Annotated in this window: 83 protein-coding genes, 1 tRNA gene, 1 other RNA gene and 1 pseudogene (2 of these 86 cut by a window edge); 35 read left to right on the top strand and 51 right to left on the bottom strand. The window is 57.2% G+C overall.

Annotation, left to right across the window (positions count from 1 at the left end):
• From pgl to JAO29_RS04895, 6 genes are all read right to left on the bottom strand, one after another.
• Positions 1-240, bottom strand: partial view of a 6-phosphogluconolactonase gene (gene pgl, locus JAO29_RS04920; RefSeq protein WP_334267069.1) — the 5' portion only. It extends 552 nt beyond the left edge of the window; only the first 240 of its 792 coding nucleotides appear in the window; the start codon lies at positions 238-240; the stop codon falls past the left edge of the window.
• Between the two features lie 85 nt (positions 241-325).
• The gene (gene zwf, locus JAO29_RS04915; RefSeq protein ID WP_334267068.1) at positions 326-1882 is read right to left on the bottom strand and encodes a glucose-6-phosphate dehydrogenase; all 1557 of its coding nucleotides are present in this window, start codon (positions 1880-1882) and stop codon (positions 326-328) included.
• 28 nt (positions 1883-1910) lie between these two features.
• Positions 1911-2816: a phosphogluconate dehydrogenase (NAD(+)-dependent, decarboxylating) gene (gene gnd, locus JAO29_RS04910; protein WP_334267067.1), complete on the bottom strand. Its 906-nt coding sequence runs from the start codon at positions 2814-2816 to the stop codon at positions 1911-1913.
• Between the two features lie 74 nt (positions 2817-2890).
• Complete coding sequence (locus JAO29_RS04905; protein ID WP_334267066.1) at positions 2891-3754, bottom strand: oxidoreductase; 864 nt, start codon at positions 3752-3754, stop codon at positions 2891-2893.
• Positions 3755-3961: 207 nt separating this feature from the next.
• On the bottom strand, positions 3962-5965 hold the full coding sequence (gene tkt / locus JAO29_RS04900; RefSeq protein ID WP_334267065.1) for a transketolase: 2004 nt from the start codon (positions 5963-5965) through the stop codon (positions 3962-3964).
• A gap of 132 nt (positions 5966-6097) precedes the next feature.
• Entirely contained in the window at positions 6098-8536 is a 2439-nt protein-coding gene (locus tag JAO29_RS04895) for a glycoside hydrolase family 15 protein (RefSeq protein ID WP_334267064.1), read from the bottom strand.
• Positions 8537-8757: 221 nt separating this feature from the next.
• Between JAO29_RS04895 and JAO29_RS04890 the strand changes: the two genes are divergently transcribed.
• Both JAO29_RS04890 and JAO29_RS04885 read left to right on the top strand, forming a co-directional pair.
• On the top strand, positions 8758-9375 hold the full coding sequence (locus tag JAO29_RS04890) for a superoxide dismutase (protein ID WP_334267063.1): 618 nt from the start codon (positions 8758-8760) through the stop codon (positions 9373-9375).
• Between the two features lie 161 nt (positions 9376-9536).
• Positions 9537-11996, top strand: coding sequence for an ABC transporter permease (locus JAO29_RS04885; protein ID WP_334267062.1), 2460 nt, complete (start codon positions 9537-9539; stop codon positions 11994-11996).
• Between the two features lie 9 nt (positions 11997-12005).
• Here JAO29_RS04885 and JAO29_RS04880 read toward each other — a convergent pair whose 3' ends face one another.
• Positions 12006-13145 (bottom strand): glycoside hydrolase family 130 protein, encoded by a 1140-nt coding sequence (locus JAO29_RS04880; protein WP_334267061.1) that lies wholly within the window; start codon positions 13143-13145, stop codon positions 12006-12008.
• Between the two features lie 56 nt (positions 13146-13201).
• Complete coding sequence (locus JAO29_RS04875; RefSeq protein WP_334267060.1) at positions 13202-14515, bottom strand: glucuronyl esterase domain-containing protein; 1314 nt, start codon at positions 14513-14515, stop codon at positions 13202-13204.
• Positions 14516-14714: 199 nt separating this feature from the next.
• On the opposite strand from JAO29_RS04875, the gene JAO29_RS04870 reads away from it, so the two are divergent.
• Positions 14715-16331, top strand: coding sequence for a carboxylesterase/lipase family protein (locus JAO29_RS04870; RefSeq protein ID WP_334267059.1), 1617 nt, complete (start codon positions 14715-14717; stop codon positions 16329-16331).
• Between the two features lie 223 nt (positions 16332-16554).
• Here the strand turns inward: JAO29_RS04870 and typA are convergent, their stop codons facing one another.
• Positions 16555-18372 carry a translational GTPase TypA gene (gene typA / locus JAO29_RS04865; RefSeq protein WP_334267058.1) on the bottom strand — a complete coding sequence of 606 codons (1818 nt, stop codon included), beginning with the start codon at positions 18370-18372 and terminating at the stop codon, positions 16555-16557.
• A gap of 200 nt (positions 18373-18572) precedes the next feature.
• Here typA and JAO29_RS04860 point away from each other — a divergent pair, with 200 nt between their 5' ends.
• The 5 genes from JAO29_RS04860 to JAO29_RS04840 all read left to right on the top strand — a co-directional run bounded on the left by JAO29_RS04860 (position 18573) and on the right by JAO29_RS04840 (position 22746).
• Positions 18573-19208, top strand: coding sequence for a cysteine dioxygenase (locus JAO29_RS04860; RefSeq protein ID WP_334267057.1), 636 nt, complete (start codon positions 18573-18575; stop codon positions 19206-19208).
• A 105-nt stretch (positions 19209-19313) separates the two neighbouring features.
• Positions 19314-20741: a circularly permuted type 2 ATP-grasp protein gene (locus JAO29_RS04855; protein ID WP_334267056.1), complete on the top strand. Its 1428-nt coding sequence runs from the start codon at positions 19314-19316 to the stop codon at positions 20739-20741.
• Between the two features lie 12 nt (positions 20742-20753).
• Positions 20754-21710, top strand: a complete 957-nt coding sequence (locus tag JAO29_RS04850) for an alpha-E domain-containing protein (RefSeq protein ID WP_334267055.1) — start codon at positions 20754-20756, stop codon at positions 21708-21710.
• A 74-nt stretch (positions 21711-21784) separates the two neighbouring features.
• Complete coding sequence (locus tag JAO29_RS04845; RefSeq protein ID WP_334267054.1) at positions 21785-22567, top strand: transglutaminase family protein; 783 nt, start codon at positions 21785-21787, stop codon at positions 22565-22567.
• The gene (locus tag JAO29_RS04840; RefSeq protein WP_334267053.1) at positions 22564-22746 is read left to right on the top strand and encodes a hypothetical protein; all 183 of its coding nucleotides are present in this window, start codon (positions 22564-22566) and stop codon (positions 22744-22746) included. The genes JAO29_RS04845 and JAO29_RS04840 overlap by 4 nt, the downstream gene beginning before the upstream one ends.
• 8 nt (positions 22747-22754) lie before the next feature.
• Here the strand turns inward: JAO29_RS04840 and JAO29_RS04835 are convergent, their stop codons facing one another.
• The 4 genes from JAO29_RS04835 to rpmI all read right to left on the bottom strand — a co-directional run bounded on the left by JAO29_RS04835 (position 22755) and on the right by rpmI (position 25831).
• Complete coding sequence (locus tag JAO29_RS04835; protein WP_334267052.1) at positions 22755-23531, bottom strand: SDR family oxidoreductase; 777 nt, start codon at positions 23529-23531, stop codon at positions 22755-22757.
• 5 nt (positions 23532-23536) lie between these two features.
• Complete coding sequence (locus JAO29_RS04830) at positions 23537-24922, bottom strand: FAD-binding oxidoreductase (RefSeq protein ID WP_334267051.1); 1386 nt, start codon at positions 24920-24922, stop codon at positions 23537-23539.
• Between the two features lie 109 nt (positions 24923-25031).
• Entirely contained in the window at positions 25032-25412 is a 381-nt protein-coding gene (gene rplT, locus JAO29_RS04825) for a 50S ribosomal protein L20 (protein ID WP_334267050.1), read from the bottom strand.
• Positions 25413-25633: 221 nt separating this feature from the next.
• Positions 25634-25831: a 50S ribosomal protein L35 gene (rpmI, locus tag JAO29_RS04820; RefSeq protein ID WP_026388341.1), complete on the bottom strand. Its 198-nt coding sequence runs from the start codon at positions 25829-25831 to the stop codon at positions 25634-25636.
• Positions 25832-26602: 771 nt separating this feature from the next.
• On the opposite strand from rpmI, the gene gyrB reads away from it, so the two are divergent.
• A complete protein-coding gene (gene gyrB, locus JAO29_RS04815) occupies positions 26603-29245 on the top strand; it encodes a DNA topoisomerase (ATP-hydrolyzing) subunit B (protein ID WP_334267049.1) in 2643 nt (880 codons plus the stop codon).
• An 89-nt stretch (positions 29246-29334) separates the two neighbouring features.
• Here the strand turns inward: gyrB and JAO29_RS04810 are convergent, their stop codons facing one another.
• Complete coding sequence (locus JAO29_RS04810) at positions 29335-29889, bottom strand: DUF4136 domain-containing protein (RefSeq protein ID WP_334267048.1); 555 nt, start codon at positions 29887-29889, stop codon at positions 29335-29337.
• Between the two features lie 170 nt (positions 29890-30059).
• Here JAO29_RS04810 and JAO29_RS04805 point away from each other — a divergent pair, with 170 nt between their 5' ends.
• From JAO29_RS04805 to JAO29_RS04790, 4 genes are read left to right on the top strand one after another with little or no spacing between them, the layout of a single operon-like run.
• Positions 30060-31916, top strand: coding sequence for an amidase (locus JAO29_RS04805; RefSeq protein WP_334267047.1), 1857 nt, complete (start codon positions 30060-30062; stop codon positions 31914-31916).
• Positions 31917-31936: 20 nt separating this feature from the next.
• Positions 31937-32695: an ATP-binding cassette domain-containing protein gene (locus JAO29_RS04800; protein WP_334267046.1), complete on the top strand. Its 759-nt coding sequence runs from the start codon at positions 31937-31939 to the stop codon at positions 32693-32695.
• A 37-nt stretch (positions 32696-32732) separates the two neighbouring features.
• The gene (locus tag JAO29_RS04795; protein WP_334267045.1) at positions 32733-33515 is read left to right on the top strand and encodes a sulfite exporter TauE/SafE family protein; all 783 of its coding nucleotides are present in this window, start codon (positions 32733-32735) and stop codon (positions 33513-33515) included.
• A 53-nt stretch (positions 33516-33568) separates the two neighbouring features.
• Positions 33569-34000, top strand: a complete 432-nt coding sequence (locus JAO29_RS04790; RefSeq protein ID WP_334267044.1) for a DUF971 domain-containing protein — start codon at positions 33569-33571, stop codon at positions 33998-34000.
• 248 nt (positions 34001-34248) lie between these two features.
• On the opposite strand, the gene JAO29_RS04785 is transcribed toward JAO29_RS04790, so the two are convergent.
• Together JAO29_RS04785 and JAO29_RS04780 are read right to left on the bottom strand one after the other, a co-directional pair.
• Positions 34249-34791 (bottom strand): TIGR00730 family Rossman fold protein, encoded by a 543-nt coding sequence (locus JAO29_RS04785; RefSeq protein WP_334267043.1) that lies wholly within the window; start codon positions 34789-34791, stop codon positions 34249-34251.
• Between the two features lie 115 nt (positions 34792-34906).
• On the bottom strand, positions 34907-35245 hold the full coding sequence (locus JAO29_RS04780; protein ID WP_334267042.1) for a hypothetical protein: 339 nt from the start codon (positions 35243-35245) through the stop codon (positions 34907-34909).
• A 225-nt stretch (positions 35246-35470) separates the two neighbouring features.
• On the opposite strand from JAO29_RS04780, the gene JAO29_RS04775 reads away from it, so the two are divergent.
• The 4 genes from JAO29_RS04775 (at position 35471) to add (ending at position 41291) form a co-directional block, all read left to right on the top strand.
• On the top strand, positions 35471-38317 hold the full coding sequence (locus JAO29_RS04775; RefSeq protein ID WP_334267041.1) for an ATP-dependent helicase: 2847 nt from the start codon (positions 35471-35473) through the stop codon (positions 38315-38317).
• A 47-nt stretch (positions 38318-38364) separates the two neighbouring features.
• Positions 38365-38520 carry a hypothetical protein gene (locus JAO29_RS04770; RefSeq protein WP_334267040.1) on the top strand — a complete coding sequence of 52 codons (156 nt, stop codon included), beginning with the start codon at positions 38365-38367 and terminating at the stop codon, positions 38518-38520.
• Positions 38521-38660: 140 nt separating this feature from the next.
• Positions 38661-40244, top strand: a complete 1584-nt coding sequence (locus tag JAO29_RS04765) for an amino acid permease (protein WP_334267039.1) — start codon at positions 38661-38663, stop codon at positions 40242-40244.
• Between the two features lie 9 nt (positions 40245-40253).
• Positions 40254-41291 (top strand): adenosine deaminase, encoded by a 1038-nt coding sequence (add, locus tag JAO29_RS04760; protein WP_334267038.1) that lies wholly within the window; start codon positions 40254-40256, stop codon positions 41289-41291.
• Between the two features lie 17 nt (positions 41292-41308).
• Here add and JAO29_RS04755 read toward each other — a convergent pair whose 3' ends face one another.
• Both JAO29_RS04755 and JAO29_RS04750 read right to left on the bottom strand, forming a co-directional pair.
• Positions 41309-42184 (bottom strand): universal stress protein, encoded by an 876-nt coding sequence (locus JAO29_RS04755; protein WP_334267037.1) that lies wholly within the window; start codon positions 42182-42184, stop codon positions 41309-41311.
• Positions 42185-42210: 26 nt separating this feature from the next.
• Positions 42211-43164 carry a bestrophin family protein gene (locus JAO29_RS04750; protein WP_334267036.1) on the bottom strand — a complete coding sequence of 318 codons (954 nt, stop codon included), beginning with the start codon at positions 43162-43164 and terminating at the stop codon, positions 42211-42213.
• Positions 43165-43316: 152 nt separating this feature from the next.
• On the opposite strand from JAO29_RS04750, the gene JAO29_RS04745 reads away from it, so the two are divergent.
• Both JAO29_RS04745 and JAO29_RS04740 read left to right on the top strand, forming a co-directional pair.
• Positions 43317-44768: a sensor histidine kinase gene (locus JAO29_RS04745; protein WP_334267035.1), complete on the top strand. Its 1452-nt coding sequence runs from the start codon at positions 43317-43319 to the stop codon at positions 44766-44768.
• A complete protein-coding gene (locus JAO29_RS04740; protein ID WP_334267034.1) occupies positions 44765-45406 on the top strand; it encodes a response regulator transcription factor in 642 nt (213 codons plus the stop codon). Before JAO29_RS04745 ends, JAO29_RS04740 begins: the two co-directional genes overlap by 4 nt.
• Before the next feature lie 4 nt (positions 45407-45410).
• Here the strand turns inward: JAO29_RS04740 and JAO29_RS04735 are convergent, their stop codons facing one another.
• The 6 genes from JAO29_RS04735 to JAO29_RS04715 form a co-directional block, all read right to left on the bottom strand.
• Positions 45411-46553 (bottom strand): VWA domain-containing protein, encoded by a 1143-nt coding sequence (locus JAO29_RS04735; RefSeq protein WP_334267033.1) that lies wholly within the window; start codon positions 46551-46553, stop codon positions 45411-45413.
• Between the two features lie 43 nt (positions 46554-46596).
• Complete coding sequence (locus JAO29_RS04730) at positions 46597-47721, bottom strand: RluA family pseudouridine synthase (RefSeq protein ID WP_334267032.1); 1125 nt, start codon at positions 47719-47721, stop codon at positions 46597-46599.
• A complete protein-coding gene (locus tag JAO29_RS04725; RefSeq protein WP_334267031.1) occupies positions 47711-48457 on the bottom strand; it encodes a prolipoprotein diacylglyceryl transferase in 747 nt (248 codons plus the stop codon). Before JAO29_RS04725 ends, JAO29_RS04730 begins: the two co-directional genes overlap by 11 nt.
• Positions 48458-48493: 36 nt before the next feature.
• Positions 48494-48681, bottom strand: a non-coding RNA gene (gene ssrS, locus JAO29_RS23420) — 6S RNA.
• A gap of 125 nt (positions 48682-48806) precedes the next feature.
• The gene (locus tag JAO29_RS04720) at positions 48807-49442 is read right to left on the bottom strand and encodes an FMN-binding negative transcriptional regulator (RefSeq protein WP_334267030.1); all 636 of its coding nucleotides are present in this window, start codon (positions 49440-49442) and stop codon (positions 48807-48809) included.
• 72 nt (positions 49443-49514) lie between these two features.
• Positions 49515-50069 carry a pyridoxamine 5'-phosphate oxidase family protein gene (locus tag JAO29_RS04715; protein WP_334267029.1) on the bottom strand — a complete coding sequence of 185 codons (555 nt, stop codon included), beginning with the start codon at positions 50067-50069 and terminating at the stop codon, positions 49515-49517.
• Between the two features lie 135 nt (positions 50070-50204).
• On the opposite strand from JAO29_RS04715, the gene JAO29_RS04710 reads away from it, so the two are divergent.
• Both JAO29_RS04710 and JAO29_RS04705 read left to right on the top strand, forming a co-directional pair.
• A complete protein-coding gene (locus JAO29_RS04710; protein ID WP_334267028.1) occupies positions 50205-50555 on the top strand; it encodes a phage holin family protein in 351 nt (116 codons plus the stop codon).
• 54 nt (positions 50556-50609) lie between these two features.
• Positions 50610-51362 carry a bestrophin-like domain gene (locus tag JAO29_RS04705; protein ID WP_334267027.1) on the top strand — a complete coding sequence of 251 codons (753 nt, stop codon included), beginning with the start codon at positions 50610-50612 and terminating at the stop codon, positions 51360-51362.
• 15 nt (positions 51363-51377) lie between these two features.
• On the opposite strand, the gene pheS is transcribed toward JAO29_RS04705, so the two are convergent.
• Both pheS and JAO29_RS04695 read right to left on the bottom strand, forming a co-directional pair.
• Complete coding sequence (gene pheS / locus JAO29_RS04700) at positions 51378-52493, bottom strand: phenylalanine--tRNA ligase subunit alpha (RefSeq protein WP_334267026.1); 1116 nt, start codon at positions 52491-52493, stop codon at positions 51378-51380.
• A 28-nt stretch (positions 52494-52521) separates the two neighbouring features.
• A complete protein-coding gene (locus JAO29_RS04695) occupies positions 52522-54012 on the bottom strand; it encodes a UbiA family prenyltransferase (RefSeq protein ID WP_334267025.1) in 1491 nt (496 codons plus the stop codon).
• A gap of 211 nt (positions 54013-54223) precedes the next feature.
• On the opposite strand from JAO29_RS04695, the gene JAO29_RS04690 reads away from it, so the two are divergent.
• Genes JAO29_RS04690 through JAO29_RS04680 form a run of 3 tightly spaced genes read left to right on the top strand, consistent with a single transcriptional unit; the run spans position 54224 to position 62222 of the window.
• Positions 54224-55690, top strand: a complete 1467-nt coding sequence (locus JAO29_RS04690; protein WP_334267024.1) for an efflux RND transporter periplasmic adaptor subunit — start codon at positions 54224-54226, stop codon at positions 55688-55690.
• Complete coding sequence (locus tag JAO29_RS04685) at positions 55687-58872, top strand: multidrug efflux RND transporter permease subunit (RefSeq protein ID WP_334267023.1); 3186 nt, start codon at positions 55687-55689, stop codon at positions 58870-58872. The genes JAO29_RS04690 and JAO29_RS04685 overlap by 4 nt, the downstream gene beginning before the upstream one ends.
• A gap of 56 nt (positions 58873-58928) precedes the next feature.
• The gene (locus tag JAO29_RS04680) at positions 58929-62222 is read left to right on the top strand and encodes an efflux RND transporter permease subunit (RefSeq protein ID WP_334267208.1); all 3294 of its coding nucleotides are present in this window, start codon (positions 58929-58931) and stop codon (positions 62220-62222) included.
• 75 nt (positions 62223-62297) lie between these two features.
• Here JAO29_RS04680 and glgP read toward each other — a convergent pair whose 3' ends face one another.
• The 5 genes from glgP to JAO29_RS04655 all read right to left on the bottom strand — a co-directional run bounded on the left by glgP (position 62298) and on the right by JAO29_RS04655 (position 68217).
• Complete coding sequence (glgP, locus tag JAO29_RS04675; RefSeq protein WP_334267022.1) at positions 62298-64097, bottom strand: alpha-glucan family phosphorylase; 1800 nt, start codon at positions 64095-64097, stop codon at positions 62298-62300.
• A 248-nt stretch (positions 64098-64345) separates the two neighbouring features.
• Positions 64346-65716, bottom strand: a complete 1371-nt coding sequence (locus tag JAO29_RS04670) for a pyridoxal phosphate-dependent decarboxylase family protein (RefSeq protein ID WP_334267021.1) — start codon at positions 65714-65716, stop codon at positions 64346-64348.
• A 15-nt stretch (positions 65717-65731) separates the two neighbouring features.
• Positions 65732-66028 carry a hypothetical protein gene (locus tag JAO29_RS04665; RefSeq protein ID WP_334267020.1) on the bottom strand — a complete coding sequence of 99 codons (297 nt, stop codon included), beginning with the start codon at positions 66026-66028 and terminating at the stop codon, positions 65732-65734.
• 20 nt (positions 66029-66048) lie between these two features.
• Positions 66049-66966 carry an alpha/beta hydrolase gene (locus JAO29_RS04660; RefSeq protein ID WP_334267019.1) on the bottom strand — a complete coding sequence of 306 codons (918 nt, stop codon included), beginning with the start codon at positions 66964-66966 and terminating at the stop codon, positions 66049-66051.
• A 174-nt stretch (positions 66967-67140) separates the two neighbouring features.
• Entirely contained in the window at positions 67141-68217 is a 1077-nt protein-coding gene (locus JAO29_RS04655; protein WP_334267018.1) for a hypothetical protein, read from the bottom strand.
• Here JAO29_RS04655 and JAO29_RS04650 point away from each other — a divergent pair.
• Both JAO29_RS04650 and JAO29_RS04645 read left to right on the top strand, forming a co-directional pair.
• Complete coding sequence (locus tag JAO29_RS04650; RefSeq protein WP_334267017.1) at positions 68212-68631, top strand: hypothetical protein; 420 nt, start codon at positions 68212-68214, stop codon at positions 68629-68631. The genes JAO29_RS04655 and JAO29_RS04650 overlap by 6 nt on opposite strands.
• A 401-nt stretch (positions 68632-69032) precedes the next feature.
• Positions 69033-69107, top strand: a tRNA-Phe gene (locus tag JAO29_RS04645).
• A 162-nt stretch (positions 69108-69269) separates the two neighbouring features.
• Here JAO29_RS04645 and JAO29_RS04640 read toward each other — a convergent pair.
• The 10 genes from JAO29_RS04640 to JAO29_RS04595 form a co-directional block, all read right to left on the bottom strand.
• On the bottom strand, positions 69270-70469 hold the full coding sequence (locus tag JAO29_RS04640) for an acetate/propionate family kinase (protein ID WP_334267015.1): 1200 nt from the start codon (positions 70467-70469) through the stop codon (positions 69270-69272).
• A gap of 620 nt (positions 70470-71089) precedes the next feature.
• Entirely contained in the window at positions 71090-73576 is a 2487-nt protein-coding gene (locus JAO29_RS04635) for a glycogen/starch/alpha-glucan phosphorylase (RefSeq protein ID WP_334267014.1), read from the bottom strand.
• A gap of 105 nt (positions 73577-73681) precedes the next feature.
• Positions 73682-74290, bottom strand: coding sequence for a histidine phosphatase family protein (locus JAO29_RS04630; protein ID WP_334267013.1), 609 nt, complete (start codon positions 74288-74290; stop codon positions 73682-73684).
• A 141-nt stretch (positions 74291-74431) separates the two neighbouring features.
• Complete coding sequence (locus JAO29_RS04625; protein ID WP_334267012.1) at positions 74432-76915, bottom strand: phosphoketolase family protein; 2484 nt, start codon at positions 76913-76915, stop codon at positions 74432-74434.
• 115 nt (positions 76916-77030) lie between these two features.
• Positions 77031-77846, bottom strand: a complete 816-nt coding sequence (gene ppk2, locus JAO29_RS04620; RefSeq protein ID WP_334267011.1) for a polyphosphate kinase 2 — start codon at positions 77844-77846, stop codon at positions 77031-77033.
• A 525-nt stretch (positions 77847-78371) separates the two neighbouring features.
• Entirely contained in the window at positions 78372-79496 is a 1125-nt protein-coding gene (locus JAO29_RS04615) for an ABC transporter permease (RefSeq protein WP_334267010.1), read from the bottom strand.
• Between the two features lie 2 nt (positions 79497-79498).
• Complete coding sequence (rbbA, locus tag JAO29_RS04610) at positions 79499-82282, bottom strand: ribosome-associated ATPase/putative transporter RbbA (RefSeq protein ID WP_334267009.1); 2784 nt, start codon at positions 82280-82282, stop codon at positions 79499-79501.
• Positions 82283-82290: 8 nt separating this feature from the next.
• Positions 82291-83265: an HlyD family secretion protein gene (locus JAO29_RS04605; protein WP_334267008.1), complete on the bottom strand. Its 975-nt coding sequence runs from the start codon at positions 83263-83265 to the stop codon at positions 82291-82293.
• A 5-nt stretch (positions 83266-83270) separates the two neighbouring features.
• Positions 83271-83501 carry a hypothetical protein gene (locus tag JAO29_RS04600; protein WP_334267007.1) on the bottom strand — a complete coding sequence of 77 codons (231 nt, stop codon included), beginning with the start codon at positions 83499-83501 and terminating at the stop codon, positions 83271-83273.
• Between the two features lie 28 nt (positions 83502-83529).
• Positions 83530-85029 carry an efflux transporter outer membrane subunit gene (locus JAO29_RS04595; protein WP_334267207.1) on the bottom strand — a complete coding sequence of 500 codons (1500 nt, stop codon included), beginning with the start codon at positions 85027-85029 and terminating at the stop codon, positions 83530-83532.
• A 693-nt stretch (positions 85030-85722) separates the two neighbouring features.
• Here JAO29_RS04595 and glgX point away from each other — a divergent pair.
• Positions 85723-87867 carry a glycogen debranching protein GlgX gene (gene glgX / locus JAO29_RS04590; protein WP_334267006.1) on the top strand — a complete coding sequence of 715 codons (2145 nt, stop codon included), beginning with the start codon at positions 85723-85725 and terminating at the stop codon, positions 87865-87867.
• Positions 87868-88184: 317 nt separating this feature from the next.
• Here the strand turns inward: glgX and JAO29_RS04585 are convergent, their stop codons facing one another.
• From JAO29_RS04585 to JAO29_RS04565, 5 genes and pseudogenes are all read right to left on the bottom strand, one after another.
• A complete protein-coding gene (locus tag JAO29_RS04585; RefSeq protein ID WP_334267210.1) occupies positions 88185-88919 on the bottom strand; it encodes a hypothetical protein in 735 nt (244 codons plus the stop codon).
• 365 nt (positions 88920-89284) lie between these two features.
• Positions 89285-89539, bottom strand: a pseudogene (locus JAO29_RS04580) (alpha-amylase family glycosyl hydrolase); the annotation flags it as partial.
• 308 nt (positions 89540-89847) lie between these two features.
• Positions 89848-90513 carry a hypothetical protein gene (locus JAO29_RS04575; protein ID WP_334267005.1) on the bottom strand — a complete coding sequence of 222 codons (666 nt, stop codon included), beginning with the start codon at positions 90511-90513 and terminating at the stop codon, positions 89848-89850.
• A gap of 91 nt (positions 90514-90604) precedes the next feature.
• Complete coding sequence (locus JAO29_RS04570; RefSeq protein WP_334267004.1) at positions 90605-93352, bottom strand: MGH1-like glycoside hydrolase domain-containing protein; 2748 nt, start codon at positions 93350-93352, stop codon at positions 90605-90607.
• Positions 93353-93890: 538 nt separating this feature from the next.
• Positions 93891-94946: a DUF481 domain-containing protein gene (locus tag JAO29_RS04565; protein ID WP_334267003.1), complete on the bottom strand. Its 1056-nt coding sequence runs from the start codon at positions 94944-94946 to the stop codon at positions 93891-93893.
• An 861-nt stretch (positions 94947-95807) separates the two neighbouring features.
• Here JAO29_RS04565 and JAO29_RS04560 point away from each other — a divergent pair.
• Positions 95808-97934, top strand: a complete 2127-nt coding sequence (locus JAO29_RS04560; RefSeq protein WP_334267002.1) for a patatin-like phospholipase family protein — start codon at positions 95808-95810, stop codon at positions 97932-97934.
• 164 nt (positions 97935-98098) lie between these two features.
• On the opposite strand, the gene JAO29_RS04555 is transcribed toward JAO29_RS04560, so the two are convergent.
• The gene (locus JAO29_RS04555; RefSeq protein WP_334267001.1) at positions 98099-99637 is read right to left on the bottom strand and encodes a mechanosensitive ion channel family protein; all 1539 of its coding nucleotides are present in this window, start codon (positions 99635-99637) and stop codon (positions 98099-98101) included.
• Between the two features lie 704 nt (positions 99638-100341).
• Positions 100342-100545, bottom strand: coding sequence for a hypothetical protein (locus JAO29_RS04550; protein WP_334267000.1), 204 nt, complete (start codon positions 100543-100545; stop codon positions 100342-100344).
• 220 nt (positions 100546-100765) lie between these two features.
• Between JAO29_RS04550 and JAO29_RS04545 the strand changes: the two genes are divergently transcribed.
• From JAO29_RS04545 to JAO29_RS04525, 5 genes are all read left to right on the top strand, one after another.
• Positions 100766-102457: a sensor histidine kinase gene (locus tag JAO29_RS04545; RefSeq protein ID WP_334266999.1), complete on the top strand. Its 1692-nt coding sequence runs from the start codon at positions 100766-100768 to the stop codon at positions 102455-102457.
• A 208-nt stretch (positions 102458-102665) separates the two neighbouring features.
• Complete coding sequence (locus JAO29_RS04540) at positions 102666-103352, top strand: response regulator transcription factor (RefSeq protein ID WP_334266998.1); 687 nt, start codon at positions 102666-102668, stop codon at positions 103350-103352.
• Positions 103353-103511: 159 nt separating this feature from the next.
• Positions 103512-103889 carry a response regulator gene (locus JAO29_RS04535; protein WP_334266997.1) on the top strand — a complete coding sequence of 126 codons (378 nt, stop codon included), beginning with the start codon at positions 103512-103514 and terminating at the stop codon, positions 103887-103889.
• Between the two features lie 134 nt (positions 103890-104023).
• Complete coding sequence (locus JAO29_RS04530) at positions 104024-105340, top strand: DUF3300 domain-containing protein (RefSeq protein WP_334266996.1); 1317 nt, start codon at positions 104024-104026, stop codon at positions 105338-105340.
• A 6-nt stretch (positions 105341-105346) separates the two neighbouring features.
• The gene (locus JAO29_RS04525; RefSeq protein ID WP_334266995.1) at positions 105347-106390 is read left to right on the top strand and encodes a DUF2950 domain-containing protein; all 1044 of its coding nucleotides are present in this window, start codon (positions 105347-105349) and stop codon (positions 106388-106390) included.
• 749 nt (positions 106391-107139) lie between these two features.
• Here the strand turns inward: JAO29_RS04525 and JAO29_RS04520 are convergent.
• The 3 genes from JAO29_RS04520 to JAO29_RS04510 all read right to left on the bottom strand — a co-directional run bounded on the left by JAO29_RS04520 (position 107140) and on the right by JAO29_RS04510 (position 113191).
• Positions 107140-108279 carry a metallophosphoesterase family protein gene (locus JAO29_RS04520; protein ID WP_334266994.1) on the bottom strand — a complete coding sequence of 380 codons (1140 nt, stop codon included), beginning with the start codon at positions 108277-108279 and terminating at the stop codon, positions 107140-107142.
• Between the two features lie 49 nt (positions 108280-108328).
• Positions 108329-111682 carry a carboxypeptidase-like regulatory domain-containing protein gene (locus JAO29_RS04515; RefSeq protein WP_334266993.1) on the bottom strand — a complete coding sequence of 1118 codons (3354 nt, stop codon included), beginning with the start codon at positions 111680-111682 and terminating at the stop codon, positions 108329-108331.
• Between the two features lie 234 nt (positions 111683-111916).
• A complete protein-coding gene (locus JAO29_RS04510; RefSeq protein ID WP_334266992.1) occupies positions 111917-113191 on the bottom strand; it encodes a glycoside hydrolase family 71/99-like protein in 1275 nt (424 codons plus the stop codon).
• A 469-nt stretch (positions 113192-113660) separates the two neighbouring features.
• Between JAO29_RS04510 and JAO29_RS04505 the strand changes: the two genes are divergently transcribed.
• Both JAO29_RS04505 and pheT read left to right on the top strand, forming a co-directional pair.
• Positions 113661-114878 (top strand): hypothetical protein, encoded by a 1218-nt coding sequence (locus JAO29_RS04505; RefSeq protein WP_334266991.1) that lies wholly within the window; start codon positions 113661-113663, stop codon positions 114876-114878.
• A gap of 273 nt (positions 114879-115151) precedes the next feature.
• Positions 115152-115343, top strand: partial view of a phenylalanine--tRNA ligase subunit beta gene (pheT, locus tag JAO29_RS04500; protein ID WP_334266990.1) — the beginning only. It continues 1938 nt past the right edge of the window; the window shows 192 of its 2130 coding nt (coding positions 1-192); it begins with the start codon at positions 115152-115154; its stop codon lies beyond the right edge, outside the window.

The raw sequence follows: 115343 nt of genomic DNA, 5'->3' as shown, positions 1-115343 counted from the left end.
CTCGTCCACCCAGAAGAGCTCCAGCTTGTCCCATGGGATTTCATTTACGAAGGGCTGAGCAGGGTCCGCTAAGAGAGCAAACATAGCCTTCGGGGTGGTTCCTCCCGAGATCGCAACCCGCGCAGTACCGCGAGCCGTCGCGGCAGAGACCATGGACGAGGTGAAGAGTTCAGCTGCGGCCTTCGCAACCTCGGCCGGACTAGAGAAGACACGATACGTAATAACGACAGGACGGGGCATATTTTGTATTTGAGATGCGGTTGGATCCAGCAGAATGGTTCCGGTCCCGGCAAAGAGTTGGACTTTTTGCCGGAACCGGACGAAATTAAAGCTTACGCCACTTGCGTCCCTCAGATTCGAGGAGAGCATCGGCAGCAGAAGGTCCCCACGTTCCGGCAGCATAGTTCGGGAAGTCCTTCACCGGAGTCTCGGCCCATGCCTTCAGAATGGGAGTCATGAGCGCCCAAGTCGCTTCCACGCCATCGCGGTGAGCGAACAACGTGCCGTCGCCCAGCATCGCGTCCAGCAGCAGGCGCTCGTACCCGTTGGCAGAAGACTTGCCAAACGCATCGGCGTAGCTGAAGTTCATCTGCACCGGGCTGATATCCATGCTCGGCCCCGGCAGCTTGGCGCCGAAGCGCAGAGAGATGCCTTCGTCCGGCTGGATGCGCATCGAGATTAGGTTCGGCTTGATGCCACTTGAATCGTGACACTCGCCGCCTTTGAACAGAAGCATGGGAGGCTGCTTGAACTGGATCGTAATCTCCGTCACGCGCTTCGCCAACCGCTTTCCTGCGCGGATGTAGAACGGAACTCCCGCCCAGCGCCAGTTTTCGATCTCCAGCCGCACCGCAGCATAGGTCTCGGTCTGCGACCGTGGATGAACACGGTCCTCCTGGCGATATCCCGGAACAGGCTTGCCGTCCACGATGCCCGGACCATACTGTCCGCGAACCGTATCTGCAGGATGTATGGGCGAGATGGCCTTCCACACCTTCACCTTCTCGGCACGGACCGCATCCGCTTGGAACGAGACGGGCGGCTCCATTGCGACAAAGCTCAACAGCTCCATCACATGGTTCTGTACCACGTCACGCAACGCTCCGGCCTGCTCATAGAACGGTCCGCGGCCCTCAATACCGATCGACTCTGCGGCGGTAATCTCCACGTGATCGATATAGTTGCGGTTCCAGACGTTCTCAAAGATGCCGTTAGCGAAGCGGAAGACGAGGATGTTCTGCACCGTCTCTTTGCCCAGGTAGTGATCGATACGGAAGATCTGGTCTTCGTTGAAGACCTTGTTCACCTCATCGTTCAGCGCGCGGGCCGATTCCAGATCGTGACCGAACGGCTTCTCGATGATCGTTCGAACCCAGGGAGTCTTGCCGTCCACTTCCTCTTCAGGCTGGGCCATCTTGTTCTCGCCCAGATAGTTGATGATGTCCGAGAAGTATTCCGGCGCCGTCGCCAGATAAAACAGGCGATTGCCGCGCGTATTGAACTTTCCGTCCATCTCCGCGAGCTTCTTCTTCAGAGACTCGTAGCCTGCCCCATCATCGAAGTTCATCGCGTGATACTGCACTCGGTCGATGAAGGGAGCCAGCTTAGGATCACTCTCCTCCACACCGCCGCCTGCGACGATACCTTCCATCATGTCCGGAGCAAAGCTCTCCTCCAGAGGCCTTCGCGCTACACCAAGGACAGCGAATTCCTGGGGCAGAAGGTTAGCCTGTTGCAGGTGATACAGCGCTGGCAGCAGCTTGCGCTTGGTCAAATCACCGGATGCGCCAAAGATGACGACGATGCATGGATCGGGGGTGCGCTCGTTATTACGAGCGGCCGCCGCTTTATCCGAACCTACTTGAACTTGTGTGGTAGCCATATCGATCTTCCTTACAATCTACTCAGGGTTAAGCCTTCTTGACCTCGTGGCCGCCAAAGGCGCCGCGCATGATCGAGATCATGCGATCGGTAAAGTTATTCTCTTCGCGCGACCGCAGTCTGCGGATGAGCGATTCCGTAATCACTGGCGCCGATATGTTCAGATCGATCGCCTCCATCACCGTCCAGCGGCCCTCGCCCGAATCCGGAACCCACGCTTCAAGTCCCGCAAGCGTCGGATTCTTGTCGAGAGCATCTGCCGTCAGGTCCAACAGCCACGAGCGCACAACCGAACCCTTCTGCCAGATATGCGAAACCTGCGTCAGGTCCAGATCGAGTTCCTGCTTCGCCTTCATGATCGAGAAGCCTTCCGCATAGGCCTGCATCAGGCCATACTCGATGCCGTTGTGCACCATCTTCACAAAATGTCCTGCTCCCGACGGCCCGACATGGCCCCAGCCTTCAGTAGGAGAAGGTGCAAGCGCCTCGAAGATCGGGGTCAGCCGCTCTACCGGAGTCTTATCTCCGCCGATCATCATGCTGTAGCCTTCCTTCAGCCCCCAGACTCCTCCGGATGTGCCGCAGTCGACATACTCAAATCCCTTCTTGACGACCTCGTCGTGACGTCGCTGCGTGTCCTTGTAGTTTGAGTTCCCCCCATCGATGATGGTGTCGCCCTTGTCGAGAAGGGCCTCAAGCTTGGCGATCGTCTGATCTACCGGGTCGCCGGATGGAACCATGATCCAGATCGCGCGAGGAGCCGAGAGATTCTTCACCAGATCTTCCAGCGAATTCACACCAAGAGATCCCGTCTCCGTGAGCTTCGCGGTCGTCTCTTTATTGAAGTCGAAACCAACAACCTTGTGGCCGGCGAGCTTTAGCCGCTCGGCCATATTGAAGCCCATCTTGCCGAGTCCGATAAGTCCAAGTTCCATCCGTGTTTCCTTTCTAGCTGAACGGCTATGCCGTCTCCGTTATCACGCGTAACCGCGCGCCTTCATAGATCGCTTCAGGGCTCGAGGGTCTCCGTGGGAAAGTCCGCGCCAACCGTAACCTTCTCCCAGGCCGACATCTCCTTCTGCCAGACTTCCAGCTTCTGCCTCACACGTTCCAGGGCTCCCGCCCCCAGCAGCAAGCGAAGCGGAGGGTTCGGCGAATCCACCACCTGCATCATCGCCCGAACCGCCTTCCGGGGATCTCCTGGCTGCTTCCCGTGCTGGTTGCTACGATATCGCCGCGCGTTGTCGGCCGTGGCGCCGTAGTCCTCAATCCTCTTCTGAGCTTCCACACCGGAACGGCCCAGAAAGTCCGTACGGAACGGACCCGGCTCGATGATCGTGACTCGAATTCCAAGCGGCGCAATCTCCTGAGCTAACGCCTCGGAGAGTCCTTCGACAGCGAACTTCGTGCTCTGGTACAGTCCCCATCCCGGCGACGCAGTGAGACCGCCGATCGAAGAGAGATTCAGGATATGCCCGCTATGCTGCCTGCGAAGTTGCGGCAAAACCGCCCGCGTGACACGCAGCAGGCCGAACACGTTGGTCGCGTACATCGGCTCCAGCTCCGCGTCGGATACCTCTTCAATCGCGCCCGTCACACCATAGCCGGCATTGTTGACCAGGACGTCAATTCCGCCGAATCGCTCCACGGCCTTTGCGACCGCAGCGTCTACCTGCTCCTGTCGGGTTACATCCAGGGGAAGCGCGAGGGCGCGGCCAGGAAATCTGCTCTCCAAATCCGCAATCTGATCTACATTCCGAGCCGTGCTCACCACGTTCTCGCCAGCCTTCAGTACTTCTTCAGCCAGCAGACGTCCGAATCCAGTCGAGCTTCCCGTGATAAACCACGTCCGCGGCTTGGTTCCTTCTGACATTCCATCTCCTCAGACGTTCGAGCGGCCAGAGAACGAGGACAACCCGTCTGCCAGGCAAAGGGTTTGCAACATCCGGATCTTGCGAAGGCGGTTGAGCAAGAAGAGCCTCGTGTGCTCTCTCTCTTGAGATGCTTGCCGCTTCACTTCGGACGCGAAACAAGGCCGGTGAAACGAAGGGCGAGGAGTCATTCTCCTCGCCCTCTTCTGCTACTTCTTGACCAACTGCTTTGCCTTCTCAACAATGTGGCCGACGCTGATGCCCAGCTTCTCGAGAGCGATCGGTCCGGGAGCGGATGCCCCAAAGCGATCCAGTCCGATCACGCCGCCGTTGTGGCCGATGTACTTGTACCACCCCATCGTCGCTCCGGCTTCGATAGCAAGCTTGGGCGTGTTCTCCGGGAAGATCGAAGCCTTGTACGCCTCATCCTGCTCGTCAAAGATCTTGAAGCTCGGCATCGAAACCACCGTTACACCGATTCCTGCAGACTTCAACTCCTCGGCTGCCTTCATCGCGATCGAGACCTCTGAGCCGGTTGCGATCAGGATGATGTCCTTGCCTGCACTCTCCAGCTCATAAGCACCCTTGCGAGTTCCCTCGAAGACCTTGTACTTGGCCAGATCCAGAACCGGAAGATCCTGACGCGACAGCGCCATAAAGCTCGCGCTCTTCCGCTCCAGGGCAAGCTGCCAGCAAGCAGCCGTCTCATTGGCGTCGGCTGGACGGAAGTCCGTCAGCTGCGGAATCAGGCGAAGCGACATAAGCTGCTCGATCGGCTGGTGCGTCGGTCCATCCTCGCCCAGGCCAACCGAGTCGTGCGTGAAGATGAACAGCGAGTGCACACTCATCAGCGCCGCCATGCGGATCGCATTGCGGGCATAATCCGAGAAGGTGAAGAAGGTAGAGCCGAATGGGATCACGCCACCGTGCGCCGCCATTCCATTCACCATCGCGCACATGCCAAACTCGCGGACACCGAAGAAGACGTTCCGGCCCTTCGGATCCACGTGGAAGTTCGCTGAATCTTTAAAGATCGTCTTGGTGGAGGCCGTCAGGTCGGCAGCGCCGCCAAACAGTTCAGGCACGACGTTCTCAATCGCGTTCATCACAATCTGCCCTGCATTGCGAGTCGCCACCGGCTTCTCGATCGGGAAGGAGGGAATCTTCTTCTCCCATCCATCCGCAAGCTTCGCCTTGATAACGCGATCGAACTCCGCCGCCGGTTCGGGATAGGCCTTCTTGTACTCTTCAAAGCCCTTCTGCCACTCTTCATGAACCTTCTTGCCCTTCTCCTTGGCCTGCGCCCAGTTCTTCGCAGCCTCCTCGGGAACATAGAAGCTCTTGTCCTCGGGCCAGCCGAGGTTCTTCTTCGTAGCCTTCACCGCCTCGGCTCCGAGAGCCTCGCCGTGCACCTTGCTGGTTCCGGCCTTCGGGCTTCCATAACCGATCACCGTCCGCACACGAATCAACGAAGGCCGGGTCGTCTCTGCCTGCGCAGCCTTAATCGCAGCTTCCAGGGCGACCAGGTCGTTGCCGTCGTCCACCATCTGCACGTGCCAGTGATAGGCCTCAAACCGCTTCGTGACGTCCTCGGTAAAGCTAAGTTCGGTCGGTCCATCCAGCGAGATCAGGTTGTCGTCATAAAGCACGATCAGCTTGCCGAGATTCAGGGTTCCCGCCAGCGAGGCAGCCTCGTGCGAGATGCCTTCCATCAGGTCGCCGTCGCCACACAGCGCATAGGTGAAATGATCAACAATTGCGTGCTCGTCCCGGTTGTAGACCGCCGCGAGATGCTTCTCCGCCGTGGCAATACCCGCAGCCATCGCAAAACCCTGACCCAGCGGACCGGTCGTAACCTCGACACCTGGAGCCTCGCCGTACTCGGGATGGCCCGGAGTGTGCGAACCCCACTGCCGGAACTGCTCCAGCTGCGACATCGGCAGGTCATATCCAGAGAGATGAAGCACGCCATAAAGAAGGGCCGAAGCATGGCCATTCGACAGCACGAACCGATCGCGATTGATCCAGAGCGGATCCGTGGGATCGTGCCTCATCAGCTTGTGGTACAGCAGATAAGCGATAGGGGCGCAGCCAAGGGGCGCGCCAGGATGGCCTGACTTTGCTTTTTCCACCGCATCGACGGCTAGAAAACGGAGCGCATTGATGGAGAGCTGGTCAAGCGCATTCTGCTGATCGGTCTGCTGTTCGCTCATTCTTTTCTTTTTCCTTTTCAGGTTCCGGCGCTCGCGTCGCGGCGCTCAATTCGCGTTATTTTCGTGTTAGGGCATTAGCCTTACCCAGTGTACAGGCGTCCCCGGCCCTGCCGCATCTCACCGCCCCAAAGACTAAGCGGGTACGATCTCTACCTCGATATTCCTTCCCAGCCAGCGATCCGAAGTCTCATCCTGGGGCCATTCCTTCGTGAAGATGATCTTTCCCCTTTGATTCGCTTCGGTCGGGATATCAACATAGGCCACCGACTGACTCACCATCTTCGCGTGAACCTCATTCTTCGTCGCCCAGTTGTCCATCGTATACACCACATTGAAACGTTCGAAATCCACAATCCGGAGCGTATACCCCGCTGGAACCGTCCTGACGGCACGCCCGTCAGAGTAGATTTGCTTGTGGTTGGTAAAGCTTCTCTTATCTGCGTCCACGGCATAGCGCTCGGCCACAATCGGGATCCGATCGAAGACCTCCCCGTCTGCGAGCGAACGCAACAGCTTCAGATACTCGGAGTGGGCCCACACCAGCGGCTGGGCCGCCCCCGCAGACCGGCCGTGATACATCCCTTCCGAAGGAAGATCGGCCTTGTCCCAGATCTGCTCCGGAAGCATGCCGCCCTTTGAGCTGAACTTCTCCATCGCCGTCGTAAGCTTCTTGCAGCTTCTTCCCGCCGCCACCTCATAGTGAGCCCGTTCCCCCGTCAGCAAAGGCCACGCACGTCCTTGCCCCCACCCCTCGAAGGGACCACCATCTTTCCTCTGCCCATAGCCATCGTGGTTATAGCGCCGCCAGCAGGGACCGAAAGGAGTGTCGATCTTCAGCACATGGTCCACCACCTTCAGGGAATCCACAATCAACGGATCATCTGCCCGCCGAACTCCGTACCGCACCAGCTCCAGAAATCCGGCATCGACCACCTCTCGAGCCTCAAAGACGTTTCTCTCCTCCGGTCCCCGGTTCGCAATCCGGAACGAACCCACCGGAACCGTGGCGTCATGGAACGGCTCTCCCGGCGCGGGAGGCTGGATGCGGACATAATGACGCTTTACCTCTGGCAGCAGCATGCCATCGCTGGTCGTCGTCCACTCCTCCAGATGTGCCTCAATCCAGTCCGCGTATCCCTCCAGAAAATCTGCCAGCTCCAGCGATGAATGCGCGCGCGATATATCCGCCGCACACAAGAGCCCTGCAATAACAGCCGCCAGCGTCGAAGGAGAATATCCGGCCGTCTCCTCCCACCGCTCCTGCTGCGTGATCGGCGCATACTTCACCAGGAACGCTACCGCACGTTCCACAAAGGGAAATATCTGAAAGCTTCCAAGCTTTTCATGCTTCCAGAGTCGCCACGCGAGCATGATCGGAAAAGCGACTTCGTCAAGTTGAATCCCCAGCCAGTAAGGCGTTCCATCGATCCAGAAGTTCTGCGCAAAGCTTCCGTCCGGCCGCTGCGTGCTCGCTAAATAGACCAGTGCTCGCAGGGCAGTCTCGTCCCGGTTGCACGCCAGCAGCGCAGTTGCGGTCTGCACCATGTCCCGCGTCCATACCAGGTGGTATCCACCAAGGTCGTAGTCACCCCGCGCCGCGCCCCATGGGATGGAAGCGGAAGCGATGAAAGCTCCCGAAAAGGTCTTGTCTTCGTGCGCAAGCAGGACATTGTGGCTGATTCGCGCCAGCCATCCCTCGTCGGTAGCCTGCGCCGCCAGAAGTTCGGGCGAAGACACCCTTCCCCACTGCAGCAGAAAGCGCTTCAGATGACTCTCGAAGGGTGTTGCAAGACTCTGCAGCATGCCGGCAACCGCTGCATGATGCCCCTCCCCGAAGGAGAGCGCGATGGTGAACTCGCGATTCATCGCAACGTCAATCTCACCTGTAACAGCTATATTTCCATCGAGAGCCTGACCGAACTGCCAGGTCATCTTCATGTCCTCAAACAGATCCTGATAGCCGTCGCTCGCTCCCACGTATCCGCAAGACGAGCGCGTAAACCCACAATCGGCTCCCATCGCAAGTGAGGTGTTGTCCTTCCAGGCCAACAGGCATCTCTTGCCCGCTACATCCACCGAACGCGCCGAGTTGCCCGCGCCGCCGCCATTCAGGTGAGGAGCCAGCAGCGCATAACACTTCATCCGCCTCAGAACCTCTTCCTCCCCCTCGATCTTCACGTGCATCAGGACGGAGGAGAAATGCGGATTCGCAGTAACGACCTTCGTCACCCGGTAACGGCCTCCGCGCTCCTGTCCCTGCATCCGCACTGCAAGCGCCGCACCGTCGACATACTCGAACGTGTAGTCGATATCGCGTTTTTCTTCGTGGCAGAACGTATCGCCGTCGCTGAACAGCAGCTCCATATCGCGTGTCTGCGGACGATCGATCGTCGGGAAGTAGATCTCGTTCAGCGTTCCATGCGACATCGTGTACCAGACCCGGCTCGAGGCCGAGTAGGCAGTTCCCACCGCATCCTTTCTGCTTGAAGTCCACCGCGGTTCCAACCCCGGCGCTCCAAATGCCGTCCCCTCGTCATCCAGCCAACGGTAATTCCCAGAAAGTGTGCTCATGGCATTATTAGAACGCAAATCCTCTCGTGCTGTACTACCCGCTCCTTTGTGAAACAGGTGTCAATACTCTGATTGCGCTATCATTGCCGAGGTTACGACTATTTGTCGTGCGCGCTGGCTAAGTTGCATCGCACCCAGCGTCTCGGGCATCTCAACAACTTGAAACCCGGCCCATCCACATCCGCGGCCGGCACGAACTGCAAAGACACAGGAGAGACAAAGTGGCATACGAACTTCCCCCTCTGCCCTATGACTACGCCGCACTCGAGCCCCATATCGACGAAGCGACCATGAAGCTCCATCACGACAAGCATCACCAGGCTTACGTGACCAACCTCAATGGCGCGGTCGAAAAACATCCGGAGCTCGGCGCCAAGTCACCCGAAGATCTCCTCAAGGATCTCAGCTCCATCCCCGAAGATGTGCGCAAAGTTGTGCAGAATAATGGCGGCGGACACGTCAACCACACCATGTTCTGGCAGATCATGAAGCCGAAGGGCGGTGGCGAGCCCACCGGAGCCATCGCTGACCAGATCAAGACCGATTTCGGCGACTTCGAAACTCTGAAGAAGCAGTTCAACGAGACCACCGCCAAGCAGTTCGGATCCGGCTGGGGCTGGCTTGTCTTCAAGGGCGGAAAGCTAGAGATCGTCACCACCCCCAACCAGGACAATCCTCTGTCGCAGGGACTTTACCCCATCCTCGGCAACGACGTCTGGGAGCACGCCTACTACCTCAAGTATCAGAACCGGCGCCCAGAGTACCTTGCAGCCTGGTGGAACACCGTCAACTGGGACGAAGTCAACAAGCGCTACGAGACCGCCAAGAACTACAAATAAGTATTGGCCCCATCACCACAAAAAGATAAGGCTGCCCTCAGGCAGCCTTATCTTTTGGTCTCGTGATTCGCGACCCAGGCAAAATCCCGGAACGATTCTCCCGGAACCGGCGTACCTTTAGGCACAAACATCTCATCGTGTCGCCGTACAAGGGAGACTCCATGCAGTCGATTCCTCAGGACCTTCGCTATGGATTCCGCCAGCTAAGAAAGTCGCCCGGCTTCGCCATCACCGCCATCCTGACGCTTGCACTCGGGATAGGCGCGACGACTGCGCTCTTCAGCATCGTCGACGGCGTTCTTCTCAAGCCTCTCGCTTACCGCGATAGCGGCAGGCTCGTAGCCGTCTGGGAGCGGGTACGCTTCCTCGAGAAGCTCTTCCCTTACACCGGGCCAAATCCACGGCATATCGACCTCTGGCAGAGACGCGCCAGCGCCTTTAGCGATATGACTGTGTTGCAGGCGAACTCTGTCGGGGTGAGCCGCGAAAGCGGAGACCATCCCGCACTGGTCGGCAGAGTGAACGGCCAGGCCAACCTGCTGGACGTGTTAGGCATACAGCCCATTCTTGGCCGGAACTTTCTTCCTCAGGAGACGACAGAAGGCCATCAGAACGTCGTCCTCATCAGCTGGCGCATCTGGCAGAATCTCTTCCATGGCGATCGCAATGTCATCGGACGAACCATCAACGTCGCCGGAACGCCGCATGAAATCATCGGCGTCCTTCCGCAAAGCTTCTACTTCCCCAAGGCAAATGAGCTGGCCTCTTCGCCAATCGCGCGACAGTTGCCGGAGATTGAGGTTATCTCTCCTCTGGTCCTCAATCCTCTCCACAACTTTGGCTGGATGAGCGACTTCGGCAACCTTGTTGTTCTCGGCCATGTCAAACCCGGCGTCTCTCTCGCCCAGGCCCAGGAGCAACTCAACGTCATAGCCGACGATATCGTCCGCCAGGTTCCCCCGAACCAGCTCGATGGAGATCCTCACGGAGCCCTCTCGGCCTACGTACAACCCCTCAAGGATGCGATCGTCGGCAAGACCGCCACGCGTCTGTGGCTGCTCTTCGCGGCCGTCGCAAGCGTTCTGTTGATTGCCTGCGTCAATCTCGCAAACGTCCAGCTCGCGCGATTCGCCGGCAGAGACAGGGAAGCCGCGGTCCGCTCGGCGCTCGGAGCCTCTTCGGCGCGCCTGATCCAGAGTGCTCTGGCCGAAGCAAGTCTTCTCTCCGTGACCGGTGGACTTCTGGGCATCGCTCTCGCCTTTGCCGCCGTGCACTGGTTCTCGCGCTATGCGCAGCTCGCAATTCCGCGCACCGGAGCCATCACCATCAGCCTCACCGTACTTTCGCTCTCGGTTGCGCTCACCGTCGGTGCTTCCCTCATCTTCGGTGTGCTCCCTGCGCTGCGCCTGCTTCGTGTAAGGCCTCAGCAGGTCCTCCACGGCATGGGAAGAACCACTGCCTCGGCCTGGACCAACATCCTTCGACGCTGGCTCATCGGAGCCCAGGTCTTCTTATGCGTCACCCTCCTGCTCGTCGCAGGACTCTTTGCCCGAAGCCTCGCCCGTCTCTCCACGTTCGACAAAGGCTTCTCTACCGACCATGTCGTCGCAGCCGACGTCTTCCTCCAGGGCAAGGCCTTCAACGAAGCCTCGCGTGCCAGCTTTGCGGATGGCGTCCTCGCAAAGCTGCGCTCCCTCCCCGGCGTGCAGTCCGCCTCCGTGGCCAGCGCGATGCTGCTTGAAGGAGAGACATGGATCGATGGCGTCTCTCCCACCGACCAGGCCGAGCAGCAGCACGCGCTCGCAAACTACCGCTGGATCAGTCCCGGATACTTCGCCACCCTGCAACAGAAGATCATCTCCGGACGCGCTCTCAACGACAGCGATCGCGGCACAAGAAACGCCGTAATCTCCGAAGCTACCGCCCGCGCCGTCTGGCCCGGACGCGAGCCGGTGGGTCGCCAGTTCAAACGCAACGGAAATCTCTCCACCGTCGTCGGAGTCGTCGCCGACGCCCACAACAACTCCCTCCGCGAAGCTCCTGTCAACATGGTCTACCTCCCCTTCTGGGATGCACCACCACGAGCAGCTTATTTTCTCGTTCGAGGATCCCAGGATCCCTCGCAGCTCATCGAAACAGTACGCAGCACCATCTGGAACTACAACCCCGATGTCACCATTGCTCGCGTCCACACCCTGGACTCTCAGGTCAGCGACTCCATCGCTCCGGAGCATCTCGAGACCAGCATCCTTCTTGCATTTGGCGGAGCCGCGCTGCTGCTCGCTCTCCTCGGCATCTACGGAACTTTGAGCTACGTCGTCCAGACACGTACCCAGGAGGTCGGGATTCGTATAGCCCTCGGAGCCTCCCGCCAGAGCGTGTACTGGCTGATGACCGAAACCATCCTGCCGCCCGTCCTTCTCGCGCTTCTCGCCGGATGGGCTGCAAGCCTTGGGATCGGCCGCACGCTCTCCGCTCTGCTGTACGACACCGCCCCAACCGATCCCGTCGTCAGCATCTCTGTCGTTCTTCTCTTCGCGATAGCAGCGGCTGCAGCCACGTTTGTTCCCTGCCGGCACGCAGCACACATCGACCCCATACAGGCCCTGCGCGCAGAGTAGACCTCGGCACTATTGGAGCATAGCCGGAACCGGTGCCGTCGCCACGCCTACATGAGAATCCGCACACCCGTAATAGAGAAACAGCTTCTGCCTGAACAGCACCAGCCCCTCGGCAAAGGTCGTGCCAGCCGCATACTGCCCTGACCTCTCGTAAGGCTGCTCCGGCTTGAAGACCGGCTCCTCCACACGATCCTTCAGCTTCGTCGGATCGTCTGCCGAAAACAGCGCCTCGCCCACCGAGTACGTCCCCGCAGCCAGCTTCGAATCACCGCCCGCCTTCTCCGCATTCTTCGCGTTGTAGATCACGACGATCCCCTTCGTCGTCAGCAGCGGCGGAGGCCCGCTCTCCGGAAACGCACTGTCGAACTTTCCCACTCGATCCTTCAGCAGTTCCACCGGCTTGCCGCTCGCATCTTCCACCGGAGTCCAGTGAATCAGATCCGTCGAAGTCGCCAGGCGAATCTGGATCTCGCCCCAGTACATCCAGTACCTGCCCTTGATCTTCGCCGCCATCAGCCTGTCACCGACACGGTGCGTCACAATCGCCGCCGACTTGTACTTCAACCCTCCGTACTTGCCCTCCGATCCAAACGCCTTCCCATGTTTGGTCCATGTCCGCAGATCCTTCGACGTCGCAATTCCCACCGAGTAGACGCCTCGAGTACGCGCCCACTGGGTATACGTCAGCACATACGTGCCGTCTTCACCCTCGACGATCCGCGGGTCCTCCACACCTCCGGGAACCTCGTTCTCCTGCTGGCTGTCGTGGTTGGGATAAAACACCGGCTCAGGCAGGCGCTTGAAGTGCAGCCCGTCGTCGCTCTCCGCCAGCCCCAGCCGCGACGTGTGCTCGCCGATCACCATCGCCCCCGTATCGTCCTCCGCGCGATAGAGAACATAGATCTTCCCGTCCTTCACAATCGCGGCAGGGTTGAACGTGTGCAGCGCCTCCCAGTGAACCTGCTTGCCCGAGATCGGATCGGTAAACGTCGACTGCGGCCTGGGGCTTATCACCGGAGCGTCCGCCGGCCTCGTAAACGGCCCCACCAGCCAGTCCGGACTGTGCGCCTCTGCCGCGTTCTGCGCACTGCATACCACCGGCGCCACGCCACACAACAGCACCACCGCCATCCAAGCTGCACGCATCATCACTCTCCTCGAACTCTCCCGCGCGAGACGATCCTCTCCCGCTTCAGGCACCAGCCCTACTGCTCCGGGTGCAGATGCATCTTCAGGAACTCCACATAGATCTTCCAATCCGTCGGCACCATCCCGTGCCCTCCATCATGCATGTAATAGCTCAGGTCATGCAGGATCGGCGTCTTCGCCTCCGGCCATGTCTCCGTATCCAGCGGGTCCTTGCCGAGCAGCTTATAGACCGGCCCTGCCGCAACCGCCGCGAGAAACTCTCCCTTCGGATCCGACCAGAAATCCGTGTCGCCGGTCTGCAGCAGCAGCGGTCGTGGCGCAATCAGCGCAACCAGCATGTTCGCATCCATCGGTGCCTTGTCTGGGAATCCCGCCCACTTCCCATAGTTCTCCGCAAACTGGTACGGATACCGCGTCGGCGCTGTCAGGTGCGCAATGGTCTCGCCGTAATCGCGGTGACTCAGCGCCGCTCCCCCCTCACCCGAGCAGCTCGCAATCACCGCCGCGAAGCGTTGGTCGTGTGCCCCTGCCCACATCACCGTCTTGCCCAACCGCGACACGCCATGGATCGCGACTCGTTTCGCATCCACGCTCTTGTCTGTCTCAAAGTAATCCTGCACCCGGCTCATGCCCCACGCCCACGCCGCAATCGTGCCCCACTCCTCCGGTCCACGCGAGCTCTGCCCCGCCTTCAGGTAGTACTTACGAATGCCGCTCGAAAAACCCTCCGCAAAGTCTGGATCAACGTCGCCGTAATAGAACGTCGCCACGCCGATCCCCGCATCCAGAACCGCCTCTACGTCCAGCTTCCCAAACGCCCGCGCCTTGTTGGCAGGAATCTTCGTCTTCGTCTTGATGTCCCAGACCTCCCCCACCGGAAGATCCGGGTCATCCACCGAATTCGAAGGTGCCGAGAAGCTGATGCACAACAGCATCGGGACCGGCTTCTTCGCCGCCGCCGGCAGATACTCCACCAGGTGAATCACCGGCGCACTCTTGTCCGCCGACAGATGCACATCGATTCGCTTTCGCATCGCCTTCCCCTTCAGTGCGGGGGTTGGCTTTTCCACCACGTCGAAGCTCTCGCCCTTGGGACGGCCCGGCGCTCTGCCATACTGCTGCGTCTCGAAGAGCGATACGATCTCCGGCCGCCGCTTCTTCGACCATGTCTTGGCGTCCGTCACCGCCTTGCCGCCGTTCAGCTTCAAAGCGTCGGGAAGCGTATACGTTCCCACCTTGGCCTCGTCATAGTTCACCGGAATGCCGGCCACCACACCCTGCGGATTCTGCGCCCACGCTCCAACGCTCCAGCCGGTAAAGACGAGTGAGGCCGCAACCATGCTCAGCGAAATCCCCTGCTTGACTCCCATCGACAAACTCCCGTTCTACGCGCCCCAGGAGCGCTGATTCATCTTCGAAACCGAATGCGTTGCCGGAAAAGCTCGCCGATAACAATAGGTCGATGGACGTCAAAACGTCAAAATTGGTCGCCCACTTCCGCTCCCGCTCTTACAATCCATCCCAGCGCCGAAACCGCAACACCTCGGCCTCCGTCTCCCTCAACACGCCATGAACCGACGCCGCCTGCTCCAGACCTCCGCCCTCCTCACCGCAGGAACCATCCTTCCCAAAGGACTTTTGGCGTGGACCGCACCTCCGGTCGCGTCCACAAACTCCGGCAAGGTGCGAGGATTCGTCGATCAGGACATTCTCGTCTTCAAAGGAATTCCTTATGGTGCCGACACTGCAAGCACCCGGTTCGCTCCACCGGTCAGACCTCAGCCCTGGACAGGCATCCGCGATTGTCTCTCCTTCGGTCCTCAGGCCCCGCAGCCGATTCACGCCCGGCAGGACCGCTCCACATTCGCTCCGCTCGACGCAGCCAGCCCGGTCAACAGCGAAGACTGCCTCCACCTCAACGTCTGGACGCCCGCCCTCGATCACGGCAAACGCCCCGTTCTGGTCTACATCCACGGCGGAGCTTACTCCTCCAGCTCCTCCAATGGCCCTGTCTACGACGGTGTTCGCCTCGCCCGTCGTGGAGATGCGGTCATCGTCACTCTCAACCACCGCCTCAATCTCTTCGGATACCTTTACCTCGCGGAACTCGCCCCGCCTTCCCTGAGCGACCTCTTCCGCGACTCCGGGAACACAGGCCAGCTCGATCTCGTGCTCGCCCTCGAATGGGTCCGGGACAACATCGCCAACTTCGGCGGCGACCCTTCGCGGGTTCTCATCTTCGGTCAGTCTGGCGGAGGAGCCAAGTGCGCCACTCTGATGTCAATGCCTGCGGCCGCAGGCCTCTTCCATCGCGTCATGACCATGAGCGGCCAGCAGCTCACCGCCACGACACCTGAGCACGCGACCGCTACTGCGGCTGCCGTTCTCAAGGCGCTTGAACTTACCCCCTCTACCCTCGACAGCCTCCGCGATCCGGGCAAGGTCTCGATGGAGAGACTCGTCGGTGCTCTTCATGCCGGGCACTACTATGGTCCCGTCCACGACGGCCGCACGCTGCCGCACGATCCGTTTTCCCCCGAGGCTCCGTCGATCTCTGCCAACGTCCCCATGATCCTCGGCAACACCCACGACGAGACCCGTCTGCTCATCGGAGCCTCCAACCCCGCCCTCTTCTCACTGGACTGGGCGCAACTCCCCGCACAGCTTGAACACTATCGCCAGTTCCTCGGCGACCTTTCGACCGGCTCCATCATCTCCGACTACCGCAGCTGGTATCCCGCCTATTCGGCCTCGGACGTCTTCTTCGCCGTCACCACCGCCTTTCGCTCCTGGCACGGCATGGTCATCGAATCGGAACGCCGAGCCCGTCAGAACGGCCCCACCTGGGTCTACAACTTCACCTGGAAGTCTCCGGTGGACGGCGGCAAGTGGGGTGCTCCCCACACCATCGATATTCCCTTCGCCTTCGACAATCTCGAGTTCGCCGCATCGATGACCGGCACCAGCCCCGATGCCCAGCGGCTCGCCTCGCAGTACGCCGACACGCTGCTCCACTTCGCCCGGCACGGTGACCCCAACCGTCCCGGTCTGCCCCCGTGGCCACGCTATGACCTGACGAAGCGCCCGACCATGCTGTGGGATTCTCCGGCGCGCGTAGAAGACGATCCCCGCGGCGAAGAACGAAAGCTGATCGCCAAAGCGCCTTACATCCAGCCCGGCACGTGATCCTTCACAGGCTGTCAAGCGCCAATGGCACCTAAGTAATTCAAAATAAGGTATATATGCTATGCCAGCGAGTTCCAGCGCGACAGCTATACTGGAAGAGAAAGAAGAAAAGACCCGGGAGAGATTCCCGGGCCTTTTTCTTTATTCCTGATTAGGATTCTGACCGAGGTCCGGACCTAAACCTTTTGGATGGAAGATTTTGCACAAAAGTGACGGGGTGGGGCTAGTCGACGGGCTGGCCCTTCCGCGGTCGCCGATTCGCCTGCAGAACCTTCTTTCGCATGCGCAGCGACTTGGGAGTCACCTCAACCAGCTCATCCTCTGCGACGAACTCGATCGATTGCTCCAGCGTCAGCTGTTTGTACGGCGTCAGGCGCAGCGCATCGTCAGAACCCGAAGCACGCATGTTCGTCAGCTTCTTTTCGCGCACGCAGTTCACGTCCAGATCGTTGTCGCGCGAGTGCTCGCCGACGATCATGCCCTCGTAGACCTCGATGCCATCCGGAACAAACAGAACGCCGCGGTCTTCGAGGCCCGAGAGTGCGTAGGTCGTCGTCGTTCCCTGGCGGTCGGAGATCAGAGCGCCCGAAGGACGCTGAGGAATCTCACCCGTGTAAGGGATATAGTCGCCCGCGATTGAGTTCATGATGATCGTGCCGCGGGTTTCGGTCAGCATCTCGTTGCGCAGACCGATCAGGCCACGCGACGGCACGTTGAACTCCATGCGAACCCGGCCTGAGCCGTGGTTCGACATCTTGGTCATCTCACCCTTGCGTGGTCCCAGCTTCATAATGACCGTACCGGAGAACTCCTCCGGTACGTCGACCGAAAGGATCTCCGAGGGCTCCATCAGCTCATCGTTGACGCGCTTGGTGACGATCGTCGGACGCGAGACCATCAGCTCGAATCCCTCGCGACGCATATTCTCGATCAGCACGGAGAGCTGCAGCTCGCCGCGGCCCATAACCTTGAAGCTGTCTGGCGAACCGGTGTCCTCGACGCGGATGGAGACGTTGACCAGGAGCTCGCGTTCCAGGCGCTCCTTGATGTTGCGGCTGGTGACCTGCTTGCCTTCCTTGCCCGCGAACGGTCCGTTGTTGACCGTGAAGACAATGGCGATGGTCGGCTCATCGATCTTGATGCGTGGCAGAGGCTTGGGGTCCTCGATCGCACAGAAGCTATCGCCGATGGTGATGTTCTCGATGCCCGCAATCGCGACGATGTCACCAACGTCGGTGGAGTTGGTATCGATGCGCTTCAGGCCATCGTAGGTAAAGAGCTTGGTGATCTTGACCGGGGACAGCGAGCCATCAGCCCGCGAGACGTTGACCTCCTGCCCGTTGCGCAGGGTGCCGTTGAAGACCCGGCCGATCGCGAGACGGCCCAGGTAGTCCGAGTAGTCAAGGTTGGTGACCAGCACCTGCAGATCGCCCTCGGGCGAGCCGGGCGCGACCGGGATCGTCTTGATGATGAGGTCGAAGAGCGGCATCAGGTCCGTACCCGGCGTCGCCAGGTCCATCGTCGCCGTACCGGCCTTGCCGTTGGTGTAGATGATCGGGAAGTCCAGAACGTTCTCATCGGCATCGAGGTCGATAAACAGGTCATAGACCTCGTTCACAACCTCCTGGGGACGTGCGTCGGGGCGGTCGATCTTATTGATCACAAGGATCGGCGTCAGCTTGGCCTCAAGCGCCTTGCCCAGCACGTAACGCGTCTGCGGCAGCGGGCCTTCCGAAGCGTCGACCAGCAGGACTACACCGTCGACCATCTTCAGCGCGCGCTCCACTTCGCCGCCGAAGTCGGCGTGACCAGGCGTATCGACGATGTTGATCTTCGAGTCCTTGTAGTGGATGGCCGTATTCTTGGCCAGAATCGTGATGCCGCGCTCTCTTTCAAGGTCGTTCGAGTCCATGACTCGGTCGGCGACAGCTTCGTTCGAACGGAAGGTGCCTGACTGGCGAAGCATGGCGTCGACGAGAGTGGTCTTGCCGTGGTCGACGTGGGCGATGATGGCGATATTTCGGATCGGCTGCTGGCTCACTGCGTTGAATGTCCTGTCTTTTGTACGCGCCTAAGGATGGGAAAGACTGAAAATGCGCGCGTTGTTTAAGTTTACCGCAGATGATGCACCGTAAGGGCTGCTGACCTCCGAGGAATCAAGAACACATGGTAAAAACGTGATAAATATCACTCTTTCCCGCGAGATAATGAAGAAAGAAGCACCGCCTAAGGAATAAGCCCATGTCGAGCCCAGAGATCGCCGCCTGTACCCACCCGCTTCGGACCAGCGTAGCGGACTTCATCGCCGGACTACGCGAGCTGGAGCGGGACCTGATCACAAAAGATAAGATTGCTGCCTACATGGCCGCCACGACCCTGCGGCCCGAGGTCCTGCACGACTACACCTGGTGGCGCGAGAGCTTCTATACACGCAACCTCATCTATCGTGACGAACTCTTTGAAGTCATGACCATCTGCTGGTCGCCAGGCCAGAAGACCGCGATCCACACGCACAACGGCCAGCTCGGATGGATGACAGTCTCTCAGGGCGAAGTCCTGACGCATGAATATCATCACACCAGCTGCAACGCGCCGGAGAACCAGAACGTCGTCAACATCGACTGCCTCGGCGGAGCCACCGAGCTCGAGATCGACAAGATCCGCACCATCAGCTGCGCTGAAGGTACTGGCATGGTCACCGTAGACAAGCTGCAGACAATCCATCAGATAGAAAACTCCGGAACCACGGGCTGCATCAGCCTGCACGTCTACTCCAGGCCGTTCGATTCCTGCATCGCCTTCGATCTCGAAAAGCAGCGCTGCTATCGCCGCCAGCTGAGCTATTTCAGCAGAGAAGGCCATCGGCTCGAAAAATAGAACGACTCTCGCAGTGCTTTCCAGTTGGTCGTTCGACCGCACTCCCGCTATACTCAAAACTCCTCCATGGCCCAATCGACATCGATGCAATTCGCGCAGATGGCAATGAAAACCTATCTGCTGGACCACGCCTACGATGAGATGTTCGCCTCCTCTGAGGATCTCCGTCAGCACTACGAACCGCTGCTTCAGCTGTTCTCCTCTCTCCCTCCCGATGAGCTGCAGCGGAGAAAACAGGCCGCAGATCTCAGCTTCCTGAACCAGGGAATCACCTTCACGGTCTATGGCCGACAGGAAGGCACAGAGAAGATCTTCCCCTATGACCTGCTGCCCCGGATCATCACGGCAGCGGAGTGGGGCAAGGTCGAGCATGGCCTGGTGCAGCGGATCACCGCGCTCAATCTCTTCCTGAAAGACATCTATAACGAAGGCCACATCCTGCGCGACGGCGTTGTTCCGCGCGAAGTCGTCTTCAGCTGCAAGCATTACCGCCGCCAGATGATCGGGCTACAGGTTCCGCGCAACATCTATATCGCCATCTGCGGCACCGACCTCATCCGCCTGGAAAACGGCGAGTTTGTCGTCCTTGAAGATAATCTCCGCGTTCCCAGCGGCGTCAGCTACATGCTGACCAATCGTCGCGTGATGAAGCGCATCTTCCCGCAGCTGTTTCGCAGCTACAACGTTCGTCCCATCGAACAGTACACCCAGCTATTGCTGGGAACGCTGCGCTCGCTCGCGCCCGAGGGAAGACCTGAACCGAACATCGTCCTGCTGTCACCGGGAGTCTTCAACTCGGCGTACTTCGAACACGCTTACCTCGCCCGCCAGATGGGAATTGAGCTGGTCGAGGGCCGTGACCTCGTGGTTCACGACAACGTCGTCTACATGCGGACAACCTGCGGGCTCCGGCGCGTAGACGTGATCTACCGTCGCGTCGATGATGACTTCATCGATCCGCTCGCCTTCCGTCCCGACACTATCCTGGGCGTGGCGGGCCTCTTCAATGCATATCGCGCCGGCAACGTTACCCTTGCGAACGCCTTCGGCACCGGTGTCGCCGACGATAAGGCGCTCTACGCCTACGTTCCCGCAATCATTCGCTATTACCTGGGCGAAGACCCGGTTTTGAAAAACGTCGAGACCTACCTGATGACGCGCCCAAGCGAGAAGCAGCACACACTCGCAAACCTGGACAAGCTTGTGGTCAAAGCAGTAGGTGAGAGTGGCGGCTACGGAATGTTGATCGGGCCGCAGTCCACCGCCGAGGAGAGAGAAGAGTTTGCGCGCAAGATCGAGGCCGATCCCCGGAACTACATCGCACAGCCAACCATCTCGTTTTCTCGTGCCCCCTGCCTGGTCGATGATGCTTTGGAACCGCGACACGTAGATCTGCGGCCTTACGTCCTGTACGGCGATAAGGTGACCGTCGTGCCCGGCGGCCTGACCCGCGTCGCGCTCAAGCGGGGATCGCTGGTGGTGAACTCCTCGCAGGGTGGCGGTAGTAAAGATACCTGGGTGCTAAGCCAGTGAGAGGAGTAGCCGATGCTGTCACGTGTAGCCGATAGCCTGTATTGGATGAGTCGCTACCTCGAGCGCGCCGAGCACACCGCTCGTCTGCTCGATGTGAACCTGAACCTGATGCTCGATGAATCCTCAGCGAGTTCAGGACTCCGATGGGAGCGTGTGCTGCATGCGATCGGTGCACCGCACGATGTGGAGTGGAACGGCGATCCTTATGCGCTGACGCAAACTCTCTCCCACGACGCACAGAAGAAGGGCTCGATCGTCAGTTGCATCGTAGCTGCCAGGGAGAACTCCCGGCACGTGCGCGAGCAGATCTCTACCGAACAGTGGCATCAGCTCAACTCGCTGTACCTTCAGGCGACGCGGCCCAATCTGCAAAACGAAATTGACCCGACTGAGTTTCTCCAGTTGGTGATGGATTCCATTCATCAGTTCCAGGGCATTACGGATTCCACGATGAGTCACGGTGAGGGCTGGCACTTCATTCAGGTGGGCCGCTTCATCGAGCGCGCAACCGCCACTGCCATGCTGCTCGAGGCCTACCATGAAGATCTCTGGATTCACCCCGAACGCATTCCGGAGGGAAGCGAGTATCTGGAGTGGATGGGACTACTGCGCTCCGCGACAGCGTTCGAGGCGTACTGCAAGGTCTACACAGCGGATCTTTCGCCCGAGAAGGTTCTAGAGTTTCTTCTTCTGGACCCCCGATTCCCCCACTCGCTGCGATTTGCGATCGACACAATGCAAAATGCGCTCGAAGCAATTCAGCAGGAGAGCGGAAAACAGCGTGCCGAACCGCTGCACCGGCTCGCAGGTCGTCTGCATGCGATGCTCAGCTTCAGCAGCATCGACGACATTCTGAACCAGGATGCCGTTACTGTGCTGCAGAACATTCAGGCGCAGTGCCGCGCGATCCACAACACGATCTATGAGCTGTACATCGACTACTCCATCCAAATAGCGCTGGCAGGCTAGAAAGGAGCTCCGCCCTGTTTTATTCGATCCGTCATCTGACGAAGTTCCTCTACAGCCAGCCGGTCAGCGAGAGCATGATGGAGACGCGGATGCATCCGCGCAGCGATCACAACCAACGCTGCCTCACCTTCCATCTATCCGTGAGTCCTCGTTGTCGTGTCTTCAGCTATCGCGATCATCTCGCCAACCACGTGCATCACTTCGACATTCCTGGACTGCATCCGCAGCTGGTAGTCGTTGCAGAGTCTCTGGTCGAGGTACAGGCCTCCTCCCACATCCCTTCGTTTCTTGCGCCCGACGCCTGGACCGAACTCGATGCGCTCGTGGAGAAGGGTGACTACTGGGAGATGCTGCTGCCCAGTGAATTCGCGGGCCCGACGGATGCGCTGGAAGCCTTGGGCGATCACCTGGACGTGCGGCGGCGGGATGATCCGCTGATGGTACTGCATCAGCTGAATCAGCAGATCTTCGAGTACTTCGACTACAAGCCGAAGTCAACCGCGGTCGACTCTCCCATCGATGTAGCCCTGGGGACGAGGGCAGGTGTGTGCCAGGATTTTGCGCACATCATGATCACCCTGATCCGGTCCAGATTGAGAATTCCCTGCCGCTATGTCAGCGGTTATCTCTACCATGGCGCCGCCGATCACGACCGATCTCTCCACTCGGCCACGCATGCATGGATCGAAGCCTTTCTTCCTCAACTCGGCTGGGTGGGTTTCGATCGACCAACTGGCTGGTTACTGGAGAACGTCATATTCGCACCGCGATTGGCCGGGATTATGCCGATGTTCCGCCGACGCGGGGAATGTTTCGCGGGTTTGCTGCCAGCGACCTCACGGTCGCGGTTCGGGTGACTCCAAGCGAAGCGACCGCGGGGCTGGACCATGAGCTTCCGGTTCCGGAAGACTGGTCGATCTTGGTCGAGAAAGCGACTCAGCTGCCGGAGCAGATTCGGCCTGCTGCAAAACAGCAGCAGGTGGCTCAGCAGCAGCAGGTCAAAAAAGCCATCGATCTGCGCAGCCTGGAGATCTAGGCTCCCGCTTAGAGATTCATCTTCTTGAAGATGCGGTCAGGGATGTTGCGGATAACGAACATGATGGGCTGCCACTGAAATGGCACATAGAGATTGTCAGCCCTTTTGTCGATGGCAGCGACGATCGACTTTGCCACGGCATTCACATCAGCGAACTTCTCTGAACCCTTCATTCCCGCCGTCATGGCAGTCCTGGTCGGGCCGGGCTTGATGGTGAGCACGGTCACGCCTTCGCGGTCGATGCGGTTGCGAAGACCTGCGAGAAATGCAGAGAGACCTGCCTTCGAGGAGCCGTAGACGTAGTTCGATTTGCGGCCACGATCTCCTGCGACTGACGAGAGGACTGCAATCACGCCGCTGCGACGCTGGACGAAGAAATTGGCCAGCCACGTGATCAGCGAGACCGGAGCCATCAGGTTCGTGTGCAGGATGTGCGCCGCAGTATTGAAGTCCTGCTCGGCTTGCTGCTGATCGCCGAGAACACCATGTGCCAGATAAGCTACATCGAGACCGGCGAGTGAGTTGACTGCGTGGGCCAGCAGAGCGGCGTGACGCTCTGTGTCGTCCAGATCGGCTACCGCGGTGTCAACGAAGCTGGCGCCTCGAGCGCGAAGATCGGCGGCGACGGCGGCCAGCTTGTCCGCATTGCGAGCAACAAGAAAGAGGCTGGCTCCCTGCGAGGCCCAGATGCGGCAGGTAGCTTCGGCGATACCGGACGTCGCTCCGAGGACGAGAATCTTGCGCGAGGCGGCGGTGGGGTTCTGTGCGGCTGTTGTCGTTGCCATTTGACTCATAGACTGGGCTGGTCTCCGGTTACGCGCTCCCAGAAGCTGGAGGTGATCATAGGATCGCGGAAGCGAGCTAGCTTCTCCCATTCGGGATAGAAGGATTGAAATTGAGCCGCGGTCATTGCGGCATCCTTGGCCGGATAGAGACGGCCCCCGAACTCGAGCGTCATGTCCGCGAGACGCTCAAAGAGCGGGAAGCTCTTATCGGGTTTGATGGGGAAGTCGAGAGCAAGCGTGATTCCCGGCCGCGGGAAGCTCATCACGCCAGGAGAAGGAACGTCGCCAAAGGCTTTGAGGACGGCGAGGAAGCTGGCCAGACCGGACTTCGCCACTTCCTTGAGGATCGCGACCGTGCCTTCACGAGCGTTGTTCCAGGGAATGACGTACTGGAACTGGAGCAGGCCACTCTTGCCGTACATGCGATTCCAGTGCAGCACCTTGTCGAGCGGGTAGAAGAATGGCTCGTAATCCTGAAGAGTCGTGACCCGCTCTTTGATCTGCTTATGGAAGAACACCGTATTGAACGCGGCAACGCTGAGATGGTTGAGCGCGAATCCGGGAGCGTCGATGGGGAAGACGAGCTTCGGCTCGGGTGACGGCTGCAGCGGAGCACGCTTGGTCGAGTGATCGCCCTGCATGAAGATGCCGCGGCAGAAGTTCTTGCCGGTCGAGGTGCAATCGACCCAGCTGACGGTGTACTCGATCTCTTTGCTGGCTTCGGTCAGGGCGAGGAACTCGTCGATCCCGTGAAACTGGATTCCCTCGTAATCGATCAGCCTGGAGACGATGGGCTTGAGCTGCAGGGTGGCCCAGCGGATGAGCCCCGTGAGGCCGAGGCCGCCGATGGTCATCTCGTAGAAGTCCTGATTTTCTGCCGGTGAGCAGCGAAGGACGCTTCCGTCGGAACGGACCAGCTCGAACTCGGTGACATGGCGGCCGAAGGTCCCGGCGATGTGGTGGTTCTTGCCGTGGATGTCGTTCGCGATGGCGCCGCCGAGCGTGACATACTTCGTTCCCGGCGTTACAGGGAGGAAGAAGCCGCGGGGAACGGCGAAGTCGAGGATCTGCGCCAGAGAGATTCCTGCCTCGGCGGTCAGGAGACCCGTCTCGGGATCGAAGGCGATCAGGCGGTTCATCCCGGGCGTGGCGACGAGATTGCCGCCTTTGAGGAGGCAGACGTCGCCATAGCTGCGGCCAAGGCCGACCGGGAGGATTCCATTGGGCACGTTCTGCACGATGGCTGGATAGTCGGTCTGCCAGTGCAGCGGGATGATGTTGGCCTGATAGACGGGATAGCGGCCCCAGGATTCGAAGGAGGCTTTTCCGGCTGGCTCGTCGCCAGTGCTGCGGAGGGTCAGCTGCTGGTTGGCTGTGGGGGCAGTCGGCATAGAGTCAGGATAGACGATCCATGTTGCATTGCAGTATTCCACGGATGGGGAGGAGGAGAGACGAGAGAGGCGCAGCCGTGGTCGCGCCTCTCTCCAGTAGGGGGTTACCTTAGGCGACTTTGGCAGTCTTTGCGGCGGCCAGAGCGGCCTTGGCCTGCTCAGCGAGCGCGGTGAAGCCGGCTGCGTCGTTGGCGGCGATGTCGGCGAGGATCTTGCGATCGAGGCCGTTGCCTGCCTTCTTGAGGCCGTCGATGAAGGTCGAGTAGCTCATGCCGTTCAGCTTGGCGGCGGCGCCGATGCGGACGATCCAGAGGGAGCGGAACTGACGCTTCTTCTGCTTGCGTCCGGTGTAGGCGAACATCAGGGAGCGCTCGACGGCTTCCTGGGCTGCCTGGTAGAGCTTGGATTTCGTGAGGAAGTAACCACTGGCGCGCTTGAGGATCTTTTTGCGGCGGTCGTTACGTTTTGTACTCCGTTTTACACGGGGCATCGGTGTTCTCCTTTTGCGTACATCGTTTGTGCGGCTGGAGGTAAGGTCTGCCTCTTCACTCGCTTTGCAACTTCAGATCTCGGTGGAACTCACTTCGCTCGTGCTTGTGAGATTTCCAGGGGCCTTTACGCTTTTACCGGCCCTTTGCTGTCTCCAGCGGCTCGACCTGAAAAACTAGCACGTTCCCTTATTCCCAAAACTAAAGACTTTTTGTCTTTTTATCAGGCGTAGGGGAGCATGCGTGCGACTTTAGGCGTATCCGCGACGGAGACCAGGACGATACTGGCAAGCTTGCGCTTGGTCTTGGTCTTCTTCGAGGTGAGGATGTGGCGCATCTTGGACTGGCCGCGCTTGAACTTGCCGGTGCCGGTCTTCTTGAAGCGCTTGGCCGCGCCTGAGTGTGTCTTCAACTTTGGCATTGGTGATCCTAGGCTTACTGCTTTTTGGACAACTTACCGAGTATACAGGAAAGCTCTCCTCTGGAGCGGTTTTTGATTGGTGCCGAGGGACCCCACCCTACGCGATTTTGCGCAAAATCTCGTATTCATTGCACTTAGGCTTGGACCTGTTCGGCAAATTCTTGATTCCAAGGTACTTACGTTCAAAGTATTGAATTAAAAGGCTTAAACGCAGATCCTTCGACTTCGCTCAAGATGACACTTTTTTGGGGTGCGCGCTTCTTCATCCAAATTGGCTGTTTCGGCTCCATCCGACCCCAAGCTCGGCGGACCTCAGCGGCTAAATCGCTTGGAGGTCTGAGCCGCTTGCGGCACGGCTGAGGCTGGATGGATCCAACCGTGCTGATGAGCCTATCTCTAGAATAGTCGATGGAGCGGGGTAGATCGGCACCCTATAAGCCATTTATTATGTTGCATTTAGGCGAGATGCAGGGTTGACAGGAAATCGATCAGGAGACACGGCCAAAGCGAGACGCGCATGGGGTCCGGGAAGCAGCCAGGGCCGTCATGAAAATATCGAGATTAAGTGGTTTAGTTTCAATTGCTTAGTAATGAGCGAATCGGCCTGGATACCTACCGGCTTCAGGTCTTTTCCCGCCCCTGAGCGTGATATACTTAAGTTAAACAGAATCCCGGCTGAAACCTGTCTAAAGTGCTTGATTGACGCGGCTTTTCGCGGATGAACAGGCAGGTTCGCCAGAGGATTTTTCACGAACTTAGATCAGGAGATCCATGGCATCTACGGCAATCCCCACCGGAGCGGAAGTTTTACAAGACGAAAAGACGACAGGCAGCGCGGAGCCCAAGGCTTCGGGAGGCTACTCTGCGGAGAACATTACGGTTCTCGAGGGTCTGGCTGCAGTTCGCAAGCGTCCCGCCATGTATATCGGCTCGACCGGAGAGCAGGGACTGCACCACCTGGTGTATGAGGTGGTGGACAACTCCGTCGACGAGGCTCTGGCCGGGCATGCGACTCGCATCGATGTGACGATCCATGTGGACAACTCCATCACCGTGACGGATGACGGCCGTGGCATTCCCGTGGACAACAAGACGGTAAACGGGAAGACGATGCCGGGCGTGCAGGTGGTCCTGACGATGCTGCACGCGGGAGGCAAGTTCGACGCCTCGAACTACAAGGTCTCCGGCGGTCTGCACGGGGTAGGCGTAAGCTGCGTGAACGCGCTGAGCGAAGAGTTTGACGTCGAGGTGTGGCGCGACGGCTATGCGTGGACCCAGGACTACTCCAAGGGCGATCCGATCAGCAAGCTGCGGCAGATGGGTCCGTCGAAGAAGCTGGGAACGAAGGTCCACTTCCTTCCCGACAAGTCGATCTTTACCGTGACCGAGTACAACTACGACACGCTGGCCCAGAGGCTGCGCGAGCTGGCCTTCCTGAACAAGGGCCTGGAGATTCACCTCACCGACGAGCGCACTACCGATACGAAGACCGGCGAGGCGAAGCACCAGGAGTTCAAGTACGTCGGCGGCATTGCGGAGTTCATCAAGCACCTGAACAAGGGCAAGCAGGTACTGCACGAGAAGCCGATCTACATGGAGGCCGAGCGCGACAACGTGGCCATGGAGATTGCGCTGCAGTACAACGACGCCTACTCCGAGACGATCTTTACGTTTGCGAACAACATCAACACGGTGGACGGCGGAACCCACCTGCAGGGCTTCCGGGCGGCGCTGACTCGCACGATCAACTGGGCCGGCCAGCAGATGGGCCTGTTCAAGGACGTGAAGGAGAACCTGAGCGGCGACGACGTGCGTGAAGGCCTCGTGGCCGTGATCAGCGTGAAGCTGTCGCAGCCGCAGTTCGAAGGCCAGACCAAGGGCAAACTGAACTCCGACATTGCAGGCACGGTGCAGGCGTTCATCAACGAGCGTCTGGGAGCCTTCCTGGAGCAGAATCCGCAGGTCGCCAAGAAGATCATCAACAAGGCCATCGACGCCGCACGTGCGCGTGAAGCCGCTCGAAAAGCCCGCGACCTTACGCGGCGCAAGGGCGCGCTGGACGGCGGTGGACTGCCAGGCAAGCTGGCTGACTGCTCGGAGCGCGAGCCGGATCGCTGCGAACTGTATCTCGTCGAGGGTGAGAGCGCAGGCGGAACCGCAAAGCAGGGACGCGACCGTAAGTTCCAGGCCATCCTCCCGCTGAAGGGTAAGATCCTCAACGTGGAGAAGGCCCGCTACGACAAGATGCTGGGGCACGAAGAAATCCGCGCGATGATCACAGCGCTCGGCTGCGGCATCGGCAAGGATGACTTCGACGTCTCCAAGCTGCGGTACGGCAAGCTGATCCTGATGACCGATGCCGACGTTGACGGATCGCACATCCGCACGCTGCTGCTGACGTTCTTCTTCCGCCATATGACGGAGCTGATCAAGCGGGGCCATGTGTATATCGCGCAGCCACCGCTGTACCGCATCAAGAAGGGCAAGTTCGAGCAGTACATCAAGGACGACCGCGAGTACGTCTCGGTGATGGTGAAGCGCGCCTCAGACGGGATGGTGATCCACTACGGCGATGGCGGAGCGAAGCTGGAGGGCGCGTCCCTGACCAAGTTTATGGGTCAGTTGAAGGACTATCTCGAGTTCTCGGACAAGTCGCAGAAGCGCCTGAGGAATGAAGAGGTGATGCGCGAGTTCGCCGACCTGTTTGCCAATGAGGGCAAGGAACCGGCCAAGCGCGCGGACTTCGAGTCGCCTGACAAGCTAAAGGTCATGAAGACGAAGCTGGAGGCCGTGGCGAAGGTTTACCAGTTCAAGCATGTGAGCGACGTGGAGTTCGACGAGGAGCACAAGATGTACTCGGTGAGCTTTACGGATTCCCAGGGCGCGGTTCGGACGATCGACTGGACACTGGCATCGGCTCCTGAGACGCGGCAGATGCTGGGCAAGCATGCACAGATCAAGGAACAGCTGACCGGGCCATATGTGATCGAGTATGCGGTGAAGGGCGCGAAGGGAGATGCGACGGAAGAGGCAGAAGAGGTCGCCTCGGAAGAGGGCGTAGCTGAGACGGCGGCCGCTCCCGGGACGGCGCTCGAGGCCAAGCCAGGCAAGCGTCCGGGCAAGGCCAGCCAGGATCCGGTGGAGAAGAAGACGGCACGCGAGGTCTTCGAATATGTAATCGAGCAGGGCCGAAAGGAGTACCAGGTACAGCGGTACAAGGGTCTTGGCGAGATGACGGCTCCGCAGCTGTGGGAGACGACGATGGATCCGGAGCGGCGTACGCTGCTGCAGGTGAAGCTCGAAGACATTGCCGCATGCGAGGAGATCTTTACCACGCTGATGGGCGAGGACGTCGAGAGCCGCAGGAAGTTCATCGAAGAGAACGCCCTGGATGTGAAGAACCTGGATATCTAAGGATCCATCGGATCATTCGATTCATCGATTGCTTAAGCAGAGCGGCCTCGCGATTCACTTCGCGAGGCCGCTCTGCTTTGTATCCATTTTCAGCCCTTGGGCTTGGGCGGGTACTTGGAGAACATCTTGGCCGCGGCCTTTTGAATCTTCTTGGCGTTCTTTTCGGGCTTGTCACTTACCGTGTCTGAGGCTGTACCGCGCCAGACGACTTTGTGAGTCTTGTTGTCGCCGAGGAGAACAACAATCTGTCCCACGGGGATGTTGGTTACGGTGGTGGTGCTCATTCCCCCCATGCCGCCATAGCGGTATCCTCCCCAACCTCCCCAGCCTCCCATGCCGGTTGTATTGAGTTGCGTCTCGTGTCCGGCAGCCGCGTGATAGCTGACAAGGAGATCGGCCGTCTCGGGGTCCGTGACTTTCTGGAGTCCCTTGGCTGCGAGTTGTTGATCGATGCTGCTGATGACACGCTCATCCATCAACTGGTTGGGCACGGGTGTGCCCTTCGTCCAGGCGTAGGTGTGATAGTTGGAGAAGTTAGCCGATTGATCAAAATCGGTTTGGACCTTCTGTCCCATGGCGCAGGTGGCAAGAAGAAATCCGACCGCCAGAGGAAGTGTTGAACGGAGGATGTTACGAAGTCGCATACGGCCCTTCCTTTCACTAGGTGTGGTGGGCCCGCGTTCGACTGCCCGAGTGGCGGAGGAACGACAGAACTGTATCACCTCCGGCGCAAGCGAGCCAGTTAAGTAAGAAGCGCGAGTGCAGGAGACGTGGGTTTCGCTGGCGCGGCCATGGGGGATGCAATAATTCCCGGATGAGCGAACAGTCTGGGGTGGATCGCAGAAGGTTTCTTGGTGTGTGCACGGCGCTGGGTCTGGGGCAGACGCTGCTGCCGGGCGTGTTGTGGGGGATGGCGGCACAGCAACAGAGCTCACAGCAAGCCAAAACCGAAGGTGCGGGAGTGGACCACGAGCATCTGGCGAAGATCACTCCCGAGATGATCGACGCGGCGGCGGCGATTGCGGCGGTGAAGCTGACGGATACGCAGAAGACGCAGGTGATCGAGGGTCTCAGGGAGCAGAGGGATTCGGTGCTGGTGATTCGCAGCATGAAGATCCCGAACAACGTTGCTCCAGCGTTTCTGTTTGATGCGGTTCCGGCAGGGATGAAGCTCGCCACGGAGCGCAGGCCGATGCGGATCAGTGAAGCTCCTGCGGTAGAGGGGCTGGTCAGCGGAGACGAAGATGCGCTGGCGTTCGCCACGGTGAGAGAGCTGGCGGAGCTGGTGAAGACGCGCAAGGTGAGCTCCGTGGCGCTGACGAAGATGTACCTAGAGAGACTGAAGAAGTACGATCCGCGGCTGCACTTTGTGATCACGCTGACGGAGGAGCGCGCGCTGCAGCAGGCTGCGGAGGCGGACAAGGAGATTGCCGCGGGGAGATATCGCGGGCCGCTGCATGGGATTCCCTGGGGAGCGAAGGACCTGCTGGCGGTGAAGGGATACAGGACGACATGGGGCGCGGCGGGGTTCGAGGAGCAGAGCTTCGACTATGACTCGACCGTGGTTGAGCGACTGGATGCTGCAGGTGCCGTGCTGGTCGCGAAGCTGACGATGGGAGCGCTGGCGCAGGGGGATCTGTGGTTTGGAGGAAGAACGCGGAATCCGTGGAATCCGAAGCAGGGCTCAAGTGGATCGTCTGCGGGGAGCGCGAGCGCGGTTTCGGCGGGATGTGTGGGATTTGCGATCGGGACGGAGACGCTTGGGTCGATCTCTTCACCTAGCACGCGGTGTGGTGTTACGGGGCTGAGGCCGACGTTCGGGCTTGTTCCGCGTACGGGAGCGATGACGCTGAGCTGGACGATGGACAAGATCGGGGCGATCTGCCGCGCGGTGGAGGATTGCGCGCTGGTGATGAGCGCGATCTATGGACCGGATGGGCATGACCGCACGGTGAAGGATGCGGCGTTCAACTGGGACGCGGAGTTTGACTGGAAGCAGCTGCGGGTGGGGTATCTGAAGAGCGAGTTTGAGGCTCCTGTGCTGGAGAAGAGCGCATCGGCGGAACGCAAGAGCGAGGTTGCGCGAGAGAGCTATGACCTGAAGTATGGCCAGGCGGCTCTGGAGGCGCTGCGCGGGATGGGTGTGACGCTGAGAGAGCTGAAGCTGCCGAAGGGCTATCACTACGGCGACATAACCCCGGTGCTGAGCGCGGAGGCGGCGGCGGCGTTCGACGAATTGACGCTGAGCGGGCGTGATGCTCTGCTGAATGGGCAGGAGAGCTTCGACTGGCCCAATGCGTTTCGGCGAGCGCGATTCTATTCGGCCGTGGACTATGTGCAGGCGCAGAGGGCGCGGACGCTGGCGATGGATGCGATGGCGAAGCTGTTCGACGAGGTGGATGTCGTAGTGACGCCGAGCGGCGGAGCGCAGCTTTCGGCGACGAACCTGACGGGGCATCCTGCGGTGATTGTGCCGAATGGTTTGCGAGGAGAGGATGCTCCGAAGCCGGAACACGAGGGCGATGGTGATCGTAAGAATGTGGGGGGGCCGGGAACGCCGGTGTCGCTGACGTTTCTTGGAGGGCTGTACTCGGATGCGCGGCTGGCGGCGTTTGCGCGGGCCTATCAGGATGCCACGGGATTTCACCGGCTGCATCCGAAGCTGGCGTAGCAGGATGTGAGAATAGGGCTATGAAGGGTTCGGCGTTGGTTGAGGCTCGCAATCTGGTGAAGGAGTACGGCGCGGGGGTGCGGGTGGTGGACGATGTCTCGTTCACGATCGCGCGCGGCGAGACGCTGGGGCTGGTGGGCGAATCTGGATCGGGCAAGAGCACGGTCGCGCGGATGCTGCTGCGGCTGGTCGAGCCGACTTCGGGTGAGGTGCAGTACGACGGGCGAAATTTGCTGACTGCCGGGGCGCGAGAGCTGCGAGGCCTGCGGCGAAAGATGCAGATCGTGTTCCAGGACCCTTATGCGGCACTGAATCCGAGGATGAGGGTACGGGAGATTCTGGCGGAGCCTTTTGCGATCCATGGAGAGCGCTGTGGCGGCACGCGACTCGAGGAGATGCTGAGGGAGGTGGGGCTCGAGGGTTCGGCGCTGGAGCGTTATCCGCATGAGTTCAGCGGAGGACAGCGCCAGAGGATCAACATAGCCCGGGCGCTGGCTCTGCGGCCGGAGTTCGTGGTGCTGGACGAGCCGGTGAGTGCGCTGGATGTGAGCGTGGGAGCGCAGGTGGTCAACCTGCTGCGGGATCTGCAGCGCAAATACGGGCTTACGTATCTGTTCATATCGCACTCGATGCCACTGGTGCGCTATCTCTGTGATCGAGTTGCCGTGATGCAGAAGGGGCGGCTGGTCGAGCTGGGCGAGTGCGAGCGGGTTTGCGAGGCTCCCGCCGAAGCGTATACGCGCGAACTGGTCGGAGCGACACCGGAGATCCGGATTTAGCGGCCCAGGGAGCGGCAGTCGATACAATGGAAGATGGATGCTTTCCTCTCTGATCCCGCACTGGCGCTATGCCTGGCTGGTCGCCGCCTCGTCGATTGCCGGGGTGATGAACGCGATGGCCGGTGGGGGATCGTTTCTCTCGTTCCCTGCCATGCTGGGTGTCGGTGTTTTGCCCATTCAGGCGAATGCCACGAATACGGTCGCGCTGTGGCCGGGACAGCTGACCTCGGTCGCAGCGCTGCATGGAGATATGCGGAAGGACCTGCTGCCGGTGATCTGCATCGCCTCGGCGATCGGAGGTGTGACCGGAGCGATGCTGCTGCTGCACACGCGCCAGCTGACTTTTCTGCACCTGATTCCCTGGCTGCTGCTGGGGGGTACGGTTTTGTTTGGCCTGAGCGGTCCGGTATCGCGCCGGATGCGGAGGCGGTCGGCGATACCGCATGCGGAGAGAAAGATCCCTTCCCTGCCAGTCTTTCTGGCGCTGCTGCCGATCTGCTTTTATATCGGCTACTTCGGAGCCGGAGGAGGCTTTCTGATTATGACGGTACTGGCACTGTTCGGAGTGGAGGAGATGCACACCCTGAACTCTCTGAAGGTGCTGGCTGCGTGCCTCTCGAACCTTTCAGCCGTGCTGACGTTCGTGATGAGCGGAGCGATTGTGTGGAAGTATTGCGTGGTCTCCATGCTGTTTGCCGGAGCGGGAGGCTATGTGGGAGCGCAGTATGCGCGACGAATGAATCCGGGCGTTCTGCGTGCGATTGTAGTGGTGACGGGATGCGTGGTGGCTTCGTACTTCTTTTGGAAGAACGGATGGTGAGGCCGGGGCACGGATGCTGTGGAACAGATTGAGCTGAAGAAGGAAGTGGAAGTATGAGTCATGAAGGAATCAGATTCGTAAGCGCGGATCAGGCGGCGAAAGAGGCCACCATGGAGAAGCGGCTGCCGTTGGAAGCAGTTACTCCGGCCAAGGTCCGAATCCACAAGACCGAAGGAACGGGAGTGGAGATCGACTGGAAGGACGGACACAGGAGCACATGGAATTTCGTGTGGCTGAGAAACGCCTGCCCCTGCGCTACGTGCCATGAGGATCGCGAGCAGAGTGGACGCAAGCCGGGAGAGGCAAAGCCGAAACCGCAGAGCCTGCTGCCGATGTATGAGGCCCCTGCACGACCTCTGGAGATTACTCCCGTAGGCAAGTACGCGGTGAAGTTTAAATGGAGCGATGGGCACGAGAGCGGGATCTACTCCTGGGAGTATCTGCGGCGCGTATGCCAGTGCGGGACGTGCACCGGCACGACCTGATCCTCGGCAGGGTGTCCCGAAGATTGCGAAAGGTGTTTGTGTTGAGCACCGGAGCATTGGAGGCAGGGGAGCAAAATACAGGGATCCTTCGCGTTGCTCAGGATGACGGCTGTTACGACTACGCTGTGGCGAAGGACGGCTCTATAAGGACTCAGCCTGACAAAGATGGGGTGACGGCTTTCGAGGACTGCGCCCTGACAAAGATCGGGAGAAGGGTGTTCTGATGACTACCCTGAAGAAGGGATTCGTCAGGCAGTCAACAGAAGGTTGCAGAGCTCGCCGACATCCGCCACGACGCGAAGATTTTCGCGAGCGTAGGGCTTGAGAACCCCCTGTTCGACGCAGTGATCCAGAAAAGCCAACAGCTTGTCGTAGAAGCCATCGATGTTGATGAGGATGGTGGGCTTCTGGTGCAGACGCAGCGACTGCCAGGTGAGCACCTCGAACATCTCCTCAAGCGTGCCGAAGCCGCCGGGCAGCACGAGGAATGCGTCTGCCATCTCTCCCATCATGGCCTTGCGGGTATGCATGTTGGTGGCGATGTGCAGCTCGGTAAGGCCGCGGTGAGCGATCTCGAGATCGACAAGAACCTCGGGGATGACCCCGACAACCCTTCCGCCGTGGAGCAGAGAAGATTCAGCGACTGCCTGCATGAGGCCGACGTTGGCTCCTCCGTAGATGATGCCTATCTTTTGTTGTGCGAGAACTCGTCCCAGCTCAATCGCAGCCTCGCGATAGGCAGGATTTACGCCAAAGGAAGAGGCGCAGAAGACTGCGGCGTTGCGGATCACAATTTAAGGATAGCAGTTGGATGAGAAGGCGATGTGAATAGAGCGCGGTCCTTGAGGCGAGGTCCTTACAAAGACGCCGCCTCAAAGACCGAAGGTGGAACCTGATATTTCGCGTTTACTTGATGTGAATGGTTGCGCCATTCAGCGAATTATTGGCTTCGGCGATCAAAGAACCGGCTTTTCGGGTCGAGGTATCGGTGGTCGAGACGATACGGGTTCCAGGGGTAAGGCTTACCGTGACAGGCTTCCCTGCTTCGAGTTTGATGACATCCTCGCCGGCCTTCACTTCCATGGGCGAGCTACTGTCATTCATGAAGGTGACCTTGACCATCTTCGACTTGCCGAACATCGCCAGAACAGGCGAACTCACGCTGGTTGCCGCATACACGGCAGGCGATGCGAGCAGAGAAGAGGCGACGATCACAGTTGCGGCGACATATTTACGGTAGTTCATTTCAGCTCCCGGATTTTGACGTTTACGAACGATGAGCCTGCTGCCATGGTTCAGCAAACTCTTCGTATGTCATTACGCATTGGACTCAAAGAAGTTCCCGAAGATTTGGTGAAGTGACCAAGCGCATGGAAACGGTGACGGACTGCCGGTGCAAGGTGTGAATGTCTCGTGAAGGTTAAAATTAGAAGTGGAGCGTGTACCCGATTGAGTCGCCTTTTAGAAAATATGAATCCTCAGCAACAGGAGGGGATTCGCACGGTGGATGGGCCGGTGCTGTTGCTTGCAGGTGCGGGAAGCGGCAAGACGAGAGTGGTCACGCACCGGATCGCCTACCTGATTGAAGAGCGCGGTGTGTCTGCGGATGCAATTCTTGCGGTGACCTTCACCAACAAGGCCGCGAAGGAGATGGGCGAGCGTGTCGACAAGATTCTTGGACACAGCTCACTGGCGAAGCCGACGATTGCGACGTTCCACAGCTTCTGCGTTCGAGTGCTGCGGCGCGATATTGAAGCTCTGCGCGTGAACGGTGTTGGTCTGACAAAGAGCTTTGCGATCTACGACGAGCAGGACCAGCAGGCGGTGGTGAAGACCGCATTGAAGAGACTGGGTATTGACGACAAGAGCCTGAAGCCGCGGGTTGCGCTGGGAAGAATCAGCTGGGCGAAGAACCACATGATCGACCCGCAGGAATACTTTCTCGCTTCAACCAATCCGATGGAAGAGAAGATCGCACACATCTTCGAGATCTATCGCAAGGAGCTGGCCAAGGCGAATGCGCTGGACTTCGACGATCTGCTGCTGGAGACGGTGCGATTGCTGAAGACCTCCTCCGAGGTTCGCGATCGCTATAACCGGCGGTATCGCTACGTGATGATCGACGAGTACCAGGATACGAATCGTCCGCAGTACGAGTTGATGAAGCTGCTGGCTGGTTCGGAGAAGAATATCTGCGTGGTCGGCGATGAAGATCAGTCCATCTACAGCTGGCGCGGCGCGGACATTAAAAACATTCTGGACTTCGAGAAGGACTTCCCGAACGTCAAGACGATTCGACTGGAGCAAAACTATCGCTCGACCCAGGTGATTCTGGAGGGAGCGAGCGCGGTGGTAGCCCAGAACACGCAGCGCAAGGGCAAAAACCTGTGGACCTCGCGTGAGGGCGGATCGCTGATTGGGTACTACGAGGCGCCCGACGGAGAGAACGAGGCGTTATTTATTGCAGACCGGATTCAGCGATATCTGCGCGAAGCGGGCCAGCAGGAGGATCAGCCGCGATGCGCCGTTCTTTATCGAACGAATTCGCAGTCGCGACTGGTAGAAGAAGCACTCCGTCGCTACCAGATCCAGTACCACATGGTAGGCGGCTTCAGCTTCTATGACCGGGCCGAGGTGAAGGACCTGCTTAGCTATCTGAAGCTGGTGCAGAACCCGCACGATTCGATTGCACTGCAGCGCGTGGTGAACTCTCCGGCTCGCGGTATCGGCAAGACGACGATGGAGACTCTGGAGCGCATGGCGCTGACAGCCGGACTGAGCACGTGGGACGCGATAGCCCGGGCGATGGAGGATCGGCTGCTGCCGCAGCGAACGCTGAATGCGCTGGAGGGATTTCGCCGACTGATCGAAGATGCTCGCGCGATGCTGGGAGCTGAGTTTGCCGAGAAGCTGACCTCGGATGTAGCCGGGGATGTGGCGGGAGATCTACCTGCGGATGCAGCCGGCGGGACAGAGAGCGACACATCGTTCGACGTTTCGGAGTTTGGTGGCGTGCCGGAGGAAGTTACAGGCGAAGTCTCCGACGGTGAGAACGAGGATACTGAAGAGTTCGACACCAGCTTCAACTTCGCATTCGATTTTGGGCCGAGCCAGGAGATCTCCACGATTGCGGCCGAGAACACGCAGGATTCCGATGAGCAGCACGGAATCGATTCGACGAGCTTCAATCCGTTTGGGACAACGGCTTCGAAGGTAAACCGCAGCGAGAGACCTCTCGTCTCGGCGAGAGATCGGCGCGAAGGGATTGCGCTTGCAGCTTCGGGATCGGGCGGTGAGGGATCGGGTGAGGGATCGGAACGACCGGCATTTCGTACGGCGGGCGGGAAGGCTACTCTGCCGGAGCTGATCAAGTTTTTGAACGATCGCAGTGGATACATCCGGGCCCTGGAGGACGAGGGTACGCCCGAGAGTTTTTCGCGCATTGAAAACCTGAAAGAACTGGCGAATGCGGCCCAGGATGCGGAGGAGCGCGGGGAGACGCTGAACGAATTTCTGGATCATGCGGCGCTGGCGAGCGATGCGGACCAGTATTCTGCCGAGGCCAGGGTGACTTTGATGACGCTGCATGCCGCCAAGGGGCTGGAGTTCCCCCTGGTGTTCCTGACGGGAATGGAGGAGGGACTCTTTCCCAACGCACGGACCATGATGGATCCGACGGGGATGGAGGAGGAGAGGCGTCTGTGCTATGTGGGCATGACGCGCGCGATGGATACGCTAGTGATGACGAGAGCGCGGCATCGGCGAAGGTACGGGAACGATATGCCGGATGCGACGGTCGCCTCACGATTTCTGGAAGAAGTTCCGTCGCGCCTGGTGGAAGATCTCGGAAGTCCCCCGGCGCGACCGCAGTTTGGCGGAGATTACAGCCGGCTTTACTCGACGCCGTATCCCAAGGGAAACCGCTCGGGACGGGGTGAGCAGGATGCCGGCGAGCGGCACTGGAGCTATGAGGACGAGGACCAGAGCGGCGGCGGGGCAGCAGGAGCAGGTGCTGCAAGGACCGCCGGAAGTCGCGCGATATCGGGGGGCTCCGGATCGCTGGACAACATTGCGAGCTTCTTTTCCGGACGGGGACAGAAGCCGGGTGTGAAGCCGGGGCGTCCGAAGATCGACCTTCCCGCTCCTACCGGAAAGACCGGGCTGCAGCAGGGAGCGCGGGTGCGACATCCCAAATACGGCGAAGGAACGGTGTTTCGTCGTGAGGGAGACGGGGATGACGCGAAGATTACAGTACAATTTCAACAGCATGGCGTAAAGAAGCTGGTGGAGAAGTTTGCCCAGCTGGAGCGCCTCTAAGTTTCCCTGGGAAACCACTTTTTTAGAGAGAGATTGGCAAGAGACTGATGGCAAATACAAAGAGCATTACGGACAAAGTAGAACGCAAGAAGGTAAAGCGCGTTGCGCGTAAGAAGGCTGCACCGAAGGCCAAGCGCACGACCCCCCGCGGCTCAAACAAGGCCAAGGTTCGCAAGCTGTCACGCGGCCAGTCGAAGCGTTAGTTCGATTTCCACGAGGCCTTCCGGCCTGACATGCGGCATCTGCTATGTCGCTTGGGGCCGGAAGGTAGCTCCTCCCCGACGAGTTTTTCGCTGTAAGGTGTACTCGGGTGAGTCCGGGACGACTCTACCGGACAATTCTTGTGAGGAGCAGGGCTCTGGCCAGGCAAATCTTTCAAACCAAATCGATCGACAAGCTGATCTCAGAATCGGAGCGGCCCGAGCATGCTCTGAAGAAGTCGCTGGGGCCGGTGAGCCTGACGGCGCTCGGAATCGGAGCGGTGATCGGATCGGGCATCTTTACGGTTATCGGAACGGCGATTGGAGGAAATCCTGCCTCCGAAGTGAAGCTGTCGGATTCTCCTGTGATCGACCTGATCGTCGGTCTGCTGCACCACACAAGCGGTGCCGTTGCAGGCAGGCCGGGAGCAGGACCTGCACTGGCAGTTTCGCTTGTCCTGGTTGCGATTGTCTGCGCACTGACCGGACTCTGCTATGCGGAGCTGGCGAGCATGATTCCGATCGCAGGATCGGCCTACACGTATACCTACGCTACCCTGGGTGAACTGGTCGCATGGATCATCGGGTGGGACCTCATCCTGGAGTACGCCTTCAGCAACATGAGCGTAAGCGTGGGTTTCGCTGCTCATGTCGTAGATCTGCTGGATTGGCTGGGCCTGAAGATCTCGCCGAAGTGGCTCTCCCCCGCGTATCTGCCACTTGGGCTGCAAGACCTGAACGGACATGACATCTATCGTCCGGGCTGGCATGCGGGATTCAACATTCCTGCGTTCCTGATCGTGCTGCTGTTGACGGTGGTGCTGGTTCGCGGGATTCGCGAGTCGGCACGCACGAACAACATCATGGTGCTGGTGAAGATCATGGCGATCCTGGTCTTCGTGTTCTTCGGATTGAGCTTTATTCATCCCAGCAACTATGTGCCGTTTTCGCCAAATGGCTGGAGCGGGGTTCTGGCTGGCGGGTCCATCATCTTTTTCACCTATATCGGCTTCGATTCGGTCTCAACGGCGAGCGAAGAGTGCAAGTGTCCGCAGAAGGATGTTCCGATAGGGATTCTGGCGACACTGGTGATCTGCTCTATCCTCTACATCGGCGTGGCCGTTGTGCTTACAGGCATGGTGCCGTGGCGAAGCGTGGCAGGGGATGCGGCGCCTGTGGTGAATGCGCTGAAGCGTGTCTCCATGACGGCCGGCGGGCACAGTTTGCACTGGGTAAGGCTGGCCGTCCTTCTGGGCGCGATCGTGGGGATGATCTCCTCCATCCTCGTCTTTCAGCTTGGGCAGGCCCGGGTATGGTTCGCCATGTCTCGCGACGGGCTACTGCCTTCCGCGTTCAGCAAGGTGCATCCGCGATTCAGAACTCCTGCCTTTGCGACCTGGATCGCAGGCTTCCTGGTGGCGATTCCTGCCGGGCTCTTCGATGTGGGTACGTTTGCAGAGATGTCGAACATTGGAACCCTGTTCGCATTTGTACTGGTTTCGATTGGAGTTCTTGTGCTGCGATCACGCCAGCCGGAACGACACCGCGGCTTCAGGGTTCCGCTGGGTCCGGTAATCCCGGTGCTCAGCGTGGCTTTCTGCATTCTGCTGATGGCTGGACTTCCGGTAAAGACCTGGATGCGTTTCTTCATCTGGCTGCTGGTAGGACTTGTCGTGTATGTCTTCTACAGCCGTAAACGGAGTGAGTTTTACTCTCCTGAAGCCTAAGATAGAGAGATGGCTCGAAGGCTGGCAAGACGAGATACAGAGATAGACATTGTGGAATGGCTGCGGGGCCTGCCGAAAGCGGAACTACACCTGCACCTTGAGGGCACGGTAAAGCCGGAGACCCTGGTAGAGCTGAGCCGGAGGCATGATGACAAGCCTCTTACGCTCGAGCAAGCGCGGAACCTTTACCAGTATGAAAACTTCCTTGGCTTTCTCATGTCGTTCAAGGCCGTGACCGAACGTCTGAAAGGCCCGGACGACTACGAACTGATTACCTACAACATGATTCGTGAACTCGCCAGCCAAGGCGTGGTTCACGCCGAGGTGTACATCTCGTTCGGGATCATTTTCTTCATCAAGCAGACTGATGTGGAACCATATGTCGAAGCGATCGAACGTGGACGCAGGCGCGGGGAAAAAGATTTTGGAACGACGGTTCTGTGGATTATCGATGCGGTCAGGCACTTTGGCGTGGACGAGGGTGCTCGCGTCTTCCGTAAGGCGGCAGAACTGAGAGATCAGTATCCGAGTATTGTGGGGATCGGAATCGGCGGCGACGAGGCTCGCGGCCCCGCAGAGCAGTTTCGCGATCTTTACCGCGAGGCCAAAGCAGCCGGGCTACGACTCACCGCGCATGCGGGAGAATCTGTCGGTCCCGAGAGTATCTGGTCCGCTATCAATATAGGCGCTGAACGGATTGGGCACGCTCTCGCAGCTCAGCATGACCCCGAACTGCTGGAGGTGCTGGCGCAGAAGCAGATTCCATTAGAGATCAACATCACCAGCAATGTGAAGACGGGCTGCTGCAAGGGATTCGACGAACATCCGGTTAAGGAATACTTCGAATCGGGGCTGATGATTACGCTGAACTCGGATGATCCGCCGATGTTTGGAAGCGATCTGCTGAGTGAGTATGTACTGGCCCAGCAGACGTACGGCTTTACGATGGAGCAGATGCGCGAGCTTGCGGCGAACGCTGTAGAAGCGAGCTTCCTCGATCCCACAAGGAAGCTCGGCCTTCTGAAGCGAGTGGAACAGTACATTTGAAGCGGAAGAGGTGATGGTCACGCTGCCGATTCTGCCAGCTGACGATGCAACTCTTCCAGCTTTGTGGCATAGGGAACGCATATCAGGCTGATGCCGCATTTGCGAAAGACGGGATTGATCTCCGGACCGGTCCAGCTGTTATAGATCGCACTCTGCTGGCTAAGGATCAGCATATTGGCGCCGCTGCGGCGGAGCAGCTGGGGCAGCTCGCGCGATACTCTTCCCTGCGCGACATGAATCTCAATCTTGCAGTCGAAGTCGTAGGTGCAGACGATGTCGTTGAGCCAGGCGCTCGCCGTCTCCTGACCCATAGGAGCCGATGACAGCAGTGGCTTGAGCATCGAGCCCTCGTTGATCTCGTCCACGATGTGGAGAAGATGAAGTGTGCTGCCGGTCTCCGATGCGTAGTTCGCCGCCTGCTGGAGATGGGATACGCCCTCCTCCGGATCGCCAAGCCAGACCCCGATGTGACGATTCGAACTGGGAGCAGTCTCGCTCACGTTGGCTCTGCCAAGGGTCCAGATGGGAACGGAGAGCCGTTTGATAAGGCGCGCCCGCAGTGAGCGATGCCATGGGCGCGGCAGCCCGGTCAGATCGCTGGGAGGAAGCATCAGCAGGATGTTGGGATGACGTTCGCAGTAAGAGGCGATCCCTTCGCAGGGATCGTCACTTATCAGGACCCTGTCGCAGTGCTGGTAGTTGTCTGCTTCAGCGAAGAAAGACCGGAGAAGCGTATCAGCCTCTCGATAGAGGGTCTTAGCCGGATTGTAGACATGAAGCAGCGTCAGCTTTGCGTCCAGAGTCTCCACCCACTGGGCAACGGTTGGAATAACAGCATGACTGGAGTCGGAGAAATCTGTGGCGAACACGATCTCGGTAGATCTTTGAAACATAACGCCCCTTTCTTGAAGCAGAGTTTCTAAAACACGAACCCGTCGACCGGCATGACATCACCTACTGGTCGCGGCCTGCGATACTTCGCGCCGCCATGCCAACCGCGTTCGCGATCCATCTCTTCCATCTGCTCGCGAAGATTAAGTTCGATCGTGCGCGACAGAGCGGTCATCGGGGTGTCGTGGATGGTGTTCTCGAATGGGTTCGAAATCTCTCGGCTCATCAGGTCCGCGGCGATGAAGGTGAAGCTGATAAGAACGCTTGCGATCGGCGTGAGCAGACCCAGGTCTTCTACGAGGCCCAGGGGAAGAAGCCAGCAAAAGGCGTTTACGAGAACTCTTGGCAGATAATCGAACTGACGAGGCAGAGGCGTATTTTTGATGCGCTCGCAGGCTCCCTGAATATTCGTAAGAACGGTCAGGTTTTCATTGATGGCTGCCCAACGATAGCTGTCGAGCATGCCTTCGTTACGGGCCTGCCGGAGCAGGCTTCCCATGCGAAGCACAAGACCGGCGGGCAGATTCTTATAGACGCTGAGCCCACGCGCAGTGCTCTCTCCAAGCAGCGTTCGGACCTCAGGCAGTGCAGTTTGCCTACGCAGATGGCATCGCAGTGCATGGGTGAAGGTGATTTGATGCAACACGAGCGTGTTCCTGAGGGGGACACGATGCGGATCTTCCGTCTCATCGTCCAGCATGGTGAGGAACTGCACGGTGAGAGCACGAGAGGTATTCACCAACTGGCCCCAAAGCTGGCGAGCCTCCCACCAACGCCCGTAAGCCGCGTTGGTGCGAAAGGCGAGGAAGATGGTCAACGCAGATGCCAGCGGAGCAATCGGCAGTCCGTTCAGAGAGATCCACCTGTGATGGAAGATGGAGTAGACGGCAGCGACGGTGCAGTCAAAGATCAGCAGAACCAGCAGTCGCTTCCATGCCTGTGGCCAGATTCTTTTGAGGGGTAGTTTGTCTCGAACAATCATGTGATCAGTTCCCTATGCGGATTAGACCGCGAGAACGGGTTCGATGCGTCCTATCTTCCAGATGCTCTTTGGTCTCATCGAGAGATTGAATCGACCTATCTTTCGGACATGGGTCGGTCCTTCTTTCGGTCTTTCGGCGTCTAATAGAAGACGTGAACACCTTCTACAGGCGTTTTGTCCGAATGCGGGCGGGCGACGGAGGTCGCGGTCAGATCTTTCTGATTGCAGCAAGCCTTGTCGTCCTTCTCGTACTGCTCGAGTGGTACTTCGACTTCGACTTCTCACTGGGGATTCTTTACATCTTTCCCGTGATGATCGCAGCGACCATTCTCATGCGATGGCAGATAGTTCTGGCGGCAGCATTCTGCGCGTACACCCGAGGTCTGTTTACCGCAGACGAGACACACCTGGAGCATGTGCTGCGTTTCTGCATGGCCACCATTGCCTACTCCGGATGCGGTCTATGGATCTACCAGATCGCGGACTCCCGGCGCGTTGTTCTGAAACACTACTCGCGCCTTCGTTATGAACAACGCATGCGACGCCGAGCCCAGGAGCAGCTACGGTTGCTGGCGGAGAGCAGCCCTGCCGCAATCCTGACGATGAACTCCACAGGAACTATCCTGGCGGCGAACCGAGCGGCTGAGAACATGCTGCAGCCCAGCGATGTACTGCAAGGTCAGGAGATTCAAAACTACGTGGGCCTGTTCCACGATGCCCTGCAGCTGCCGTCCGGCATGGGCGACATACGAACCTCGGCTAACGCATGGGCACGTCGCGGAGACGGAACACTGCTTCCGATCACCTCGTGGTTCTCAATCTATGGCGAGGGGTCATCAAGGCATCTGGCTGCCATCATGGTCGATACGTCCAATGAAGTACGCGAGCGAGAACACGCACAGTATGAACAGATCGTCAGCCACGATCGCATTTTGGCGAGCGCCGTGTCGCATGAGATTCGGAATCTTTGCTCGGCGATCTTCGTCGTGGCTTCCAACATGGAGAGGAGCAGTGCAATCGCGGAAGACCCTGACTTTGTCGCCCTGAAGAATCTTGCGGCAGGGCTTCGTGACCTTGCCTCGATCGACCTGCGCAACAAGACGAGGCTGCGAGTGTCTTCGGTTCGGTTACAGGAGCTTGCAGAAGAGTTGAGGGTCATCATCGGACAGGATTGGGCAGATATCTCCGGAGAGTTCGAGTGGCACGTCCCGCGAGATCTTCCACCAGTGCGGGCGAACCATCAGGGCCTGATCCAGACGCTTCTCAATCTATCGCAAAATTCACTTCGTGCCGTCCATGATGCGCCCCAGCCACGCTTTACCATCGACACCTCACTTCAGAACGGAAAGATCACTCTGCGCGTATCCGATAACGGATCCGGCATTCGAAACACGCAACATCTCTTTCAGCCGTTTCGTCCAGAGTCGGACGGCTCCGGGCTTGGCCTCTATGTCTCCCGCGCGCTGGTGGAGAGCTTCAGCGGAGAACTTCGTTTCGATCCAACGGCGACGGGATGTTGTTTTGTAATCACGCTGCTGCTCGCGGATAATGAAGGTCAGGCCATATCGCATCCGCAGGAGAGAGTAGAGCAGGAGCAGGCATGAATTCGACGACCGACGCTATCCGCATCTACCTGCTCGATGATCACAGGCTGTTTCGCGAAGGGCTGCGGCGCCTGCTGGATTCCGATGAGCGCTTCATTATCGCGGGTCAGAGCGGCGATTCTGCGCAAGCCGTGGCCGAGCTGCAGACGACCTCAGTAGACGTGCTGGTGCTGGACTACGACCTCGGCAAAGAGAATGCTTTGGCTCTGCTGGAACCTTTGCGAGCGATGAACTTTTCGGGCAAGACACTTATCGTCACGGCCGGTCTTCCGGACAAGGATGCTCTCGCTCTTATCAAGGGTGGAATCTCCGGGATTTTTCACAAGCAGGAGTCGCCGGAAGATCTGCAGCGCGCCATCGTAGAGGTAGCACAAGGACGCGTTCTGATCGATCAGCAGTACCTGCAGTCTGTCGTCGCCGCCGTACAGCCGCAGTCTTCGCTACGATTTACGGAGAGAGAGCGAATTACGTTGCGGTATCTGCTGCAGGGCCTGGCAAATAAAGAGATTGCCAGTAATCTCAACATCTCTGAGAGTGCGGTTAAAGCGACGCTGCAGCAACTCTTTTCGAAGACCGGCGTACGCACGCGCTCGCAGCTGGTCCTGCTGGCGATAGAGAAATACAGAGACCAGCTCTGATCCGCTATGGTGTTGGACGCGGCGCGAAGTAGCCCTTGCTTGCACGCACCTTATAGCGTGGATCGAGAGCCTGGAGATAAATCGTCCTGAAGGAGCCGTCCTGCTTGAAGTCCGCGGGCCGGTACACGAGAGAGTACTGGCTTCGCAGCTCTTCCTGGATGTTGCGGAAACCAACGGCAACGTCTTCGATCTTGGTCGGGAAGAACGCCATCCCACCGGTTGCCTCGGAGATGGCGCGCAGAACATCGTCGCCCTTGTCCTTGCTGGGGCTGACGTTGGTGCTGATGGTGTACACGATCGTCTCGGAACGCTGACACATCTTGATAGCGTCAGACTGCTGTGCGCGGCTGTAGTTATCGTCGCCGTCAGATACTACGATGAGGGCGCGGCGCACGGCCCCCTGTTCCTGGAGCGTCAGCATCTGATCGCGGCAGGTCCGGTAGAGAGCGTCGTAAAGCGCAGTACCACCGCCGGGACGCAGCTTGCGGATTCCCTGGTTGAGGAGGTCAATATTGTTGGTGAAGCCCTGCGCCATGTCGCTCTCGATATCGAATCCCTGCACGAAGGCGCGGTCGTTGCGGTGCAGGATCTGGAGAAGGAATTCGATGGCAGAGTCCTGCTCGAACTGGAAGCGCTGGCGGATGGAGCTCGAAGTATCGAGCATGATTCCGACGCGGAGGGGAAGGTTTGTCTGCTGGCTGAAGCGAAGAACAGCGACCGGCGGCCTGCCATCGTCCAGGAGCCCGAAGTTTTCGCGCTTCAGACCCGTGATAAAACGACCTTTTTTGTCAGTCACGGTGAAGATGAGATTGACTTCGTTTACCTGGACCTTGATGGTCGTAATGGGTTCGTCGTTAGGTGATGGTTGGTTGGCCGCGCCGGGAGTAGGCGCAGGCTGGCCCTGCTGGGCAGGAGCGGACTGACCGGCAGAAGGCTGAGTGACCGTAGGAGATGCCGTCTGCGCGGGCTGCTGTGTCCCGGGTGCCGGAGCCGTCTGTGCGGGCACAGGCTTCTGGCTGGTGGCCGGACTCGGAGCAGAGGGAAGGCTGTCGGGCGAGGTAGAAGGCGCCTGGGCGCGAGCAGACGGGACCCAAGCGAAAGCAGCAGAGAGGGAGAGAGCGGCTAGAAAGCGCAGGGTGCGATTCATTCTTATCGGTACGGTCACTTTGATCATTTTACTCAAATGGCCGCTAATCGACGCGAAGTGCAGCCAAAAGCTTCTCTAACTCGGATGGTAACGGAGATTCAAGCGTCATCGTCTTCCGTGTGGTGGGATGCTCGAAGACTAATCTGGCGGCGTGCAGAAAGTTACGTTCTAGGGAAAGCGTCTCGGGTGGCTTGCCGATGTGGTGAGGAGCGCCATACAAAGTATCCCCGACCACCGGATGACCAAGAGCCTGTAGATGGACGCGAATCTGGTGTGTGCGACCGGTCTCGATGCGAACTTCAGCCAACGTGAACGAACCATACCGCTCGGAGGTGATCCGCTCAAGAACTTTGACGTGCGAGACAGCAGGACGAACTCCTTCGCTGTCTACGGAACGGCGGGTGGTCATGCGGGTGCGCCGGACCAGATCGCGGCCAATCGGCAGGTTTACGGTGGTGTTATCGCGCGAGATGGTCCCATGGACCAGAGCAAGGTAAGTCTTCTCCAGTTGGCGGCCAGCAAACATCTCGCTGAGTTTTCGGTGGGTACTGTCGTCTTTGGCTACGACGATGATGCCGCTGGTCTGCTTGTCGAGGCGATGGACGATCCCCGGGCGAAGCTCGCCGCCGACGTGGGAGAGCTTATTGAAGTGATGCAGGAGTGCGTTGACCAGAGTTCCGTGATTGCGTTCGTCGGCCTCCGCTCCTGGAGCGGCAACGCCGGCACCGGCATGCACCATCATCCCGGCCGGTTTATCGATCACAGCGAGGGAGTCATCTTCATAAAGGATGGTGAGCGGAATGTCTTCCGGAAAGGCATGGAGCGGCGGTGGATGGGGAGTGCCTTCGATCTCGACCGTTTCCCCGCCCTGTAGTTTGATACTGGCCTTGGCTGGCTGGCCGTTGACCTGCACCTGTCCGTGCTCGATGAGGAGTTGAACGCGAGAACGGCTGATGTCCGGGATGGCCTGAGCGAGGTACTGGTCGAGACGCAGACCCGATGCCTCAGACGGGACTGTGACGGAACGGACGTGATTCTCTGCGTCATCCTCAACTTCAAGCAGAGGAATTGCGGCAGGTGCGGGGGGTTCGACACCGCGCGTGGCGCGATATTCCGGTTTGACGGTTCGGCGTCGCTGCCCCTTGGGCAGCATGTTCTTAGACGGCATGAGAGACCAACCTCCGCGGCCACTGCCAGAGAACAGCCGCAGTGACGATCATACCGAGTGCGAGCCACTGGATGGGGTCGAGCAGGCGGCCCAGCGTGTCGTCGTAGTACGCGGGTTCACGCAGAAAGCTGAGCAGAAATTGCACCAGGCCGCTTGCGGCAAGTCCAAGTGCGGCGGTATCGCCTTCGCGATGCCGGAGAGAGAGATGCTTCAGCAGGAGGACAGTCAGCGCAGCAGCAGCGATCGCCACATAGATAGCAACCGGTTGGAGCTTAAGCGAACTCGACGGAAGCGCGACCGCCCAGGGAAGGCGACTCGGCAGGCCGGGATCGCTGCCTTCCGCGAAGTGCCCGAGGGAAAGGAAAATCCAGGCCAGCGTCGCGCACGGAGTCCAGGCATCGAGGGAGTTAAGGATGTCAATGCTGCGTGTACGAAGGTAGATCGCGGTGGCGACAGCCGTTAATCCCAGCCCAAGAGGCGTAAGCGAGGGGACCATCAGCAGCAGAATGGGAAACGCCAAAAAGGTGTGCAGATTCTCGAGTACCAGAAGCAGCCGCGATAGCACGAAGGCAGCAATCAGGGCGAACAGGCCAGCGTTCCAGAGTCGATCAGGGCTGACACCAGCGAGGGCAGCGGTACGAAGGCTGAGCGAGAGTGCCGATATAAGTCCGACAGCGGCCAGCAGGCCGTAGGTAGGAAGGGTCAGGAAGCCGATGTGAAGAAGACTGGGATGCACGAAAGACGGGAGTACAGGAGACAGGAACTACAAGAAAACCGACCCGCTGGGCCGTGCACTGATGCGCTGGTGAACCCGTCCTAAGACGGCGGGACCCTGCCGTGGTTCTTTAGGCATTCCGGACTGGCGGACGTTGCACACCGAACCATGTATACGAGCCAGGCCCCTGTTCAATGAATGTTGGTTCAACCAGCGTGGATCGCGCACCTGCTTTGCAGGCCGGTCTCTTGAGTTGGATGCTACCTGCGAGGAGACGGCTTTGCAAGTTGACAGGAAAGTCATCGCAGGAGTACCGAGATCTACGAACTACAGGAGAAAGCCATTCGCTGAACGGAACCTGCGGGTGCGGTCAGCGTCTTTCTCCTCGCACGAGAGCCCGCATGTTCCGACCTGCTTCCGTGTTGAGGGCCTCCAGGCCTTCGGCGACCGCCACTTGTGTGGCAGCACTCTGGTTCTGGCTAACCTTCCACTTCCCTTCCAAGCGCTCTACCTTCAACTCGAGCCCTACGATGCCCCGGGCGTTGGATGCGATGAAGTCCGCTGGAGCATCGGAGACGCTCCAGGGTCTCGGTTGTGTGGCCTCATGGATGCCGGTGAGAGTGTTGAGGTGGGTGAGGAGCCAGTCAGGATCTTCGACGATTTTGAGGGGGCCATAGGCGTGGACAACGGCGTAGTTCCAAGTGGGGACCACCTTGCCGGTCTCAGCCTTCTCGGGGTACCAAGAGGGCGTGATGTAGTGGTGAGGTCCTGAGAAGATGGCCAGCGCATCGATCTCGGGGGAGAACTCCTTCCACTGACGATTCGCCCGAGCCAGATGTCCGCGAAGAATGGCGTGCTCGTCATCTGTGCGGTGAAGGACGAGCGGAAGATGAGTGGCGAAGAGACCGGAGGAGGTCATGGTGATGAGAGACGCAAGCGGCTGGGATCGCATTAGCCGGTCCAGAACATCCGTACGCTTCTCTTCATTGTGCTTTGGGATGTACATGCTTCCTCTTTTTGAGCAACAGTTTCTCCTACAGACCTGGATTTCCATGCGCCGCGCTTGATCTCAGCGTGACTAGAGGAGCCCGGTCGGGAGTCCGTCGATGCTACGAGTATTCTTCTGCAGGCGGTATTCGTCGAGGGCGGCTTCTCCCCTGACGGCGGCCCATCGGAGGAGCTGGTCGCGTTCGCTGACATAGTCGTAGAAGGGGACGTTCATGCCGCAGGATGTCTGGACAGAATCGACCGTGAGATGGATGATCTGGCGGGCTCCGGGTGGCTCGACGTTGTTGTAGTGGGAGGCCAGAAGGGTGTTGTACTCCGGCCTGTGGCGGGGTAGAACGCGTCCATGGCCGTAGAGCCGGAGGATAAGGGGGGAACCTTCAAAAGCGCAGAACATGAGGGTGAGGCGGCCATCCGCGATGAGATGGGCGGCGGTCTCGTTTCCACTGCCGGTGAGGTCAAGGTAGACGACCGTATTGGCATCGAGCACACGGAGTGAGGCTACGTCGCGAGGAGAGAGGTTGACACGCCCGCCGGCGGCAGCGGAGGCGTTGAAGAAAATGTGCTGGCGCTCAATAAACTCTCGGTGTTCCGGAGCGATGGAGCTGAACTGTTTCCCCATAAGCATAGTTTAGCCCTGCTTCGGAGGCTGCGACCCGCTGCAAAGTTTCGATAGTCGGCCACAAAAGAGTGGCGTATGCTCGTGGGACACAAGGGCCAGAGGACACACCCATGCGATTTTCGCGAGAGGAGACGGAATAGCATGCGATGGCTTCTGCACTGGATTTTGAACGCGGCCGTACTTCTTCTGGTATCTCACCTCGTCGAAGGGTTTCAGGTGAGCGGGTTTCTCTCGGCGTTATTTGCGGTGGTTATCATCGGATTCTTCAATGCGACGCTAGGGCTGCTGTTGAAGTTCATCACTCTCCCCCTTGGAATCCTCACCTTCGGCCTGTTCTTTCTTGTGATCAATGCGATCGTTCTCTGGTTTTCGAGCAAATTTGTTCCTGGATTTGCGGTGACAAGTTTTCGGGCGGCCTTTCTCGGCGCGCTCGCACTGGCCCTCGTCCAGATCCTGATCGGTATCCTGGGTAGCGATCGTAGATCGTCGTAACAGGTGGGCATGCGGTGGGGCTGAGTCACATCAAGGTCTCTGAGAGAGGTACCCATGGCGTTTCTTGTCAGACATCCAAGACTCTTATTCCTGATTTCCTTCCTCGGGCTCTGGATTGCAGCGCGGGTTGGGGAGCATCTCAGACACAGGTACGGACTGGATGAAGACAGCCGAACTGATTTCGGCATTGTCGAGGGTGCCACCCTGACGCTGCTCGGCCTAATCATCGGATTCAGTTTTTCGATGGCAATCGCACGCTACGATCAGCGCAAGGTCTACGAGGAGGCGGAGGCCAATGCCATTGGAACCGAATATTCCCGAGCCGATCTTCTGCCTGAAGCGGACAGCTCCCGAGCCAAAGAGCTCCTTCGGAGATACACGGAGAAGCGGATCGCGTTCTACGAGACACGAAGCGAGACGGCACTACAGAAGATTGGCGAAGAGACGACGGCACTCCAAAATGAGCTTTGGCGGAGCGTTTCACGTCCGGCGATGGCTCAGCCGAATGTTCTTACAGCGCTCGCGGCAGGAGGGATGAACAATGTGATCGACTCAGCGGGCTACACGGAGGCAGCCTGGTTGAACCGAATTCCAGAGGCCGCATGGGCCATGCTCTTCTCCGTCGCCATTGTGTCCAACATACTGGTCGGATATGGAGCAAAAAAGATGCAGGGGAAGCTGTTTGTGGTGCTTCCACTGCTGATTGCAATTTCGTTTTTTTTGATTGCCGATATCGATAGCCCGCACTGGGGCGTCATTCTTGTGCATCCCGAGAATTTGGTGAGCCTTCAAAAAAATCTACGCTGAGTCCCACTCCAACGATCAGGCAAACTGCTCAAGGAAACGCATATCTCCGGAGTAGAACTGGCCGATGTCGGAGACGCCGTGGAGCATCATAGCGATGCGTTCGACGCCCATGCCGAAGGCGAAGCCGGAGATCTTCTCAGGATTGTAGGCGTCGTCAGCGGGATCGATCTTGCGCCGTTCTTCCGTAACCGAGGCGAAGACTGCGGGATCAACCATGCCGCACCCCAGAAGCTCGATCCAACCCGAGTGCTTACACTTGCGGCATCCCGAACCACCGCAGAAGATGCAGGAGATCTGCACATCAGCCGAGGGCTCGGTGAAGGGGAAGAAGCTGGGGAAGAAGCGCGTCTTCACCGCCGAGCCGAAGAGCGCCTTCATGGCGTGGTCGAGCGTTCCCTTCAGATCAGAGAAGGTGATGTTGGTATCAACGCAGAGCCCTTCGATCTGATGGAAGATGGGCGAGTGGGTGGCGTCGGCAGCATCGTTGCGGTGCACCTTGCCGGGGATAACGATGCGGATGGGAGGTACCTGCGCGATCATGGTGCGAATCTGCACGGGCGAGGTGTGGGTGCGCATCAGGAGACGATCCCGCGAAGGACGCGACTGCTGGCCGGCGATCTGGAGGGTGTCCTGAGTGTCGCGGGCGGGATGGTTCGGGGGGAAGTTGAGCGCCTCGAAGTTGTAGAAGTCGCTCTCAACCTGTGGGCCGAGATTGGTCGAGTAACCGAGGTGATGAAAGACCCGGACCACCTCATGCATGGTACCGAGCAAAGGGTGAGCGATTCCCGGCTTGCGGACCAGTCCGGGCAACGAGATGTCGATTCCGCCGGAGGCAGTCGCCTGTTCGGGCACCGGCCTGCGCTCAAGGGCCTGCTCGATCTCCTGCTTGAGCTGATTGAAGCGTATCCCGAGTGGCTTGCGCGACTCGGGTGGGGCCGCTTTGAGCCATGCCTCGGAGATGAGCTTGAGGCGTCCTTGTTTACGGCCGAGCCAGTAGAGACGGAAGTTCTCCTGCGCCTCAGGAGTTGTCAGCGCGGCGGTCTGTTGGCGAACCTCGTCGCCGAGAAGAGCGAAGGCGGCATCGAGCGAGGTCTGGTCGTAGCTGTTCAGCTGAGGAATCGTGTCGGTCATGGGTCAAATGTAAGGATAAATGACCGGACTAGAGAGCCGATAACACGATTGCCAGAACGACAACCCCGAGCAGCAGACTGCGACGGTCAGTGATGGCATAGAGGACGGGATCCTCGTCCAGCTGGCCACGCGATGCCTGGAGCCACAGGCGGCTGATCCAAAGCAGGAGAACGGGGATGAGGAGCCAGAGACGCTTGGTGTGGGTATAGAGCTGGGCTGCGTCGAGGTTGGAGATGTAGAGAGTGAGAACGGCTACCGAGACATACCCCGAAGCCGAACCGAAGCTGCGGAGCTGCTCCAGATCGCTGATGTGATAGCCGCGGCCCTTGGCGACCTCTCCACCACGTTCGCGAAGATTTTCAAGCTCAGCGAAACGCTTGACGAATGCCAGGGACAGGAAAAAGAAGATGCTGAAGCTGCCGAGCCAGGCGGAGGCCTCGATCCCAGTGGCTGCCGAACCAGCCAGGATACGGATGGTATAGAGCCCTGACAGAACGATGACGTCGACGAGGACAGCGCGCTTTAGACGGAGCGAGTAGGCCAAGGTGGTGACGGCGTAGATTCCAAGCCAGACCAGGAATTGGTAGGGCCTCCTGAGCGCAAGGTCCGGAGAGACACGGGCCACGGCATGGGGTAAAGCGAGTGCGATGGCGAGCGAGGCGGCGAGGAAGATCAAGACCACCGCTACACCGGAGATTGCTGAAAGATCGCCTGACGCGAAGGGCCGACGGCGCTTGCGTGGATGCTGGCGGTCTGCTTCCAGGTCGAGTAGGTCATTGACGACATATGTCGCCGAAGCACACAAACCAAAGGAAAGAAAGGCCAGCAACGAAGCCAGAAGCAGGGCGGGATGAAGGTTGTGGCCCAGCAGCATGGGCAGGAAGAGCAAAACATTCTTGGCCCACTGATGGATTCGGAGCGCCTTAACCCAGGCTTTGAGGGGGAAGACGGTTTCGCTAAAGGTGCGAGCAGGAGTGATACGTGCCTTACGCAGGGCGGACTGAAGCCCGCGTGTAGGGTTGGCCACCATGGGATGGTGGCAGTTTTCGAGCAAAGGAAGGTCGGGAGAGGCGTTCCCGATGTAGCAGAACTGGTCGCCGAAGGTCTCGCGAAAGGCTGCCAGTTTGTTATGACCGGCGAGGTTAAGTGCGCCATCAGAGGCCAGAACCCCTTGAAAAAGACCAAGATGCTCGGCGATACGGTTGGCCAGGGCGGAGTCGGCGGCGGTGGTCAGATAAATAGCCCTGCCCTCTGCGTGCTGTTGCTCAAGAAATTGCAGCAGTTCACGGTTGTAGGGCAGGTGAGCTACATCTAAGGACACAGACGAGGTGATATGGCGCTTAAGCGCGGCCTTGCCCTGAAGGAGCCATCCCGGAATGCGGAGCAGCATCGCCGGGTGATACCGGGCCAGGGCGAGCGTTGAATCGACCAGGGTGTCAGATTTTACGAGAGTACCGTCTAGATCAACACATAAAGCGGGCAAAGCAGCAGAATCGAAGGCGGGGGCGGAAGTGGTCAAAAGTCGTGTCCTTCCTTCAAAAGAGGCGATTACCGGCCGTAGGTGGAGCAGTTGTCGCTCGAAATGAGCCAAGGAGGCGAAACATTCGGTTCTCCTTGTACGTCATTATTAATTATTCTGAAGGTTCTGCAGAAGACCTTCAGAGTCCTGTTTCCAATTTTTCTTCACACTCTAACAATAGGCAATTTCTGAGAGCACGGTGAGCGCGCCAATGTCATCAGCCCCGATCAGCGAACACGAGATCCAGCCTGCCCTGCCGGCGGCCAAACCAGTTCCCAGTTTACCGGAACCAGAAAAGCCGGAGGGATCAGGCTTCCGTAAGTGGATCATCTTCCTGGTGATCGCCCTGGTCGTGGGGGCTGCCGTCTGGAAGATTCGCAAGAATACTTCGGAACAGATGACAGAAGGACAGAGAATGTCTGGCATGTCTGACCGTCCGACCCCTGTCCAGACGGTGCATGTGCAGCAGAAGACGATGCCTATTTATCTGACGGCACTGGGAACGGTCACAGCCTATAACACGGTGACGATCAAGTCGCGTGTGGATGGTCAACTGCTCCGTGTAAACGTTCGGGAGGGGCAGAAAGTGCGGCAGGGAGAGTTGCTGGCGGAGATCGATCCGGCTCCCTACCAGGCGGCACTGGCACAGGCGCAGGGTCAGCTTGCTCGCGATCAGGCGCAGCATGCCAATGACCAGGCACAGGCGACTCGTTACAACTCCCTGTTAGAGGCCGGCGTCGTGTCCCGGGAAAATGCGCAGGCCCAGCAGGCGCTGGCCGGCCAGTCCGGCGGCGCTATCCAGGCAGACCAGGCGGCGATTCAGGCGGCGAAGGTCAACCTGAACTACACGAAGATCACTTCTCCCATTAATGGAGTCGTCGGTTTGCGCCAGGTCGATCCCGGTAATATCGTTCACGCTTCGGATACGAACGGCTTGCTGGTTGTCACTCAGTTGCAGCCGATCTCGGTGATCTTTACGCTTCCTGAAGATCATCTTCCCGAGGTTCTGGACCTGACCCGCAAGGGCAGGAAGCTGACCGTCGAGGCGTACGACCGGTCAGGCGCAACCCACCTGGCTACAGGAACCGTGCTCACGGTGGACAACCAGATCGATACGACGACGGGAACCGTGAAGGTTAAGGCCGTCTTCGAAAATAAGGATGGAGCCCTCTTTCCCAACCAGTTCGTGAACGTTCGGCTGGTGTTGCAGCAGCGACCAAATGCAATCGTGATTCCAACGGCTGCCCTGCTGAGCGGATCGCAAGGGAATTATGTATATCTGGTAAAGCCCGGCGATCCCCCGGCGGAGCTGCAGGCCGAAAACCCCTCGAACAACAGCCAGAGGCAAGGTAAGGCTGGCAGTGGAAAGGGAGCCGGCCCCGCACAGAATCAACCCCACGCCTATGTTATTGCACAGACGGTGAAGGTGGACCTGACGGAAGGCTCGCAGGTCATTCTCTCGAGTGGCGTGAAGCCCGGCGATCCGGTTGTGGTTGACGGACAGGAGAAGCTGCGAAACGGAAGCCGCGTGATTCCACGGCAGGCCGCCAATCCGAATGGTCCCCGGGCGGTGAACCCGAACCGAGCCGATACGGGCGTTGCGGAGACTTCGGACAAGTCAGAGAGTTCTGATCAGCCTCAAGGCAGTCACGCACGCACAGGAGGCCAGCAGCCATGAGCCCTTCACGGCCATTTATTCTGCGGCCGGTGGCCACCTCGCTTTTGATGGTGGCCATTTTGCTTGCCGGCTGGGTCGCCTACCTCCAGCTTCCGGTGTCAGCACTTCCTCAGGTTGACTATCCCACGATCCAGGTCATGACCTTTTATCCGGGCGCAAGCCCGGAGGTGATGGCGTCTTCGGTCACGGCACCTCTGGAACGGCAGTTCGGCCAGATACCTGGGCTGACGCAGATGACTTCGACCAGCTCGGGCGGTGGCAGCGTGATCACGCTCCAGTTTGACCTGTCGGAGTCGATCGACATTGCGCAGCAGGATGTTCAGGCTGCGATCAATGCTGGTTATAGCTATCTGCCAAAGGACCTTCCCAATCCTCCGGTCTACAGCAAGGTGAACCCTGCCGACGCTCCTATCCTTACGCTGGCGCTCACGAGCGACTCGCTGCCGCTGGTGAAGGTTGAGGATCTGGCAGACACGGTTCTGGCCCAGAAGATCTCACAGTTGACGGGTGTGGGCCTTGTCTCTATCAATGGAGGACAGAAGCCTGCCGTTCGGATCCAGGCAAACCCGATGGCGATGGCCAACTACGGACTGAGCCTTGAAGACCTGCGAAGTGCTCTGGGTACATCTAACGTCGATCAGGCCAAGGGAAATCTCAACGGGACACACCAGGCCTACACGATCGGGGCCAACGACCAGCTACTGTCCAGCCAGGATTACGCGAAGGTTATTATCGCGTACCGTAACGGCTCGCCGGTGCGCCTGTCGGACGTGGCCAATGCTGTCGATAGCGCGGAGAACCTTTACCAGGCCGCGTGGATGGGAACGGCTGCTCGTCCTGCGGGTAAAGATGCAAACGGCAAAGAGGTTGAGGCGCGGGATGTCGAGCTGAAGCCTGCAGTTATCGTCAACATTCAGCGGCAGCCCGGCGCGAACATCATTGGTGTGGTCGATGAGGTTCAGAAGCTTCTCCCGCAATTGCGGACGACGTTGCCGGCCAGCGTAAACCTCGAGGTTCTGACGGATCGAACGAACACGATCCGGGCTTCCGTTAAGGACGTTCAGTTTGAACTGATGCTGACCATCGCGCTGGTCGTGATGGTGATCTTTCTCTTTCTGCGGTCCATTGCCGCAACAGTCATTCCTTCGATTGCGGTTCCGCTTTCGATTATCGGCACCTTCGGTGTGATGTATCTGCTGGGGTACAGCCTTAACAACCTCAGTCTGATGGCTCTAACGATTTCTACGGGTTTCGTGGTCGACGATGCCATCGTCATGATTGAGAACATCTCACGCTACCTGGAGGAAGGAGACGGACCTCTGGAGGCGGCGCTAAAAGGATCGGAGCAGATCGGCTTTACGATTCTGTCGCTGACTATTTCGCTGATTGCCGTTCTGATTCCGCTGCTCTTCATGGGCGACATCGTGGGTCGGCTATTCCGAGAGTTTGCAGTCACCCTGTCCGTTACCATTCTGGTCTCTGCCGTCGTCTCGCTGACACTTACACCGATGATGTGCGCGAAGCTGCTACGCCACAAACCGGCCAGTCAGCAGAGCGCCTTCTACCACAAGAGTGAACAGTTTTTTGAGTACATCATTGCGAAGTATGCAGTCGGGGTGCGCTGGGTCCTTCGTCACCAGACACTGACGCTGCTGGTGACGCTCGCAACTTTCCTTCTGACCATCTACCTCTACATCATTGTCCCTAAGGGCTTCTTTCCGGTACAGGACACCGGCGTCCTGCTGGCTATCACCGAAGCACCTCAAACAATCAGCTTCCAGGCGATGAGCACACGCCAGCAACAGCTTGCGCGAGTGATTCTTCAGGATCCCGATGTCGAAAGCGTCTCCTCCTTTATCGGCATCGACGGGACGAACTCGACACTGAACAGTGGCAGAATCCAAATCAACTTACGTGACCGCGAGGAGCGGACGACGAGCGCGAGCGATGTTATTCGTCGGCTGGGACCCCGGCTCTCGCAGGTTGAAGGAATTCAATGCTTCCTGCAACCACTGCAGGACCTTACAGTTGAAGATCGCGTGAGCCGCACGCAGTACCAGTACACGCTGGAGGATGCGAACGCAGAGGAGCTGGCCACCGCTACCCAGCGGATGGTGGAGAAGCTTAAGCAGGTTCCGGAGCTCACGGATGTTGCCAGTGACCAGCAGCTCGATGGGCTGGAAGCGCATCTGGTGATCGACCGCGACACCGCTTCGCGGCTGGGCATTACGCCTCAAAACATAGACGACACACTCGACGATGCCTTCGGTCAGCGCCAGGTGTCGACCATGTTTACCCAGTTGAACCAGTACCATGTGGTACTGGAGGTGGCACCGAAGTATCAACTGAACCCGCGCGCGCTCGACAACATCTATGTCAAGAGCTCGAATGGTACGCAGGTTCCGCTGTCGACATTTACTCACTTCGAAGAACGCCGTACAACCCTGGCGATCAATCATCAGGGCCAGTTCCCCGTGGTAACCATTTCCTTCAACCTTGCTCCCGGCAAATCGATCGGCGATGCCGTCGCGGCTGTCAACAAGGCGAAGGACGAGTTGAACCTGCCCCGAAGCGTGAACGCAGAGTTCCAGGGAACTGCTCGAGCCTTCGTAGCTTCCCTCTCGAACGAGCCGCTGCTGATTCTGGCGGCGCTTATCGTCGTGTATATCGTGCTCGGTGTGCTGTACGAGAGTTATATCCACCCGATCACAATTCTTTCGACGCTCCCCTCCGCAGGTGTGGGAGCGATCCTTGCGCTCCTGCTCTTCCATGTGAACCTGAGCGTGATCGCATTGATCGGCATCATCCTGCTGATCGGCATCGTGAAGAAGAACGCAATCATGATGATCGACTTCGCCCTGGAGGCGGAGCGCGAGCACAACATGGAGCCTGAAGACGCGATCTATCAGGCATGCCTGCTGCGGTTCCGCCCCATCATGATGACGACGATGGCTGCACTGCTGGGCGGTGTTCCCCTGGCAATGGGCACCGGAACGGGCAGTGAGCTTCGACGGCCGCTTGGCATTGCGATCGTCGGCGGCTTGATCGTGTCACAGATTCTGACATTATTTACTACGCCGGTCGTCTACCTGTTCTTCGACCGGATTGGACGGAAGTACCTGCATACAGCCGAGGCTGACGCAGAGTTTCGCGAGCATGAGCATGCAGTGAGTGCGGACTGATGGAAAAGCGAATCGAAGATCGAGAGCGCGAGAAAGCCCGTAGGGACGCGGCAAAGATGCCGAAGACTGCAGGGTTTCATTTTTCCGCACCCTTCATTAAGCGACCTATCGCGACAACGCTGCTCTCGATCGCGATCATCCTGGCGGGAATCGTAGCCTACAAGATGCTGCCGGTGTCGAGCCTGCCGCAGGTCGAGTTTCCAACGATCTCTGTAGGTGCAGGGCTTCCAGGAGCAGACCCGGAGACCGTCGCGTCGGCCATCGTTACACCGCTTGAACGGCAGTTTGCCCGGATCGCGGGCGTCAACGAGATGACCTCCAACTCCGGACTGGGCAACGGGTCGATCGTCCTGCAATTCGATTTGAGCCGCGACATCAATGGAGCCGCCCGGGACGTGCAGGCTGCCATCAACGCGGCGCGTAGCCAGTTGCCATCGAATCTGCCGCAGAATCCGTCGTACCGCAAGATCAATCCGTCAGACTCTCCGATCCTGATCCTGGCACTGACTTCAGATACGCTTTCCGTTCCCCAGATTTACGATGCCTGCGACAGCATCCTCGCGCAGAAGATCGCACAGGTGGAGGGTGTTGGACAGACTTTCTGCGGTGGCAGTGCGAAGCCTGCGGTGCGGATTGAGGCCAATCCGACATTGCTGTTCAACACAGGGATTGGTCTTGAGGCTCTTCGAGCGGCGCTCGGGACAGTGAATGTCAACCAGCCAAAGGGATATTTGCAGAATGACACGCGCCGATGGGGGATCAGCACAACAGATCAATTGTTCGGTGCCGCAGCGTATGCACCACTCATCATTGCAACCGATCGGGGACCAGTAAGCTCGGCGGCGGCGGCCAGTGGACTGCCGGCATCCCTGCAAAGTGCCGTCGGAGAGAACTCGGCATCGAGCTCTTCCGGAGCGACGGGGACGACGGCAACTTCGAGCAGTAGTCCGGCAGCGGCGGGCCATGGGATCGTCCGGATTCAAGATGTAGCGCAGGTTATCGACAGTGTCGAGAACATCTATACCGGAGGCTACTTCAACGGAAAGCCAGCCATTCTGGTCATCGTCTTCAAGACCTCAACCGCCAACGTCATCGAGACGGTGGATAACGTACTGCAACTGCTGCCTACTCTCCAGGCGGCGATTCCTCCCGCAATCCAGCTGCACGTAGCACTGGACAGAACGCTTACGATTCGTTCTTCGATCAAGGATGTAACACAAACCCTGATCCTTTCGGTTTTGCTGGTTATCCTTGTTGTTTTTATCTTCCTCCGCGAAGTTCCGGCGACACTGATCCCGAGCGTCTCTGTACCGCTGAGCCTTCTTGGTACATGCGGCGTCATGTATCTGCTGGGTTATACCCTCGACAACCTGAGCCTGATGGCTTTGACCATCTCAACCGGCTTTGTGGTTGACGATGCCATCGTCGTGATCGAGAACATCTCACGGCACCTGGAGATGGGAAAGTCGCCGTTCCAGGCAGCCATGGACGGCTCCAGAGAGATCGGCTTTACGGTCGTGTCCATGAGCACGTCTCTGATCGCTGTCTTCATTCCCATCCTGCTGATGGGAGGCATCGTTGGCCGCCTCTTCCGCGAGTTTGCCGTGACGCTGTCGACGGCCATTCTCGTCTCTCTGGTCGTATCGCTGACCACCACGCCGATGCTGAGCGCAAAGTTCCTGGTTCCACATGAGCGACGCAAACATGGCCGCTTCTATCGTTGGGGGGAACAGGGACTAGCCTGGATGACACGTGAGTATGAGCGCGGACTGAACTGGGTTCTGGAGCACCAAGGCATTGTGCTCACAGTCACGATTCTGACTTTCGTGTTGAATATCTACCTATTCATCCTGGTGCCCAAGGGATTCTTTCCCCAGCAGGATGCAGGCCGTATCGGCGGCTCTATTATCGGACAGCAGGATATCTCGTTCGATGCGATGAAGCCGAAGGTAGAGCAACTGGCAAAGATTGTCCAAGCTGATCCTGGCGTTGAAAATGTGATGTCGTTTGTGGGGGGCGGTGGTCCCGGCGGCGGTGGCAGCAACATGGGCAACATGTTCGTCTCACTGAAACCGGATGATGAGCGCCTCAAGCGAGGGGATACGGCGGACGTGATCATTAACCGTCTGCGGCCGAAGACGGCGGGCATTCCTGGAGCCGTGCTTTATCTGCAGGCATTCCAAGACCTGAGAATCGGCGGAAGAAGCTCCGCCACGCAGTATCAGTATTCGTTGACCGCAGACAATCTGAACGAGCTAGATGAATGGGCGCCGAAACTTATGGCGGCCATGCAGAAGATCCCAGAGATCAAGGACGTCGCTACCGACCAGCAGAGCAATGGATTAAAGGCGCAGATCGTGATCGATCGGGATACGGCCTCGCGGCTCGGTGTCTCTGCGCTAGCGATTGATGCGACCCTATCGGATGCCTTCGGGCAGAGGCAGGTCTCCACCACATACCGTCCTCTCAACCAGTATCACGTCGTGATGGAAGTTGCGCCGCAGTATCAACGGAATCCGGACGCCCTTAAGAACATCTACGTAAAGAGCACAACGGGCGCGATGGTCCCACTCTCTGCTGTGACCCATGTAGAGTCACAACGAATTCCGCTGACGGTAAATCATCAGTCGCAGTCTCCTGCAACGACACTGAGCTTCAACCTGACTCCGGGAGTCTCGCTCAGCCAGGCGACGGAGGCGATCGAACAAGCGCGTGTCAACATCGGAATGCCCTCGACCATTCACGGAGGGTTCCAAGGCACGGCGCAGGCGTTCCAAGCATCGCTTTCGAGCGAGCCGGTGCTCATTCTCCTGGCTCTCATCGCTGTCTATATCGTTCTCGGCATGCTTTATGAGAGCTTCATTCACCCACTCACCATTCTTTCGACGCTTCCCTCCGCCGGCGTCGGAGCAATCGTGGCGCTGCTGCTCTTCAAAGTGGAGCTTAGCGTGATTGCGATGATCGGCATCCTCCTGCTGATCGGCATCGTGAAAAAGAATGCCATCATGATGATCGATTTCGCTCTGGCAGCGGAACGGCTGGAAGGAAGGACGCCGGTCGAAGCTATACGCCAGGCATGCCTGCGCCGCTTCCGTCCCATCATGATGACTACGATGGCGGCGCTCCTCGGTGGACTACCGCTCGCACTCGGCCAGGGTACCGGAAGCGAACTGCGGAGGCCGCTCGGCATCACGATCGTGGGTGGACTGATCGTTTCGCAGTGCCTGACACTGTTCACCACACCGGTTGTCTATCTCTTCTTCGATCGGCTGCGAATGCGTGCGAAGAAGCTGGCCGGAGCTGGCAAGAATAGATCGGTTGAGCATGCCCAGCCAGTGGCTGGTGACTGATCGATTTATTTTAGAGTCAAGAAACAGCGAAGCTCCCGCCGATGTGACGGGAGCTTCCTTCGTTCTGATGACTGCTTATCGTGCAGGAGTGAGTGAATCTTCAGTGGTGCTGTAGCTTTCCTTCAACTCTGAGGATCCATAGAGTTGGGAGATGCTCGGTCCCGCGGGGAAGTAGGCATTCGCGAAGTACTGGCTCAGCATGCGCTGGGTGTTGAAGAATGTTCCGTTCATCGCGATGCAGTGCTGTTGCAGACGAGCCCAGGCGTTTGGATTGGCCCAGAGTGGGGCGACAACTTTCTCAAGCTTGTTGTAGAGGCTGTTGGCTTCCGCCTCTTCCGTCTCGCCGTTTTCGATTGCCCAGCCCGTGGTATTCTCCGCGCACCCTTCAATCCACCAGCCATCCAGTATGGAGAGCGAAGGCACACCGTTGAGTGCGGCCTTCATGCCGGATGTGCCTGAAGCTTCATACGGGCGACGAGGTGTGTTAACCCACACGTCGACTCCCTGGGTAAGCAGAGCTCCCAGCTCCCAGTCATAGTTCTCGACGTAGTAGATTTTAAGGAACTCCGAATTGAGTTTTACGGCAGCAGAGAAGACATCGCGAATGAGCGCTTTGGCAGCATTATCCGCCGGGTGTGCCTTGCCTGAGTAGAGGATCTGGAGTCCCCCAATCTTCTCTGCAAGCGAACACAGACGCTCAGGATCATGGAGTAGAAGACCTGCGCGCTTGTAGGTCGCCACGCGACGTGCGAAGCCGAGCGTTAGAACAGAAGGATTGAAGTAGTGGCCCGTCCGGCGAGCAAGCCATGCGAACAATCTCTGTTTACTCTTGACGTGTGAAGCAGAGATGCGAGCGGGATCGATTCCATAGGCAGAACGGAAGTAGCGATTGTCTGTCCGCCAATCGGGGATCTCAGTGTCGAACAATTCCTGGAAGGAAGGGGACATCCAGGTGGCGGCATGAACTCCGTTGGTGATCGAGTTAACCTTGTACTCTGGGAACATGTACTGAGAAACCTTGCCGTGCTGCATGGCTACCCCGTTGACGTAGCGGGAGAGACACAGCGCAAGGTATGTCATGTTCAGCAGCCCGTTGTGTAACCCTCCGGCGGCTTCGATGGCGGCTCCACGATCGTGGCCGAGCACCTGATTCATCTGGTCCAAGCCGAACTGGTCGTGCCCAGCAGGAACGGGAGTGTGAGTGGTGAAGACGCACAGCTTCCGAACGCTTTCGCGATCGGTATCTGTCGCCTCGCTCAAGGGACGGCCCTGCAGACAGGTTTCAAGAAGGCCGATGGTCAGAAGGGAGGCGTGCCCTTCGTTCATGTGATAGACCTCGGGCCTGACATCGAGAGCCTGCAAGAGCGCGATCCCGCCAAGTCCGAGAATCGCCTCCTGGCAGAGGCGGTAGTAGGTATCGCCTCCGTAAAGATGGTCGGTCAGCTTGCGATCCCACGGATCATTCCCTTCCAGATCGCTGTCAAGAAGAAAGACAGGAACGATGTGTCCCGTGGTTCCGATAACGTCGTATCGCCATGCTCGGAGCTGGACCTGGCGATCCTGCAGGTTGAGAGTGACGGTCGGACCCGCTGTAGGCAATTGCTCGGGCGCCCAGGGAACATCCGCTTCGGTCTGCTGGCCCACATCGGAGAGCTGCTGCCGGAAATAACCCCGACGATAGACCAGAGATACTGCCACCATGGGAGCAGATGTATCGGCTGCCGAACGCAGGGTGTCACCCGCGAGCATACCAAGACCGCCACTGTAGGTGGGAACCTGCGGCGAGAGGGCAATCTCCATCGAGAAGTACGCAATGGTCCGATTTGAAAGATCGAAATCAGCGGAGGGAGAAGATAAGAAGGTACTGGTCTGCATAGTGGTCCTCATAATCCGGAGGCGTAATACCGGTTAGTCTGATCTCTCCGTTCACAACCGCAAGACACGCTGGTAAGCGTGGAGATATGCGGGCCTGCCTGAAGTTTATCAAACCGAGCCTCAATCTAATATGCAAGACTGGTCATAATCGCTGGATCGCATGAGGTATTGACTTTTCTGACCCTTTTGTCGCCTCGTGACCACATTCTGACGTCTCCGATACAACCTTTCGACAGCATCGTACTTTCTCACAGCTTCACGGCCTCGGTGACGGCTTCGTCCAAGCGCTGCCAGATCTGATCCATCCAAGACAAGTGTTCGGGTTTCATCATGACAGAGCGGAGACACGTAACGTAGCCACTGGTGTGACCGGGAAAGCTATCGGGCGGAAAGAAACGAAGCGGTACCGTGGCCAATGCGAGGTGGAGATTGCGCTGTGCGGCAAGATCAAATACTCGCCTGGCAAGATCTGAAGAGCTTTGCGGGGTACCCTCAGGGCTCCGGATGGCATAGAAGACAATATCGAGTTGAGGAGGCATGTTGGGCGCAAGCAAACGCCGATCTGCGACGATGCGCCGATTGAACTCCAGCGCGGCTTCCCGACCCATACTGAGATTTTTGCCGAACTGCCCATCACGCGAGTATGGAAGCAGGCGCTGGGTTGCCCAAAGAGCGACCGCAGAGGCACCGGCCCGCGAACACTCCAACGAGATTTCACCGAGGTGAAGCTCTGTCGATGAGAAATAGGTGAAGGGAGAGTCGTGCTTGTAGAAGTGGCCGATGGTCGGATCGCGAAACAGCACGGCACCACAACCATATGGTTGCAGGCCGTGTTTGTGGGGATCGACCACGATGGAGTCCGCGCGAGGAATGAGATCGAAGGCAGCGCGTGCATCGTCAGCGAGATTATTGGCGAGGATGAAGTAGCCGCCATAAGCGGAGTCAACATGGATTCGGAAACGATACCTCTTCTGCAACTCAAGTATCTGGGGAAGTGGGTCGACGGCACCAACGGCAGTCGTTCCCAGGGTTGCGACTACGGTTCCGATCTCGTTAGTCTGCAGCGCGTGCTCGAGGGCGATCATATCCATTCGCCCGGAGGTGTCAGAAGGAATCTCCACAAATGGCAGATTGAGGACGCCGCTGATGCGGGTATGCGTGTAATGTGCCTGATCCGACGCCGCGATTCCTCGCCCAGGCAGAGTCTGGCCTGACACCCACAACGCTTCGAGATTCGCAAAAGTCCCACTGGAGGAGAGGTGGCCGAGGTAGCGAGGAAAGCCGAACATCCTCGCCAGTTCCGCCACAGCCTCAAGTTCCATGGTCGAGCTGGCGCGCCCTCCATCAAGGGCATGATTGTTAGGATTGACGGACATCGTCAACGCGTACGCCATCCGTGCTATGGGATGCGGCGGTTTTAGCATCTGGCCGGCGTAGAGCGGATGCGCATAGGGGTAGTTGTCGTGTAACCGCGTGGCAACTTGCTTGAGGATCTCGCCAGCATGGGCATCGAGCTCAACCGCAGGAGCCGGCGGAAGATTGGAGAAGCCGGCATCCAGTTGACGCTGTGCTTCGCTGAGAAAGCTAAAGAGTTCCTCTGTCGCAGAATCAGTCGCCATACTCTGATTGAACCACTAAAAGCTCTGGGTGATGAAGCCAAATCGAAGAGCATAGCCAACGGAGACAGCAACGAGGAAAGCCACAATCGTCCAAGTGGTATTGCACATGCGTTTACGCACAGCCTGGACGATGATGATGGCGAGGAAGACTCCTATCGCCAGCAGAAGTCCGTCAGGGATGAAGTATCGTGAGCTTCCTGACGTGACTGACGCAGTCGCCCAATGCAGATTGAAAGGATGCAGGAAGCTACCAAATGCGAAGACTGCCAGAAAGAGCACAAACTGAGCGAAAGTCGTGAAGGTTTTCTTCATGAGAATATCCGACCGATGGGCTACGGGTTCTTATCCGCAGATCCCAGAATGTGAATGGTGTGTAGCCACGTCTCCACCAGTGTAGGCCAATGTGATATTGGGAGCGGCGATGGTCGCAGACCGTAGCCATGTCCGCCTTCAGCATAGACGTGAAGCTCGGCGGGAACCTTTAGCAGCTTGAGCGCCTGGAAGTAGACCAAAACATTTTCCTCGTGCACCGGATCGTCTTCGGCCTGAAGAAGGAACGTCGGCGGGGTATCCTCGCCAGGATCGATTCCCTGCGAAAGATGCGTTAAAGCAGGGGATTCCACAAGGTAGGCCGGATAGATGCCGATAACAAAGTCGGGCCGTGCACTCACCGCGGATTCGGCAGCAGGTTCTCCGGAGCGCTTGAAGTTCGGATGATTGCCGAGGACCACTACCAGGTGGCCGCCTGCGGAGAAACCCAACACACCGATGCGATGGGAATCGAGATGCCATTGCTGTGCGTGAGAGCGGGTAATACGCATCGCCTGTTGAGCATCCTCAAGGTCAGAAGTGTCCTCGGGAAAATGCTTCTCGAGGGGAACGCGGTATTTGACCAGTGCGCAGTTGACCCCAATGGAATTGAGCCACGTGCAGACCTCAGTTCCTTCGAGGTCGTACGCAAGAATGCGGTAGCCACCGCCGGGAAAGACGACGACGGCAGCCCCAGTGTTGCCAGCTGTGGGCGCGGGATAGAAGGCGAGGGTAGGATTGCCGACATTGGTCAGGTGCGCAAGAGGTTTGCCCCCAATCAGCCGGTCAGTCGATTTGGTGATATCGGCCTCAGGCGCGCCGTGGTACGGCTCTGGCGCACCGTTGGGCCAGAGAGGCAATGTGACCTGCTGCGCTACACCAACTGAAGTGACGAGAAGGAGGGCAATAAAGAGGTGGATTCGCACGGCACTATAGTACATGCCCTCTCGTGTCGAGATGTGGTTGCCAAGGGACCTGGGATGAGTTGGAGGTAAACGAGGAGGAGAGTCGCCGAGTTCGATAACATTCGCGACGAGATGGATCGTTTGAGACGTGTAAAGCCCGGTGGGGATGCAGAATTCGATATCATCCACCGGGCGAGCGAGCGTTCCAAACTATGGCAAGCTCGATTCAAAGATCTGATACCGCCGTTCGAGCTGCCACTGCTGGGCTGCCCTTTCGTTGGCATGCAGGAAGGCGGTGCATTTAGGGGTTAGTTTCTCAGCACCGAACGGCAGCCCGGAGCAGGCTCGGTTAACGCCAGTAAAGTTATCAGGCTGCGACCATAGGCTCTCGCCAGGAAGGAAGCTATGCTCAAGTGAGGTGCGAGCCATGCGCTTGAGATCAAGATACCCAAGATGAAAGTCGAGTACAGCGCGAGCGTATTCGTGGGTAATGTCGATGCGTGAGACGCCCTCGTCGTCGGTTGAGAGTGCGAGCGGAACTTTGGCGGCACGATATATGGGGAGCGGATGCCACTGTTTCTGGACGCCGAGAATGACGTCGTTGGAGGTGAGATTGATCTCGGTCATGATGTGCCGATTAGCCATCTCTTTAAGTAACGACTTGGGATGGTCTTCATACATGACATCAACGCCATGCCCGATACGCTCCGCGTGACCAAGCTCTACAGCTTCACGGATGTGGAAACGCAGTCCATCGGGAGTGACGAGACCAGGAGCAAGCTCGCCAGCATGAAGGGATATGTGGACGTGGGGATAGACGCTGTGGAGATAGTCGAGCATCAGCATCTGACGGTGGTATTCGGACATTGAGAGATATCCGTCTTCCGGCATCACAAAATTGATACCAACCGCCACGGGATGACCTGTGTCGAGCTCAGCTTGAAGAGTTTCGAAACCTAGCAGTGTCTGGGCGAAGACCTGTTGGGGCGGAAACCCGCGCAGTATTTGGTAGATGAAACGGATTTGCACGGCGCATGCCTTGGACGCAGGCGATGTCCCGCAGCCCTCGATTTCGCGGCGAGCTTCAAGAGCATCGGAGAGCTCTTTTCGATTCGTCGCCACCATGTTACGCAGGCCACCGGCCAAGAGTTGATCACGAAGCCTGGCGAGATCTGCACGATTCGTTCCGGCTGCATCTCCGGTTTTGGCATTACTGTCGGCCGACGTGGAAGGCCAAGGTATGGAGTAGCCTAGCTTTGCTGCTGCCAAAAAATCAGGGGTGTGCATGATTTCCAGATACTGCTCATTCTGAGACGCGGCGCGGCTGGCGACCTCGTCGAGCCACTCGCCTATGTGGCGATGTCCCAGGGCAGAAAACCTGGCGAATGTTGCGAAAAAATGGTCGTGGCCGCTGACACCAGAGCTTGGTACGAAGCTGCGCATCGAGAAATCATCAATCATTTGGTCGTAGAGCGCCGGATCTTTGAAAGCATCTCCGGCATTACGATTCCCTTCTCCGCAAACTACTTGTGCTGGAAGATTGTGCACCGTCGTAGATGGTTTGAAGAGGCTCCGGCTCGCGGGACTGTAGCAAAGATGGTCGTCAACCGCATCTCGGATGAAGCTTTCGGCATATATCGCGCCAGAGAGGTGCATGTGCAGATCGGCCCCCTTTGGCATCTCCCGCAAAAAGGCTTGTAACTCGAGGGGATTGCCCGATACTGCGTTGAATGCATGGATCGCATGCTGCTCAGCCCGGATGGCCGAGTTTAGCGCTCGATCCTCGCCAGAACCGGAGGAAAAAGCCGACGCGTAGCCTGCAGAAAACAGGCACAAAGAAAGCGCGAGGACCAAGCTGGAGCATGGACGAGGCATGGAGAGATTCCTTAGAAGATTTGGCTCTGAAACAGGATAGCGCCTCACGCCTCAAGCAGCGCTGTTCTGGACAGTTTGGAGAGAATGCCTCCGGGTTGCTATACTTACTTTGCGTTTGAACTGCTGGCTTCGTCGGCAGCAAAGCTCCCCCTGAAAAGGTTGATGCGACAGACGTAAGCCTCGGGTGTTCTTGGCAACCCCGAACGAGGCATTTGCAACATTGCCAAGGCCAGATAGCTCAGTGGTAGAGCGCGGCCCTGAAAAGGCCGGCGTCGGCGGTTCGATCCCGTCTCTGGCCACCATTTAGAATGAATGGATTAGGCAAAATTCCGTCCCTTTCCTCCGAGATCCATTCCGCTCTACCCGCTAAATGATTGAGACGATTCAATTCACAACGTTCCCGTATTGTTCCCCCACCCAAGAGTAGCGATTCAAGAACAAGCCCTTGTCAGCATGACCGGTGCTTATCTCAATCCGAGTAGCAAACCAGTGTGCCGCGCAATCACGAATTCTTCGTTAGTCGGGATCACCCACACCGACACCTTGCTTTGTGGGGAAGAGATGCGCGGACCATTGGCGGCGTTCGCTTCGTCGTCTACGATAATGCCCAACCACGAACTCGACTGGCAGATTCGACGACGGATTTCTGCTGAGTTCTCTCCTATACCGGCGGTGAATATCAGTCCGTCAATGCCTCCGAGTACCGCGGTGAGGGCACCGATCTCCTTGGCAGCCCGATAGACGAAGTAATCTACCGCAAGGTGCGCGTCTGGCTCGTTTCTGGCAAGGAGGTCGCGCATGTCGCTACTGATGCCGGAAATTCCGAGTAAGCCCGATTTCTTATAGAGAATTGACTCTACTTCTTTGTGAGATAGGCCCAGGGTCTGAAAGAGATACAACACGACACCAGGATCGAGCGCACCCGTCCTTGTCCCCATGCAGAGTCCATCCAGTGCCGTAAAGCCTAAACTGTTGTCAACGCTTTTGCCCCCATTCAGGGCGCACAAGCTGGCCCCGCTCCCGAGATGGGCGACAATGACGCGTCCCTTAGAAAGCTCCGGCGCCAACTCAGGTATGACGGAAGCGACATATTCGTAAGACAGACCATGAAATCCATAGCGTCGTAAACCAGATTTGCACATATCCCTTGGTAAAGGAACAAGCGCAGCAACTGCCGGAAGGGTGTGGTGAAAGCTCGTGTCGAAGCAAGCAACTTGCGGCACACCGGGCAAGCGCTCAAAAACTGCTTCAATGGCTGCCAGATTGTACGGCTGGTGTAATGGGGCCAACGGAATCAGCTCATGAAGCTCTCCCAGGACCTGCTGGCTGACAATCGTCGGGCTTAGGAATCGCGTTCCCCCATGAACGACGCGATGACCAACTCCCAATACTCGACTGCCGCCATATCTGGCCCGCAGCCAGTCAGCCAGCACATTAAGGGCGGCACGCCCGTCACAAACTTCGTCACTCAAATGGTCATTCGCGAGGTTGGCGCCATTGGCGTCGTTCGCGGAAAGCCGTGGAGCCACGCAGATGCCTTCAATCTGGCCGCGAGCATCGAGCTCCCATTTGCCGGAGTTTGTCAGTCGATACACACAGAACTTCAGGCTCGACGAACCGGCGTTGAGTACGAGAGCGAAATCGTTTGCCACAGGTTTGCTCACTGCCCCATTCGCGCATGAGCCACCAGCATGGCGACCCCGCAACTTGCAATTCTAGACCGCACACTATCGGCCCGACTAGTGAGAATCACGGGAACCCGTGCGCCGAGGATCAGACCCGCACTGTCTGCCTTGGCGAGAAAACTGAGTTGTTTAGCAAGGCAAAGTAATTCAGCCTGACAGGATCGATTTACTCCGACAATTGGGGGAAACCCTAGGTCTACCAATCGGTGACCAGCTCCCGGAACCCTTCAATAACTACATCTCTGTCACAGCATTAGCATGAGTGCTACAAGGATGGTCGTCTATCTCAGCCATGAGTTATTTTCCAATTAGCCCTCTTCCCAATCCGACTTACAGTACCGTGAACTAGAATGTAGAGAATAATTGCCAAACGGTTGCTGTGATTGCATTCCCGACGTAGGCGCTGCGATGAGCTGGTAGCTGGGTCAAGCAATGACCATGACAAACAGCTCTGCAATATCCTCCGGTCCTGCTCAGCAACTCATCTCGATGATCGTGCTTAAAGAGCACAGCCCTAAAAACGCGAATCTGCGTAAGCGGCGTGCTTTACGTATTCGATCGCCAACATCACGCCGATTGACGACTCGATGACGGGAGCTTCATGGCACCGGACATGGTTTCGCCGCCCATATGTCCGTCGCGTATTCCCGTATCGTGCGGTCACTTGAAAACTTGCCGGAACCGGCAATATTCAAGATCGCTTTGCGCGCCCAGTCCTCCGGGCGAGCATACAGATCCACTAGCCGCTGGTCAGCCTCCAGATAAGCCTTCAAGTCCGCCAGATGCATATAGAAGTCTCCGCTCGTTAGGAGCGTGTCGCGGAGTGGCGCGAAGATCCCTGGCTCGTTTTGGCTGAAATGGTCTGAGAAGATCAAGTCCAAGGCCGCTCGAGTCTCGGGCTCGTTTTCGTAGTGCCAGTGCGGACTATACGATCCCCGCCCACCAGCGACTTGTTCAGCGGTCAGGCCGAACAGGAAGAAGTTCTCCTCGCCCGCTGCTTCGGCCATTTCGATGGTCGCGCCGTCGCGCGTGCCGATTGTCAGTGCGCCATTCATCATGAACTTCATGTTGCTGGTACCGCTGGCCTCGTAACCCGCAGTGGAGATTTGAGTGGATACGTCACTGGCTGGAATCAGGCGCTCCGCAAGGGAAACGCAATACTCGGGCAGAAACAGCACCTTGAGACGCCCGCGCACTACGGAATCACCATCGATCGTCCCGGCAAGGTTGTTGATGAACTTGATAATCAGTTTGGCCAGTCGGTAGGCGGGCGCTGCCTTCCCGGCGAAGAAGAATGTGCGCGGCGTCATCTCAAGGTTTGGATTCTCTCGCAGTCGGTTGTAAAGCACTACCACACGCAGCGCATTAAGTAGTTGCCGCTTGTATTCGTGAATGCGTTTTACCTGCGAATCGAAGATGCTGTCCACAGATACCACATGGCCCGACGTGGCCTTGAGCCAAGCGGCAAATTGAGACTTGGCATTACGCTTTGCGCGGAGAAAGGCGTGACGGAATGCTTCGTTCTCAGCGAACGGTCGGAGTTTGCTTAGTTGATCGAGATCATTGATCCAGCCGTCGCCGATTGCCTCAGTGATCGTCTGGGCCAGGACAGGATTCGCGAGCAACAACCAACGCCGCGGCGTGACGCCGTTGGTCTTGTTGTTGAAACGCTCGGGAAAAAGATCAGCCAGCTCTTTGACCGTCGTTTTCCGCAACAGCTCAGAGTGAATCGCGGCCACACCATTGGTGCTGTGTGATCCTACGATTGCCAGGTTCGCCATACGGATCTTTCGCTGGCCCCCCTCTTCGACCAAACTAATTCGCTCGACGCGTTGTCCGTCACCCGGAAAGCGGCTCCGAACGTCGTCCAGCAAGCGGCGATTGATCTCTAATATGATCTCCAGGTGGCGCGGGAGCATCGTCTCGAACCACTCGAGCGGCCATTTCTCCAGAGCTTCCGGCAGTAGCGTGTGATTGGTATACGCCAGGGATTTTTTTGTAAGGTCCCAAGCCTGGTCCCAGCCCAGCTGCGCTTCATCGAGCAAGATCCGCATCAATTCGGGCACGGCCATGGCCGGGTGGGTGTCATTGAGTTGGATAGCCACTTTGTCCGCCAGCGTGTTCCAGTCAGTATTGGAGAGGCGGTAGCGGCGGACCAGATCGGCCAGCGAACACGCAACGAGGAAGTACTCTTGCAGAAAACGCAGCCCCTGCCCCTTGCTGGTGGAGTCATCGGGATAAAGAACTCGAGTGAGAGACTCAGCTGCCAACGTGTCGGCCAGAGCCTCAGCAAAGGCCCCACTACTGAATTCCTGGAAGTCGAAGGAGTTGCACGCGGCTGCCGACCAGAGCCGTAGCGTGTTGATCGTCTTTCCACCGTAGCCCACAACGGGCCGGTCATAGGGGATGCCGAGCAGTGTTGATGGCCGTCCCGGTACTGCCTGGAATGTCCCTCCCTGCATTTGAAAAGAGCAATTCAGCTTTACTTTCACTGCTTCATCGGGACGAACCACCTCCCACGGGTCTGGGCGGCGGAGCCACTTGTCTCCTTGTTCATGCTGCCAGCCGTCCTGGAGAGACTGTTTGAAGATGCCGTATTCGTATCGCAGGCCGTAGCCAATTGCAGGAAGCTGCATGGTGGCCATGGAATCAATGAAGCATGCGGCAAGCCGGCCGAGTCCGCCATTTCCCAGACCTGCATCCGGCTCTTGCTCCAGCAAGGGGAGCACATCGACCTTGTGTTGTTTTGCAGTCTGGGTCACGAGCGGATCGAGCATGAGGTTGGTGACATTATTGGCCAACGAGCGGCCAAGGAGAAATTCCATTGAGAGATAGTGGACTCGTTTGGGGTTCTCGCGTTCGTAGGTTTTCTGCGTGAGTAGCCATCGCTGGGAGAGAACGTCTCGTACGGAGTGAGCAAAGGCTTCGTATTGCTCCCGGGCGCGAACTGCCTCAAGATCCGTTACGTTGTCGAACAGCAGATGGCGCTCATACAGTCCGTCATCTCCCGTAAACTGAATGGGGCCACAGCCGTATTGCTTGAGAAGTTCAGCCGGTCTTATCTGTGCATTTGGTTCTGTCGCCATAACACTCTTTGTACTCATGGGAGCCTACCTTTCTCAGCTCAAAATGAACCGCCGTTCGGAATTGGATCCATTTGCGTCCCAATCTGCATGCAAAGGCGTGCGCCGCTAACCCAGCCCAGTATCGACGTGATGGGTATCGTTCCAAAAGCGAATCACCGGCCTGGAAAGATCGTTTTCGTATCCCAACGCGCTGAGACTCGCCGTACTCAACATGAAATACCTGCTATTGGCCGTCGGTTCGAGCCCCAGCCACCGCGAATCCAGAACACGTATAAAGTGCCCGCTCGTGAAAAGCAGCACATCTGCTTCTTGGGTGCGTACCCGGCTAACGACTCTGTCCGCGCGGGCGCTCACCTCTGCTGGCGTTTCACCCCCGGGGCAACCATCGCGAAACAAGTTCCAATCTGGTCGCTCGGCACGGATGTCGACTCCCCGGCGCCCTTCGTATTGTCCGTAATCCCACTCCACTAAGTCGGGATCGATCTCGGCTGAAGTGCCGAAACCCGTCAGTTCGCACGTCTGGCGAGCGCGCTGCAAAGGGCTAGTAAAGGTTTTTGCGAAACTCATCCCTTTGAGACGTTCGCCGAGACGCAGGGCGGTTTGATGACCAAACTGCGTGAGCGGCAGGTCCGTAAGTCCAATGTGCTGGCCCGTCAAACTCCAAGCGGTTTCGCCATGTCTGGCCACATAAACAATTTGGAGCTGCTGCTTCATAAACGTATCTCCGTTACGAAGAGTGCGGTTCGCCGAGGACGGAACGCACGCGGTTGAATGCTGCCTTTAGTAAGGCGCACTTCCAGCCCTTGGGCGGCGAACTGAACGCGCCGATCGCGATCCTTGTCCAACCACTTTCACCTATGAGGTTTGAGTGCTTTTTTCATCCGGCGCCCACCTCCAGCCGACGATATCAGGTCTGTCAATACCGTGCTTGAACGCGTATTCCCGGCAAGCAATCTGCTCGTTGCGGAATCTATCTGACGCTGCGCTTCCGATTTTCCGCAACATGGGAACGTACTTGATCGCGTCCATGGCTAAGGTGAAGCGGTCGATCTCATTCTCGATCGCAAGTTCCAGAGGAGTATTGATGTTGCCTTTTTCTCGATAGCCGTGGGCGTGCAGGTTTTGGTGGTTGGTGCGGCTGTAAGTCAGACGATGAATGAGCCAGGGATACCCGTGAAAATTGAAGATAATCGGCTTATCCGTGGTGAAGAGTAGATCGAAATCTACATCCGACAGACCGTGGGGATGGTCTGTTCTGGGTTGCAACTTGAGAAGATCAACCACATTGACGTATCGAATCTTGAGGTCAGGAAACGCTTCACGCAACATCATGATGGCTGCCAAAGCTTCCAGTGTGGGGATGTCGCCCGCTGATGCCATTACCAGATCCGGTTCGACGCCTTGATCATTGCACGCCGGTTCCCACCTGCCGATTCCTTTAGTGCAATGAGTGATCGCCTGATCGATCGTGAGGAATTGAAGATGCTTTTGCTTGTCGCAGACGATGACATTGACGTAGTTCTCACTCCTCAGGCAGTGGTCCGCAACAGACAAGAGACAGTTGACGTCGGGAGGAAGGTAAATCCGCGTCACTGCTGAGCTTTTGTTCAGGACCACGTCCAGGAAGCCGGGATCCTGATGTGTGAATCCATTGTGATCTTGCCGCCACACGGTGGAGGTGACCAGCATGTTCAGAGATGCAATCTTGTCGCGCCATGGAAGATGGTTCGCGATGGTAAGCCACTTCGCGTGCTGATTGAACATGGAATCGATGACATGGATGAATGCTTCGTAGGAGGAGATGAAACCATGGCGTCCTGTAAGAAGATAGCCCTCGAGCATTCCCTCCACGGTATGCTCACTCAGCATTTCCAAGACTCGGCCGTCAGGACTGAGCTCGCCGCCGTCCGCATCTTCGGGGAAGTAGTCTTCAATCCAGAATTTCTTGCTTACCTCGTAGATGTCCTGCAACCTATTCGATGAGTTCTCATCCGGCCCGAAGACTCGGAAGCCTTTCATGTTCAGCTTCATTACATCCCGGAGGAATGCCCCTAAAGGACGAGTGTTCTCTGCTTCGATGGTCCCGGGGGCATCGAACTTTATGGCGTAATTCCGGAAGTCCGGAAGACGTAAGTCCCTCTTGATATGCCCTCCGTTAGTGTGAGGGTTTGATCCCATGCGCCGGGGTCCTGTCGGTGCAAGCTCCCTCAGGTCTGGGATCAGGGTTCCGTTTTGATCAAAAAGCTCCTCCGGCTTATAGCCATGCATCCATGTCTCGAGCTCATGCAACCGCTTGGGATTGCTCTTAACGTCTGCCATCGGCACCTGGTGCGAACGCCAGTAGCCCTCTAGCCTGTGGCCATTAACTTCTTCAGGAGAGGTCCATCCTTTTGGACTTCGCAACACAATCATCGGCCACCGGAAACGCTCAGCCTTTCCGGTACTTCGCGCCGCCTGTTGGTTTTTGCGAATCTCCGAAACGCATTGCTCCACGGTGGCCGCCATCGCCTGGTGCATGCTCTCCGGATCCGATCCTTCCACAAAGTAAGGTGTCCAGCCGGAGCCCAGGAAGAAGTGTTCCAACTCTTCATGGCTGATGCGCGAAAGCAGCGTGGGATTGTTGATCTTGTAGCCGTTAAGGTGCAGCACCGGCAGCACGGCACCGTCCCGGATAGGGTTAAGGAATTTATTGATGTGCCAGGAGGTTGCCAGAGGCCCGGTTTCCGCCTCGCCATCCCCGACGACAGCGGCGACAATCAGGTCCGGGTTATCAAAAGCAGCACCACAGGCATGTGACAACACGTACCCAAGCTCGCCCCCTTCGTGGATGGAGCCGGGAGTCTCCGGTGTGCAATGACTTCCAATGCCACCGGGGAAAGAAAATTGTTTGAAGAACGCGCGCAGACCTTCTTCGTCTTCACTCTTATCCGTATAGATTTCCGAATAGGATCCTTCTAAATAAACGGGACCGAGAACCCCAGGAGCGCCATGTCCCGGTCCCGCAAGAAAGATCACATCCAAGTCGTACTTCTTGATCAGCCGGTTCAGATGGATGTAGATGAAGGACAGTCCTGGGCTCGATCCCCAATGGCCCAAAAGTCGATTTTTGATGTGATCGGGCTTCAAGGGTTCCTTCAGGAGGGCGTTGTCCTGGAGATAGATCATGCCGAGCGTCAGGTAATTACAGGCGCGCCAGTAGGCGTTTATCTTGCGCAGTTCGTTGGCGCTAAGAGGTCTTTCTGAAACCGTTGCCCGTGCTGGACCATATGCGCTCAAAGGCTTCACAGGTTCACTCTTTATAGGCGTCTTTACAGTTGCGGCCGTTGCTACGGGTGCCATATATCCTCCATGGACGATGAAGTGAGGTTTTCCCGGCTCTGCTTTGGCAAGGGAAGTTTAGAGGTCGTTTACAAGGGGAGAGCCCATCCAGAGCACCTGAAATCTATTCTGAATTTCAATACTTTTCGGGAACGAATCTTCTGTCTTTGAGCGATGCTTGATCATCGTAAGCGCGCTTTGACGAACGCTTAGGCAGGTTCACTTTTTTCCGTGGGAGCTTTTTATAAGGAATCAGGCTTAAGAGATACGAGATGCAGTTGAGTCGAGCACGTTTCTTGTCGTCGGACCGAACAATATGCCAGGGGGATTGTTTGGTATCGGTGGCGTCCAACATCTGGTCTCGCGCCCGCGAGTAGTCATACCAGCGCTCGCGGGAAGGCAAGTCCACCGGGCTTAGCTTCCACTGGCGCAACGGATCTTCGATGCGGGCCTGAAACCGCCGCTCCTGCTCTTCGTTGCTCACCTCGAGCCAGAACTTGAAAAGCAGGACACCGCCTTCTACTACGTACTTTTCAAAGAGCGGGCAAAGTTCGAGGAAACGGGCATGTTCCTTCTCCGTGCAAAAACCCATCACGTGCTCCACTCCGGCTCGGTTGTACCAACTACGATCAAAGATCACGATTTCGCCCGCAGCTGGGAAATGCTGCATATAGCGTTGAACGTACATCTGACTCTTTTCTCGATCGGATGGGGCGGGTAGTGCCACAACGCGGAATATTCGTGGGCTCACGCGCTCCGTGATGGCTTTGATGGTGCCGCCTTTGCCGGCGCCGTCTCGACCCTCGAAGATGATGATGATGCGTTGCCGATTCTCTTTGGCCCATTCCTGGAGGTGGCAGAGTTCCGCCTGAAGCCGCTGGAGTTCTCCTTCGTATTCCTTCCGTGTCAGCTTTGGCTTGAGACTGACATTGCTTTTCTTTCGTCCGGCCATGACTATCCCCTATAACGAAGTTTCTTGCGCCTTAGCCCTACTGCTTCTACAAGCGCCAGGCGCTGAACGGGAACCGCACAATCGCAAACGCGACCGACGCGAGCAGGTTCGGCCATAGCTCCCCGAAAGCAAGGTCAACGCGGGTTGACGAAGAACATCAGTAATTGGCCTGTTGCTGCGATCGAGACTGTTGTGAGTTCGACTTGCTGGACAAACCGGGGCCTAATCGATCAGAGATTCCCAGACTGTCATCGCTATTCATCGAAACATTACGCCAGCCCCTGCAGACCGGCAATTCGGGAAATCCCTAGTCGGCGCGATCTCGCTCACCGGGAGTCCGCTCTAATCGTTGTGCCGACTTTGCCTATCACTTCTCGACCGGGCTTAGCATGTTGCGTTCGCTTCAATGCATCCGGCCATTTGGTGGCGACGTTGCGGTGTTGATGGACCTGAGCACCAGAGAGTGGTGTGTCACGTATGCTTCTGAGGGAGGCTCGGTCTGAAATTTTTTGGGCTACTCACCCTCTATTTCGTCACGGCGATCGACTTGCGGAAGAGCGCAACGCTATATGAGAAGAACGCCAGCCCGATCACCGCGACCATTGCGAAGTTGGGCCACGCGGCTGCCAGTCCGCCGCCACGATAGATGATGATCTGCGAGAAACTGACGAAGTGCCGTGACGGCAGGAAATACGTGATCGCCTGCAGCCAGCCAGGCTGGCTTTCGACTGGAGTCCCTCCGCCCGAAAGAAGCTGTATCACCATAACCACAAGGACGATCAACAGCGCGAACTGCGCCATCGATCGCGAGATGGTCCCGAGGAACACGCCGAGCGCCGTCGCAAAGAACAGGTACAACACGACGCCGCCGAACCACAGGAGCATCGATCCGTGGACCGGAACGTTGAGGACCATTCGGACGACGAGGAACATTGAAAGCATCGTGGCAATCAGAATCACGAGACCGTTTGCGACGACCTTCGGCATCGCGATCTCGAAGGGCGTGAGCGGCATCACCAGGAGGTGCTCGAGCGTGCCATGTTCGCGCTCGCGGATCACCGCGGCGCCCGTGAGCACGATCGTGAGCAGCGATAACTGGTTAATGATGGCCACGATGCTCGAGAACCATGCCGAGACGCCGTTTGGGTTGAATAACTTCCGCTGTACGAGGTTCACGGGGCCGCTGGTGTTGACATCCGTGCGCTTGAGATAGGTTGAAAGACGTTGGGTGATGATGTTGTGGATATAGCCAGCGCCGATGCCCGCCTGCTGCATGGCGGTCGCATCGATGTTCACCTGGACGTCTGGTTGACGTCCGGCGCGCAAATCGCGTTCAAACTGGGGCGGAATTACGACGACGAACATGAAGCGCCCTTCGTCCATAGATCGCTCGATTTCGTCGGTTCGAATCCTCACTGGATATTGAAAGCGAGGGGGATAGAATGCATTGATCAGCTCCTCCGACAGCGCGGTCTGGTCCTCGTCCGCGAAAGCGATGGAGGCATTGTTGACCTCATTCGATGTACCGCTCGCCTGTTGGTAGATCGTCCATGTGAAGGCGTAAAGCACGAACAGCACCAGTACCTTGTCGCTCAGGACGCTGCGGAGTTCCTTGAGCGCGAGCCAGAAGATGTTCTTGAGTGAGTCCATCGCTATTTCTCCTGCTTCTTCAGCCCGAGCATGCTCACCACCAGGAGCACGGGGATCCAGCAGAGGAGAACGAGCATGTCATTCCACATGAGATCGGCTCCGAGCCCTTTCGTGTAGGCGCCCAGGCTCGAGTGCATGTAGTAGGTGGTGGGCCAGATGGAGCCTACAACGCGCGCACTGCCCTCCAGTGTCGATATCGGCTGCAACATCCCCGAGAACTGTATCGATGGCTGAATCGTAAGAATCGCGGTGACGAACACGGCCGCGACTTGAGTACTTGTGAATGTCGAAGTCGCCATTCCAAGCCCTGTTGTGACAAAGACATAGATCAGCGTACAAAGCGTCAGAAGCAGAAAGCTGCCCTTTATCGGGACACCAAACACGATCAAGGCAAGCGTCACGAGGATGAAGAAGTTGATCATGGCGATTGCGAGATACGGCAGTTGCTTACCAAGCAGATATTCAAGGCGTCCTGTCGGCGTGACGTAGAAATTGATGATCGAGCCCAGCTCCTTCTCGCGCACTATGCTGACTGTCATGAGGACCGCTGGAATCAGGATGAGGAGTATCGCCGGAACGCTGGGCACGATCGAGTAGATGCTCTCGAACGTGGGGTTGTAAATGTAGCGATCCTGGAAGTTCGCAGCGTACTTGGTCGGCCCTTGATGAAGCCGATTGTTGGGGTCTGCAAGAAGGTCGCTCTGAACCCCCTCCACGTATCCCCTGATTGTCTCGGAGCGGAAGGGATTCGCGCCATCGATATTGACCAGGACGTCAGGGGTGTTGCCGCGGCGCAGGTCGCGGCTGAAGTTAGGGGGGATCTCGACCACTGCCGCGACTTTGTCTGCCTGCATGCGATCCAAGGCATCCTCATCGGAGAAGGTAGGCGGTTGCCAGTTGAAATACCGGGGTATCGACCTGAACTGCTCGATGTACGTCCGACTGTCCTGCGATTGATCGCGATCCAAGGTGGTCACTTTGATGTGCTCAACATCGGTCGTAATGCCGAAGCCACAGACCAGCATCAAGAGTGCCGATCCCAGGAAGGCGAATGTCAGCCGAATGGGATCGCGCATGATCTGAATCGCCTCGTTACGCGCATAGGCCAACAGCCGACGCAGCGGCAGAGGAAGCGCCGCCTTCTCCTGTGTCAGAGCACTGGTGGACGCTGGAACCGCAGGTACGCCGCTCGCATCCTTCGCCTTCGTCGAACCTGTTGCCTCTTGCGCAATCCCGTCTTCCATGTAGCCGATGAACGCCTCCTCGAGATCTTTGGCCCCTCGCGCCTCGATCAACTTCTGCGGCGCATCGCAGGCGAGCACCTTGCCGGCATTCATCAGCGAGATCCGATCGCAGCGCATCCCTTCATTCATGAAGTGCGTCGTGACGAAAATCGTCACACCCTGCTTGCGAGAGAGATCGGCCAGGAGTTCCCAGAAACTGTCACGGGCAACCGGATCGACTCCCGAGGTGGGTTCGTCGAGGATCAGCAACACGGGGTCGTGGAGCACTGCTACCGCCAGCGAGAGCCGTTGCCGCAAGCCCATGGGCAGCGAATCGGCCAGCGCATCGAGATGTGGACCCAAGCCGAATCGCTCGACCAACTCCTCGATGCGCTCCTTGGCTTTGTCGGGCGGGATGTGAAAGAGACGAGCATCCAGTACGAGGTTCTCGCGCACCGTGAGCTCGCCCCAGAGCGAGAACGCCTGCGTCATGTACCCGATGCTGCGGCGGACGTCCATGCTGCCAGCTTCAACCGATTTACCAAAGATCTTCGCCGTGCCTTCGGTGGGAGGCAGGAGTCCGACCAGCATCTTCATCGTCGTCGACTTCCCGCAGCCGTTGGAACCGAGAAATCCGAAAATCTCGCCGCGCTCGATCTGCAGGCTAACGTGATCGACGGCTGTAAAACTGCCAAAGCGCTTGGTCAGGCCGTGCGCCTCGATGGCGATTTCGGGTTTGTCGCTTACGGGGCGTGGCGGAATCACGAGCTCCACATGGCCCTTTCGCTTTTCTTCCGGGAGCAGGCCGATGAAGCAGTGCTCGAGATCCGTGGAGCCCGTGCGCTCCATGAGCTCAGCCGGCGTTCCTGTCGCGAGGACTTTCCCCTCGTCCATTGCGACGATCCAATCCCATTGCTGCGCCTCATCCATATAGGCTGTCGCGATGACGACGCTCATGCTCGGCTGAGTCTTGCGAATATCATTGATAAGCGCCCAGAATTGGCGTCGTGAGAGCGGATCCACGCCGGTGGTCGGCTCGTCAAGGATGAGGAGATCCGGGTCGTGGACCAGAGCTCCACATAGCCCTACCTTCTGCTTCATGCCTCCCGAGAGCTTTCCCGCAGGGCGATCCGCAAAAGGCCCGAGTCCGGTGGCATCGAGCAGTTCTTTGATTTTAACGGGGCGCTCACTCGGGGAGAGGCCAAAGAGCTGCGCCATAAAGTCCACGTTGTCGTAGACACTGAGCTCCAGGTACAGGTTCTTGCCGAGACCCTGCGGCATGTATGCGATCTTCGGGCACACGGCGCGCCGGTGCCGCTGTTGCCTCATGTCGCCGCCGAGCACATCGATCTGTCCCTCCTGCATCTTTTTAGATCCCGCCATCAGCCCCAGGAGCGTCGACTTGCCGGCACCGTCCGGACCGATAACGCCGACCATGATCCCCGTTGGAATATCGACCGAGATTCGATCGAGCGCGAGCACTTTTCCATAGTGGTGTGTGACATCCCGAATTGAGGCGACGGGTTTGATCTGCAACGCCGGATATTCAACCACTGTTGCCATAGAGCACCTTAATTGGACTTCGCCGAAGATTGGGATGACTCCAGGGCGGACGTCTTCGTCGTCGGATTGATGAGGCCCTTTTCCAGCCAGCCCGGAAACGTGGCGTCAGGGGTTACCTTCACATAGCCGACGCCGCGCACGCCCGTCTTGATGCGCTCGACATAGTGCGTAACAACCTCGGCGGGTATCTGGATCTTGACGCGGAACATCAGCTTCTCACGCTCGCTCTTCGTCTCGACCTGCTTAGGCGTGAACTGCGCTTCCGGCGACACGAAGCTAACGTAGCCGGCAGCGGCCTGGTTCGGTTCGTAGTCGACAGTAATCCGCGCGGGCGCACCTGTTTTTAACCGGGCCGCCTGATCGGACGGGAGGAAGATCTCCATATAAACATCGCTCAGGTCCACGATCGTCAATGCCTTGCCGCCGGAACCGAGGACTTCGCCTGGCTCGACAAGACGATAGAGCACGCGGCCGGTCACAGGCGAGATCAGGGTTGCATCCTTGATGCGGCTTTTGGTCACTTCTACCTGGCCCTGAGCCACTCCGATCTGCTGCTGTGCAGCCTCCGCTCGCGCTTTTGCCGCGGCCACTCGTGCTTCAGCCGCGCGCTCTTTGGCTTGTGCGGCGCCCACCCGCGCATCCGCGGCGATCTGCCGCGCTTGTACGTCCTTGAGCGTCGCCTTCGTCGTAACCACGGTATTCTGACGGACGTCATACATGGATCTTGAGGTCGCATTCTCCGCAAGCATCCTGGTCTGGCGGTCGGCCTCTGTCTGCGCGAGTTGCACCTCGCCTTGCTGCTGCTCGATGGCGGCATTGGCTGAGGTGACGTCCGCATGGGCCCCAGCAGTGTCTGCGTTGGCCGCAGCGATATCCGCTTTGGCTTCGGCGATGGCGGAGTTGGCTGCGGCAAAATCTTCTCTGGCAGATGCGACGGCGGCCTGATTTTTTGCTAGCTCCTCGTCGAGCGTCGAGGTGTCCATTTCCACTAGCACCTGCCCCGGTCGACGAGGTCCCCTTCGTCCACCAGGACTTTCTTGACCCTGAGCGGTTCCTTCGCGGAGGCATCAGAGAGTTTGGCCTCGATACGGCCGTTGCCGGACACGATCCCCTCGGGCAGAGCCGACCGCTTCGATATCCAATACTTGTATCCCATGACGCCGACGGCCAAGAGGACAACTGTGATAATGATCCACTTCTTGGAAAATTTGCTGGCCATGATGTTCTTACCTCGCGGGTGGTACCGGTTACTTTATTTGGGGGGCTGCCGTCGGCTGCGTGGAGAACAAATTCCCCCAATTGGTGCGATTCTGCATCTCGGTCCTGACGGTGTCGGGGACGAAGGGCTGACCGACGCTCATCTCCCAACCGCCGCCGAGGGCCTTGTACAAACTGATGACATTCGTCGCGGCATTCGAGCGCAGATTGATCAACTGGTTGTCCTCCGCCAGTAGCGTTCGTTGAGAATCAAGCACGCGCTGATAGTCGACGGCGCCCTCCCTATATTGCATGGAGGCTAATTCGACAGACCGGCGTGCGGCCGCCACGGCGTTTTGCTGGGCAGAGGTCGCCTCCAGTGTTTTGACGAACCCTATTATGCTGTCATCCACTTCCTGCGAAGCCCTGAGCACGCTGTCCTGATACGTGGTGAGTGCTTGCTGAAATCGCGCATCCTCAACGCGCACTTGATTCTTGATGCGTCCGAAATCGAAGGGCTGCCAATAAACGCGCGGACCCACCGCAAAGAATAGACTTGCCGGGTCCAGAAAGTTGAAGGGCGGTGTACCGGGCTCGGTCGAGTGAACGCCGAGCGCGCCGGAGAGAACGAAATGCGGATAGAGATCCGCCTTTGCGATACCAATGCGTTCCGACTGTGCCATTGCGACAAGTTCAGTACTGCGGATATCCGGACGGCGCCGCAGCATATCTGCAGGAATACTCACCGCCACTTGCGACGGTGCCGCCGGGATCGTCTGCGGTCCTTGCAACAGGCTCTGGACCGTGCCCGTGGGTTGACCGAGCAAGGTGGAGAGCGCGTTTTGCGATTGAGCGAGGCCAATCTCCAGCTGAGGAATCGATGCCCGCGTACTCTCGAGCAGTTCCCGCGCCTGCGCTACATCCAATTCCGACGTAGCTCCGTTACGGAAGCGCGCATCTGCGATGCGCAGCGATTCTTCCTGGATGCGCACGTTCTGACGGCCCTGCTCGATCAACTCTTCGAACGTGCGAATAGCCACGTAAGTCCGCGCGACTTCGGCGCACAGCGATACGAGTGCGTTCTGGTAGTCGTCGATGGAACTCACATAAACGGCCTTTTGCTCTTTGATGGCTCTGCGGTACTTGCCCCAGAAGTCCGCTTCCCACGTTGCGTCGAAACCGATCTGCTCGTTCCAATAATCCTTAGTGAAAACCGGTGGTCTGTTGACTGTGGTCTTGCTGAGACCGACACGGCTGACGCTCGCAGATATGTTGTTCTGCGGCCACTGATTGCCGGTGGCTATACCGAGCGCAGCCCGGGCTTCCATGATCCGCAGCCCCGCGACCTGCAGCGATAGATTCTGGTTGTAGGCGAGCTGGATCAATCGTTCGAGCGTTGGATCGTTAAAGGCTTTCCACCATGCGCTGTCCGCGATCGGCTGAGTGGAGATCTGTGGACTGGTCATGTTCCATGTGTCGTTGACCCTCACAGGCGGCTTTCCATAGTGTGGGCCAACTTGGCACCCGATCAGCGTCAACCCCGCGCTCATTAGCGTAACGGCAGAGCGAACACCCAGGCGTCGATGAGCAGTGTCGGACTTAGATTTGCGGCCAATCGGCATGACGCGATCCTCACCTTTGTATGGCCGACGAGCGTACATGAGGCTGTCCCCTTTAAAATTAGTGGCGAAGCGTCGCACTATCCCACAATCTGCCAAGCGAGAAATTGAGGGCGCCTACTGTGAGTGGAACTCTGGGACTGGCACACAGCGTTCGAACATACGACCCATTTCGACTTGCAGACCAAACCGGGGCCTAGTCGATCAGAGATTCCCAGAGCATGGTCATCGCGATTCAGTCCAAAAATTACGCCAGCCTCTACGGACCGGCAATCAGGGAAATCCCTAGTCGGAGCGGCTTTGCTCATTTGGAATCACGAAGTAATCGTTGGTGCCGACTTTGCCAATCGCTTCTCGAACGGCCCGACAGGTTGCGTTGGCTTCAATTCATCCGGCCATCGGGTGCGCGCGTCGCGGTGTTGCTTTACCTCTAGGGAAATCCCTAGTTGTCGCTCCTTCCCAAACAGGCGTATACGCCCGAAGTGGGGGTAGATATGCTTTGCGATCGAAGAAGGGTACTAAGGTATTTGCGCAATCCATGGTCGACACCACGAAATAGGCTGACAAATAGTAGGTGGATATCTACTGCCCCAACACGATTGGCCTGCAGCAAAGAGGTAGATTATGGCCCTGTTTGTGAAGAATGAGTTGGAGGCAACGAGGGCCAGCACTGCCGATCCAATGACCAAACAAGTTCTCGACGTTGGTTCCACCAACATCTGGGCGAGCGCTCCTCTGGGTGCCACGGTCTCTCGCGGGGGTGTAGGTTTCAGCCTCTTTTCCCGTAAGGCGTCGCGTGTTGAACTGTTGCTCTTCGACCGGGAAGACGACGCTCGTCCAGCGCGCGTTATCAGTATCGATCCGGCCACAAACCGCACCTACCACTACTGGCATATCTTTGTGCCCGACCTGCAACCGGGCCAGATCTACGGATACAGGATCGACGGGCCAGTCGATCCCGCAAACGGTCTGCGTTTTGATCCCGCCAAAGTCCTTCTCGACCCCTACGGCCGGAGTGTGGTCGTCCCTACAAACTACAACCGCGAGCGGGCATGTGATGCCGGAGACAACACCGCGACCGCGATGAAGAGCGTTGTGGTCGATCCGAGCACCTACGACTGGGAGGGCGACACACCGCTGTATCGCCCATCCAGTCAAACCATCGTCTACGAGATGCACGTGCGCGGTTTCACGCGTCATCCGAGCTCTGGTGTTCCACCGGAGATCAGGGGCACTTATAGAGGTTTGATCGAGAAGATTCCCTACCTGCAACACCTCGGCGTAACGGCAGTGGAGCTGCTACCGGTATTTCAGTTCGATACTCAGAATTGCCCAAGCGGCCTGGTTAACTACTGGGGATATCAACCCATCTCGTTCTTCGCTCCTCACCGCGCTTACAGTTCGCGTCAGGATGCCAACGGTCCCGTCGATGATTTCCGCGATATGGTCAAAGCTCTTCACCGCGCCGGCATCGAGGTCATTCTTGACGTCGTATTCAATCACACTGCGGAAGGCAATCAGAACGGACCGACTCTATGTTTTCGAGGCATCGATAACAGCGCCTACTACATCCTCAGTCAGGACCAGTCATCCTATCTGGACTTCAGCGGCTGTGGAAATACCCTCAACACCAATCACCCTGCCGTTCGCCGCCTCATATTGGACAGCCTTCGCTACTGGGTTCAGGAGATGCACGTCGATGGATTCCGCTTCGATCTCGCCTCCGTCCTCTCCCGCGACTCCAACGGCCACATGATGGCCAATCCGCCTATCCTCTGGGATATAGAGTCCGATCCGACGCTTGCCGGGACCAAGGTGATAGCCGAAGCCTGGGACGCAGCTGGACTCTATCAGGTAGGCGACTTCGTCGGCGATAGCTGGAAGGAGTGGAACGGACGCTTTCGTGACGACGTACGCAGCTTTTTTCGAGGCGACAAGGACATGGTGTATCGTTTCGCCGACCGCGTGCTTGGCAGCCGGGAGATCTATGGCCATGAGACACGTGAGGCAGAGCAGAGCGTAAATTTCGTGACCTGCCACGACGGATTCACTCTCAACGATGTCGTGTCTTACAACCACAAGCACAATGAAGCGAATGGCGAAGACAACCGCGATGGTGGGGACGACAACCGAAGCTGGAACCACGGAGTCGAAGGTCCGACGGATGATCCAGCAATCGAGGCGCTGAGAAACCGACAGGTCAAAAACCTGCTCGCCGTCACTCTGCTGTCCTTCGGCATGCCCATGATTTTGATGGGAGACGAAGTGCGCCGGACGCAGCAAGGCAACAACAATGCGTATTGTCACGACAACGAGAACGTCTGGTTCGATTGGGCATTAGTCGAAAAGCATCGTGATGTGCATCGCTTCGTCCACCTGCTCATAGCGAGACGCCTGCTGCGAGACATAGGTCCCGAGCGCCAGCGCATGACGCTGAATCAACTCATCAGCGGAGCATTGAAGGACTGGAATGGCGTAAGACTCCATCAGCCTGATTGGAGCTGTGACTCACACACCATTGCATTCTGCGCTGATATAGCCAACCCCCACCGGCTCGTCTACTTCATCTTCAACGGCTACTGGGAGGCACTCGACTTCGAACTCCCGCCCCTCGACGACGGAGACAAAAATCCCTGGTGCCGATGGGTCGATACGTATCTCGACTCACCCGAAGACATCGTTGAATGGCAGGACTCCATACCAGTCGTCAGCAGGAGCTACCGGGTAGGCCCTCGCTCGGTGGTGGTCCTTTGGGCACGCTCGGGCTAGCCTATCGTGCAGCCTGAACGTAACAGGTAGAAGGCGAGTCTTTTCACTGTGCGAACCGGCCCATCCGCCAGGCGGCGTTTGATAGGTAGTAGCAACATACGCCTCATCAATCGCAAGATTACACGCGGCACCCGTTTGACAAAAGTGCGGCCCAGACACCCCCAGATCGGACCACAAATCTCACGCTCTGAGCACCGCATCGCCGATGCCCCCCTACGAAGTCCAAGCCTAAGCCATGTGATTCGAATACTTTGCACACTTTTCGCCGGGGGCCTTCCGCCCCCGTAGCGGACCTCGAATTTGGGTGATAGTGAATTCTATTTAGGCGCTATGCTTTCGATCGCGAAGACATGGTATCGCCATGGATGGAGATCCAGATATAGCCCTCGAGATTGGAGTTCATTCCCGTCCCGATCGTAGGAAGCGGCGCTAAGCAGATCGCGCAATCTAAACTGTTCGCCGCCGAGACAGGAGAACGGCAGCTTTACGTAACACTGACTCTCGTGAGGCGCATAGTTTACGGTGACCAGCAGGCGCTCGCCATCGGGACTTTGCCACGCGAAGGCGATAAAAGAGTCGGATGACCAATTGCCCTCCCAAGAGGAAACACATTCGAGTAGCTGCCACTGGCCACCGCGAAGAATGGGATGGCGCAACAGGTCCAGCAAATGAGCATAGAACTGCTGAAGCTTCAAGTCAGTGGGTTCGATCGGTCCCCGAACCAGGTGAGGCGAGATGCGTTTCGTGCGCCCCTCGAACTCTCCCTGGTGAAAGAAACGCAGTCCTGGAGATAGAAACGTAATGACTGCGGCGGCTTCATGTTTTTCCCTCGGGAAGGTCACCGCTGCCCGTGCCTCGTCATGGTTTTCGAGGAAGCGCGCCATCTTACTCTGATAGTCGAGCCCGGCGTAGAAGTGTTCGCGAACGGGCCGGGTCTCTCCCGCGTGTAACCGGTCATACAGTCGCTTGTCGTAGGTGTAGTTGAAGCCCTGCTGCTGCAGCGTCCATTCCAGGTCCCAGTAGACTTCTGCGATGAAAGAGAATCCCGGCACGCGCTCTCGCACTCGCTGCGTAGCTTTCGGCCAGACGGCTCCGATGGAGTACCCCAGGTTCGTTCAAAGACATCGGGCAGCACCAGCATTGCCATGTCGCAGCGCACAGCGTCACACTGTGCGGCAATCTTCAGGAGTTGTCCGATCATCACTTCCTGCGTGGCAGGGTTCGAGTAGTTAAGTTGAAGGGAATCTGGCCAACCTGCAAAATAGGGGTCGCGCCCGTAGGCAAGGATAAGGTCGCCACCTGTCCGCCTGACCCGGGTATAGTTCTGCGGCGCCCGTTCTAAGTCCCGTTCCGTTCCGGGGACGTAGTACTCGGGGTGCTCCTCGACCCAAAGATGATCTGGGGCCGTATGGTTGCAAACGAAGTCGAGAACTAACCGCAAGCCGCGTTGACGAAGGCGTTCACGCAGGCGCGCCAGTGCGGCATCTCCTCCCAAGTCACGGTGCACTGTGTAACTGCTGATCGCGAAACCGGAACCGGCGATGTCTTCCTCACGCAGGTCTGGCAAAGTCTCTTGGAATTCCTTTCGCCATTCCGGATTGCTGCGCGAAAGCTGTTGTCCGGCAGTGCCGGTCTGCCAGACGCTGAGGAACCATATCCAGTCAAACCCCATTTCGGCAAAACGGTCTAATTCAGCATCTGGAATATCGTCCAGTGTGGCAGTCCTGCCTAGCCCCTTCGAGAGATCTGTCATCCACACGCGCGTGTTGATCTGGTAGAGAGAGGAATATAGAGGCAAGGAAGGGAGCGCCTTCTCTCGTGCCATAGTTGCCGTGTTTGTTTCCTTAGGTTGAAATTGAGGCGCCTTCGCTATTCGCGTCTTGCTCATGACCTGCTCAAGTGCTTCTGCCATGTCCTTATCCTTTCCGATCGCGTGGCTTTGCGGGCCAACACTCCGCAACCAAGATCCAGAGCGACTCGTCAACTTCCCGGGACCTCCACGGGTTGGTACTTGAAGCTCAAGACAAGGGTATCGAGACTGAACATCAGGACCCAGAGGGGAAAGAGCAACGCGACCCAGCGCGTAACCTCGATGCCAACCAACAGTACGATGGCGATCGTGATTGCGGAAATTGCCAACCAGCGCGGGATGAAGCGAGTGCGCAACCCGATGGTCGCTGTGGAGACCATGAACACGGCTGCCATCCGCATGGCATAACTGTTCATGATGAGAGAAGCTATTTTGAGGGCGAGCTCCCAAGTTTCCAGCGACGTCTTGGTCTGGGCCGTGGCAGCATCCGTGACGATGGCCTCTGTGATGCCGCTGGCTACAAAGAGCAATGCGGTGAACAGCAGACCGCTGCCCAGAAACACTGTAGCGAAGAACCGGTCCTCGCTCTGGCCGATACGGTCTCGTACCACCCCGATGAGCCACAGAAATGCGATGCCCGCGAAAGGAACCAGGCGTAGCGCCCATGCGATGCGTGGATCGGTAAGCCATGCGCGAGAACCGACCAACTGAGAACCCGCTGCTAGCCTCAGCGACACCAGTATTGTTGTCAGCAGCACAGCAAATATGACTCCGGCAATCGCTGCTGCACGAGGGGTTCGCAACGCATTGCGCATGATCACGACATCATGTTCCATCTCGTGCTTCCTTTAGCCCGTTCCTCCACGGCGTCGGACGATATTTCAAACCAGATGCCATTTTGCCGCGTCTCCTGGGCGATCTTTCGATCTAGATCTTCTGCGCGGGAGCTTCCTGAAATACGGCATTCCTGCCGGCGGCAAGAACCATCTCCTGATTCATCGAGGCGAGCATTTGCATGAGGCGTGCGATGACGCCAGTCCAACCCGTCTGGTGGCTGGCTCCCAGCCCGGCGCCGTTATCGCCATGGAAGTACTCATAGAACAGGATGTAGTCCCGCCACTGTGGATCCTCCTGGAACTTGTGAGTTCCGCCGTAGACCGCCCGGCGGCCATCCTCATCCCTCAGGAATATATTTGCAAGTCGACGCTCGATCTCCTGTGCGACCTCATATAGATTCATATACTTCCCTGAGCCGGTTGGGCACTCGACAGTGAACTCATTACCGTAGTACGCGTAGTAGTTAAGCAGACCCCTGAGGATAAGGTAGTTGACCGGCATCCAGATGGGCCCACGCCAGTTAGAGTTGCCGCCAAACATACCGGTGTCGGACTCCGCAGGCAAGTAGTTCACCCGGAACTCCTGGCCACCGACGTCGAACACGAAGGGATGATTGGCATGGAAGCGAGAGAGAGAACGTATGCCGTAAGGGCTCAGGAATTCATTCTCATCAAGCAGCTTCTCCAGTACCCTTCGGAGCCTTGTTTCGTTCAGCACCGCAGCAAGGTGCCGTCCTGCATACCCTTCCTTCGAAGGGTCGTGGATGGCGGCGATGAGTTCCGGTCGAGCTGAGAGGAAGTTCTTGAACCGTCCTTTTAGCTCCGGGACCTCCTTGAGGAGCTTCCCGTCAAAGAAAGTGACCGCACAAAGAGGAAGCAATCCGACCATAGAACGAACTTTCAGCCGCTGTGCGCTGCCGTCGGGCAGTTTGAGCACGTCGTAGAAGAATCCATCTTTCTCATCCCACATTCCCGTATCATCGCCGGCGTGGATCATTGCTGATGATATCCAGAGGAAGTGCTGGACGAACTTCTCCAGCATGTCTACATACGCCGCTGGCCGGTCCGAAGCCAGCTCTATGGCAATCTGGAGCATATTCTGGCAGAAGAGCGCCATCCATGCGGTGCCGTCGGCTTGCTCCAGGTGTCCGCCGGTAGGTAGCGGGGAGCTGCGGTCGAAGACCCCAATATTGTCCAGCCCGAGGAAGCCCCCTTCGAAGACGTTGCTGCCTTCACGATCTTTGCGGTTCACCCACCAGGTGAAGTTGAGCAGCAGCTTGTTGAAGGAGCGCTGGAGCCAATCCACATCACCTTTGCCGCCATTGCTGGCCTTCTCCGCCAGATAAGTCACGATTGTGGAAAAGGCATGCACCGGCGGGTTAACGTCGCCGAAGTTCCACTCGTAGGCGGGAAGCTGGCCGCTCGGGTGAAGGTAGCTCTCGCCGAGCATCAGGTTGAGTTGCCCCTTCGCGAAGTCCATGTCGACCATGCTCAGGGCCTGAACGTGAAAGGCGAGGTCCCAGGCCGCATACCAGGGATATTCCCACTTGTCTGGCATCGACAAGATATCGGCATTGTTCATGTGGTGCCAGCGATCGTTACGCGGCGCAGGCTGGTGTCCTCTTTTGAGCGGATTGGCATTGTGCTCGTCGAGCCATCGGTTAACGTCATAGTAGAAAAATTGCTTGGACCACAACATCCCGGCTAGCGCCTGCCGCATGACATTTGCCTGATCGCCCGTCATCGATGGCGGAGTGATGGCTGCATAAAATTCATCTGCCTCCCGCTTGCGCGCTTCAAAGATCGCCGCGAAGGGCGTTCCAAAATGGCCGTCGCCTTCGCGCTTGGGCTTGGCGAGTGCCACTGGGGTCAGATCCGAAAGCCTTAGCCTCACGACCTCGCTCCCACCGGGATTGATGGTGAAATGATAATGCGCCGCCGCCTTCGTCCCTTTCTTCTCTGGATTCACCATCCCCTGCTGATTGTGCACGACATAGTTATTGATTCCGTCTTTAACATACGGGGTTCGATTGGGAGAGCCAAAGAGACGCTCATTGTTGGTTTCATTTTCCGTGAAGAGCAACTCCGGCTTGCCTTCACAGTAAAGAAAGCGATGTCCCAGCAAGGCATCTACGGCGCGGATCACGCCCTCTTCGCCAGTCCCCTTGATCTCTTCAAGCATCGGTTGCTCGGAACCTGTTCCCCACGACCACTCATTCCGGAACCACAATGTCGGCAGGATGTGAAGATCCGCCGGCTCTGGTCCGCGATTGTGGACGGTGACTGTGATCAGGATGTCTTCTGCTGACGCTTTCGCATACTCAACAAATACGTCGAAGTAGCGATCGTGCTCGAACACACCAGTATCGAGCAGCTCGTACTCCATCTCCAGCCGGGTCCTATGGCGGTTCGTCCCTACAAGATCGCCATACGGATACTCGGCCTGCGGGTACTTATAGAGATATTTCATATACGAATGCGTCGGCGTGCTGTCGAGATAGAAGTAATACTCCTTGACGTCTTCCCCGTGGTTGCTTTCACTGTTGGTTACGCCGAACATACGTTCCTTGAGGATGGGATCTCTGCCGTTCCACAAAGCCAGCGAGAAGCAGAGGCGCTGCTGGTCATCCGATATCCCGCCCAGCCCATCCTCTCCCCAGCGGTAAGCTCTGGATCGGGCCTGATCATGGGTGAAGTAGTCCCAGGCGTTGCCGTTATCGCTATAGTCCTCACGTACTGTCCCCCACTGACGCTCACTCAGGTAAGGCCCCCACTTCTTCCAGGGAGCGGTTGCTGCCTTCGCTTCTTGCAGTCGTGAATCTTCTGGATTCGTGCTCATGACTCATCCTTTCGTCAACATCCTGTGAGATCGAGGCCTTCTAGTGAGAGAGATCAGCGGGGGTCAACCGATTCCTAAGCCCGCTAGCTACTCGGGCATTACGTGCCGGTGCGGGTGTTGCATTTCTGGACTTCATTGACTCGCATACAGCCGGTAGGAATCAGGCTGGCTGAACCGAGAGACGTGCACATGATCCATCACCGCTTCTTTGTCGTTCTCTATCGCAACTGCAAAGAAGGCCCACTCTAATCTCCATCTGGGAGCACACCCACTAGGAAAACTCCCAACTAGGGAAATCCCTAATTGCAATAGAACAATCAGTCCGAACGAATTCGCATGATGCTTCGCCGGAAAGAGCCTGAAAGGCAGGGCTTAGAGAGTTAAACTCTTGCGCGAGAGTTAACTTGTTCGATCAGGGCATCATGCTTTTAGCTGGAAGCTACGAAGCCAGTCGGTGGATCTCGGCACCGCACGTTCACTGCATGGCGGCATTGTGTCAATCAGGGACGACCATCTTGTCCGATTTGGATGCCGTAATCTACTTGTTCCCGAACGTCCAGCCCAGCCCTGAACTGGCTCCATAGTTGCTGCCTGCCGAATGCTTTGGTGGCTGGTTGTCCCAGTTCCCGTAGAAAGACAGATTCCAGGTGAAGTTACCAAAAAACTTGAGATAGTAGGACATATTTGTGTTGGTATACACACGCCCGGGATTCGATAGCGCCGGAAAAACATTCGCTTTGACAGCCAGCTTACTCTTATCGAATTTAAAGAACTCCAAGTCGGCAGCGGCCATTCCGAGGACAATCTGTTGCGCTCCTTGAATCTCTGCGGATGGAGAGTATTCTGTGCTTTGCCAAGCCAATCCACCGGCCACAGCAATCGTGGCATGATTGGAGTTCTTTATATAACGTCCGATGCCGCCTCCTATATTGGACTGGAGTTGAATATCCTGCTCAGAGCTTTGCAGCCAGTTGCCTATGCCGATGTAGAACCAGTTGTTCCGATCCAGGAGGTGCCGAACATCAAGCGACGCGTTGTTTCGGGTCGAGGTCGAAACGCCGGTGCTTCCTGCAAGTGTGGAATCGAACGATGCGCCTGCACTCCAGCGCTCCCGGGGATAGCTCACCTGCGTTCCCAGGGTGTATTGTGTCGACTCGTTGCCTTTGGAATAGATCAACCCGGAGTTGATGCTGCCGTTGAACCTTTGCAGAAAGCGGTCCGACGTCTGGTTGATGTTCACGATTCTTTGTCGTTCGATGACCACATTTTTCTCCGCAGCCTCTGCTATCCCGATTCGTACAGGCCTGTCGCCCCCGGTATCCGCCGTGGAGAGGGTTCCGGTGTAGACGGAACCATTCTGTGTTTTCACTATGAATAACTGTTTGCTCTCCAGATGACGCACCTTAGACCAATCAACCGAGGCAGTGCCATCAATGTAATCGACGCTGACATAGAGCACGCTCGCATCTAGGCCCTTTATCTCGCAGGTTACCCTGTCACCGTTGTTCATGATAAGCACGTCCGTCTTGTCGCGCGCATAAAGAGGCGTAACGAGAACAAGTGCGCAGGAGAAAATTGCCGCTGAAATCTTCATAGAAGTGCCCACCTTGGCAACTGGAGTGGCTTGGGAGGCAGTGATTCGACTCGGTACTAGCGAATCACTTCTGCTTGGCCAATGGACTCGTCGTCCATTCTGTACCGGAAGGTATGATTCTTCTTCTTACGGCCTCAAACACGATCCTGAATCCCTACTAAATACTATTTATGCGTTGTGGTAATCGCAGTCGGTGTAACGAAGGCTTCTGCTCATAGAAATGTTGTGCTTCGGAAGCGCACCGACCAGCAGAGGCGATTTTCCGAGCAACTCCGCTGGCCAGCCAATCTTCCCTATCGGATCCCCACGGGTTCTGGCCTCCGTAACTGAGCGAGTGTTCTTCTTTCGAGTTGCCGGCTCAATCCCTGAATAATGGTGACGACAGGATTACCTGTTTACAGCGCTGGATTCATAGTCAACCATGGTCGCGCCGCCGGTAAGCTAGGAGAACTCCCAGTGGTGCTTCGCAGTTCGTCGTCGGAAAATATCACGAGGATAAATCGGCGAGCTAGAAACCCGTACATGGATGACACTGTGCTCCCCCAAACGGCCACACCGGGAGCTTTCCTAGCTAGTGGGCGTCAGGATCAAGGTCTACATTTCACCACGTTTGTAGTCGTGAGCTGAAACGGCCACGCGCGGGGTGCTCCTGCTTTAGCTCGGAGGGGAGAGGTAGGCAGAAGGAATGGTTTCTGCGCAGACTTCGGAGGCGACGATATGAAAAGTGCACCCCCCCGGATCGTACCCTCCGCGATCCGTCAGCACGGGACTCTTCTTGTGGTCATCCTGATCTGTCTCGCTTCGATCTCGGGTGTGGCACAGGATAATTCGGCCCGGGAGAATAGTCCCAAAGTCGGTCTGGTGCTGGAAGGCGGAGGTGCGCTTGGCCTCGCCCACATCGGAGTTATCGAATGGCTGGAGGAGCACCATATACCGGTCAGCTATATTGCTGGGACGAGCATGGGTGGGCTAGTTGGCGGGATTTACGCTACGGGGCGCAGTCCCGCTGAGGTACGTGAGCTGGTCGCCTCCATTGACTGGAACGCAGTGTTGCGCGGCCAGGTGCCATTCACAAATTTGAATTTCCGCCGTAAGCAGGATTCCGTTGTTTACCCTGGCTCTATAGAGTTCGGCGTGAAAAACGGCGTTCGATTTCCTGAGGGCTTCAATTCGGGGCAGGAGGTCCAGTTCATTCTCGATCGCGTTGCGCTGCCATATTCCGGCGTGGAGAACTTCGATCAGTTGCCGATTCCTTTTGCTTGCGTTGCGACCGACCTCGTCTCCAATAAGGAATATGTCTTCCGCCAAGGAGATTTCGCGACTGCCTTGCGTTCCACGATGTCTCTACCAGGCTTCTTTTCGCCGGTCCGCGTTGATGGTCATGTTTTTACCGACGGCGGTTTGCTCAACAATCTTCCCGTAGATCTGGCCAAACAGATGGGCGCAGAGATTACCCTTGCTGTCCATCTTGAGACCCAGCCAATGTCGGCGAAAGAATCCCCATCTTCCTTCGGCGTCCTGGGAAGATCCATCTCCGTGACGATCGCCGCCAATGAAGTCCGCAGCATGGAAATGGCGGACGTGCTGATCACCATCCCGCTCGCCAAGTTCGGCAGCATGGACTACAGCCAGGCCGACGCTTTGATAAAAGCTGGCTACAACGCCGCACAAAGTAAGGCAGCAGTTCTATCCCGGTTCTCGGTTGATGAAGCCACTTGGCAAAAATATCTGACGGACCGCACCGCACACCGCCGGCAAGCCCCGCGGCCGGGGTTCGTAGAAGTCGCTGGAACCGACGCTCACAGCGCAAAAGCCATCCAAAAAAACTTTCAGCCAGCGATCAACCAACCCGTGAATACCGACGAAATGCAAAAGACAATTCAGGACATATTAGGCGAGGGCCGCTATGCCAGTCTGAACTACACCATGGTCGAAAAGAATGGCATACACGGGTTGCATATCCAGGCGAACGAGAAAAGCTACGCACCGCCAATCATCCGGCCTCAAATCACACTTGATGGCTCGCAGTACAACAATGTGCTCTTTAGTCTGGGTGGCCGGATTACCTTCCTCAATATCGGCAGCTACGGATCGGAACTACGTAACGATGTCATTGTGGGTTCCGAATACGGCATTCGCACCGAGTACTTTCACCCGGTTAGCGTGGGCAGCAAATGGTTCGTTGCCCCCACAATTCTTTTCGACAGCAACGCGTATAACGCCTATAACAGCGACGGCAGCCTTGCTTCTGTCTACCGAGCCAAACGCGCGGGCGGTGGTGTGGATATTGGCTACCTGCTCGGCCGAAGCCAGGAGTTTCGGATCGGCTATTACTCCGAATATCTGAAGTACTCGCTACAGGTAGGAAGACAAACTGAGCCTACGGTTTCGGGGCGGGAGGGTTACGCTCAATTTCAGTACACGCTGCTTCACGTGAACGATCCCGTGATACCAACGGCTGGTCAACTTGCTGCATTCAACACGCGATGGACTGAGGCCTATCCCAACCCGTCCAAGGCTTACACCATATCCGCTTTTCCTTCGAGTCAAGGAGGCTTCTCGTATTTCGTTCCGCTAAGTAAACGCAACACTCTTGTCTTGTCCGGAGGCGGGGGCACCGTCTATGGAACCAGGAACTCCAACATCGGCCTTCCCGTGTTCTCCATCGGTGGCCCCCGTCTTTTCGCCGCCTACGGCACCAATGAGATCCTGACTAACGAATACGCCTACGGGCAACTAGGCTACGTGAGAGAATTAGCGACGCTGCCACCTATTCTGGGGGGAAATCTGTATTTTTTGGGGCGCGTCGAGGGCGGCACCTATCAGCGATTCGATACTCCTGTCGGCCTGCCAACTCAGTACCGTCATCCCGCTGATGGTGTCGCCGGGCTGATTGTCAATACCATCTTCGGCCCGGTTTTGGTCGGCGGCGCTGTCGGTGACGCAGGGCGCCATCGCTTCTTCTTCCTGGTCGGCAGAGTGTTCTAGCAGCGAGAAGATGCCGTAGCCGCCAGGTTGATGTGAGACCTTGATGCATTTTCTAGACGCGGGATGAATCGACTCTCCAAGAGGAGGCTCCCTTTTGTGTCGGGCCGACTGTATGGGGACGAGGTAAATCAGAGATTTATTGCCGTCCGATAGATGCCCGGAGACTATTTCGTTCCGGTTCGGGACTCGCCTGGAGAACGAACCGTGTCCTCGCCGTGGCGGAGTTCGGTCACGTTACCGCCAATCTCGCTTGCCTCCTGGTCAACGCCTGCGTCTGTTGACAGGTATATCAAACGGGCGGGCGCTGCGAACCGAGTACCGGCAGCTTCAACAATTTCGGCTATCTTCAGCAGGATGTCCTGCCGAATCCCGGTGAACTCAGCCCAGTCACCTGTCTTGCCATAGGCGAACAGCTCGAATTGGAAGGCCGCTCCATCAAAACCGATGACGCGAACTCTAGAGCTTCCTGCTTCGATCGCGGGGTGTTCGTCAAGCATGATCTTCACACGTTCCAGCACGAAGCGAAGTTGTCCGGCTTGGGTCTCCATTCGCAGAGAGAAGTTCTGATTCATGAGTAATTTCGGGCGGGCCCTCATGTTCTCGAACTGCATCTGTGCAAGTACTCCATTCGGAACTACGAGTAAATTCTGATCGAGCGTCCTGAGCTTGAGAGAGCGTAGTCCGATATCTTCAACGGTGCCCAGCCGATCCCCGACCTTGCAGAAGTCACCTACGTTTACCGCCTTATCCAGCAACAAGGAAACTCCGCCTATGAGGTTCTCAAGTGTTTTCTGAGCCCCCAGGGCGACAGCTAGTCCGCCGATCCCGAGACCGGTAAGGGCTGTCTTCACGTCGAGCCCAAATACGGCCAGTATTGCGACCACAGCGAAGAGGAACATTATGATGTGCGTGAGACGGTGTAGCAGGATGACCACCGACTCCCCGCCCCTGCTACTCACTCGCGTGCGTTCCAACATCCGACGGAAACCCTGATCCGTAATCCTTGAGATGAGCCACGCCACGCATCCCACCATGAGCGCCGTCAAAAAACGGAAGTAGTGGGCGCGATACAAGAGCGGCGCCTGGATCCAGTAGACAAAGATTCCGTGCATCACGCTCGCAGTGATGCATCTTAGAGGCATGCCGATTGGTGTCTGCCATACGGATAAAAACCGGCGTTTGCGAACTCGGCACCAGATTCGTCTGGGCATACTCACTACAAGCGCAAACAACCATGCCAGCAACCAGGAGATCGGAATTGAGAGTAGCCATGCCAGCCATTGGTTCAGAGACATGCCCAGCATTCGTCGACTGCCAAAAGCAGTCTTCGTAATTCCAGCGCCCGGCTTGGGCGTCTCGTTTTTCATTGCTTCGACGAGATTCGGAACGAGATCGACAGTCTGCTGAGAGATCAGCCAAATTTTTCCTGAATCTGGATCCTCCACCCGAACCAGAAGCACGTCTGTATTCTTGCCGCCTACGTCCAGCACGCCTGCACGGGCCTGGCCCGGCGGAAGTCCAGGTTCAACTGTTCCACTGGGATCATCGCTCAACAGGCCGATGTTGCTTTCAAATCTTGGGAGCAATTTCTCGAAACTCTTCGCTGATTCTTCTGCTGATTCCCCGTCGTGCCCCGGAGGCAATTGCAGATATCGAGCGGCGGTTTTGAAGTCCAAACGTCCCTCGTACTTCAGAAAACCCATCACTGCTCCACGAGGAGTTGCCCGTCCGAGTGGATCAACGGGCACTGCAGGTTCCACTATTGTGGGCGGGGCAGCCGGAAACGAAGGAACCTGCGCTGGCGAATGCGCCGACGAGCCTACCGAGAAACAAAGAGCAACAGCCAGACCGAGAGCGTACGTACCACTACCCAACCTGCTTCTTCCCGCTTGGATCTTGTTCAGGCAAGGCATATGTCTTCCGATCGCCGGGATTGCCAAATCTGCCGCCCTAAAGTCGTGTTTCTATGGATAAGCATTACAAAGGTACCGTTTTGTCCTTCTTCTGAACTTGCAAAGCACGGATACAGAGGGCTGCGAGCTTCATAATCGCTTCACAACCCATGTCTGCACGAATGCGTGTGCGATTCACATGTATCTGAGAAAAAGACAGCCAAACCAGTTAGCTCCGTCGGCAAGTATGGGGTAGAGAGATCACCGATCCTCGGACGCTCCATCGAGCAGCCGTCGTAACTAACGTGAATTTGAGGAGAGAAGACCCGTGCTTGCCTGCGCGGGTCCGCCACAACGAAGATGTTTGTCGGCAGTCGATGTAGAAGGATGAATCGCGGGCATCTACCTGTTCCAAAGGTGAAGTATCGAACGATAAAATTTCTCATACATGCGCCGAGTATCAACTCGTACTGACCGACACCTAGTGAGTTAGGTCCCTCGGAGATGGCCGATGGTCATCTGTTATCTTCTTCAGATAGATATGCTGGGCTCTGCTCACCGACAATTGGGAAAAACCCTAATAGGTCTTTGGTCCGCCCCTTGATGTGAACCGCCAGGGTGAAGATCGCCACGATCTCCATGTATATTGTTTCGTTCCCGCGACGCGCATCGGCACAATGATGCTGTGTTGAAAGCAGGAAGAGTACACTGTCAGTCATCTCGGGCTCTGCATAAGCGGTTGAGTGTCATCGCATCTCGATGAATACGATTGAGCGCCATTACGGCACGCAAGAACGCTACTCCCGATGGATATACATCGGGTTTTGTCCTTCCTCACGCTGGATTAGTGTCGCGCTATTGTCGCTTGTCTCGATCATGGCAGCCCTGCATGCCGCCGCGGAAAGCGGTCGTCGTAAAAACATTTTGATAATCACAGAAGTGAGCGAGACGCATCCAGCGATCGCCATGATCACAAATGAGATTCGCGACGGCCTGGCTGGTAACGGTAAATACGATATCGAATTTTTCACTGAAAGTCTGGATACGACAATCTTTCCCGGCGCAGCCGCGCAGCGTGACATTCAAGACTCAATCTTGCGGAAGTACCGAGAATTGAATCTCGATGTCATTGTTGCCGCCGGGACGGGGCCTATTCGGTTTCTCTCGACTTCCGCAGAACCCTTATTTCCGAAGCTGCCAGTGGTGATTTGTGCCGGGATTGTAGATGTGGAGGGTCCGCGCAAGCTTGACCCTCGCTTTACGGGAACATGGCTGTCCTCTGACCCCGTAGCAACCCTGAGCGTCGCCGTGCATCTGTTTCCAGGTTCGAAGCACGTGGCCCTTGTGGGCGGATCTTCTGCCTTCGATCTTGCGAACCTGGCGGTAACCCGAGCAGGCTTACAAACATATGGATCCAGGTTCGACGTTATTGACCTGACTGGTCTGGGGATGCCGGAGCTTCTCAAGGGATTGCGACAACTCCCACCTGACACAATTGTCCTCTATAGTTCCTATTTCACAGACGCGTCCGGGAGACCCTTCCTGAACGCAACAGTCGCACTTTCAGCAGTCGCACAAGCCGCCAACGCACCTGTCTTCGGTATGTCCGACAGCTATCTTGGCCACGGGATTGTCGGTGGCAAGGTCATGAGCTTCGCGGAACAAGGACGCGTCACGGTAGGACTAATCAACGAACTCCTCGAGGGGAAGCGCCCGGAGGAGCTTCCCCTCAGCACGTTGCCGAATTCATACATGTTCGATTGGCGAGAGTTGCGGCGTTGGCATATTGATGACAGTTTGCTTCCCCCAGGAAGTCTTGTCCTTCGCCGAGAGGCAACCTTCTGGGAACGAAAGGGTGAGCGAATCGCCTTTTCGGTGTTTATCGCAGGCGGGATGGTGACTATGTTCCTGTATCTGCACAGAAAGCGAGAACAACTCCGGCACGCAAGGAGTGCGCAATCTGAGCTCAGTGGCTTGTTGATCCTTGCGCAAGAGCAGGAAAGGGGCCGTGTCGCGCGAGAGCTCCACGATGATTTCAGTCAACGGATTGCCCTGCTGACACTTGGATTGGAGAACGTCGCCGAGACTATCCCAAACTCGCCACTGGATGCGGACCGGCAGATACACGACCTGCTGAATGCCACGAGTGAGCTCGGAGGAGACCTGCACACACTCTCTCACCGATTACACTCGTCCACATTGGAAAGTTTAGGGCTCGCTCCAGGAGTGATGGCTCTATGCAAGGAATTCCAGGCGCTACAAAAAGTGCAGGTGGATCTCGAATATGGAGATATCTCAAGGGCCACCGATCCCGACACCAATCTTTGTATCTACCGGATCATTCAAGAGGCATTGAGGAATGTGAAGAAGCATAGTGGAGCAGCTAGGGCAGAGGTTAAGCTGAGGATGGACGGGAACAAGATTCATATTCTTGTAGCTGACCACGGCAAGGGATTCGCTCCGGACGCCGCCCTCCATAAAGGACTTGGAGTGAGAAGCATGGAGGAACGAATACGAATGCTGGGAGGGGTCTTCCGTGTCCGCTCGTGGCCGGGCGACGGAACTCGGGTGGAAGCCTGGGTGCCTCTTACACCGAGCGATCGAAAGCCCGAAACGGACGCAGATTCATAACGAAGAGATGGGATTTAGAAGGATGGGCTCTCTCGGGATGAGGACAAACTAGACTAGTTTGATACAACGCGCAGAAAAGTGTGGTATATATCACCAACGGCCCACCCTGCTGCGTTGGAACGTGATGAAGTGTTCCGATTGATCTTGTTCTCTTGTGAATGCCCTTTGTAATCATCGAGGTTCTTCCGGAGACGAGGAGGATATTTCAATGGAAAGAGCGGCCCCAGAGCGGCCGGGCCCACGCTTTCTTATCGCGGATGACCACGCGATATTCGCTGAAACCTTCAAAAGTTTTTTGCAGTCGCACTATTCCGTTGTTGGCGTGGTTGGCGACGGCAAGACACTCATTGATGAGGTCAGCCGGTTGCGACCGGACATCGTGATCGTCGACATAGGCATGCCGGTTCTTAACGGTCTTGAGGCTGCGAGGCGCCTCCATCATACGTTCCCCAAGATGAAGTTTGTCTTTCTCACAATGTATGACGACCCTAACCTTGCAGCAGCTGCGGTACAGGAATTTGGCCCTGTTGGCTTCGTGCTGAAGCATTCGGGAGGCGTAGAAGTCCTGAAGGCTATTGAGTCCGTACTTCGCGGCTGCTCTTACGTGACGGCGAAGCTAAAGTCCGAAGATTGGGTGGAGGCAGGTGCGAGGGCGCGGCAGTTCTCCCGCGCGCTGACTCCCCGGCAGCGAGATGTCCTGCAGCTCTATGCTGAAGGTCATTCGATGAAGCAAATCGCGGGATTGCTCTCCGTAAGCCAAAAGACAATCGAATTCCATAAGCACCACATCATGGAGTCATACAGTCTCAGCAGCAATGCAGACCTGGTCCTATTTGCGTTGAAACAGGGGCTCATTTTCATCGAGCCCGCGACGTCTGCCGGAAAGATCCTCTGATTCGTTCCAACCCTCGCCTGCGCGCGATCAATACTTGGGGATTCCCCCAATAGCGTAGTGACGAAGAAGACCGCAGAATCACCGTAATGTCTTCCGACTGGGCTGCTGTACGCAGCCCTTTAACCACGAGTGGCGGTCACCAGTCAGCGAAAGAAAGCCTTGAATCGCGCGCGCATACTTTTAGCCGATGATCATCCGCATCTGTTGGAGGCCGCAACAACGTTGCTGACTCCCTACTTTGATGTGACTGGAGCCGTGCGCGACGGTGGAGCTTTAGTATCCGAGGCACTCCGCCTGAAGCCCGATGTGATTGTTGTAGATATCACAATGCCGGTACTGAGCGGCATTGACGCCGTCCGCAAGTTGAGAGAAATGGGGTCAACCGCTCGATCGGTATTTCTGACGATTCACGCGGAAGAGGAGTTTATGGCTGCGTGTAAGGCGGAAGGTGCGCTCGGCTACGTGCTTAAAACGAAGATGAAGACCCAACTAATACCCGCAATTTGGGCCGCTTTAGCTGGGGAGCATTCCATGTAATGGTTGTCTCCGGGTGAAGGGCTCCGATCCGTATAGGGATTCCCCTAATTGTGAGAGCGCCTAAAGGAACCTACCGTAACCGTTATTGAGTCTCCAGGTGTCCTCAGATGGAACGAACTCTCGTGAGAATCGTCATGAATTACACAACCCTGTTATGTGTTGTGCTTCTCGTGCCTGGCGACATGACCGCATTGGCCCAGTCTCAAGCTCAGCCGTCCACCCAGTCACAGCCAGCTGCCAGCTCTGCACAGCCGGAAAAACCTGCAACGCCGGATCAACTGGACTCGCTCGTCGCTCCGATTGCGCTGTACCCTGATCCCCTTCTTGCGCAAGTACTCGCCGCCTCGACTTATCCCTTGGAGATCGTTCAACTTCAGCAATGGCTGCTGAAGCATAAGGACCTGAAAGACAAGCAGTTGGTTGACGCTGTCCAAAAAGAAGATTGGGACCCAAGCGTACAGGCGTTGGCGCCAATGCCTGATGTGGTCAAACGGTTGGGGGACGACATCCAGTGGGTCACGGATCTGGGGAACGCTTTTCTAGCGCAGCAATCGCAAGTGATGGACGCCGTGCAGCGAATGCGGATGAAAGCGCAAGGCACTGGAAATCTGAAGTCCAGTGAACAGCAAAAGGTTGAGACCAAGGTCGTGGAATCCAAGCAGGTGATCGTCATTGAGCAGGCCAACCCACAAGTCGTATACGTTCCGAGCTACAACCCAGTCGTGGTCTATGGTCCACCTGTGTATCCCTACCCTCCCGTTTACTATCCACCACCCGGCTATTACGCAGCTGGAATGGCGATCTCCTTTGGAGTAGGAATTGCAATGGGGGCTGCATGGGGAGGCGGTTGGGGTTGGGGATGTGGATGGGGGGGCAACAACGACATCACAATCAACCGCAATAACAATTTCAACCGGAATACTAATGTAAACGGCGGCAATCGTGTAAATGGGGGCAATCGCGTAAATGGCGGCAATCGCGCTTCGACTCTACCTGCCCGCGGTGGCGGCGCAGGCAATAGTTGGCAGCACAATCCGCAGCATCGGGGCGGGACACCCTATGGAAATAGGGACACCGCTCAGAGATTCGGGGGCACCGCACGCGGGGATTCAGTAGCCAACCGTCAACAAGCTGGAAACAGAATGCAGACCGGGTCAGGCCGCAGCCCCGGTGGACAGCCGGGAGTGAGTGATCGAATGTCTTCTGGTGGTGACAGGGGTGGGGGAGCCGATCGCTCGGCCGGAGGCGGAGGAGATCGCATTGGCGGTCAGCGTGTCTCACCGAGCACAACTGGCTCTCGAGGAGGAAGTAGCGGAGCGTTTGGGGGTGCCTCAGCGGGGCAGAACAGGAGTTCGGCACGCACGAGTAGTTCACGAGGTTCCTCCAGTATGGGCTCACGCGGCGGTGGAGGCAGTATGGCAGGACGCAGTGGTGGTGGGAGGCGGAGGTAATTTGCCATGCCTAACGGTCAACAAATGGAAACGAGAGAAACCAACCGGCTCATACGAAATCTAATTGCATTCGTGTGGATGATCGCAGTCTGTTGTGGCTTGGGGGCCCTTACCTCTAATCAGTCGCAATCTGCCGGCAAGACTCCGGATAGCCAGAAGACGGCACAAAAGCAGTTCCGTACACCTCAGGAAGCTGCCGAAGCGCTTATCGAGGCAGCAGGTGTCTACAACGTGTCGGAACTGGAGCAAATTCTTGGTCCCACTGGCGAAGATCTAGTCTCTTCTGAAGACCCAGTCAGAGACAAAAGCATCGCTGTTGCCTTTGCCGCTATGGCCCGCGAGAAACATGCGGTAGACATCGACCCAGAGAATCCAGCTCGCGCCACTCTTTCAGTTGGCGATGATAAGTGGCCGTTACCTATTCCCATAGTCAAGCGGAACGGAAAATGGATATTCGATACGAAGGCTGGCCGCCAGGAGATGCTTTTCCGCCGTATCGGGGCAAATGAACTCGATGCCATCGAAATCTGCCGCGGCTACATAGAAGCGCAGAAAGAGTACTCTCTGGAAAAACACGACGGTGCGCAGGTCAATCAATACGCACAGCGCATTATCAGTACGCCCGGAAAACACGATGGACTGGTGTGGCGGAACTCGGATGGAACGTTACAGGGACCTATCTCGGACGAGATTGCGAAAGCATTAGCTGAGGGATATTCGGATCGCAGCCAGCCGTACCATGGTTACTATTTCAAAATTCTCAAAGGTCAAGGTCCGGCGGCGAGATTGGGCCAGATGGACTTTGTCATCGAGGGCGCTATGATCGGCGGTGTTGCACTCGCCGCGGCACCAGCGGAGTACCGCGTCACCGGAGTCAAGACATTCATCGTCGATTATGACGGCATCGTGTATGAAAAAGACTTCGGTCCCAACACATTGCAGAATTTCCGGAGCATGGACCGATTCAATCCGGATAAGACGTGGAAGCCGACCAACGCCGGCTGGCCTCCATCTGTGTTCGACAGCGACGCAACTACAGAAACTCGCTAAGCCCACACATAGGCAAACTCATACCCACCGCATTCGATGAAGAAAGAGAACGCTGTCTTCGGTCAGGGCTTCCCCTAATTGTGCTCACCGGCCATCAATTCTCAAACTGTTCGGAATAGTACTGAAAGCGGACAGAACCCGTGCGACTGTGAGGTGATTCCGATGAAATTCGACCGAGAGCATATCCTCCAACGGCATCTGATCCGGTTCAACTTCAGCGGCACCGCAATCGGCTGGGGTGTGAACACGAGTTCCAATCTCAACTAGTCGAAGAAAGACGTGGCAAGGCTATCAATTGTATACAGAACCGGTATTCAGAACTATATGAATGACGCGCCGTTCGATATCGGAATTAAGAACAACTTTTCGAACCCACCCGTCCCATCAAGGGCGTACCGCGCCTCTGCTTGGAATCCTCTCTTTCCTTGACCACAACTGGAGCAGTAGCTACGACAGACAACCAGTATTCACGCTGGCCGATGTAAATTATTCCTTCTCCATTCAATCTATAACGAAGGTCTCCTCGCTGGCGCTCGCGATGGAGGAGTTAGGCCCTGATTGCTTGCGAAGTACGATCGCATCGATGCCGATCCGTTCGAAACTAACGCTGCCTATAACGCGGTTCCTTGAACTCCCGGAAAACATTCGTCCGAGATGAGTCCGTCAACCGGGGCCAATTGTGATTCTATGTGTAGCAAGATGCACGATTCCCCAGCCGGGTGCCCGGTGGAGATGCCACGGGACGATCTCTATGAGTCAAATAGGTCTGTAATCTTGACCGCAGCCCAAGGCGTCTTATCCACGTTGGCGTAGATCTCCATCGTTACATTGTTCCTTCCATCCACATGGACTGAAGAATAGCCGCAAAAATCGGCGTATTCATAGTGACGAATATGGGGCTTCTCCTGTCTCAGAATCTCCTTTCTCAGCTCGAGAGAAGCAGGAGAGAAGTTCGGCTCAAGTTCTACCAGGCTTTCCCGATAGGCATCCAAGCCAACCAGATGGTTTTTGATAGGCGCATCAAGGTACGGGATGACGCTGCCCAGTCCGATCTGGACAAAGCTTCCTGACGGTGTGCTACGTGTCACAATCGAGGTCTTATGCAGATGACCGCTCAGCACGATGGCTTTATGCTCACCCAAAAGGTTCAGCAGCTCATCTCGCTCACCAGCCTGATCGGGATGGACATAGATGTGCCAATTAGAGCGCGCATCGTATGGAACGACCGGCACGTGTGTACAGAAGAATAAAACCTCCGACTTCTTATGCTCCTTGATCGCTTCTTTGAGCCAAACTAAGCTCTCCTTTTCGTTGAAGCAGTCGAAGAGCAGAAATCTCGCGCCTTTGTACACGTATACGTTGTTGGCTGATTGGACTGGCTTCTCAAGCTGGCGACTTTGCCAGGGCAAAACGATCTCCTGGTACACCTCTTTGGCGCCCGCTCCCGTAATGTCATGATTTCCCTTGATTGCAAGAAATGGCCGGTCAAACTGCTGCCGGTCTACCAGCTGAATAAACTCATTCACCTGTGTTGAGGCCAACTCTTTCGAGCCGCACAAACCTTCGACAAAATCGCCTATCTGAAGGAGGAACGCAGCATTAGTATCATTCGCGCGTTCTTTGGAGACGCGCATCAGATCAGCGAGATTCTCACGTGTAATTCGAGAGTAGTTGTCGATCTGGCGAATGTCGTTCGGATACTTCTCCTTCAGATAGTTCATATCATGGTGCATCAGCTTATCGAAATGCAGATCCCCCAGGAACACAAAGCTGAAGGAGTTATCACGAGCCGTAGGGATACGTTTCGCCAGTCCTGCAGCCGGCAGGGCCGCCGTGGCCATCGAGAGATACTGCAGGAACATTCTTCGCGTTATGTGGAACGATTTCATTGCTCAACCCATTCTTCTTAAGATCGACTTGCAGAGACATCCTTCTGTTTTAGAAATCCAACCTGACCGCGAACTGAGCGATGCGCATGGGTTTGCTGATCGTGCTCACGATGCCGACCGTATTGGCATTAGAGATATTCGTGTCCGGATCTCCCCAATTCGGATGATTGAAGGCGTTGAACAGAGACATCTCCGTTGAGAGCCGACGTGTCTCGCTCTTCAAGAGAAACGTTTTGCGCAGACTCATGTCGGCGACGTTGGTGCCAGGCCCGATGATCGTGTTGCGTCCCGCATTGCCAAAGCGCGGAAGCCCATTCGAAGGATCAAGCAGCGGCGGTTGCGTGAAGGCATTGGGATTGAACCAGTGGTTCCGGCTTCTGTCGCTAAAAGCCAAATTTGGATTCACGCCAGGCACGACGTCCGGCCGATTTGACGAGAGTCCTCCCTGCGAGGTCATGGTCGGGGTGAGATACCGGCCGGTAGTCCAGTGCCAGATTCCACTGACATTCCAGCCTCCAGCTACGGCTTCCGCCCACGAAGGCATGGAGCCGCCGAATGTACGCCCTCTGCCCACAGGAACCATGTAGACGGCGTTCACATTGATTCCATGGCGACGGGCGTAGTCACTGTTCGCACGATCGCGTCCCGGACTCAAAATATCCAGCGCTGCTGTCTGAACATTCGTTCCCACGTCATCAATCGCTTTAGCCAGCGTCCAATTGGCCTGCAGGCTCAGGCCTCGCGTGGACCGTCTCCGGAATTCCAAGATCATGGCGTTATAGATAGAGTTTCCGTCACTGTGGCGGACCGGGATCGATGTCGTTCCGAAGTTCGTCGAGTACGGTTGCGTCACCGCGCCGGTTGCAGGATCTATCTCGGCTTGATTGAGGTTATAGGAGCGGAACAGATGTGTGCCCTTGTTTCCTACATACGCCAGGGTGACAACGTTACCCGCCCCTAGTGCTCTCTGCACCGTCAGGTTCCACTGCTGGTTGCTGGGCAACTGAAAGTTTTTGTCGATTCCAACCGGGCTTACACTCGCCTTTCCGCTGCCACCATAAGGAGCATCCAGCGTCAGTGCGGGTTTCCCGGAGGTGATTTTCTGCGAGTAGGGGAAGAGCCCGGCGAAAGGCGGATTCACGAGCATTGTCTGAAGGAAGTACTGCACCGGATAGCGTGTATAGACGATCCCATAACCACCGTGTATTGAATAAAGACCTTTGCCGCTCGGATCCCATGCGAAGCCAATGCGGGGAGCCCAGTTTCGACTACCGGTCGTTACAAGATTGTTCGCATTGAATCCCACCGAGCTTCCGCAGACCAGGGGGAAGATAAAGTTTCCGCTTGCATCAGTTAGTTTGGAGACGACAGAGGGCAGGAAGTTGCTGGTGGGTAGCTGTCCGTTGTTACATGCCACAACGAAGCCTCCGCCCGGCAGGTCAGGATCGAACATTGCCAACCTGTTCTTTACCTCACTCGGACTGGGTGAATATTCATAGCGGACACCTGCGTCCACAATGACGCGAGGGGTCAGATGCCAGGTGTCCTGCCCATAAGCGGCGTACTCGTTCTCTGTCAGCAACGCCTTCGGCTTGATCGGGACCTGCTGCGAAGAGGAGGGCACGCCCATCAGAAAGTCAGCCAGCGAATAGCCGGATGAGTTTGCCGAACTGGCAGATCCGCTGAAGGTAAGCGCACCCCGCGCATTGGTCTGCTGCAATACGTTGAAGTAGTCCCGTCGACCCTCAAAGCCGGCTTTGAAGGTGTGTTTGCCCCTCGTCACTAACAGCGAATCCGCGATGGTAAAAACATTCGCCGTCATCGACAGAGCAGCTTCACCATAACCATTGGTTGGACCATACTTGATCGTGGTGAAGGCATCGCTACCTGAGAAAGTGATTCGGGGTAGTGGCGGTACGGAGAGGTTCCCCTGCTCGAAGCCCTGCATGCCAAGAGAGTCGACTGTCGGCAGAGCGCCCGGCGAATACGTCACAATATCGGAGTAGTTCATCGCGCCGAGTCGAAGCTCATTCACTATATTGCTCCGAACTGGAGCAGTCCACGTAATCTGCCCGTTGCGGCTGTCCACTGGCTCACTCATGCCTACGCCCGGGGTGCCCAGCAGGTTGGGCGAAAAACCGCCGGTATTCACGTAGCTAAAGCGGCCCATCAGGACCTGATTGTGCGGCAGCATCTGGTCAATGCGTGCCGTGAACTGGTTCATGTTGGCCGTTTCTGTAGGAAACTGCACCAGATTGTTGGCGAGACCTGGAAGATTTGGGCTGGGAAAAAAGGCACGCAGAGACTCCGCGGTTTTGGTGATCAAAGATCCGCCCTTATATTGGTCGAGCCGATTTCCCGGAATAACAGGCGTGCCTGTAGTGAATGGGTCACGAAGCTGGATTTTTCTGCTCAACAGGGACGAGAAATCACCGTTCCAGAAGGCTTCCGTCGGAACAGTATCAACGCGTGTAGCCGTATCAGTCTGACGGCTGCCTTCGTAGTTGAAGAAAAAGAATGTTTTGTTACGCCCATCATAATGAGGCAGAAGAACGGGGCCTCCAATCGCGCCACCGAACTGGTTACGCAGGAAGGTTTCGTTCCCGGAGACGGTATCAAACGGGTTATTCGCCAGCAGCTGGTTCCCACGGTAGTACTCATACAGCGCACCATGGACATCATTTGTTCCACTCTTCGTGATCGAGGAGATGGCAGTCGCAGCATGACCATATTCGGCTGTAGGCACCCCAGAGATGACCTTAAATTCCCCAATGGCGTCCACCGACAACGGCAGGGCAGACTTTCCCTGGAATGGATTGTTGTTTGGCACGCCATCAATAATGTATTCGTTCGAAAAGGCTCGATTGCCATTCAGTGCATAAGAACCAAAATCGAGGTTGACCGATGTCGCAACCGTGTTGTCAGTAGCACCCGCAGACAGAAGAACAAGCTGGTTGAAGTCGCGGCCGTTCAATGGAAGCGCATTGAGCTGTTGCTGCGTAACCACGTTTTCGATTGAGATGTCCTGGCTCAGCATTGGAGCAGATGATGCGGAGACCGTCACCACCTCGGCAGAACTGCCGACCGGAAGCCGGAAATCTCGCAATGCACTGTCATTTACATCGAAGGAGAGGTCCCGCAGCGAAACACTGCCGAAGCCACCTTTTGTCACCGTGATATCGTATCGTCCCGGCTCCAGAGGAGAAAGGGAATACTGTCCACTACCGTTTGTATGCACGCTTCGGCGAGCGTTTGTTCCCAGGTTGACCGCGGTGACAGCAGCATCAACAACGACGGCGCCGGATGAATCAGTGACGGTACCCATCAGGCGCGCGGCAACACTCTGCGCCAATACGCTATGGGCCGATATCGTAAGGAACAACATGATGAGTGGAGCCCCCATAAGGCAGCGAAAGCTTCTGCCCGGCCGGCTCGATCTGTTGCGAAGTACATCGACACTTTGCCAAGCGATATGCTGGAGCCATTTCCGACGGGATGCTTGCATATGGGATTGCATGTCTTCTCCGAGTGCATATCGATGCACTATCAGGTTCTTGTTAGTTGTCGCTGCTTGATCTCTCGCGCCAAGGCTCATTCGAATTGAGCTGGCTGACAAAGCTCGGTTCTTTGCTTCCCTTCATCGCGGAATCTTCATGGGGAGCTCAACACTGTTTGGCATTGATCCGTGGAGCACAGCTCCCGCTCTTCCAGCGACCCGCAGATACCAGTCGGACGGCAGGCGGCATCCGTCCGCATTCAGGGGCAGGAATGCTGGAGACGAAGGCAATTGATCCGCGATCGGCACAGTCTTGAAGATCGCCGTTCCTTCGTCGACCTCGTCGAACATCGCGCTGAAGATCATCGTGCTTCCGGCATCGACCGCATTGAAAAACTGCCGCCAGTAGAACCTCCCGCAGTCTCGCGGAATCTGGTTTATTGGGCGACTGCTGTCGCCCCGCGCAGCCCAAAGATTGTGCCAGCTGAAGCCGGGAAAGATCACCGGCATGTAGTCAATGCCCATTCGTCTGGTCTCGGCAAGATCAGGTTCGATATGGTCGTGCCGAAAACGGTCTGCCGCCTCTGCCGAGTTGTAATGGCCGACGGTCCATGGGCTGATTACGTCCACGGAGCGGTAGGTCTTGCTCCAAGTAGCCTCCGTTTTCCCTTTGATAAGAGATGCGTGCCAATCGGCAGGAACGCCGGCGAAGATAGTAATCCCACCATGGCTTGCACTTGCGCGCCTTAGGGCAGCAATGAGATCCTGCGCCAGATCCGGAGTGATGTAGCGGTCGCCACCAAAGCCTAGGCCGAAGAGACCAACGACAGGGTGGCCACGATGCTGCTGGTACGAAGCGCTCTTTACGACTCCATGATCTTCCAGCCGCGTCCAATCTGAGATGACACGCTCTATACCACCTCGGTCATGCGTGCCGGTTAGATCGTATTCCACAAAGAAGGTGCGATTATGGCGCTCGGCAGATGATTCAACATTGGAGAGGACCCGGTCGATCTGGGGTCCACGAACACGATCTCCGAGCTCAGTGGCAAACCGCTGCAGCGCCACCCCATCGATGCCATACTCCTGCATCCACGCAAAATGCCGCTCAACGGTCTCGGGGGTTTGCGCAGAATAAACGTTGACGGCCGCGCCCTTGGGAGTCGTCCAAGGAGTTGGGCAGAGTTCTGACGCACTCAGTCCTGCTGTGTCCGGCAACATATCCACCGTTGCCTTGCCATCTTTCATCCAATGAACCCAACCACTGGACCCCTGACTAGCATCCGGGCAGACGAACCAGCCCTGATAGCCGACGATCAGCTTTCCTTGAAGTGTCCCTGCGAAACCCTGTCCAACATTCCGTCTCTTCTCTGCTTTGACCACTTGAAAGCTGAGCAACACTAGTGCAAGGAACAATGCGGCATCTCTCGCGAACACACATGCTATGGAAGCGACCAGATGTCCCTTGCAGGACGCACGCCGAGTTTCCGTTCTTCGATAAAAAGGATGGGAGTGCATACGTTCAATCCGCAAATCGAGAGTGGAAGGTACTCGATGGCCGTACCATAGCAAGTTGGAATTCCGAATCGCAGTCAATTCGCGGCAACGTCGACGTTAAACGGTCATAACCTTCGCCATAACAGCGATTTACTGTCCTGTAACTAAGGATTGTTAAACGGCCTTCATTTAATAGCTTTGCGAACATCGCGGGTCAAATCGTTAATAGGTTATTAACGTCATCCATTTACCTTCATCAGTGACACGACTTATCAAACCCATGGTCACTGAAACTCCTCAACCTCAAGAAAAGATCCTCGCCGAGGATGCAAGGTGGAGGCTTGTGGAACGGATCGTTGCGTCGCCGTCTTTTGTTAAATCCGATCGCTTGTCCAGCTTTCTTCTCTATATCTGCGAGCGGGCACTGACCGGCCGTGACGACGAGATCAACGAAATCAGCATCGGAGCCGATCTCTTCAACCGGCCCAATTATGACCCAGCATCAGACGGACTTGTACGCTCACATGCAAGTCGATTGCGCCAGAGGTTGGAGCAGTACTTCAGCGAGGACGGAGCGCAGGAACCGATCCGTCTGATCATCCCCAAGGGCGGTTATATTCCGCGGTTTCAGACGCAGGTACCAACCTTGGAGCCTTCTGAGAGCGCCACTCCGGAGAGTGTATGGCTGCCTTCCGAAGCCGCTTTATCCGATCAGAAGAGTTCGCCGGACCGGGCAGCCATACCTGTGTCTACATGGATTCTGGCTGCCGCTCTTCTGTTAGCTTGCGGAGTCATCGCCTATCTATTGCCGCTTGCCCACCGGGCCCACACCAATTCCCTTTCGAGATCTGAGGCCCATCCCTTCTGGAGGCTGTTCTTCGGCTCCGGCCAAAATACGACGGTCGTATGTTCTGACACCAGCCTCGCCACGCTGGAGGATGTAACCAGGCAAAGGGTCAGCCTGTCCGACTACCTGAACGATACCTACCGCATGCACATCGCCCCGCCACAGGGCACAACACCAGATCTGATTCGCGACCTCGGTACACGAAGATACACAGCGATTGCGGATGTAGGAATCCTTACCAGGTTCTATCAACTTGCTGGAAGCAATTCCGATCGCCTTCAGTTTCGCTACGCCCGCGATCTCCGTCCCAACGATCTCAAAGAAGGTTCAATGATTCTGATCGGATCGACATACAGCAATCCTTGGGTGGAGATATTCGACACGAATATGAACTTCACCTTTCAGGACAATTCATCGCAACAAATATCTTCCATCATCAACCGCTCTCCTCGGCCCGGAGAGCGTCATCAGTATGATTTCAACAAGCTGGATGCCTCGCAAACCATATACGGCGTTGTCGCATTGCGTCCCAACTTGAGAGGCTCTGGCAAGGTTCTACTCCTCGAAGGCACGTCGATGGCCGGAACGGAGGCTGCCGCAGACTTCGTCTTCGACGATGCTCACCTCCTGCCCTTTCTGGCGAAAATCCGAAATCAGGATGGCTCGATCCCGTATTTCGAGGTTCTATTGCAGTCAAGCAACATGGACGGAAGCGCATCGCGACTTGCCATTCTTGCATATCGCACAGCTCAAAATTAAGAGAGGGCCGCATCGGATTACTTCCCCCAAATAATGCGCTTCGAAAGCCCGCGCCCTCCTTTAACCAGATCTGCTGTTTGCTGCCGTTCTCTTGTGAAGGCGTTGCTTCCCGCACACTTCCGAACCCTATTCGGGTCGGAAAGAGGGGCGAAGAGCGCAAGAAAGATGCTCGAACTCGCCGATATGAACATTTCTGTAGGTTGAGGCGACCGTTGGTGACCGCCGGAATAGGGCCAGCATCCGGTCCAGCATTTAGACTGGATGCTGTCTATCATGAAAGTTCTTACCCGCTGGCTACGCCATTACCTTCCTGCACTAACCGTCACCGACCGGCAACTGGCGGACGACCTCACCCTGCGTGGTATCGCCGTCGAAGGCATCCATCCACTGGGCGACGGCAACGGTCACATCTTTGAGATGGACATCACTACCAATCGCGTCGATGCTATGAATCACTACGGCATC

Origin of the sequence: Edaphobacter sp. HDX4, from assembly GCF_036877565.1 — a bacterium.
In the GTDB taxonomy this organism is placed as follows: domain Bacteria; phylum Acidobacteriota; class Terriglobia; order Terriglobales; family Acidobacteriaceae; genus Edaphobacter.
This window is presented reverse-complemented; position numbering and strand designations above follow the sequence as displayed.

Excerpts from the sequence above, each read along its gene's own strand:
- JAO29_RS04685 (WP_334267023.1), top strand. The coding sequence starts at position 55,687 with ATGAGCCCTTCACGGCCATTTATTCTGCGGCCGGTGGCCACCTCGCTT.
- JAO29_RS04690 (WP_334267024.1), top strand. The coding sequence starts at position 54,224 with ATGTCATCAGCCCCGATCAGCGAACACGAGATCCAGCCTGCCCTGCCG.
- JAO29_RS04540 (WP_334266998.1), top strand. The coding sequence starts at position 102,666 with ATGGAAAGAGCGGCCCCAGAGCGGCCGGGCCCACGCTTTCTTATCGCG.
- JAO29_RS04710 (WP_334267028.1), top strand. The coding sequence starts at position 50,205 with ATGCGATGGCTTCTGCACTGGATTTTGAACGCGGCCGTACTTCTTCTG.
- JAO29_RS04565 (WP_334267003.1), bottom strand. The coding sequence starts at position 94,946 with ATGAAGATTTCAGCGGCAATTTTCTCCTGCGCACTTGTTCTCGTTACG.
- zwf (WP_334267068.1), bottom strand. The coding sequence starts at position 1,882 with ATGGCTACCACACAAGTTCAAGTAGGTTCGGATAAAGCGGCGGCCGCT.
- JAO29_RS04830 (WP_334267051.1), bottom strand. The coding sequence starts at position 24,922 with ATGCCGACTGCCCCCACAGCCAACCAGCAGCTGACCCTCCGCAGCACT.
- JAO29_RS04740 (WP_334267034.1), top strand. The coding sequence starts at position 44,765 with ATGAATTCGACGACCGACGCTATCCGCATCTACCTGCTCGATGATCAC.
- JAO29_RS04705 (WP_334267027.1), top strand. The coding sequence starts at position 50,610 with ATGGCGTTTCTTGTCAGACATCCAAGACTCTTATTCCTGATTTCCTTC.
- JAO29_RS04770 (WP_334267040.1), top strand. The coding sequence starts at position 38,365 with ATGGCAAATACAAAGAGCATTACGGACAAAGTAGAACGCAAGAAGGTA.
- JAO29_RS04880 (WP_334267061.1), bottom strand. The coding sequence starts at position 13,145 with ATGATGCGTGCAGCTTGGATGGCGGTGGTGCTGTTGTGTGGCGTGGCG.
- JAO29_RS04670 (WP_334267021.1), bottom strand. The coding sequence starts at position 65,716 with ATGGCGACTGATTCTGCGACAGAGGAACTCTTTAGCTTTCTCAGCGAA.
- JAO29_RS04870 (WP_334267059.1), top strand. The coding sequence starts at position 14,715 with ATGAACCGACGCCGCCTGCTCCAGACCTCCGCCCTCCTCACCGCAGGA.
- JAO29_RS04780 (WP_334267042.1), bottom strand. The coding sequence starts at position 35,245 with ATGAACTACCGTAAATATGTCGCCGCAACTGTGATCGTCGCCTCTTCT.
- JAO29_RS04530 (WP_334266996.1), top strand. The coding sequence starts at position 104,024 with ATGAATTACACAACCCTGTTATGTGTTGTGCTTCTCGTGCCTGGCGAC.
- JAO29_RS04795 (WP_334267045.1), top strand. The coding sequence starts at position 32,733 with ATGCTTTCCTCTCTGATCCCGCACTGGCGCTATGCCTGGCTGGTCGCC.
- JAO29_RS04875 (WP_334267060.1), bottom strand. The coding sequence starts at position 14,515 with ATGGGAGTCAAGCAGGGGATTTCGCTGAGCATGGTTGCGGCCTCACTC.
- tkt (WP_334267065.1), bottom strand. The coding sequence starts at position 5,965 with ATGAGCGAACAGCAGACCGATCAGCAGAATGCGCTTGACCAGCTCTCC.
- JAO29_RS04665 (WP_334267020.1), bottom strand. The coding sequence starts at position 66,028 with ATGAAGAAAACCTTCACGACTTTCGCTCAGTTTGTGCTCTTTCTGGCA.
- JAO29_RS04905 (WP_334267066.1), bottom strand. The coding sequence starts at position 3,754 with ATGTCAGAAGGAACCAAGCCGCGGACGTGGTTTATCACGGGAAGCTCG.
- pheS (WP_334267026.1), bottom strand. The coding sequence starts at position 52,493 with ATGACCGACACGATTCCTCAGCTGAACAGCTACGACCAGACCTCGCTC.
- JAO29_RS04605 (WP_334267008.1), bottom strand. The coding sequence starts at position 83,265 with ATGGACACCTCGACGCTCGACGAGGAGCTAGCAAAAAATCAGGCCGCC.
- JAO29_RS04835 (WP_334267052.1), bottom strand. The coding sequence starts at position 23,531 with ATGGCAACGACAACAGCCGCACAGAACCCCACCGCCGCCTCGCGCAAG.
- JAO29_RS04625 (WP_334267012.1), bottom strand. The coding sequence starts at position 76,915 with ATGGCACCCGTAGCAACGGCCGCAACTGTAAAGACGCCTATAAAGAGT.
- JAO29_RS04775 (WP_334267041.1), top strand. The coding sequence starts at position 35,471 with ATGAATCCTCAGCAACAGGAGGGGATTCGCACGGTGGATGGGCCGGTG.
- rpmI (WP_026388341.1), bottom strand. The coding sequence starts at position 25,831 with ATGCCAAAGTTGAAGACACACTCAGGCGCGGCCAAGCGCTTCAAGAAG.
- JAO29_RS04595 (WP_334267207.1), bottom strand. The coding sequence starts at position 85,029 with ATGAGCGCGGGGTTGACGCTGATCGGGTGCCAAGTTGGCCCACACTAT.
- JAO29_RS04730 (WP_334267032.1), bottom strand. The coding sequence starts at position 47,721 with ATGCCGTCTAAGAACATGCTGCCCAAGGGGCAGCGACGCCGAACCGTC.
- gyrB (WP_334267049.1), top strand. The coding sequence starts at position 26,603 with ATGGCATCTACGGCAATCCCCACCGGAGCGGAAGTTTTACAAGACGAA.
- JAO29_RS04570 (WP_334267004.1), bottom strand. The coding sequence starts at position 93,352 with ATGAGCACGAATCCAGAAGATTCACGACTGCAAGAAGCGAAGGCAGCA.
- JAO29_RS04850 (WP_334267055.1), top strand. The coding sequence starts at position 20,754 with ATGCTGTCACGTGTAGCCGATAGCCTGTATTGGATGAGTCGCTACCTC.
- JAO29_RS04655 (WP_334267018.1), bottom strand. The coding sequence starts at position 68,217 with ATGCACACCCCTGATTTTTTGGCAGCAGCAAAGCTAGGCTACTCCATA.
- rbbA (WP_334267009.1), bottom strand. The coding sequence starts at position 82,282 with ATGGCAACAGTGGTTGAATATCCGGCGTTGCAGATCAAACCCGTCGCC.
- JAO29_RS04755 (WP_334267037.1), bottom strand. The coding sequence starts at position 42,184 with ATGTTTCAAAGATCTACCGAGATCGTGTTCGCCACAGATTTCTCCGAC.
- JAO29_RS04735 (WP_334267033.1), bottom strand. The coding sequence starts at position 46,553 with ATGAATCGCACCCTGCGCTTTCTAGCCGCTCTCTCCCTCTCTGCTGCT.
- JAO29_RS04525 (WP_334266995.1), top strand. The coding sequence starts at position 105,347 with ATGCCTAACGGTCAACAAATGGAAACGAGAGAAACCAACCGGCTCATA.
- JAO29_RS04520 (WP_334266994.1), bottom strand. The coding sequence starts at position 108,279 with ATGAAATCGTTCCACATAACGCGAAGAATGTTCCTGCAGTATCTCTCG.
- JAO29_RS04680 (WP_334267208.1), top strand. The coding sequence starts at position 58,929 with ATGCCGAAGACTGCAGGGTTTCATTTTTCCGCACCCTTCATTAAGCGA.
- JAO29_RS04630 (WP_334267013.1), bottom strand. The coding sequence starts at position 74,290 with ATGAAGCAGCAGCTCCAAATTGTTTATGTGGCCAGACATGGCGAAACC.
- add (WP_334267038.1), top strand. The coding sequence starts at position 40,254 with ATGGCTCGAAGGCTGGCAAGACGAGATACAGAGATAGACATTGTGGAA.
- JAO29_RS04600 (WP_334267007.1), bottom strand. The coding sequence starts at position 83,501 with ATGGCCAGCAAATTTTCCAAGAAGTGGATCATTATCACAGTTGTCCTC.
- JAO29_RS04810 (WP_334267048.1), bottom strand. The coding sequence starts at position 29,889 with ATGCGACTTCGTAACATCCTCCGTTCAACACTTCCTCTGGCGGTCGGA.
- JAO29_RS04845 (WP_334267054.1), top strand. The coding sequence starts at position 21,785 with ATGATGGAGACGCGGATGCATCCGCGCAGCGATCACAACCAACGCTGC.
- JAO29_RS04635 (WP_334267014.1), bottom strand. The coding sequence starts at position 73,576 with ATGGCGACAGAACCAAATGCACAGATAAGACCGGCTGAACTTCTCAAG.
- JAO29_RS04720 (WP_334267030.1), bottom strand. The coding sequence starts at position 49,442 with ATGTACATCCCAAAGCACAATGAAGAGAAGCGTACGGATGTTCTGGAC.
- glgP (WP_334267022.1), bottom strand. The coding sequence starts at position 64,097 with ATGCAGACCAGTACCTTCTTATCTTCTCCCTCCGCTGATTTCGATCTT.
- JAO29_RS04515 (WP_334266993.1), bottom strand. The coding sequence starts at position 111,682 with ATGGGGGCTCCACTCATCATGTTGTTCCTTACGATATCGGCCCATAGC.
- gnd (WP_334267067.1), bottom strand. The coding sequence starts at position 2,816 with ATGGAACTTGGACTTATCGGACTCGGCAAGATGGGCTTCAATATGGCC.
- JAO29_RS04800 (WP_334267046.1), top strand. The coding sequence starts at position 31,937 with ATGAAGGGTTCGGCGTTGGTTGAGGCTCGCAATCTGGTGAAGGAGTAC.
- rplT (WP_334267050.1), bottom strand. The coding sequence starts at position 25,412 with ATGCCCCGTGTAAAACGGAGTACAAAACGTAACGACCGCCGCAAAAAG.
- JAO29_RS04550 (WP_334267000.1), bottom strand. The coding sequence starts at position 100,545 with ATGACTGACAGTGTACTCTTCCTGCTTTCAACACAGCATCATTGTGCC.
- glgX (WP_334267006.1), top strand. The coding sequence starts at position 85,723 with ATGGCCCTGTTTGTGAAGAATGAGTTGGAGGCAACGAGGGCCAGCACT.
- ppk2 (WP_334267011.1), bottom strand. The coding sequence starts at position 77,846 with ATGGCCGGACGAAAGAAAAGCAATGTCAGTCTCAAGCCAAAGCTGACA.
- JAO29_RS04895 (WP_334267064.1), bottom strand. The coding sequence starts at position 8,536 with ATGAGCACACTTTCTGGGAATTACCGTTGGCTGGATGACGAGGGGACG.
- JAO29_RS04885 (WP_334267062.1), top strand. The coding sequence starts at position 9,537 with ATGCAGTCGATTCCTCAGGACCTTCGCTATGGATTCCGCCAGCTAAGA.
- JAO29_RS04855 (WP_334267056.1), top strand. The coding sequence starts at position 19,314 with ATGAAAACCTATCTGCTGGACCACGCCTACGATGAGATGTTCGCCTCC.
- JAO29_RS04615 (WP_334267010.1), bottom strand. The coding sequence starts at position 79,496 with ATGGACTCACTCAAGAACATCTTCTGGCTCGCGCTCAAGGAACTCCGC.
- JAO29_RS04575 (WP_334267005.1), bottom strand. The coding sequence starts at position 90,513 with ATGGAACATGATGTCGTGATCATGCGCAATGCGTTGCGAACCCCTCGT.
- JAO29_RS04805 (WP_334267047.1), top strand. The coding sequence starts at position 30,060 with ATGAGCGAACAGTCTGGGGTGGATCGCAGAAGGTTTCTTGGTGTGTGC.
- JAO29_RS04790 (WP_334267044.1), top strand. The coding sequence starts at position 33,569 with ATGAGTCATGAAGGAATCAGATTCGTAAGCGCGGATCAGGCGGCGAAA.
- JAO29_RS04660 (WP_334267019.1), bottom strand. The coding sequence starts at position 66,966 with ATGTACTATAGTGCCGTGCGAATCCACCTCTTTATTGCCCTCCTTCTC.
- JAO29_RS04715 (WP_334267029.1), bottom strand. The coding sequence starts at position 50,069 with ATGCTTATGGGGAAACAGTTCAGCTCCATCGCTCCGGAACACCGAGAG.
- JAO29_RS04750 (WP_334267036.1), bottom strand. The coding sequence starts at position 43,164 with ATGATTGTTCGAGACAAACTACCCCTCAAAAGAATCTGGCCACAGGCA.
- JAO29_RS04555 (WP_334267001.1), bottom strand. The coding sequence starts at position 99,637 with ATGGGTTTTCTGAAGTACGAGGGACGTTTGGACTTCAAAACCGCCGCT.
- JAO29_RS04860 (WP_334267057.1), top strand. The coding sequence starts at position 18,573 with ATGTCGAGCCCAGAGATCGCCGCCTGTACCCACCCGCTTCGGACCAGC.